This window comes from Psychrobacter proteolyticus (assembly GCF_003350005.1).
Taxonomy (GTDB): domain Bacteria; phylum Pseudomonadota; class Gammaproteobacteria; order Pseudomonadales; family Moraxellaceae; genus Psychrobacter; species Psychrobacter proteolyticus.
On record NZ_QLKS01000005.1, the window covers coordinates 1 to 115343 of the forward strand.

At 42.4% G+C, this 115343-nt stretch carries 120 protein-coding genes and 2 tRNA genes (1 of these 122 running past the window's edge); 28 read left to right on the top strand and 94 right to left on the bottom strand.

The annotated features are described in order from the left end of the window. Positions 1-591: 591 nt before the first annotated feature. The gene (gene pssA, locus DXK30_RS10410) at positions 592-1506 is read right to left on the bottom strand and encodes a CDP-diacylglycerol--serine O-phosphatidyltransferase (RefSeq protein WP_227670787.1); all 915 of its coding nucleotides are present in this window, start codon (positions 1504-1506) and stop codon (positions 592-594) included. A 26-nt stretch (positions 1507-1532) separates the two neighbouring features. Then, entirely contained in the window at positions 1533-2420 is an 888-nt protein-coding gene (locus tag DXK30_RS10415) for a 23S rRNA (adenine(2030)-N(6))-methyltransferase RlmJ (protein WP_057758888.1), read from the bottom strand. A 141-nt stretch (positions 2421-2561) separates the two neighbouring features. Between DXK30_RS10415 and DXK30_RS10420 the strand changes: the two genes are divergently transcribed. Further along, positions 2562-3317: a 2OG-Fe(II) oxygenase gene (locus DXK30_RS10420; RefSeq protein ID WP_114701658.1), complete on the top strand. Its 756-nt coding sequence runs from the start codon at positions 2562-2564 to the stop codon at positions 3315-3317. 62 nt (positions 3318-3379) lie between these two features. Further along, positions 3380-4597, top strand: coding sequence for a succinyl-diaminopimelate desuccinylase (dapE, locus tag DXK30_RS10425; protein ID WP_114701659.1), 1218 nt, complete (start codon positions 3380-3382; stop codon positions 4595-4597). 94 nt (positions 4598-4691) lie between these two features. Here dapE and DXK30_RS10430 read toward each other — a convergent pair whose 3' ends face one another. From DXK30_RS10430 to DXK30_RS10460, 7 genes are all read right to left on the bottom strand, one after another. Further along, positions 4692-5834, bottom strand: a complete 1143-nt coding sequence (locus DXK30_RS10430; RefSeq protein WP_162799530.1) for a hypothetical protein — start codon at positions 5832-5834, stop codon at positions 4692-4694. A 72-nt stretch (positions 5835-5906) separates the two neighbouring features. Next, positions 5907-6410, bottom strand: coding sequence for a GyrI-like domain-containing protein (locus tag DXK30_RS10435; RefSeq protein WP_114701661.1), 504 nt, complete (start codon positions 6408-6410; stop codon positions 5907-5909). Between the two features lie 64 nt (positions 6411-6474). Continuing rightward, entirely contained in the window at positions 6475-6684 is a 210-nt protein-coding gene (gene iscX / locus DXK30_RS10440) for a Fe-S cluster assembly protein IscX (protein ID WP_021812734.1), read from the bottom strand. 173 nt (positions 6685-6857) lie between these two features. Further along, the gene (locus DXK30_RS10445; RefSeq protein ID WP_114701662.1) at positions 6858-7394 is read right to left on the bottom strand and encodes an acyl-CoA thioesterase; all 537 of its coding nucleotides are present in this window, start codon (positions 7392-7394) and stop codon (positions 6858-6860) included. Positions 7395-7673: 279 nt separating this feature from the next. Next, positions 7674-9074 (bottom strand): NAD(P)(+) transhydrogenase (Re/Si-specific) subunit beta, encoded by a 1401-nt coding sequence (locus DXK30_RS10450; protein WP_114701663.1) that lies wholly within the window; start codon positions 9072-9074, stop codon positions 7674-7676. Further along, complete coding sequence (locus DXK30_RS10455) at positions 9071-9409, bottom strand: proton-translocating transhydrogenase family protein (protein ID WP_197707696.1); 339 nt, start codon at positions 9407-9409, stop codon at positions 9071-9073. Before DXK30_RS10455 ends, DXK30_RS10450 begins: the two co-directional genes overlap by 4 nt. A gap of 115 nt (positions 9410-9524) precedes the next feature. Next, positions 9525-10676 (bottom strand): Re/Si-specific NAD(P)(+) transhydrogenase subunit alpha, encoded by a 1152-nt coding sequence (locus tag DXK30_RS10460; RefSeq protein WP_114701664.1) that lies wholly within the window; start codon positions 10674-10676, stop codon positions 9525-9527. Positions 10677-11173: 497 nt separating this feature from the next. Here DXK30_RS10460 and yaaA point away from each other — a divergent pair, with 497 nt between their 5' ends. Further along, positions 11174-11986, top strand: coding sequence for a peroxide stress protein YaaA (gene yaaA, locus DXK30_RS10465; RefSeq protein ID WP_114701665.1), 813 nt, complete (start codon positions 11174-11176; stop codon positions 11984-11986). A 106-nt stretch (positions 11987-12092) separates the two neighbouring features. Here the strand turns inward: yaaA and DXK30_RS10470 are convergent, their stop codons facing one another. The 3 genes from DXK30_RS10470 to DXK30_RS10480 are packed head-to-tail and all read right to left on the bottom strand — an operon-like array spanning position 12093 to position 14901. Then, positions 12093-12761 (bottom strand): glutathione S-transferase family protein, encoded by a 669-nt coding sequence (locus DXK30_RS10470; protein WP_114701666.1) that lies wholly within the window; start codon positions 12759-12761, stop codon positions 12093-12095. A gap of 25 nt (positions 12762-12786) precedes the next feature. Further along, positions 12787-13965 (bottom strand): aromatic amino acid transaminase, encoded by a 1179-nt coding sequence (locus DXK30_RS10475; protein WP_201508089.1) that lies wholly within the window; start codon positions 13963-13965, stop codon positions 12787-12789. An 18-nt stretch (positions 13966-13983) separates the two neighbouring features. Further along, a complete protein-coding gene (locus DXK30_RS10480; protein ID WP_227670788.1) occupies positions 13984-14901 on the bottom strand; it encodes a DMT family transporter in 918 nt (305 codons plus the stop codon). Between the two features lie 147 nt (positions 14902-15048). On the opposite strand from DXK30_RS10480, the gene DXK30_RS10485 reads away from it, so the two are divergent. Further along, a complete protein-coding gene (locus DXK30_RS10485) occupies positions 15049-15504 on the top strand; it encodes an Lrp/AsnC family transcriptional regulator (RefSeq protein ID WP_057758867.1) in 456 nt (151 codons plus the stop codon). A gap of 281 nt (positions 15505-15785) precedes the next feature. On the opposite strand, the gene DXK30_RS10490 is transcribed toward DXK30_RS10485, so the two are convergent. The 3 genes from DXK30_RS10490 to groES form a co-directional block, all read right to left on the bottom strand. Continuing rightward, the gene (locus DXK30_RS10490; RefSeq protein ID WP_114701667.1) at positions 15786-16157 is read right to left on the bottom strand and encodes a hypothetical protein; all 372 of its coding nucleotides are present in this window, start codon (positions 16155-16157) and stop codon (positions 15786-15788) included. Positions 16158-16560: 403 nt separating this feature from the next. After that, positions 16561-18210, bottom strand: a complete 1650-nt coding sequence (groL, locus tag DXK30_RS10495; protein WP_101204842.1) for a chaperonin GroEL — start codon at positions 18208-18210, stop codon at positions 16561-16563. Positions 18211-18333: 123 nt separating this feature from the next. Beyond that, complete coding sequence (gene groES / locus DXK30_RS10500) at positions 18334-18624, bottom strand: co-chaperone GroES (protein ID WP_057758860.1); 291 nt, start codon at positions 18622-18624, stop codon at positions 18334-18336. 477 nt (positions 18625-19101) lie between these two features. Between groES and DXK30_RS10505 the strand changes: the two genes are divergently transcribed. Beyond that, positions 19102-19881, top strand: coding sequence for a DUF3108 domain-containing protein (locus DXK30_RS10505; protein ID WP_114701668.1), 780 nt, complete (start codon positions 19102-19104; stop codon positions 19879-19881). A 110-nt stretch (positions 19882-19991) separates the two neighbouring features. Here the strand turns inward: DXK30_RS10505 and DXK30_RS10510 are convergent, their stop codons facing one another. Both DXK30_RS10510 and wrbA read right to left on the bottom strand, forming a co-directional pair. Then, positions 19992-20441, bottom strand: a complete 450-nt coding sequence (locus tag DXK30_RS10510; RefSeq protein WP_114701669.1) for a hypothetical protein — start codon at positions 20439-20441, stop codon at positions 19992-19994. Positions 20442-20595: 154 nt separating this feature from the next. Continuing rightward, on the bottom strand, positions 20596-21213 hold the full coding sequence (wrbA, locus tag DXK30_RS10515) for an NAD(P)H:quinone oxidoreductase (protein ID WP_114701670.1): 618 nt from the start codon (positions 21211-21213) through the stop codon (positions 20596-20598). Positions 21214-21469: 256 nt separating this feature from the next. Between wrbA and DXK30_RS10520 the strand changes: the two genes are divergently transcribed. The 3 genes from DXK30_RS10520 (at position 21470) to DXK30_RS10530 (ending at position 26091) form a co-directional block, all read left to right on the top strand. Beyond that, the gene (locus tag DXK30_RS10520) at positions 21470-23053 is read left to right on the top strand and encodes a YihY/virulence factor BrkB family protein (RefSeq protein ID WP_114701671.1); all 1584 of its coding nucleotides are present in this window, start codon (positions 21470-21472) and stop codon (positions 23051-23053) included. After that, the gene (locus tag DXK30_RS10525) at positions 23046-24662 is read left to right on the top strand and encodes a DUF2254 domain-containing protein (protein ID WP_227670789.1); all 1617 of its coding nucleotides are present in this window, start codon (positions 23046-23048) and stop codon (positions 24660-24662) included. The genes DXK30_RS10520 and DXK30_RS10525 overlap by 8 nt, the downstream gene beginning before the upstream one ends. Before the next feature lie 154 nt (positions 24663-24816). Next, positions 24817-26091 carry a cation:proton antiporter gene (locus DXK30_RS10530; RefSeq protein WP_114701672.1) on the top strand — a complete coding sequence of 425 codons (1275 nt, stop codon included), beginning with the start codon at positions 24817-24819 and terminating at the stop codon, positions 26089-26091. Between the two features lie 79 nt (positions 26092-26170). On the opposite strand, the gene DXK30_RS10535 is transcribed toward DXK30_RS10530, so the two are convergent. The 3 genes from DXK30_RS10535 to DXK30_RS10545 are packed head-to-tail and all read right to left on the bottom strand — an operon-like array spanning position 26171 to position 29056. Then, positions 26171-26719: a DUF2127 domain-containing protein gene (locus DXK30_RS10535; RefSeq protein WP_114701673.1), complete on the bottom strand. Its 549-nt coding sequence runs from the start codon at positions 26717-26719 to the stop codon at positions 26171-26173. Continuing rightward, entirely contained in the window at positions 26712-27923 is a 1212-nt protein-coding gene (locus tag DXK30_RS10540) for a dihydroorotase (RefSeq protein WP_191114803.1), read from the bottom strand. The genes DXK30_RS10535 and DXK30_RS10540 overlap by 8 nt, the downstream gene beginning before the upstream one ends. Positions 27924-27982: 59 nt before the next feature. Continuing rightward, on the bottom strand, positions 27983-29056 hold the full coding sequence (locus tag DXK30_RS10545) for an aspartate carbamoyltransferase catalytic subunit (RefSeq protein ID WP_114701674.1): 1074 nt from the start codon (positions 29054-29056) through the stop codon (positions 27983-27985). Between the two features lie 388 nt (positions 29057-29444). Between DXK30_RS10545 and DXK30_RS10550 the strand changes: the two genes are divergently transcribed. Together DXK30_RS10550 and DXK30_RS10555 are read left to right on the top strand one after the other, a co-directional pair. Then, positions 29445-30428, top strand: a complete 984-nt coding sequence (locus DXK30_RS10550; RefSeq protein WP_114701675.1) for a class 1 fructose-bisphosphatase — start codon at positions 29445-29447, stop codon at positions 30426-30428. A gap of 102 nt (positions 30429-30530) precedes the next feature. Continuing rightward, positions 30531-31325: a TrmH family RNA methyltransferase gene (locus DXK30_RS10555; RefSeq protein WP_114701676.1), complete on the top strand. Its 795-nt coding sequence runs from the start codon at positions 30531-30533 to the stop codon at positions 31323-31325. 205 nt (positions 31326-31530) lie between these two features. Here the strand turns inward: DXK30_RS10555 and DXK30_RS10560 are convergent, their stop codons facing one another. The 8 genes from DXK30_RS10560 to DXK30_RS10600 form a co-directional block, all read right to left on the bottom strand. Then, entirely contained in the window at positions 31531-32463 is a 933-nt protein-coding gene (locus tag DXK30_RS10560) for an electron transfer flavoprotein subunit alpha/FixB family protein (RefSeq protein WP_114701677.1), read from the bottom strand. Between the two features lie 152 nt (positions 32464-32615). Continuing rightward, a complete protein-coding gene (locus DXK30_RS10565) occupies positions 32616-33365 on the bottom strand; it encodes an electron transfer flavoprotein subunit beta/FixA family protein (RefSeq protein ID WP_057758837.1) in 750 nt (249 codons plus the stop codon). A gap of 449 nt (positions 33366-33814) precedes the next feature. Continuing rightward, positions 33815-34384 (bottom strand): DUF421 domain-containing protein, encoded by a 570-nt coding sequence (locus DXK30_RS10575; protein ID WP_114701679.1) that lies wholly within the window; start codon positions 34382-34384, stop codon positions 33815-33817. Between the two features lie 267 nt (positions 34385-34651). Further along, positions 34652-34864 carry a cold-shock protein gene (locus tag DXK30_RS10580; protein WP_057758834.1) on the bottom strand — a complete coding sequence of 71 codons (213 nt, stop codon included), beginning with the start codon at positions 34862-34864 and terminating at the stop codon, positions 34652-34654. Between the two features lie 363 nt (positions 34865-35227). Next, positions 35228-35659, bottom strand: coding sequence for a hypothetical protein (locus tag DXK30_RS10585; RefSeq protein ID WP_101204855.1), 432 nt, complete (start codon positions 35657-35659; stop codon positions 35228-35230). A 297-nt stretch (positions 35660-35956) separates the two neighbouring features. Further along, positions 35957-36973, bottom strand: a complete 1017-nt coding sequence (ilvC, locus tag DXK30_RS10590; protein WP_101204856.1) for a ketol-acid reductoisomerase — start codon at positions 36971-36973, stop codon at positions 35957-35959. Between the two features lie 134 nt (positions 36974-37107). After that, positions 37108-37605, bottom strand: coding sequence for an acetolactate synthase small subunit (gene ilvN / locus DXK30_RS10595; RefSeq protein WP_057758828.1), 498 nt, complete (start codon positions 37603-37605; stop codon positions 37108-37110). Then, positions 37605-39317, bottom strand: coding sequence for an acetolactate synthase 3 large subunit (locus tag DXK30_RS10600; protein WP_197411831.1), 1713 nt, complete (start codon positions 39315-39317; stop codon positions 37605-37607). The genes ilvN and DXK30_RS10600 overlap by 1 nt, the downstream gene beginning before the upstream one ends. Before the next feature lie 987 nt (positions 39318-40304). Between DXK30_RS10600 and DXK30_RS10605 the strand changes: the two genes are divergently transcribed. After that, entirely contained in the window at positions 40305-40802 is a 498-nt protein-coding gene (locus DXK30_RS10605) for a DUF4124 domain-containing protein (protein ID WP_114701680.1), read from the top strand. 27 nt (positions 40803-40829) lie between these two features. Here DXK30_RS10605 and DXK30_RS10610 read toward each other — a convergent pair whose 3' ends face one another. After that, entirely contained in the window at positions 40830-42653 is a 1824-nt protein-coding gene (locus DXK30_RS10610) for an NAD(P)H-hydrate dehydratase (protein WP_114701681.1), read from the bottom strand. Positions 42654-42895: 242 nt separating this feature from the next. On the opposite strand from DXK30_RS10610, the gene queG reads away from it, so the two are divergent. Next, positions 42896-44053, top strand: a complete 1158-nt coding sequence (gene queG / locus DXK30_RS10615) for a tRNA epoxyqueuosine(34) reductase QueG (protein WP_114701682.1) — start codon at positions 42896-42898, stop codon at positions 44051-44053. A gap of 145 nt (positions 44054-44198) precedes the next feature. Here queG and lysM read toward each other — a convergent pair whose 3' ends face one another. The 6 genes from lysM to DXK30_RS10645 form a co-directional block, all read right to left on the bottom strand. After that, the gene (gene lysM / locus DXK30_RS10620) at positions 44199-44708 is read right to left on the bottom strand and encodes a peptidoglycan-binding protein LysM (protein ID WP_057758817.1); all 510 of its coding nucleotides are present in this window, start codon (positions 44706-44708) and stop codon (positions 44199-44201) included. 282 nt (positions 44709-44990) lie between these two features. Further along, the gene (acpP, locus tag DXK30_RS10625) at positions 44991-45227 is read right to left on the bottom strand and encodes an acyl carrier protein (RefSeq protein WP_057758815.1); all 237 of its coding nucleotides are present in this window, start codon (positions 45225-45227) and stop codon (positions 44991-44993) included. A gap of 270 nt (positions 45228-45497) precedes the next feature. After that, a complete protein-coding gene (fabG, locus tag DXK30_RS10630) occupies positions 45498-46226 on the bottom strand; it encodes a 3-oxoacyl-ACP reductase FabG (protein WP_057758813.1) in 729 nt (242 codons plus the stop codon). Next, positions 46223-47191 carry an ACP S-malonyltransferase gene (fabD, locus tag DXK30_RS10635; RefSeq protein WP_114701683.1) on the bottom strand — a complete coding sequence of 323 codons (969 nt, stop codon included), beginning with the start codon at positions 47189-47191 and terminating at the stop codon, positions 46223-46225. Before fabD ends, fabG begins: the two co-directional genes overlap by 4 nt. A 424-nt stretch (positions 47192-47615) precedes the next feature. Continuing rightward, positions 47616-47798: a 50S ribosomal protein L32 gene (rpmF, locus tag DXK30_RS10640; protein ID WP_057758809.1), complete on the bottom strand. Its 183-nt coding sequence runs from the start codon at positions 47796-47798 to the stop codon at positions 47616-47618. Between the two features lie 318 nt (positions 47799-48116). Further along, a complete protein-coding gene (locus tag DXK30_RS10645) occupies positions 48117-48710 on the bottom strand; it encodes a YceD family protein (RefSeq protein WP_114701684.1) in 594 nt (197 codons plus the stop codon). Between the two features lie 181 nt (positions 48711-48891). Between DXK30_RS10645 and DXK30_RS10650 the strand changes: the two genes are divergently transcribed. Both DXK30_RS10650 and DXK30_RS10655 read left to right on the top strand, forming a co-directional pair. Then, positions 48892-49635 carry an elongation factor P hydroxylase gene (locus tag DXK30_RS10650; protein ID WP_114701685.1) on the top strand — a complete coding sequence of 248 codons (744 nt, stop codon included), beginning with the start codon at positions 48892-48894 and terminating at the stop codon, positions 49633-49635. 232 nt (positions 49636-49867) lie between these two features. Beyond that, positions 49868-50488, top strand: a complete 621-nt coding sequence (locus DXK30_RS10655) for an L-threonylcarbamoyladenylate synthase (protein WP_114701686.1) — start codon at positions 49868-49870, stop codon at positions 50486-50488. A gap of 110 nt (positions 50489-50598) precedes the next feature. On the opposite strand, the gene rplQ is transcribed toward DXK30_RS10655, so the two are convergent. The 33 genes from rplQ to DXK30_RS10820 all read right to left on the bottom strand — a co-directional run bounded on the left by rplQ (position 50599) and on the right by DXK30_RS10820 (position 70345). Further along, complete coding sequence (gene rplQ / locus DXK30_RS10660) at positions 50599-50958, bottom strand: 50S ribosomal protein L17 (protein WP_021813387.1); 360 nt, start codon at positions 50956-50958, stop codon at positions 50599-50601. A gap of 19 nt (positions 50959-50977) precedes the next feature. Further along, positions 50978-51985 (bottom strand): DNA-directed RNA polymerase subunit alpha, encoded by a 1008-nt coding sequence (locus DXK30_RS10665; RefSeq protein WP_021813386.1) that lies wholly within the window; start codon positions 51983-51985, stop codon positions 50978-50980. Positions 51986-52065: 80 nt separating this feature from the next. Continuing rightward, complete coding sequence (rpsD, locus tag DXK30_RS10670; RefSeq protein ID WP_057758723.1) at positions 52066-52707, bottom strand: 30S ribosomal protein S4; 642 nt, start codon at positions 52705-52707, stop codon at positions 52066-52068. 48 nt (positions 52708-52755) lie between these two features. After that, positions 52756-53145, bottom strand: a complete 390-nt coding sequence (gene rpsK, locus DXK30_RS10675; RefSeq protein WP_010196728.1) for a 30S ribosomal protein S11 — start codon at positions 53143-53145, stop codon at positions 52756-52758. A gap of 20 nt (positions 53146-53165) precedes the next feature. Beyond that, positions 53166-53522, bottom strand: a complete 357-nt coding sequence (rpsM, locus tag DXK30_RS10680) for a 30S ribosomal protein S13 (RefSeq protein WP_114701687.1) — start codon at positions 53520-53522, stop codon at positions 53166-53168. Between the two features lie 247 nt (positions 53523-53769). Continuing rightward, entirely contained in the window at positions 53770-53886 is a 117-nt protein-coding gene (rpmJ, locus tag DXK30_RS10685; protein ID WP_010196721.1) for a 50S ribosomal protein L36, read from the bottom strand. A 31-nt stretch (positions 53887-53917) separates the two neighbouring features. Further along, positions 53918-55249, bottom strand: coding sequence for a preprotein translocase subunit SecY (secY, locus tag DXK30_RS10690; protein WP_166739245.1), 1332 nt, complete (start codon positions 55247-55249; stop codon positions 53918-53920). A 19-nt stretch (positions 55250-55268) separates the two neighbouring features. After that, complete coding sequence (rplO, locus tag DXK30_RS10695) at positions 55269-55709, bottom strand: 50S ribosomal protein L15 (protein ID WP_057758719.1); 441 nt, start codon at positions 55707-55709, stop codon at positions 55269-55271. Beyond that, positions 55709-55888, bottom strand: coding sequence for a 50S ribosomal protein L30 (gene rpmD, locus DXK30_RS10700; RefSeq protein ID WP_057758718.1), 180 nt, complete (start codon positions 55886-55888; stop codon positions 55709-55711). The genes rplO and rpmD overlap by 1 nt, the downstream gene beginning before the upstream one ends. Positions 55889-55908: 20 nt before the next feature. Further along, positions 55909-56424, bottom strand: coding sequence for a 30S ribosomal protein S5 (gene rpsE / locus DXK30_RS10705; RefSeq protein WP_057758716.1), 516 nt, complete (start codon positions 56422-56424; stop codon positions 55909-55911). A gap of 2 nt (positions 56425-56426) precedes the next feature. Next, positions 56427-56777: a 50S ribosomal protein L18 gene (gene rplR / locus DXK30_RS10710; protein WP_057758713.1), complete on the bottom strand. Its 351-nt coding sequence runs from the start codon at positions 56775-56777 to the stop codon at positions 56427-56429. An 11-nt stretch (positions 56778-56788) separates the two neighbouring features. Then, complete coding sequence (rplF, locus tag DXK30_RS10715) at positions 56789-57322, bottom strand: 50S ribosomal protein L6 (RefSeq protein ID WP_114701688.1); 534 nt, start codon at positions 57320-57322, stop codon at positions 56789-56791. A gap of 176 nt (positions 57323-57498) precedes the next feature. After that, positions 57499-57897, bottom strand: coding sequence for a 30S ribosomal protein S8 (gene rpsH / locus DXK30_RS10720; RefSeq protein WP_101204864.1), 399 nt, complete (start codon positions 57895-57897; stop codon positions 57499-57501). A gap of 11 nt (positions 57898-57908) precedes the next feature. Next, a complete protein-coding gene (rpsN, locus tag DXK30_RS10725) occupies positions 57909-58214 on the bottom strand; it encodes a 30S ribosomal protein S14 (RefSeq protein ID WP_010196705.1) in 306 nt (101 codons plus the stop codon). 12 nt (positions 58215-58226) lie between these two features. Beyond that, a complete protein-coding gene (gene rplE / locus DXK30_RS10730) occupies positions 58227-58763 on the bottom strand; it encodes a 50S ribosomal protein L5 (protein WP_101204865.1) in 537 nt (178 codons plus the stop codon). 21 nt (positions 58764-58784) lie between these two features. After that, positions 58785-59102: a 50S ribosomal protein L24 gene (rplX, locus tag DXK30_RS10735; RefSeq protein ID WP_101204866.1), complete on the bottom strand. Its 318-nt coding sequence runs from the start codon at positions 59100-59102 to the stop codon at positions 58785-58787. Positions 59103-59110: 8 nt separating this feature from the next. Then, positions 59111-59479 (bottom strand): 50S ribosomal protein L14, encoded by a 369-nt coding sequence (rplN, locus tag DXK30_RS10740; RefSeq protein ID WP_010196702.1) that lies wholly within the window; start codon positions 59477-59479, stop codon positions 59111-59113. A gap of 182 nt (positions 59480-59661) precedes the next feature. Beyond that, positions 59662-59937, bottom strand: coding sequence for a 30S ribosomal protein S17 (gene rpsQ / locus DXK30_RS10745; protein WP_102094163.1), 276 nt, complete (start codon positions 59935-59937; stop codon positions 59662-59664). Further along, positions 59934-60131: a 50S ribosomal protein L29 gene (gene rpmC, locus DXK30_RS10750; protein ID WP_102094164.1), complete on the bottom strand. Its 198-nt coding sequence runs from the start codon at positions 60129-60131 to the stop codon at positions 59934-59936. Before rpmC ends, rpsQ begins: the two co-directional genes overlap by 4 nt. Then, complete coding sequence (gene rplP, locus DXK30_RS10755) at positions 60131-60544, bottom strand: 50S ribosomal protein L16 (RefSeq protein ID WP_010196693.1); 414 nt, start codon at positions 60542-60544, stop codon at positions 60131-60133. Before rplP ends, rpmC begins: the two co-directional genes overlap by 1 nt. A 3-nt stretch (positions 60545-60547) precedes the next feature. Next, positions 60548-61270, bottom strand: a complete 723-nt coding sequence (gene rpsC / locus DXK30_RS10760; protein WP_057758704.1) for a 30S ribosomal protein S3 — start codon at positions 61268-61270, stop codon at positions 60548-60550. Positions 61271-61273: 3 nt separating this feature from the next. Next, a complete protein-coding gene (rplV, locus tag DXK30_RS10765) occupies positions 61274-61603 on the bottom strand; it encodes a 50S ribosomal protein L22 (RefSeq protein WP_021813373.1) in 330 nt (109 codons plus the stop codon). A gap of 10 nt (positions 61604-61613) precedes the next feature. Then, entirely contained in the window at positions 61614-61889 is a 276-nt protein-coding gene (gene rpsS / locus DXK30_RS10770) for a 30S ribosomal protein S19 (protein ID WP_010196682.1), read from the bottom strand. Between the two features lie 12 nt (positions 61890-61901). Continuing rightward, complete coding sequence (gene rplB / locus DXK30_RS10775) at positions 61902-62729, bottom strand: 50S ribosomal protein L2 (RefSeq protein ID WP_057758702.1); 828 nt, start codon at positions 62727-62729, stop codon at positions 61902-61904. Positions 62730-62740: 11 nt separating this feature from the next. Next, positions 62741-63091: a 50S ribosomal protein L23 gene (rplW, locus tag DXK30_RS10780; RefSeq protein WP_057758700.1), complete on the bottom strand. Its 351-nt coding sequence runs from the start codon at positions 63089-63091 to the stop codon at positions 62741-62743. Then, positions 63088-63690 carry a 50S ribosomal protein L4 gene (gene rplD / locus DXK30_RS10785; RefSeq protein WP_057758698.1) on the bottom strand — a complete coding sequence of 201 codons (603 nt, stop codon included), beginning with the start codon at positions 63688-63690 and terminating at the stop codon, positions 63088-63090. Before rplD ends, rplW begins: the two co-directional genes overlap by 4 nt. Before the next feature lie 14 nt (positions 63691-63704). Then, complete coding sequence (gene rplC, locus DXK30_RS10790; protein ID WP_057758696.1) at positions 63705-64343, bottom strand: 50S ribosomal protein L3; 639 nt, start codon at positions 64341-64343, stop codon at positions 63705-63707. Between the two features lie 49 nt (positions 64344-64392). Beyond that, a complete protein-coding gene (gene rpsJ, locus DXK30_RS10795; protein WP_010196670.1) occupies positions 64393-64704 on the bottom strand; it encodes a 30S ribosomal protein S10 in 312 nt (103 codons plus the stop codon). Between the two features lie 410 nt (positions 64705-65114). Continuing rightward, positions 65115-66716 carry an Rne/Rng family ribonuclease gene (locus DXK30_RS10800; protein WP_101204869.1) on the bottom strand — a complete coding sequence of 534 codons (1602 nt, stop codon included), beginning with the start codon at positions 66714-66716 and terminating at the stop codon, positions 65115-65117. Between the two features lie 93 nt (positions 66717-66809). Then, positions 66810-67520 (bottom strand): Maf family protein, encoded by a 711-nt coding sequence (locus DXK30_RS10805; RefSeq protein ID WP_201637769.1) that lies wholly within the window; start codon positions 67518-67520, stop codon positions 66810-66812. 105 nt (positions 67521-67625) lie between these two features. Beyond that, complete coding sequence (gene mreD / locus DXK30_RS10810) at positions 67626-68111, bottom strand: rod shape-determining protein MreD (RefSeq protein WP_057758689.1); 486 nt, start codon at positions 68109-68111, stop codon at positions 67626-67628. Between the two features lie 118 nt (positions 68112-68229). Beyond that, a complete protein-coding gene (gene mreC / locus DXK30_RS10815) occupies positions 68230-69090 on the bottom strand; it encodes a rod shape-determining protein MreC (RefSeq protein WP_114701690.1) in 861 nt (286 codons plus the stop codon). A gap of 217 nt (positions 69091-69307) precedes the next feature. Further along, on the bottom strand, positions 69308-70345 hold the full coding sequence (locus tag DXK30_RS10820) for a rod shape-determining protein (RefSeq protein WP_057758685.1): 1038 nt from the start codon (positions 70343-70345) through the stop codon (positions 69308-69310). 25 nt (positions 70346-70370) lie between these two features. Here DXK30_RS10820 and DXK30_RS12885 point away from each other — a divergent pair, with 25 nt between their 5' ends. The 7 genes from DXK30_RS12885 (at position 70371) to DXK30_RS10850 (ending at position 76688) form a co-directional block, all read left to right on the top strand. After that, complete coding sequence (locus DXK30_RS12885) at positions 70371-70499, top strand: hypothetical protein (RefSeq protein WP_265089073.1); 129 nt, start codon at positions 70371-70373, stop codon at positions 70497-70499. 529 nt (positions 70500-71028) lie between these two features. Beyond that, a complete protein-coding gene (gene gatC, locus DXK30_RS10825; RefSeq protein WP_057758683.1) occupies positions 71029-71343 on the top strand; it encodes an Asp-tRNA(Asn)/Glu-tRNA(Gln) amidotransferase subunit GatC in 315 nt (104 codons plus the stop codon). A gap of 81 nt (positions 71344-71424) precedes the next feature. Beyond that, positions 71425-72921 carry an Asp-tRNA(Asn)/Glu-tRNA(Gln) amidotransferase subunit GatA gene (gene gatA, locus DXK30_RS10830; protein WP_114701691.1) on the top strand — a complete coding sequence of 499 codons (1497 nt, stop codon included), beginning with the start codon at positions 71425-71427 and terminating at the stop codon, positions 72919-72921. Then, positions 72921-74447, top strand: coding sequence for an Asp-tRNA(Asn)/Glu-tRNA(Gln) amidotransferase subunit GatB (gene gatB / locus DXK30_RS10835; protein WP_114701692.1), 1527 nt, complete (start codon positions 72921-72923; stop codon positions 74445-74447). The genes gatA and gatB overlap by 1 nt, the downstream gene beginning before the upstream one ends. Positions 74448-74561: 114 nt before the next feature. Beyond that, a tRNA-Pro gene (locus DXK30_RS10840) sits at positions 74562-74638 on the top strand. Positions 74639-74858: 220 nt separating this feature from the next. Further along, entirely contained in the window at positions 74859-75446 is a 588-nt protein-coding gene (locus DXK30_RS10845) for a DUF4760 domain-containing protein (RefSeq protein ID WP_114701693.1), read from the top strand. A 264-nt stretch (positions 75447-75710) separates the two neighbouring features. Further along, positions 75711-76688: a DUF1853 family protein gene (locus tag DXK30_RS10850; protein ID WP_114701694.1), complete on the top strand. Its 978-nt coding sequence runs from the start codon at positions 75711-75713 to the stop codon at positions 76686-76688. 81 nt (positions 76689-76769) lie between these two features. Here the strand turns inward: DXK30_RS10850 and DXK30_RS10855 are convergent, their stop codons facing one another. The 8 genes from DXK30_RS10855 to DXK30_RS10895 form a co-directional block, all read right to left on the bottom strand. Next, positions 76770-77300, bottom strand: coding sequence for a DUF2726 domain-containing protein (locus tag DXK30_RS10855; protein WP_114701695.1), 531 nt, complete (start codon positions 77298-77300; stop codon positions 76770-76772). Positions 77301-77550: 250 nt separating this feature from the next. Beyond that, positions 77551-78726 (bottom strand): SPOR domain-containing protein, encoded by a 1176-nt coding sequence (locus DXK30_RS10865; RefSeq protein ID WP_114701697.1) that lies wholly within the window; start codon positions 78724-78726, stop codon positions 77551-77553. A 258-nt stretch (positions 78727-78984) separates the two neighbouring features. Then, positions 78985-80358 carry a bifunctional tetrahydrofolate synthase/dihydrofolate synthase gene (gene folC, locus DXK30_RS10870; protein WP_114701698.1) on the bottom strand — a complete coding sequence of 458 codons (1374 nt, stop codon included), beginning with the start codon at positions 80356-80358 and terminating at the stop codon, positions 78985-78987. Between the two features lie 199 nt (positions 80359-80557). Further along, positions 80558-81505, bottom strand: a complete 948-nt coding sequence (gene accD, locus DXK30_RS10875) for an acetyl-CoA carboxylase, carboxyltransferase subunit beta (RefSeq protein WP_201508137.1) — start codon at positions 81503-81505, stop codon at positions 80558-80560. A 430-nt stretch (positions 81506-81935) separates the two neighbouring features. Further along, positions 81936-82760: a tryptophan synthase subunit alpha gene (trpA, locus tag DXK30_RS10880; RefSeq protein WP_114701699.1), complete on the bottom strand. Its 825-nt coding sequence runs from the start codon at positions 82758-82760 to the stop codon at positions 81936-81938. A 38-nt stretch (positions 82761-82798) separates the two neighbouring features. Next, a complete protein-coding gene (locus DXK30_RS10885; RefSeq protein ID WP_162799531.1) occupies positions 82799-83542 on the bottom strand; it encodes a hypothetical protein in 744 nt (247 codons plus the stop codon). A 12-nt stretch (positions 83543-83554) separates the two neighbouring features. Next, positions 83555-84829, bottom strand: a complete 1275-nt coding sequence (trpB, locus tag DXK30_RS10890) for a tryptophan synthase subunit beta (RefSeq protein ID WP_057758619.1) — start codon at positions 84827-84829, stop codon at positions 83555-83557. Between the two features lie 160 nt (positions 84830-84989). Then, on the bottom strand, positions 84990-85691 hold the full coding sequence (locus DXK30_RS10895; RefSeq protein ID WP_265089074.1) for a phosphoribosylanthranilate isomerase: 702 nt from the start codon (positions 85689-85691) through the stop codon (positions 84990-84992). A gap of 171 nt (positions 85692-85862) precedes the next feature. Here DXK30_RS10895 and DXK30_RS10900 point away from each other — a divergent pair, with 171 nt between their 5' ends. Next, positions 85863-87479, top strand: coding sequence for a cryptochrome/photolyase family protein (locus DXK30_RS10900; RefSeq protein WP_114701702.1), 1617 nt, complete (start codon positions 85863-85865; stop codon positions 87477-87479). Between the two features lie 28 nt (positions 87480-87507). On the opposite strand, the gene DXK30_RS10905 is transcribed toward DXK30_RS10900, so the two are convergent. Continuing rightward, the gene (locus DXK30_RS10905) at positions 87508-88248 is read right to left on the bottom strand and encodes a DUF4230 domain-containing protein (RefSeq protein ID WP_114701703.1); all 741 of its coding nucleotides are present in this window, start codon (positions 88246-88248) and stop codon (positions 87508-87510) included. Between the two features lie 593 nt (positions 88249-88841). Between DXK30_RS10905 and DXK30_RS10910 the strand changes: the two genes are divergently transcribed. Next, positions 88842-90560: a proline--tRNA ligase gene (locus DXK30_RS10910; RefSeq protein WP_114701704.1), complete on the top strand. Its 1719-nt coding sequence runs from the start codon at positions 88842-88844 to the stop codon at positions 90558-90560. Positions 90561-90683: 123 nt separating this feature from the next. Here the strand turns inward: DXK30_RS10910 and queF are convergent, their stop codons facing one another. The 4 genes from queF to DXK30_RS10930 form a co-directional block, all read right to left on the bottom strand. Further along, complete coding sequence (gene queF / locus DXK30_RS10915) at positions 90684-91568, bottom strand: NADPH-dependent 7-cyano-7-deazaguanine reductase QueF (protein WP_114701705.1); 885 nt, start codon at positions 91566-91568, stop codon at positions 90684-90686. 65 nt (positions 91569-91633) lie between these two features. Further along, on the bottom strand, positions 91634-92407 hold the full coding sequence (locus DXK30_RS10920; protein ID WP_057762348.1) for an ABC transporter permease: 774 nt from the start codon (positions 92405-92407) through the stop codon (positions 91634-91636). A 29-nt stretch (positions 92408-92436) separates the two neighbouring features. Continuing rightward, positions 92437-93399 (bottom strand): ABC transporter ATP-binding protein, encoded by a 963-nt coding sequence (locus DXK30_RS10925; protein WP_114701706.1) that lies wholly within the window; start codon positions 93397-93399, stop codon positions 92437-92439. A gap of 317 nt (positions 93400-93716) precedes the next feature. Next, on the bottom strand, positions 93717-94373 hold the full coding sequence (locus DXK30_RS10930; protein ID WP_114701707.1) for a c-type cytochrome: 657 nt from the start codon (positions 94371-94373) through the stop codon (positions 93717-93719). A gap of 352 nt (positions 94374-94725) precedes the next feature. Between DXK30_RS10930 and DXK30_RS10935 the strand changes: the two genes are divergently transcribed. Further along, positions 94726-94802: transfer RNA gene (locus DXK30_RS10935), tRNA-Arg, on the top strand. A gap of 241 nt (positions 94803-95043) precedes the next feature. Here the strand turns inward: DXK30_RS10935 and DXK30_RS10940 are convergent. Continuing rightward, positions 95044-95394: a hypothetical protein gene (locus DXK30_RS10940; RefSeq protein ID WP_114701708.1), complete on the bottom strand. Its 351-nt coding sequence runs from the start codon at positions 95392-95394 to the stop codon at positions 95044-95046. A gap of 35 nt (positions 95395-95429) precedes the next feature. On the opposite strand from DXK30_RS10940, the gene DXK30_RS10945 reads away from it, so the two are divergent. Next, positions 95430-96230 (top strand): SIR2 family NAD-dependent protein deacylase, encoded by an 801-nt coding sequence (locus DXK30_RS10945; RefSeq protein WP_114701709.1) that lies wholly within the window; start codon positions 95430-95432, stop codon positions 96228-96230. A gap of 102 nt (positions 96231-96332) precedes the next feature. Here DXK30_RS10945 and DXK30_RS10950 read toward each other — a convergent pair whose 3' ends face one another. The 4 genes from DXK30_RS10950 to DXK30_RS10965 form a co-directional block, all read right to left on the bottom strand. Then, positions 96333-97331, bottom strand: a complete 999-nt coding sequence (locus tag DXK30_RS10950) for an adenosine deaminase (protein WP_114701710.1) — start codon at positions 97329-97331, stop codon at positions 96333-96335. Between the two features lie 204 nt (positions 97332-97535). Next, entirely contained in the window at positions 97536-98060 is a 525-nt protein-coding gene (locus DXK30_RS10955) for a TPM domain-containing protein (RefSeq protein WP_114701711.1), read from the bottom strand. A gap of 71 nt (positions 98061-98131) precedes the next feature. Continuing rightward, complete coding sequence (locus DXK30_RS10960; RefSeq protein WP_114701712.1) at positions 98132-99316, bottom strand: TPM domain-containing protein; 1185 nt, start codon at positions 99314-99316, stop codon at positions 98132-98134. 123 nt (positions 99317-99439) lie between these two features. Continuing rightward, positions 99440-100072, bottom strand: coding sequence for a LemA family protein (locus tag DXK30_RS10965; RefSeq protein WP_101204949.1), 633 nt, complete (start codon positions 100070-100072; stop codon positions 99440-99442). Positions 100073-101029: 957 nt separating this feature from the next. Between DXK30_RS10965 and DXK30_RS10970 the strand changes: the two genes are divergently transcribed. After that, entirely contained in the window at positions 101030-102577 is a 1548-nt protein-coding gene (locus DXK30_RS10970; protein WP_114701713.1) for an alanine/glycine:cation symporter family protein, read from the top strand. Positions 102578-102980: 403 nt separating this feature from the next. On the opposite strand, the gene DXK30_RS10975 is transcribed toward DXK30_RS10970, so the two are convergent. Together DXK30_RS10975 and DXK30_RS10980 are read right to left on the bottom strand one after the other, a co-directional pair. Beyond that, a complete protein-coding gene (locus DXK30_RS10975; protein WP_057758535.1) occupies positions 102981-103586 on the bottom strand; it encodes a fasciclin domain-containing protein in 606 nt (201 codons plus the stop codon). A 422-nt stretch (positions 103587-104008) separates the two neighbouring features. Next, complete coding sequence (locus DXK30_RS10980) at positions 104009-104563, bottom strand: fasciclin domain-containing protein (protein WP_057758533.1); 555 nt, start codon at positions 104561-104563, stop codon at positions 104009-104011. A 587-nt stretch (positions 104564-105150) separates the two neighbouring features. On the opposite strand from DXK30_RS10980, the gene metH reads away from it, so the two are divergent. After that, positions 105151-108954, top strand: a complete 3804-nt coding sequence (gene metH, locus DXK30_RS10985; RefSeq protein ID WP_114701714.1) for a methionine synthase — start codon at positions 105151-105153, stop codon at positions 108952-108954. A gap of 198 nt (positions 108955-109152) precedes the next feature. Next, positions 109153-110082: a bile acid:sodium symporter family protein gene (locus DXK30_RS10990; protein WP_114701715.1), complete on the top strand. Its 930-nt coding sequence runs from the start codon at positions 109153-109155 to the stop codon at positions 110080-110082. A gap of 204 nt (positions 110083-110286) precedes the next feature. Here the strand turns inward: DXK30_RS10990 and DXK30_RS10995 are convergent, their stop codons facing one another. The 6 genes from DXK30_RS10995 to DXK30_RS11020 all read right to left on the bottom strand — a co-directional run. After that, positions 110287-111795, bottom strand: a complete 1509-nt coding sequence (locus DXK30_RS10995; RefSeq protein ID WP_114701716.1) for a hypothetical protein — start codon at positions 111793-111795, stop codon at positions 110287-110289. Then, positions 111783-113429, bottom strand: a complete 1647-nt coding sequence (locus DXK30_RS11000) for a VPA1262 family N-terminal domain-containing protein (RefSeq protein WP_114701717.1) — start codon at positions 113427-113429, stop codon at positions 111783-111785. Before DXK30_RS11000 ends, DXK30_RS10995 begins: the two co-directional genes overlap by 13 nt. A gap of 61 nt (positions 113430-113490) precedes the next feature. Beyond that, a complete protein-coding gene (locus tag DXK30_RS11005; protein WP_114701718.1) occupies positions 113491-113640 on the bottom strand; it encodes a DUF2256 domain-containing protein in 150 nt (49 codons plus the stop codon). A 45-nt stretch (positions 113641-113685) separates the two neighbouring features. Continuing rightward, a complete protein-coding gene (locus DXK30_RS12890; RefSeq protein WP_082624551.1) occupies positions 113686-113847 on the bottom strand; it encodes a DUF2256 domain-containing protein in 162 nt (53 codons plus the stop codon). Between the two features lie 68 nt (positions 113848-113915). Then, complete coding sequence (locus DXK30_RS11015; protein WP_114701719.1) at positions 113916-114887, bottom strand: PD40 domain-containing protein; 972 nt, start codon at positions 114885-114887, stop codon at positions 113916-113918. Positions 114888-115261: 374 nt separating this feature from the next. Continuing rightward, positions 115262-115343 carry the 3' portion of an META domain-containing protein gene (locus DXK30_RS11020; protein WP_114701720.1) on the bottom strand. The gene runs 404 nt beyond the window's last position, so 82 of the gene's 486 nt are visible here — the last part of the coding sequence; the start codon falls outside the window, past its right edge; it ends in the stop codon at positions 115262-115264.

Genomic DNA, 115343 nt, shown 5'->3' on the forward strand with positions numbered 1-115343 from the left:
ATCAGCAAAAATCCACACAAGTTGTTCTTTAGTTATGCTTTTAAATAATGTCTGACACTGTCGTCCAGTGCTAGTATTTCAAACTAAATAAGTTAGCCAATGTGGCTTATCCTATTTAGCGAGCTGACCATCATATCATGTTTTAATAGTCTGTCAACTTCTTTTTTTAATTTGTTTCAACAAGTTAACTGGGTTATTAATGTGTAATCTACACACTAGCTACTTCCAGCTCGTCTTGATGAGGTGCGTATTATAGACGCTATATTTATTTAGTCAAGAAGTATTTTCTATTTAATTTAAACAATTTATATCATCTAAATCAGTAAACCACTTCCCTTTCGACTGGGTGGCATTATACGGAGTTTTAGATAGAAAACAAGGAAACTCTATAAATAATCTCAGTTATTTTCTATCAGTGATATCGTATTAACCTAACCCATTGTTATCGCTATCAAACTTTAAATACTGTCTTTTATATCTATAGATTGATCTTGTTTACAGTGGCTGACGTACTCTAGAAATATATAGAACATACAAAAAAAGGAACTTACCTGATGGTAAGTTCCTTTTTGTAGAATCTGAATACAGTGTCTAACCTTTTACTTTTGTTCTGATCGTAGTCACGATACCTGATAGTGCATAGATAATACCGATCGCTAAGATACCAACAGGAATATCATAGAGCACGATGCTCATGACTAACACCCCAATGATAAGCACTACAAAAGGCACTTTCTTTTTATCAAATTCTTTAAAGCTATAGTATTTGACATTACTGACCATCAGTAGACCACAAGTGACGACCCAAGCTGCAAACAGTAACATGACGGCTGTATCGTATTGACCAATCCACTCATTATGATCGACTGCAACCATCACAGCAGATGTCACCAATATGGCAGCAAGTGGACTTGCCAAACCAACAAAGTACTTTTTATCGACAATACCAACCTGAACATTAAAGCGTGCAAGGCGAAAAGCAGCACAAGCGGTAAAGACAAACGCACAGCCAATGCCGATACGACCCAATGGCTCTAAAGCAAAGCTATAAATCAAAATAGCAGGGGCAACGCCAAACGCTAGCATATCTGCTAAAGAGTCGTATTGCTCACCAAATGGACTTTGCGCATTGAGCATACGTGCGACACGTCCATCTGCGCCATCAAGAATAGCGGATAAAAAGATAGCCAAAGCTGCCTTATAGAACTCGCCTTGGGTACTCGCCAAAATCGAGTAAAAGCCTGACAGTAGCGATAAGGTAGTGATCAGATTGGGTGCCAAATAGACACCGCGACTAACCACTCGCTTACCTTCGGCTACTTCAGCTTCAATCACCTCAAATGTCAAACCATCATAACTGTCGTTATCCGCTAGGCGGATATTAAACTCATGCTCATCGATAAACGGCGGCTGAGTCGCTGCATTATCTTGCAACGAGCCGTCATTTAAGGACGCATTGTTCAAAGGTGCATTATTCGGCTGGCCGATAGGTGGTTGAGTCGTCATCTTAATATCCTTATTGGCCGTTGTTGCTATTCGCCGACGAGCCAGCGCACATTGGTCGCACTATCAGGCGTCAAGTTTGGCGCGTCTTCTACTTTTAGTACTGGCTGTAAGAAACGTAATATCTCACGCGCATGATTATCAAACTGCCATGGCGGATTGATAACCAGTAGACCTGTACCGTTCAGACCAACCGCAACATCATTAGGATAAATGTTTAGCTCACAAACCAGCTGACGTCTCATTTCAGTACGTTTGAGCTTTTTATAGAAGAGCTCTACGGCTTCGATATTTTTGATTGGGAACCAAAGCGCATAAGTACCCTGTGGCCATTTGTTATAAGCCGCGACCAATAGGTCGATAAGGCGCGTAAAATCTTTGTGCTCTTGCTCATAAGGGGGATCAAGGAAAATCAAACCGCGCTTTTCTTTTGGCGGAATAACAGCGGTAATACCTTCAAAAGCGTCACGATGCTGGATACCAATTGGCAACTTATGTAGCTGATAGTTCAACGCATCGTATTCAGTCGCTTTGGCTTCAAAAGCCTCAGCACGCACGCCAGCATCAGGCTTTTTAGCGGCGGTTTTTTCGACGTGATGGGCTACCCACCATGGCGAACCAGGGTAGACTTTATTGTCGTAAGTGAACTTGGCTTGCTTAATGCCTTCCATATAATCTTTGACAGCAGCTGGCGCCTTTTCGGTATCTGCTTTTAGAAAAGCTTGAATACCGCCTTTGGCCTCACCTGTTTTGCGCGCTTCTTCACTACTTAGTGAATACAGTCCACGACCGCCATAAGCGTCAAGCACATAAAAAGGTTTGTTTTTCTGCCCCAGTTGATTAAGCAGTTGTACCAATAAAATGTGTTTAACCACATCAGCAAAGTTACCAGCGTGGTAGGCGTGTTTATAGTTCATAATCTCAAAAGTTTAAATAAGAAAAATTGCATCTATGGTAGCATAGGCAGAGTAAAAGATAATGTGGTTTTAGTAAGTGCTTTCAATAAAAACGCATTGAATGACGGTATATTGACAGCTGATTGATAATAATGAGATGAAATGACGCAGATTATTAGCAACCTTAACAAGACAGCGTTGGTCGTTGATCATCCGATAGGTCAGGATAATCCACCATTACTGCTGCCAGATACTCATAATGAAAGCCAAGAAATTCCTACTCAGCACGTATTGCAGATGTCTGACTTTGCGGTGGACTGGGAAGATAAGCTGACGGATAAACAGCTCGACACCTTTGTCACTGACGGTTGGCTCATTATTGATGATGTATTCAATAGTACTGCCTTATTAGCACTACAAGCAGAAAGCGGTTTTATTGACTATCGTGATGCAGAGCTGACCGCTGGTGTTCGCATCAGTGATATTCGCGGTGATAGAATACGCTGGATTACTGAAGACTTTTTTGCAGGCTATTACTATCTACAAAGCATCAATGCTTTGGCTTCGCTATTCAATCGCAGTTTGTTCGCTGGTATTCGCCATAGTGAAGCGCATTATGCGTGCTATCCAACTGGCTTTGGCTATCAATGGCACAGTGACAACCCTGCTGGACGTGATGAACGGGTTATCTCGGCAGTGTTTTATCTGAATGATGATTGGGAAGCAATCGATGGCGGCGCACTAGAGGTCGTTGATAAACATAGTGTCCACCATGAGGTTATGCCAGTTGCTAATAGACTGATTATTTTCGATAGTGATTTACGTCATCAAGTACAAACTGCGCATCGCCAACGCTACTCTATCGCTACTTGGATGCGCCGTGACGGTCTTGTACCCTTTGTCGAAGTAGCCATTTAGCACTTATTCTCTACTATTCATTTATATTTACCATCTTAATTTATTATACAAAAGGCTTATCCATGTCTGACTCTCATAACCAATCAAGCGCGTCTCAACAAACGACTCATCAGCAAGGAACCTTAGATTTAAGTATTGCACTGTTAGAGCGTCCTTCAGTAACGCCCGATGACGATGGTTGCCAAGATATGTTGTCAGCACGGTTAGAACAAGCAGGCTTTGATTGCGAGTTTATGTATTTTGGTGATAGAAAACAAAGCGGCGAACATGCCGAAGTTAAAAACTTATGGGCACGCCGCGGTACTGCCGATCCAGTGATTTGCTTTGCTGGTCATACCGACGTAGTGCCAACGGGTGACGAAAAAAACTGGACCTATCCTCCGTTTACTCCAACTATCGCTGATGGGTATCTATGGGCACGCGGTGCCGCCGATATGAAAACGGGTATTGCAGCTTTTACTGTTGCAGCCGAACGCTTCGTCGCCAATCATCCTGAGCATAACGGCTCGATTGCTTTTTTAATTACTTCAGATGAAGAAGGGCCGTCAATTAATGGTACGGTTAAAGTGATCGAAACCCTAGAAGAGCGTCAAGAAAAAATCACTTACTGTCTCGTTGGCGAGCCGTCAAGTACTGATACGTTAGGTGATATCATCAAAAACGGTCGTCGTGGATCGCTAGGCGCAGAGCTTACTGTCACAGGTAAACAAGGCCATGTCGCCTATCCACACTTGGCATCTAACCCGATTCATGCGGCGATGTCTGCCCTTGCTGAACTAACATCTACTGCATGGGATAATGGCAATGACTACTTCCCAGCCACCTCATTACAGATATCAAATATCAATGGTGGCACTGGGGCAACCAATGTCATTCCTGAAACACTCAACGTTGTCTTTAACTTCCGTTTTTCGACAGAAACTACTGAAGACGAGCTAAAAGAAAAAACGCATGCTATCTTTGACAAATACTTTACCGACAGTAAGGCCAGTTACGACATTAACTGGAGACTATCTGGTCAGCCATTCTTGACCCCTGAAGGGAAACTGGTTTCGGCCTGTCAAAATGCGATTAAAAAAGTCACCAATGTCGATACCACACTATCAACCTCTGGCGGTACATCTGATGGCCGCTTTATTGCGCCAACAGGGGCACAAGTCGTCGAGCTTGGCGTCCGTAATGCGACGATTCATCAAGTAGATGAAAAAGTGGAAGTCGATGATTTGGGCAAACTGGCGCAGATTTATGAAGGTATTTTGGAAAATCTATTGTTAGATTAATTTTAATTTCTAATAGCAAAAAGCGCCATCTATGACAGATGGCGCTTTTTTTGTCATTATTTTTTATTCAAAAATTAAGATATATATATTTAAATTACTCATCTTCTACATATGATACTGATGATATAGTACCTGCTTTAGTCAATGTATAAGTCTGCTCCATAGGTTTATAAGGTGCTTCTTTCGCGACCTCTAAAGATAAATTGGAAATTAGACCAAATATCTTATGAGCATACTCCAGACAATCATACTTTCCTCTACTTTCTAAAGATAATTTAGATAGCTCTTCAAACTGGTTAATATATTTATCAAAACTGGTTTTTTTGCTACGTTCACTATATAACTCTGAAGGATTGGCTGGCAGAGGAAATCGAACAGACATAATCTCCTGACCTTCAGGCAATTCTATCAACTCTTGGATTGCATATAGCTGGGAGTTAGCTAAATTAATCGGAGCTGAATGCATAACTAGGTCTCTATACTGTCCTAATTCATATAACCAACCCTCTTTACCCATTATATTTTTAAGATTGGATTCAAATTCAGTTAGGCTTGCCATTTTTTTAAGACCTTTGAATAATCCGCTTGCAGTAGTGACCTCTAGTGTAAGATTGTTTAAAGATTGCCTGATTGCCTTTTTTAAGCCTCCACCACTTGCGAAATTAAAAATATATTCGCATAAATAGTCTCTCATTATGCCAGTATCAAATAGAAAAGAGTGAAATTCCTGATAAACTAAGTCAGTATAACCGTCCTGAAAGCGCTGATCTTTCTTGAAGTTTTTACCTAAGTTTCTTGCTTGTAATTGCTGATGATAAGCTAATGAAAGGTTTTTTACTCTGTCATTGATAGTACCCAGCTGAAATTTTATTCTATTTGATAAGTCATATGCCAAACCATCTTTATTATGAAAGGCTGATAGAGTCAACCCACCCCACAAGACTGTTGCATCCCAGTTGGGCCAAATTGATTTTTGTTTGATAAATCCTCTAAACTGCGTTGGTGCTTGACCAGTAAGCTCCATTTGATGAGTTATAAATTCAACACCAATAATATTTAAATTCAATTTTTCCAATGAACCATATAACGCACCAAAGGTATTAATTTTGGTTTGGCACACTTTTCCGGTAGTAGTTAGAGGCCATAATCTAACTATATCAGTTTGAATTTCATTTGTAGCTAATATGCCGCCAGCTATATGCACAACTCTGCTACAAGTGGGCCAATCCTCTTTCATAGATCTTTGATCCATCAAACGACCTCAAAACTAATTTATAAAAAACAGTTGAATATATATCGTCAATTCATCTTACTCAATACCAATATAAACATCCACTTGACCGTATTCTAAGTTACCACCGATATAATGCTCAAAATCCACATTAAACGTTCTGGTATGCTCGCAATCTGCCGTATTAAAATACTCCCAAGCATTCTCCCACGCATTCATCACAGTATTTGGCATATAACCTTCTTCAGAAAATACCAAGTACTTTCCTGCAGGAATGATGACTTCTACCACATTACTAGTGCTGGCGGTACTGTCACTGTCTGATTGAGCATTTTGTTCGGTAGCCGTTTTCCAGCTGGCGACAACATCAAACGCCCCTGCTAAATCATCACTTTCATAGTTATGATAGATACCATAGATATCTTCACCTTCAGGAAGTTGACCTGCGTGATTTTGATAAAATTTTTGCCATAATCTACCAAGCTTGGCAGTATCATGGCTAATCTCAGCGTTATTGGTGGTACGAACACTGATGCCGCGACAAGCGATCGCTTCTGGCAGCTCTTTAATTTGTGATGTCATGATGCAGCCTTTTCTATTTGTTTGTTTAATTTTTATGGATGGCAACGTTAAAAAACCGAAACGATTAATCTGCTTCATCAATCCAATTCATTTGAATGGCTTCTAAGATGCCCTCATTTGATTTTTGTGGATCATCATCAAAGCCTTCAAGCTCAGTCACCCAGCGATGCAAATCGGTAAAGCGTATGTACTGCGGATCAGTCTCTGGAAATTTTTCATAAAGCTCAATCGCGATATCTAAGCTGTCTGTCCATTTTAATTTTTGTGGCGTCATAACGGTACCTTTTTTTAGTCGTTTTAAAAATAGTATTGTCGCCTTAGCATTGACGATTTGATGGACTCTATCCTACCAAAATTCAGCAAATGATTATAGCCAAGTTATTTTACGATGTTGTTTTTCAATACTGGGTTTCAATACTGGGTTTCAATACTGTTTTGCGATGTGGCTTAGGCTGATTTAGTCGATTTTACCGCGACTTGGTGCTCATTCCATGTGTTAATGGTATCCGTCAACTGCTCGCCCATCATATCTAATACTTCTGGTGTGCGTATACCTTTACTATCTGTAAAAACAAACTTGGTCATACCAACGCCCATCAGCTGATTTTTGACAAAGAACCGATGCTCAAAATACACGTATTTATGATCCCATCCTGCGACTGCACTGCTAAGCGTCATTTTATCCAAAAATTTAATTTGCTTGAGATAAATCATCTCTTGCATGGCAATCACCCAATTCAGCGACTTAATGCCTTTTTCGTGACAGCACGCCTTTACCCAGCGTGTCACGTTTAGCTCAATAAATGATAAATAACGATAATTGGGCAAATGATCGCGAAATCCCATATCGTGGGGCAAAATTCGATAATGGCGAACGGTCGGTGCAGTCAACGTCTCTAGACTGATAGTCTCACTCGTCGATTGATGCTTGAGCCGTTGTTTAAGTAAACAAACCATAATAAAAAAACGCAGTAGCATATTCATAAATCTTTCTCTTATTTCATCGTATTTATAATTGGTGATTGTCTATCGTTGAAGCTGTTCAAATTGGCTAAAAGGTTAATCAGGCGCATACCGTATAGTGAGTACATAAAGCGCAGTTAATATTGTGATCATTAAAAAACTGATCGTAACTGGAAAAACCTCAGTCTATAGTCGGCTCATAAATGCCGCCCACTTTAACGCAAAAAAAGCCACCTCAGTGACTTTCTTTATCTAAAAACTTATCTGCAAATAATCATGGTTAAAAACATAGCTTAGAGATTAATGACCGCCGCCATTGATAGTACGTACCATCTCTTCTACCATTTTCTTGGCATCACCAAAGATCATCATGGTTTTGTCCATGTAGAACAAGCTGTTATCCAGACCTGCATAACCAGTACTCATTGAACGCTTGATGACCATGACCGTCTGGGCTTTGCTGACTTCTAGAATCGGCATACCAAAGATTGGCGAGGTAGGATCATCTTTCGCAGATGGATTCACGACGTCGTTTGCACCGATAACCAATACCACATCTGTACTTGCAAAGTCTGAGTTAATCTCGTCCATTTCTAAAATATCATCATAAGGGACATCAGCTTCAGCCAATAGTACGTTCATATGACCTGGCATACGACCAGCAACGGGATGAATGGCGAAACGCACATTCACGCCTTCTTCTTTTAACAACTCATATAGCTCTTTTACTGCATTCTGTGCGCGGCCCTGTGCCATACCATAACCTGGTACGATGACCACACTGCTAGCATTAGACATGAGGAACCCTGCGTCTTCTGCTGAGCCCGCTTTGTAATTCTTCGGTGCCCCATCATCGCCGCCTGCTGCCATAGCTGACGTGCCCATACCACCGAACAATACATTAAGCAGTGAGCGATTCATAGCTTTACACATGATGTAAGACAAGATCGCACCTGATGAACCAACTAGCGAACCTGCGATAATCAGCATCGAGTTACCAAGCGTAAAACCAATGCCTGCTGCTGCCCAACCTGAGAATGAATTCAGTAGTGATACAACCACCGGCATATCACCGCCGCCAATTGGCGCAATCCACATCCAACCGAAGATAACTGCAATCACTGCCATCGCATAAAATGCTGGTAGTGAGTCAGTGACGAAATACACCCCACCGAACCCAATCATCGCAATGAATAATAGCGCTTGAACCGGTTTTACCCAGCCGCCAACCAACGTTTTCGCCCAGCTTTTCGCGGCCAATTTACCAAAAGCAAAGACCGAGGCTGAGAATGTAATCGCACCGATGAAGCAACCGATAAATAGCTCGATGCGGGCAACAGCACCATGCTGCTGTTCAGTGTGTAATACCGTCGCAAGTGCAATCGCAACCGCTGCCAAACCGACGAATGAATGCATCAAAGCAACCGTTTCTGGCATTTGCGTCATTGCGACTGTTTTCGCTTTCCACATACCAACGAGGGCACCCAACACCATCGCACCGATGATCAACCAAAGCACAGGGCCTTCTGCTAAGAAGAACGTCGTGACGACAGCAATTGCCATCGCTGCCATACCAAAACGGTTACCGCGAATCGCTGTTTTTGGGCTAGACAAACCCCGTAACGTTAAAACAAAGAGGATAGCGCCGACTAGATAGAACCAATCTGCATTTGCTGCAATCATTGCTGAGAAATCATTCATGCGTCACCTCCGGCATCAGTGGTTGCTACTGGCGCTTTTTTCACTTTCGGTTTGAACATCGCAAGCATACGCTCAGTCACAGCAAAGCCACCAAAGATATTGATACTGGCTAAAAATACCGCAAAGGCACCAAGCAAACTGGTCGGTGTAAACATTGAACCATCAATCGTGACGGTCTGTAGCATCGCACCCACGATGACGATACTTGATAAAGCGTTGGTTACCGCCATCAATGGCGTATGTAATGCAGGCGTCACGCCCCAAACCACGTAGTATCCGACAAAAATAGCGAGCACAAATACAGTGAAAATCGCTACAAATGGTGTGCTACTCATGGCCGCACCGGCTGGCGCTGCAGCTAAAATAGTGGCAATCATCTAATCCTCCTAAAAATTTATTCATTACTGGCAAATGTGTAGTGACAAAGTATGTGGTAATAGACTGTTCAAACTAGCGTTTGGCCAGTCGTACCTGACTGTCATGTGTCACTGCCAGTGCGCCCTGAATCTCGTCTTCCATGTCTAAGTTAAGTGCCAAGCTAGCTGATGCGTCATCGCCAGTAGCTGCAATCAATGTCGTAATAAAGTTAACAAGGTTATTGGCATACAAATCTGAAGACTGTGCGGCTAGCTGTGAGGGGATATTGGCGGCACCAACGATACGTACGCCGTTGTCTGTGGTGATGGTTTCGTTAGGCACACTGCCTTCGACGTTACCACCGGTACCAGCAGCCATATCGATCAGTACAGAACCTGCCTTCATTTTGGCAAGCGTTGCACTGTGTACCAGACGCGGAGCATTACGACCAGGAATCTGCGCCGTGGTAATAACGATGTCAGCGTTGCTCAATGCTTTGTCCACGACAGCTGCTTGATCTTTGACATATTGCTCTGATGGTGTCCATGCATAACCACCGGTAGACTTGGCTGTTTCAGCCTCCTCTGCGCTCATCGGCACATCAAGCCATTTACCACCGAGTGACTCCACTTGCTCGCGAGCAGTCGGACGTAAGTCACTGGCTTCTACCACTGCACCCAAACGCTTGGCTGTCGCAATCGCTTGTAAACCTGCAACACCAACGCCTAGAATAACGACCTTGGCTGGCTTAACTGTACCTGCTGAGGTCATAAACATCGGGAAAGGACGCGAATACTCATTGGCCGCGAGCAATACGGCTTTATAACCAGCAAGGTTGGCTTGTGATGACAATACATCCATATTTTGTGCACGTGACAATGTGCGAGGCAATAACTCCATCGCAAAGACTGTTGCGCCTTTGGCTGCATAAGTGTCAAGCTGAGTGTTGCGATACGGGTCAAGCATGCCAATGACGATCTGACCAGACGATAAGCTTTCAGTGGCTTCCGCTGGTAGGTCATTGACGGTGGTAATAATCTTAGACTGGGTAATCACCTCGGTGCGACTACTGGCAATGTCGGCACCCGCAGCCTGATACAACTCATCAGCATAGTATGCTGCTTGGCCTGCACCTGACTGAATGACGACTTCAAACCCAAGTTTGCGCAATTTTCTGACTGCGTCTGGGGTTATGGCTACACGGCTCTCGCTCGCGCTATCTGCACTGATTACACCGATTTTCATACCGTCTCCTTACTTACGTCCAATGACTATATTTACGTCTCACGACTACCTTTAATACCCTCAACGCACATCTAAAAAGCACAGGGGACAAAACCCATTGATCATGATTAATCCATTACAGCGACTAAAGGTTATCAATTTAATAAATGATAGTTACTTTACCATCATGCCTTTTTATTATAGAGATATCGTTCGTCAAGTTTCATTGTCTAATGATGACCCACAAGTAAAATAAAAATTTAGGTATTTACACCATTGGCATACTTTTTGTTGGTATATTAAAGCCTTTTATTTTTCCAAAAAACGCTTAAGCCTTATAGATACAGGCCTAACTCCATTTATTTCCTAATTCTAAATCCGTTCTTTTATTAAAAAAATAATGTCAATAAACACAAAATAATCAAGGTTGAGTCAAGTTCTACCCACGCATGCCGTATAATAAGAATACTTGACACTCGAAAAAACCCGTCATTGATTCATTATAATAAGGAATAACCATGTATTTTTTGCTCTCCCCTGCCAAATCCCTGAACGAAACAGACTCTATACCACTAAATTTAGGCAACTATTATAGCCAGCCCGAGCTAATCGAACGCTCACAAGAATTGATGAAAGTACTGAAGTCAAAAGAGCCTGTTGACCTCCAAGAGCTAATGAGTATATCTGACGATTTGGCTCAGCTTAATGCCACGCGCAATCAACAATGGCATTGGAGCGAAGAGCAACCATTTACTGACAATGCTGCTGACAATGCCGCCAAGCCTGCAGGTTATTTGTTCGATGGTGATGTCTATACTGGACTTGATATGTATCATATGGACAAAGATACCGCTACTTACGTCAATGAGCACTTAGGTATTCTGTCTGGACTGTATGGAGTACTCAAGCCACTAGATCTGATCCAGCCTTATCGTTTAGAGATGGGTACCAAGCTGAAAAATGAGCGTGGTGACAATCTTTATGAGTTTTGGGGTGAGGAAGTCACTAACGTTATCAATGCGCGTATGGCTGACAGCGATGACAAGGTATTAGTGAATTTAGCTTCTAATGAATACTTTAAGGCGGTAAAGAAAAAAGTACTGAAGGCAGACATCATTACGCCACGATTTGAAGACGAGAAAAATGGTCAATATAAAGTGATTAGCTTTTATGCCAAAAAAGCACGTGGACTAATGGTCAAATATGCTGCTGATAATAAGCTGACCAATGCTGAGCAGCTAAAGCAGTTTAATTTGGCAGGGTATTACTACTGTGAAGAAGCGTCCGATAATAAGACGTGGACGTTCAGACGAGACGAATCAAGTCAGTAGCTTGATATAAAAATACATTTACTACAGTCACTAGAAGCATTGCATTCAGTGCTTCTAGCCCACTCATCAGATATCCTTTAGTTGAACATATGAACATATGAACAGATTACAACAATCCTTCTTGTGCCATCATTTCCTGTACCGAGGCGCGGTTTAGCATGGCTTGATAGTGTGCATTTATGTGTATCCAATCCTGTGCTCGACTCGCATATCGCTGACTCCAGTGAGCAATCATAAATAAATGAAAATCAGCCCCACTTAATTTATCGCCTAACAACCATGGACCATTACTCGCCAACTCCTTTTCAATAACATCCCAGCAATGGCTTAGTACATCATTCGCTTTATCTTTCACTTGCTGCAAATTGTGCTCGCCGCTGATGTACTGCTCGGGATGAGCCCAACGATTAGCAGCTTCTTGTAGTGAAGAAGACATCCAAAATAAATATTGGTAATAAACACCGCGCCTAGGGCATCCTGTATCAGGTGCTAGCTTAGACTCTGGGTGCTGATCTAACACATACATTAAAATTGCCGCAGACTCATAAATAACCTGTCCCTGATGCACTAACGTAGGTACTTTGCCATTTGGATTAATGGCTAGATATTTAGCTGATTTTTGCATGTTTTTAGACAGGTCTATTTCTATCATTTCATAAGACGCGCCTAACTCTTCAAAGACAGCATGGGTAGCCATATTGGCGCCACCCTTATCCCAATATAAAGTATAAATAGTTGTGTCCTTCTTGCTGTGGCGATTGATGGATAAAACCATTGTACTGAGCGATAAAAATTAACCTCTAACGTGAAATAATCGACATGATAGCGTCAGCCAGTTGACGGATTTCCGTCATTTTCAAACCGGCAATATTGATTCTACCATTTGGCATACCGTAGATAGCGAACTCATCTTGCAATACTAACATTTGATTTTTGGTTAGCGGTAATAGAGAAAACATGCCTTTTTGTTGCGAAATGTCCAAAAACTCTGCAGGTGCATTCCTATCCTTCAAAGCTGCGCCTAATGCTTGGCGAATAGTATCTACCCTACTACGGTAGCTTGCCAGCTCGACTAGCCAAGCGTCTGGTTTGTCTAGCAAATAAGAAGCAACTGCGGCACCGTGATTGGGCGGCATAGAGTAGTTGGCGCGTGTGATGGTTTCTAAAAGTGTCTGTATATCTGCGTGACGCTCATGGTTCGTCGTTACCACCGTGGCAATACCCGTCCGCTCGTTGTATAGACCCATATTTTTTGAACAGCTGGCGGCAATAAATGCAAAATCAGCGTCTTCAATGATTAGACGAAGCCCTGCAGCATCGGTATCAGGATCATCTCCAAAACCTTGATACGCCATATCAATAAACGGGACAATATTTTTCTGTTTACATTTATCAGAAAACAGTTGCCACTGCTCTAAAGAAAGATCTATACCGGTAGGATTATGGCAGCACGCATGTAATAACAGCACGTCTCCTTCTTTTGCTTTTTCTAGCGCGGCAAAACACGCATCAATGTCTAACTGACCATTTTTATTTTGCCATGGATACGTATTAACCGTTAACCCAGCCCCTTCCATCAGCGGACGATGATTGATATAGCCAGGGTTACTGATCCAAACGGTTGAATCTGGAGAGAGCGTAGCGATCAAATCCGCAATGAGTCGCAACGCACCTGATGCCCCAACCGTCTGAATCGTGCATTGGTTTTTTAGACTTGGACTGTCACCCAGTACAAATTTTGCCATTTGCTGGTTAAAATTAGCGTTACCCGATAACATACCATAAGCCTTTGAATGAGCTTCATGAGCAAGATGTACTTCTGCATCTTTCACTGTTTTCATCACAGGCGTATTACCATGCTCGTCTCGATAGACACCAACCAATAGATCTATTTTATGTTTGCGCTGGTCAGCTCGAAACCTACCTAACAATGCCCACAGTGGATCGCCATTGATGATAGGCATATTGTTTAACATCATGATACTTCCTTAATTAGTTTATTGCGCTCGATTGGACAAAATGACGCCAATGGTACTGAGTACGATGCCGCATATCATAATGACTGATAGAGACTCATTGAGTATCAGCGTAGCCAGTATAGCGGTTAATCCTGGTGACAAAGAGCCAAGTAATAAGGTGCGAATAGAGCCTAATTGTTTGACTGCATAAGAAAATGCAATGGTTGATACCACCCCTACACCAAGTCCTTGTACTAGGATAAACGGAAGCGCTGCATCAAAAGATACAGAACCTATATTCGTCTCCACAATACCAGACAGAACCATCACTAATGTCAGAAAAAACGAGGTATAAGAGAGCACGATAGCGATAGCGATTGGACTCAACTTGGTGCTTTTTAACCCTAAGGTATAACCCGCCCAAATCAAGCTTGCCATCAACAGTAACCCCACGCCATACAGAAGACTATTAGGTATTGACTGTGCACGCCCGCCAATCATAGTAGCGATACCAAAGAGAATAAGGATTAATGCGGCAAATTTTCTTAATGATATTCGCTGACGATAAAAAATAAAAGACAATATTGCGGCAAAGAAGACTGGCGTACCTGTCAAAATAGTACCAACGTAAGCTGCTGGTACCGTACTTGCACCAAAAGCGGCTAATAAAAGGAAAGGCACGCCGCCACATAAAATAAACATAATATCTGGCATTCTAATATTTTTGATTTCATGCCAACTAGAGAGTAACCAAGGGGTCAACAAAACTAGCGGTACACTAAAGCGAATGAGCATGACATCCGCAATGCTGAGCGACGACGCCCCAACCGCTCGCACAGTCAACGCAAATCCTGACCAAATCAATAATACGACGCTCATCGCCACATAGCCTTTGGTTAGTGGCGACATTACAAACAAAAGTTTTTTGCGCGATGAGGGGTGGAATATCGTATTCATAGTCGTGTCTTATGCTGGTATACAAAGACCAATTATCGATTAAAATACGCGCTTTTATCTCTATTTATTCATTGCAATTTTGCAAATATTTGGTGGATAATGCTAACTAAATCAAAATTATTGGCTTAAAAAGCCAAAAGGTAAATTATGGACAAAATCGATCGTCATATCTTGGAAGTGCTCCAAAAAGAAGCGCGCTTATCTACGGCGGAATTGTCCGAACGTATAGGGCTGTCACCGTCTCCTTGCGCGCGACGCCTAAAGCGTTTGGAAGATGAAGGCTATATAGAGAACTATCAAGCGAACGTAAACAAAGCCAAAGCGGGTATTGCGATGAGTTTCTTTGTGGAGGTCAGTCTCAACAGCCACCAAGAAGAATCTATCGCAGCCTTCGAACGCGCTCTGTCCAACATGGACGAAGTGATTAATGGACATGTGGTATCGGGTTCTTATGATTATTTGTTAGAAGTAGTAAGCCCCAATCTCGATGGTTATGAGCGGTTCACCCGTAAGCTACACAAGCTTGCTAGCGTAAAAGACATACATACTCATTTATCGGTGAGAAAGGTAATCAATAAGACGACTCTACCTATTTTTGTGTGAGATTCTTTCATACTGACTAGGAGCACAATATCTCGCTCGATCACTCGTGAGTAGCAAGACCCATAATAAGTTCATTTGGATTTGACAGAATATTGCTATGATAAAAAGTCTTGATAGTACGACGTGGACGTTTAGACGAGATACAGCGGATTAATAGAGTATTTGATGAGCTTTAACTATAACGCCCTAATATAGGAGATATTACTAGGGCTTTATTTTAGAGGGATAAGTAAGTCATTCATAGTAAGTAGCTTATTAACAATAGATTTGTATTCACCGTATTATAGGGAAATCTCAACCTCTATTTTGATTGGTCGTTTTAAATGGATAGTGACTTTTATATTAATAGAAGCTGCTTCTGGTGGCTCATTGTCCAAAGCGCCGTCAACGATGTGAGCGATTTTCATTGCTTCTACTTCTTTAAGCTCAAAGCCGTTTGCTTTGGCACCTCTCATCACTTTTTCATAAATTTCTTTTTCGCTTGTGTAGCGCTCTTTATTGTTAAACGATAACTGCATAACTTTAGAATGAGCAACGCTAGACATCTCCATCGGCTTTTGCATTTTAAACCTATCTAAACTAGGATCAGCTGAACTACTAGCAGAAGCTAGCACTAGGGCTGATGCTACCATTGCAATCGATAAAACCTTCATTTTGAATTCCTTTTGAGTTAATTCATTCCTTCTAAGTTAAAACACTATTAGCGAATATATTCGCTATATCAACTATATCCTAATAAATTATTAATTGAAAATTTAAATTGATGTTAGTAGTACTAATATTATTAAGTAATGGGTAATTTTGGTCAGTTATTCTTATGTTGGTTTTTCTACACAATGCCAATTATTACCTTAAAACAAACACAAAAAAGCCCTGCTATCTTTCGATAACAGAGCTTTTAATAGTTCAAACGTTTTCACAAAAATACTTACAACTCTAGTGAAAAATGCTTTATGAGTTGACTAAAGCAGTACGACTAGGCAACCGAGTGAAGATTGTACTGATAGTACATCGAGCGAGGTTAACAACGTCGTACAAATTTAGTCGAGGCATATATTACATCATGCCGCCCATTCCACCCATACCGCCCATTCCAGCACCGCCGCCCATAGCAGCCATACCGTCATCACCTTGCGGTAAGTCAGTGATCATAACTTCAGTCGTTAGCATTAAGCCTGCAACAGATGCAGCGTTTTCTAGTGCTGAACGAGCAACTTTAGCTGGATCAAGGATACCCATCTCTAGCATATCGCCATATTCGCCAGTCGCTGCGTTGTAACCGTAGTTACCACTGCCACTCTTCACTTCGTTGACCACAACTGAAGCTTCTTCGCCAGCGTTGGTTACGATTTGACGTAGTGGTGCTTCCATCGCGCGACGTAAGATATTCATACCAGCGTTCTGGTCGTCATTATCACCGCGTAGTTCAGACAATGCATTCATCGCACGAACTAAGGCAACACCGCCGCCAGGTACAACGCCTTCTTCGACCGCTGCACGAGTTGCATGTAGCGCATCGTCAACACGGTCTTTCTTCTCTTTCATTTCAGTTTCAGTTGCTGCGCCGACTTTGATCACTGCTACGCCGCCTGCTAGTTTAGCAACACGCTCTTGTAGCTTTTCTTTGTCATAGTCAGAAGTAGACTCTTCGATTTGACGGTTGATAGACTCAACACGGTTTTCGATGTCAGCTTTGTTGCCAGCGCCATCAACGATAACGGTGTTCTCTTTACCGACAGTCACTTTCTTAGCAGTACCAAGTTGCTCTAGAGTAGCAGTCTCTAGGCTTAGGCCAATTTCTTCAGAGATTACAGTACCGCCAGTTAGCGTTGCGATGTCTTCTAGCATTGCTTTACGACGATCGCCAAAACCTGGTGCTTTAACGGCACAAGTTTTCAAGCCGCCACGCATGTTGTTTACAACTAGTGTCGCTAGTGCTTCGTTTTCTACATCTTCAGCGATGATTAGCAATGGCTTGCTCTGCTGCATTACTTGCTCAAGTAATGGCACGATCTCACGGATGTTGCTGATCTTTTTGTCAACTAGCAAGATATATGGGTTTTCAAATTCAGCAGTTAGGCTATCTTGCTTGTTAGCAAAGTATGGGCTGATATAACCACGGTCAAACTGCATACCTTCTACAACTTCTAGAGTATCTTCGAAGCTTGAACCTTCTTCAACAGTGATAACACCTTGCTTACCTACTTTTTCCATCGCTTGCGAGATCAGCTCACCGATTTTGGTATCTGAGTTTGCAGAGATAGAACCAACTTGAGCGATTGCTTTGTGGTCGTCAGCTGGCGTTGATAGTTTATGAATTTCTTTAACCGCTTCACGTACCGCTTTGTCGATACCGCGCTTAAGATCCATTGGGTTCATGCCAGCAGCAACTGACTTCATACCTTCTTGTAGGATTGACTGAGCCAATACAGTCGCAGTTGTTGTACCATCACCAGCGACATCATTAGTGCGACTAGCTACTTCACGTACCAGCTGTGCACCCATGTTTTCAAATTTGTTTTCTAGCTCGATTTCTTTGGCAACTGAAACACCATCTTTAGTGATGGTAGGTGCGCCAAATGATTTGTCGATAACAACGTTACGACCTTTAGGGCCTAGTGTTACACGTACTGCATTTGCTAGAACGTTTACGCCGTCCATCATTTGTTTACGGGCATCAATGCCGAATTTTACGTCTTTTGCCATGTTAAATTACTCCACTATTATAAGTATGAGAATACAATTGATTGATTTGATAGTTGCTTATCAAAAGCGATTATTAGAAACTGCTATCAAAATGTGCTGAGTATAAAATAATACTCAAAAGGACTAGCCTTCTAGCACACCCAATACATCAGACTCTTTCATAATCAATAGTTCTTCACCGTCAACCTTTACGGTTTGACCAGCATATTGACCGAACAAAACTTTGTCGCCAGCTTTTACATCTAACGCACGAGTTTCACCGTTGTCACGAACTTGACCATTACCAACTGCAAGCACTTCACCTTGTGAAGGTTTCTCTTGTGCTGAACCAGGAAGCAAGATACCACCAGCTGTCTTTGTTTCTTCTTCTATGCGGCGGACGACAATACGGTCATGTAAAGGACGAATGTTCATCGATATGACTCCAAAAGTTGGTTAATAAAATTAAGGGTTTATTTGAATTAATGGTCTCAATACCAGTATCTATAGGAAACACTGCCAAAAACAACGCTTTATAGATAAGCCTTGAGCTTGTAACAAAAAGTGGGGGCAAGGTGAGTTCGGTTCAAGTGTAAAGCCCAAAAATTTACAAGATTATTTTGCAAAAATTGATCAACCAACATCTCATATCAATGCTTTACGCTTAGTAAAGCCGATATGCTAGTTAGACAAAGGACAAGAAGTAGGAATATTTAAAAATATTAGCGAGCTGAATTTATATTTTGACCAATGCTAAATTAACTATAGAAACATTTGCTACAAGCTCTACACGAAGCGGTATGACACCACGCTTGAAAATGTAACAGCGTATGACCATTATAGGTCTGGTAAACATAATAAGAACGAACGAAAAAATTGCTATATCGGCAATAAATTAATGAAGGGGTATCTATGAGTTTTTCATCAATGTACAAAAAGTCATCAAGCGACAATGTTGATAATGCTAATAACGCAAAACGCAGTCCATCTAAATTTTTATCTGCCTTAGTGACAGGCATCAGTATCTCTACCGTTGGAGCTTTGAGTATGACCGCACCTACCCTTGCCAGCGCAAAAATCGTCCAACCATCAACTGCCGATTATAGTTTTACCGTTGAGGACAAATACAAAGGCACAGCAACTCGTACGCTAAGTAAATCTGGTAATACGTGGAAATATAACGTTAAGGCCCGCGTCGCTGGTGTGGCTAGCGCCTCGCAAAACAGCACTTTTACGATTAATGGCAACAACGTCAGTCCCACGCAGGCAAGCACTACTTACAAACTACTTGGCATGGGTCGTACGCACAAACTAGACTTTAACCCGAGCAGCAAAAAAGTCACCAGTAACTATAAAGGCAAGTCGACGACTATGAATATGTCGCAACAAGCCTTTGATGACTTGAGCCTTGAGGTACAGATTCGTCAGGATTTATTGAACGGTAAATTCTCTGGTAACTACTACATGGCGAAAAAAAATAAAATTGAGAAGACGCCATTTAAAAAATCAGGCAGCACTAAGATTACCGTACCAGCGGGTACCTTTGATACGGTACGTGTTGACCGCGTCCACGATGACGATAGCCGCTCTACTAGCTTTTGGTTAGCCCCAAGCTTGGACTATATGCCAGTTAAAGTTAGCCAAATTAACGATGGTAAGAAAATGGATTTAGAATTGACTAAGATTAACTAATCTACTTATTTTTAACGTTATAAACAAAAAAGCGGCGCCCCAGATGGAGTGCCGCTTTTTTATGGCTTTAGATTAATGGATATAATTTATTAGGCTTCAGATAACTTCAATTATTGACGAGGTCTCTTCACAACATTGTTCATCGAAGGCAAACGTTTGAGCAAAATGAATAGCCAAACATTGATAGCAAGCAATAGTAAGAAGTCCGTTAAGTACACAGCGATTTCTGCCCAACTACTGCCATATATACGAGTAAACAGCACCACGCCACTCGCACCCAAATATACCAAGGTAAACATACTGCTAATTAATAATGCATAAGGGGAACGACCGCGCAATATCCATGGCGTCAGAATCAATGCTGGCACTAGCCATAATGCCTGCCAAGCAATACCGCCAACGATATCAGGGCTACTAGGATTAAAGATACTAATAAAGATAGGCAATCCGAGCAGTCTATAAACGAGCCAAATTAACCACGTAACCTTCAAGCGCTGTGCAATAGGTGCGATAGGCTTAACCGTTTTAAGAGGCTTTGTATTAGAGCGGGTTGTGGCCATTAGATATTTTGATTTCCTAAATGAATAATATACTGCTGAAGATGAATAAGTAGCTCTTTGTTATAACCACTTGGTTATAACCGAGTGGTCATAAGCATTGAATCGTAGATTTTTAAACTTAGACGATTCTAGACAGCAGGTTTATAAAAGTTGCTTATCGGCTCCAATTAGCCTGTGCTAATGCAGCCGCCGTAATCGCTAAACGGCGACCCTGCGCAATACCCAAATCTCGCTCGTCAGCAGATATTGGCTGATCATGCGATGCTCCGCTGACATGACTGGCACCATAAGGTGTGCCACCGCGATGAGTACGGTTCAATGCTGGCTCTGCATAGGGTACACCTACGATGACCATGCCGTGATGCATCAGGGGCAACATCATCGTCAACAATGTCGTTTCTTGGCCACCATGCATGGAACCTGTCGCCGTAAATACTGAGGCTGGTTTGTTTTGTAGGTTCCCTGCCAGCCATAAGGTCACGGTATTGTCCCAAAAATACTTCATAGGTGCGGCCATATTACCAAAGTGCGTTGGGCTACCAAGCGCTAGACCGCTACAGTCCTTGAGATCATCCATCGTACAGTACAAGTCACCCTCATCAGGTATCGCAGGCTTACTTGACGTGGTTTCAGGTGCCACTGTCGGTACCGTACGGATACGCGCGGTCATGCCAGCATCTTCAATACCTTGAGCGATAGCATATGCTAATGTCTTAGTCGTACCGTAATTAGAATAATAAAGCACCAAAACATAAGGGTCGGTCTGACTCATTAGCAAAGCTTCCTTATAAAATCGTTAACCATACTAGCCACCAAAAATGCGGCGAAATATACGGCTAACTGGCATTGTAGAATATGTGCACATTATGCCCGAGTCATTCACTGTCATGCAAATAACCATGATTGATAACCTGACTTATATTGTATCTAATGTGCTACATGGTGCATTTTGACACAATTAAACCGCAGATGATAACCGTTCATCTTTGTTACACTATTGTCACTCTTACTTTTGCTTAATGGTCGACATGGAAAAATTATCTCAAAAACTCCCGTTTTTACAACAGCGTTGGTTTCAGTTCTTACGGTTTTTGACTCGGCATTTTTTTGAAGATAATTGCCAGCAAAAGGCAGCTTCACTGACATACACTACTATGCTATCGATCGTACCGGTATTAACGGTATTACTGATGATTTTATCATCTGTACCAGCACTCGCATCAGTTAGAGCGCAGATTTATGACGTCATTTATAGCAATCTGTTGCCGCAATCGAGCATGCAAGTTAGTGAGTACATTAATAGCTTTGCCGAAAAGTCATCTAATCTAACCATTATCGGTGCCATGATTTTATTCTTTACAACTATCATGACCTTGACCACTATCGAGCGCGCGTTTAACCAAATCTGGCGAGTAGAAGATCGCTCTGGTGGCATTAAAAGCATGCTGCGTTATTGGACTATCGTTACGCTAGGCCCGTTGGTATTGGGTACCGCTTTTATCGCTTCAAGTACCGTACAGAGTTTGAGTTTTCTCAATCGTCAAATTGCTGGCTACGGTATCGACTGGAGCTTTTGGGTACAAATGGTGTCGATTGGTATCACCATGGCAGGCTTTATCGGTATGTATTGGTTTATTCCAAAGGCACGCGTACCAGCAAAGAACGCAGCCATCGCTGGTGTGTTCGTGGCCATTGTCTTTGAATTAATGAAGCATCTGTTTGGTACAGTAATGGCTAACTTTACCAGCTACGAAGCGATTTACGGCGCTTTTGCCGCATTGCCTATCTTTCTACTATGGATCTATCTGTCGTGGAATTTAATTTTACTGGGTGTTGAAATAAGTTATACCTTGACGATTTTTGAGACAGAAGAAGTTTACCCTCGTCACCCGTTACTCAGCTTGCTAGACATGTTGAACTTGGTCTATACCCACCACTTAAAAGGTGAAGCCGTTAGCGAGCAAGCACTGCGTAATGTCTTAGGTCGCAAAGAGCTGCCGAAATGGTATACCTATATTAACTACCTACAAGACAGCAATCTTATTACCATGACGGATGATGATGACTATGTGCTCAAAAAAGACCTGAGTAGGATGACGTTATGGGACTTTTATCGTACCTTGCCCTACCCACTTCCTATCAAGGACGAGTTGGATGAGATGAAATTGGAAGGTCAAAAGCCTTGGCTAAGTTTACTGGTAAAACGCTTTGAGAATACTGAAGCGTATGCCAAGCAGCAACTGCATCTACCGCTGAATGCTATCTTTGCCAATAGTGAACCGCGTAAACAATCTACTAGCAAGCATGGCGATGACCGTAAACTATTTAGAAAAACTTCTGCTGCAACTGAAAACGTACAACGACATGATAGTCTAGATGGACATGGTCAAAGTGCTTATAACGGTAACAGTGCAAAACTTGAAGCCTCACCGCACCTAGAACCGATGGCTTATGACAAAGACAGTGATATTGAGTATGACGATCACGACAACGAAGCCATCATACCTCTGGGAACTGGTGAGAGTCATGCTGAGACAGATATGACCAGACGTGCGCACAAAAACGCTATTATTACGGAAGCAGATAACCCTAAGGCTCATAACAGTGAATAAAGATAATGGAGACAGTACCTGGACACGTACTATCAATGCAGGTCAACACAGGCTTAAGCAGCTTACTAAGTTGTGGTCAATACAAACGCTGACTGATTTGCCTGATCGCATGAATAATTTGTGGCAATGGCTGATTGGCTCTTATTGGTTTATCCCAACAGCCTGTGTCATCGTCGGTATTTTACTTGCCCCTTTACTCGTAGCGATTGATCAGCATTTTGACCGTGAAACGGTAAAAGAGATCTCTTTTGCCTTTACTGGTGATGACGAAGCGGCACGCGCTATTATGACCGCTATCGCTGGTGCAGTACTGGGCGTGGCAGGTACAACGTTTTCGATTACAATCGCCGTCCTGTCGATGGCATCTTCACAGTTTGGTCCAAGACTACTACATAACTTTTTGACCGACACACCAAACCAGTTTGTCCTTGGCGCTTTTATCGGTACATTTAGCTATAGCTTACTGGTACTAAAGTCTATCCATAAGTCTGACGTAGCTTTTGGTGTGCCGCAATTGGCAGTAACTTTTGCTATTATCATGGCGATTATCTGTGCGCTGCTCTTGGTTTATTTTGTACAGCATATGGTGCATGCCATTCAAGCGTCACACGTCATTCAAAATGCTAGCAACGATGCGATTGTAAACATTTACTACTGGTATAACGATCGATGTGATATTCAACATCAACGGGATGCTGAGCACCATGATACCGAGCAGTTCCAAAACTGGCCTGCTATGCCGATTTATTCACCAAATTCAGGTTATCTACAGCAAATTTACCTTGAGTCATTGATTGCGCTGTCACAAGATTATGGCGGCGTGGTACAAATGCATGCCAATCTCGGTAATTACGTCACCGATAAAAACGTCATTGGCTACTTTTATCAGCGGCCTGCATCTCATTCAAATAATCGCCAAAGGACAGCAACCCCGCATCTGGCAGTGATACCAAGAGCGCCTGATGGACTGTTTTGGCAACGTCTGGCAGGTTGCCTACGACTTGAGCAACGATTGGCGCACTCTAACGACATTGCCTATAGCTTAGGTCAAATGACGGAAATTGCTGTACGCGCACTATCCCCTGGTATCAATGATCCAAAGACTGCGGTCAATTGCGTCCAGTCTCTAACCAGCTGTCTGAGTATCATGATGCGTCGCCAGCCACCAAGCCCTTATCACTTTCACATACCGCAATCAGAGACTAACGATAGCTCTGAAACTACTATCAAACAGAAGCGACTGGCCATATTGGCACTAGTCACTCATATCCCAAAGATTTCTGATTTTATCAATGTATCACTCGGTGAAATACGTCGTTATGCAGCTGCTGACCTAATGGTCTTAAAAGCATTATGTCAGGCAATGGTCAATTTGAACTATGCACGAGTAAACAGCGCACAGCAGCAAACGCTATTACATGAATTGCATCTGATTCAGCGAGCTGGTGAAGAGAATTTAAATTATCAAGAGCTGGTCGATGACTTGGTCGCTATGTGCGAACAAGCCAAGCAATTTATCCTTGATAACGATGCGCAACACAAGCATTTTAATTACGTGAGTGAGTTTGAAGCCGATATTCGTCAAGCGTTACAGACACAGTCTAGTTAATGATATAACCAATGAACTGTTTAGATAGATGGCAGTATCAGCCCTTATAAACACATTACTTATAATCACAACCCCTATAGCCAACAACACTTATAACATCCCTATAAGCCCTGCGCTTTAGATACTTTTTATATTCATATGAGACCTACTTTTTATGGCATCTGCAACCAGCCTCACCATCCTAGAAATCAGCGCCATATTTTTGTCGATTACCGCTTCATTAACTTATATCAATCACCGTTTTATTGGTTTGCCGACCACTATCGGTGTCATGGTCATCTCTATCTTACTGTCAATCGGTGCGATATTTTTAGGCTTCTTAGGGTTTGATCAGCTGATTGATTACGAAGTCAGTTTATTGGAGCAGCTTGATTTTACCGAAGTACTCTTAGACGGCATGCTATCGATGTTACTATTCGCAGGCGCATTACACGTCAATATTGGTGACTTGAGACGCTACAAGCTACCTATCGGCATCCTTGCCGGACTTGGTACGATCATATCGGCGATGCTCATTGCGACTGCGATTTATTTTATGTTGCCGTTGTTTGGTTTCGGCCTGCCGTTTCTCTGGTGCCTGTTATTTGGGGCGCTTATCTCCCCTACCGATCCTATTGCTGTAATGGGTATCCTATCGTCAGCAGGTGCTCCAAAGAGCATCGAGACTGTCATCGCTGGCGAGTCATTGTTCAATGATGGTATCGGCGTGGTTATCTTCGTCTTACTGCTGGGGATTTTATCTAGCGGTGATATCCCTACTGCCAACTACGTCGCTCATACATTGGCGGTTGAAGCTGGTGGCGGTGTTGTATTCGGACTGGTGCTTGGGGCGGTTTTGTATTACTTACTCAAGAGCATTGATAGCTATCAAGAAGAGGTCCTATTAACATTAGCAGGCGTCATCGGTGGCTATGCGCTGGCCAGTCATTGGCATTTATCAGGGCCACTCGCCATGGTCATGATGGGTCTGATGGTTGGTAACCGCGGGCGTGCGCTTGCGATGAGTGATCAGACGCGTCATTATATTGATTTGTTCTGGGAATTGATTGATGAGATTTTAAACGCCATTCTATTTGTGCTCATCGGTTTAGAAGTGGTGATGATTGCTTATTCAGGCAATTTATTTATTGCGAGTGGTTTGACGATTTTAATTGCGCTCGTTGCTCGATTTATCGTGGTAGGTATGACGACCAAGACCTTGCATCGTCAGCTTGATTTGCCTACAGGCGCATGGAAAGTTCTGACATGGGGCGGTTTACGCGGTGGTATTTCGGTCGCGTTAGTATTACAGCTACCGATAGGGGCTGAACGCGAGATTCTATTGGCACTCACTTATGCGGTGGTGATTTTCTCCATCTTGGTACAAGGTCTGAGCGTTGGAAAAGTCGCTAAAAGCATTCGTACGGATGAAAAAACAGTAAACGTATAAGCTAAAAATATAGCAGGCACAAAAAAATCCAGCATCAGATACTTGTCTTATGCTGGATTTTTTAACTTAAATTTAAACGCTATATCAAGCCCTTTCGTTTCATATTGCGATAAACCACAATAATAATTAGCAGATTAGAAACCAGTATCCCAAGCTTAAACCAGTCAAATGGGCTAACGATCAGATAGTAGATTTCTATAGGAATAAATACCCCGTAGCCTAGTACCCCGAACCAATACGCCCATGTTTTGTCATGCCATAAACCATAAGCTTCGAGGAAGCGCAGGCTGGCATATGCAAATATCAATAATAAAAACATCGGCCAGTTTTTGCTTGCCTGCTGAGCAATACGTACGGCACTATCGATTTGCGGGGCAAGCAGATGACCGAAGCTGCGCTGCCAAGTAACCGTTGCAGTCGTCAGCCAATGCTCAAGATTGGTATGCCACCACCATAATGCCCCTGCTCCTAGTAACGCACCAACCCCTTTCACTACCTCATAAATGGCCACCGCTTTAATAGACTCACTAGCCGTACTGCGCGATTTTTCTTGCTGACCATTCATGGTAACCCCTTTATCCTTCGAGGATGGCGGCAGACGGTCATCCTGTCGGGGCAAATTAGCCAAAGAATGTCTCCACAACACGTCCTTGCAACTGCTGATTGAAAAACGGCGTGTTTTTACCACTCGATAGCATCGATTGCGCGGTTACTTGCCACTCAAGGTTAGGATCAACCAATACTGCACCGCCGATAGCTTCATACTGCTCACTAATACCTGCGATTTTTGCAGGATTTAGGCAGATTTTATCTACTAATTGCGAGAGTGTTAACACCTCATCATTTACCAGCTGACAAGCTAGCGCCATAAAGGTATCAAAGTTTGAGATACCTGGCGTACTCTCAGCAAACGGTGCTTTTTTGGCGGTGCTATTTAGTGGCTCGTGATGACTACAAATAGCATCGATAGTGCCATCTTTTAAGCCACGGCGAATTGCCTGCTGGTCAGTATTACTACGTAGCGGTGGCAATACATATGCCTGAGCATTAAAGCCTTCAAGGTTATCATCAGTTAAGTAAAGCTGATGCATCGCAACATCACACGTAACAGGCAGACCTTTGTCTTTTGCCCAGCGCATGAGCTCGATAGAGGACTTACATGATAACTGGCTAAAATGAGCAGCGATTCCGGTCTCTTCAACCATCAATAGCTGCGTAGACAACGCAACAGTTTCCGCAATCCAAGGAATCCCTTGCAGACCATGATAAGAAGCAATATAGCCCTCATGTGCCACACCGTCTCCAGACAGACTTGGCTCATCAGGATAAAAGAATACTTTCATGCCAAAAGTCGCCGCGTATTCTAGTGTACGCAGCAATACTAAATCATTACGAAAAGGTCTACGCGCATTAGATACTGCGATACAGCCGCCCTTTTTAAGCCCTGCGATGTTAGACGGTCGTTCGCCCTCTAACCCTGTGGTCAATGCACCCAAAATATGCAAGTAAATCCCGCCATCACTCAAGGCACGCTCACGTAAACCTTTTAAGAGTGAGCCATTTTCTAAAATAGGATTGGTATCAGGAGGTGTGACTACATGCAAAAATCCATTACCACGAGCAGCGCTGCCTTCTGATTTTAGCGTACCGTGTTGCTGTTGGCCTGGCTCACGCAAGCGCGCGCATAGATCTACTAGTGGTGGTAATAACCACATCTCACGGCCAGAATCGAGTGTAGATAGTTTTTCTGTTGCAGTTTGTGGCAATGCATCTTTAAATGCTTTTGGTAAATGGTCAAGAATAGGTGCATCAGTATTAAGCATGGTAGACATAACGTTATTACCGTATCAATAAAATGAAATAAATGAGAATAAGTCGCGCGGCATGCTGTTTACTTGCCAGCCGCTTGATGAGCACGTTGACCTTCCATCGCAAGCGATAAGACCGCCATTCTAATAGCAATACCGTTATTTACCTGCTTTAAGATAACGGATTGTGCGCCATCAGCCACACTAGAGGCAATCTCAACACCGCGGTTCATCGGTCCCGGATGCATCACCAATGCATCAGGCTTGGCAAGCGCTACCCGCTCTGGCGTGATCCCATAATGCTTATAGTATTCACTCGATGATGCCAAGAGCGGCGAACCGATACGCTCATTTTGTATTCTTAATCCCATGATCACATCACAGTCAGTGACACACTCGTCCATGTTTTCATATACTTGTACACCGAAACGCTCGATACCTTTGGGCAGTAAAGTGCGCGGCGCACAAACACGGATGTCTGTCACACCTAGCGTTTGCAATGCACTGATATCAGAGCGTGCCACGCGTGAATGCTTAATATCACCAACGATCGCGATAGACAACTCTTCAAATGGGCGCGGTGCCTCACGGTGAATGGTCAACATATCGAGCATTCCTTGAGTAGGATGCGCATGCCAGCCATCACCGCCGTTAATGATTGCGATATCAGGCGTCACTTCTGTCGCCATAAAATGCGCGGCACCTGATGCTGAATGGCGTACCACAAAAATATCCGCGGTCATTGCCTGTAGATTCCACAGCGTATCACGCAGACTCTCGCCTTTTTTGGTACTAGAACGTTCGATATCGATATTGAGTACATTGGCACCCAAGCGTTTTTCTGCCACCTCGAATGTCGTCCGGGTACGCGTCGATGGTTCGAAGAACAAATTCATTACTGTATAACCGTCTAACTCAGGACGATTGATTAGCTGTCCATTTTCATCAAAAAAAGTCTCTGCTTTTGCGATAATAGCTTTGAGCTGTGCTTTATTAAGACCTTCAACACCTAAGAAATGCCTAATACTGCCATCGGTGTTGAGCTGCGGACGACTTAGTGAGGTATTGAGCCTTTGATGAATCGTATTGGGATCAAATTTTGCATAATCAGTCGGTGAGACTGGTTGTGTAGCGCTACTATCGATAGAATTTGACATAATGGCGAGTCTTTATTGTGGGTTTATATGAGTCTATAGTAATCACTTATTCATCTTTGTTCGATCATTTATCACTGATAGGCATAGATACAAAGGACATTTTGACGCTTATTTGCTACAATTTACCGTAATCAAATTCGACCAAAAATAGCCTCAGCAGACAATCAGAAAGCGTGAGTAGACATGCTGTATTCTCATAGAGAATAATTCTGACAAAACTATAAATGAATAACAATAGATATAGTGTAGCCGATTTTGTGGTCGGGACAAAGATTCCGTATTAGCTATTTAAGAATTTACCTATTTCAGGTGTGCTAAATGCCACCTACTTCTTTACTTTGACACCTATCCGTTCTTTTACTTTCCACACCATTTATTAGGAAGCCTTATGACGACCTTAGCAGACTATCTAAACCAACATGCTACTAGCCCTGCACTTAACGACGTGATTACCACTGTCACTGATGTCGGTAAGACGATTTCACAACTGCTCAGAAAAGGCGCTTTAGCAGACATTTTGGGCGAAGCTGGTAATCAAAACGTCCAAGGCGAAGATCAGAAAAAGCTCGACGTACTGGCCAATGACTTATTGCTAGATGCATTGGCAAAAAATACACATTGTGCTGGCGTCGCTTCAGAAGAGCTCGATGACGCGACCCCTGCTAATGATGACGGTAGCCTATTGGTGTTATTTGACCCATTAGATGGCTCATCAAATATTGATATCAATATGGCAGTAGGTACGATTTTTTCTGTTCTACCGTATGAGCGCCAAGGTCAAACCAGTGAAAACAGCGACTATTTGCAAACAGGTAACAAACAGCTAGCAGCCGGTTATCTATTATATGGTACCTCTACTGTCCTAGCGCTAACCATCGCTGATAAAGTCGTTATGTTTAGCCTAGATCCAGAGACTTCTGACTATGTGCTGATAGAAGACAATGTTCAAATCGATGCCGATACAAGCGAGTATGCTATCAATAGCTCAAATTATCGCTACTGGCGCGCGCCGATGCAGCAGTACATCGATGAGTTAATCGCTGGCGAGACTGGGGTACGTGGACGTGATTTCAATACACGCTGGGTAGCAGCCATGGTTGGTGACGTCCATCGTATTTTATGTCGCGGTGGTCTGTTCACTTATCCGTTTGATACTAAATACGCTCACAAAGCGGGTAAACTACGCTTGATGTATGAAGCCAACCCAATGAGCTTATTGATTGAACGCGCAGGTGGCGGTGCGACAGACGCCGTCAACCGTATCCTAGATATCGAACCGACTGATATCCATCAACGTGTCCCTGTGGTACTCGGTAGTAAAAACGAAGTCAATTATGTGAAAGACTTACACGTCAATTATTCTGAAAAATAATTGATTGACGCACTTGTTAAGAATAGCTAGCAGAATACTAAATCAATAGGCATTGTGCTGGTTATTTAAACGACTCCTTTACCCTTCTCTAAGCGATCCACTATGGTATTAAATCCCACCGAGCTGATTACCTCAGATAAGAACACAACAGTGAAGCTTGTGAAAGCACTGTTGACCCAAGCACGCCAGCGTAAAAAGAACGGTCAGACAGTCATAGAAGGCGTCCATTTGATAGATGCTGCGCTGCGTAGTGATTATCCTTTCGCCCAGATACTACTGTCTGAGTCAGCGCGTAGCCACCCTGAAGTTCAGCAGGTATTAACTCGCCTGCCCACTTATACGCCTATTCTTACTTTGTCAGATGCACTTTACGAGAGTATTCGTAGCTTGGGTACTGGCATCGATATCATGGCGATAATCAAAGTACCAACGCCTAGCCTATCGATGATCGATGAGGACAGCTTAATCTTAAACGACGTGCAGGATAGCGGGAATGTTGGTACGCTGCTACGCACAGCTGCAGCCGTTGGTATCCGCAATATTCTATGTACCAGTGCGACCGCTCAAGCGTGGTCTCCTAAGACGCTACGAGCAGGTATGGGTGCACAGTTTGCACTGACTATCTATGAGGGCTTGAGTGCGCAAGATATTTTGGATCACGTACAAGTGCCGCTTTTGGCGACTAGCTCACATACAGATACTATCATCTACGAGCACGATTTATCTGCACCTGTGGCATGGATTATGGGTCACGAAGGCCAAGGCGTTAGCGACGAGCTAATGCAATGTGCCACGCCGATAGCATTACCGCAGCCAAATGGGCAAGAGAGCTTAAATGTCGCTATTGCAGGGTCTTTATGTCTGTATGAGACCTTACGTCAAAGACAATACTCTTAACGTCCTTTATAACTGCTATCAAAACCCTATCTATCAAGCATAAAAAAACCCACTACCAATTGATAGTGGGTTTTTTATTATCTGTCTACTACTGATATAGTCAAAGAAGTCTAAAACGGATACAAAGCAGCCGACTGTAGATTATACAAGTAGTACATCTAAGGAGGGTAACGCCGTAGCCGTTTAGTAGTTCTATGACTATATATTAAACCTTGCTAGTTAGCTCAGGTAATGCTTCGAACAAATCAGCTTCTAAGAAGTAATCAGCAACGCTAGCAATAGGGGCTTCTGGGTCATTGTTGATAGCAACGATGACTTTAGAATCTTTCATACCAGCCAAATGCTGAATGGCGCCTGAAATACCAGCTGCGATATATAGCTGCGGTGCAACGATTTTACCCGTTTGACCAACCTGCATATCGTTTGGTACATATCCTGCGTCAACAGCAGCACGTGATGCACCAACAGCAGCGCCTAGCTTATCAGCCAATGGCTCAATGTACTTGGTGAAGTTTTCACCGTTTGCCAAGGCACGACCACCAGAAACAACGATACCAGCTGAGGTCAATTCTGGACGATCAGACTTAGCCATTTCTTCGTTAACGAAGCTAGCTTTGCCAGTTTCTTGTACATTATCGATAGTTTCAACAGTAGCTGAACCGCCTTCGCTTGCCACTGGGTCAAACGCAGTAGTACGTACTGTTAGTACCACTTTGTCTTCTGTGGTTTTTACTGTCGCTGTCGCATTACCTGCATAGATAGGACGCTCAAACGTTTGCGCATCTATCACACCTGAGATTTCAGACAGCATACTGACGTCGAGTAACGCTGCAACGCGTGGCATAAAGTTTTTACCAGTCGTGGTTGCAGCTGCTAGGATATGGCTGTAATCACCAGCGATATCAGCAACCAATAGCGCCACGTTGCCTGCCAATTGATGCTCATAAGCAGCATTGTCAGCCAATAGTACTTTAGTCACGCCTTCTGCTTTTGCCGCTTCATCAGCAACAGCTTGGCTACCACTACCAGCAACCAATACATGGATATCATCACCCATTTGCTTAGCAGCAGCGATGGTGTTTAAAGTTGCCTTTTTTAGACTGGCATTGTCATGTTCTGCATATACCAAAATTGCCATGGTTTTAGTCCTTTATATATTCGTATTATCTATTCATGCGGTTGTTTGTGTACAAAGCTATTTGAGCAACTATCATTTAGTATGAAATAAAGCAGTCAAATTCATAGCCTTGCACAAGATATGCCGTAGCGAAGTATCCAATCATTAAAACATTAAATGACTTTTGCTTCGTTTCTTAGCTTATCGACCAACTCATCAACTGACCCTACTGTAATACCAGCTTTACGGTCAGCAGGTGGCACGACTTTAATAATTTCTTGCTTAGATGTCATATCAACACCGAAATCAGCTGGTGTTTTCTCATCAAGTGGTTTTTTCTTCGCTTTCATGATGTTAGGCAATTTAGCATAACGTGGCTCATTCAAACGTAGATCAGTCGTGATAACCGCTGGCAAATCAAGTGCAACAGTTTGTAGGCCACCATCGATTTCACGTGTTACGTTTACTTTGTCGCCTTCAACTTTCACTTCTGATGCAAATGTACCCTGACCGATACCCATCAATGCCGCTAGCATCTGACCGGTTTGGTTGTTGTCATCATCAATCGCTTGCTTACCTAATAAGATAATATCAGTGCTTTCAGCTTCGGCGATACTTTTTAGAATCTTAGCCACTTGTAATGGATATGGTTTTTCGTCACTTACAACTAATACACCACGGTCAGCACCTAGCGCTAGGGCTGCACGAATCTGCTCTTGTGACTCTTTTGGACCGATTGAAGCAACAATGATCTCATCAATGACGCCAGCTTCTTTCAGACGAACCGCTTCTTCTACTGCGATTTCATCAAAAGGGTTGATTGACATTTTAGTGTTTGATAAGTCAACGCCAGAGTTGTCGGCTTTTACACGAACTTTTACGTTATAATCAATGACACGCTTGACCGCTACTAATGCTTTCATACGTTCCTCGTTTATTAATGTTATGAGTTAAAAATTGTCAGTTAAGAACCAAAGGTTCGTTGTGGTTCAAATTGTCGTTCAAAATACTGCTCAAGGTTATTACTACATCAACAGAATATTGTTAACTAAGAAAGATGAGCCAATATCTAAGAGCATATTAGCATTGTATCTCTTACTAATGAAATCTGCTAAAGCTAAGCCAACCGTTATTATCAGACCTATGTATCTTGCGTCAGCAGGCAGATAAGGTCAAGACAACGCCGTGAATAATGCGTCATAAATTTGTCAACACTCTATAATAAATAGTCTATAAGCACATCATTTCACGATTTTTATTGTTCAGTAGCTTAAAATACTTGTACCTTTATAGCATTCTAAGCCTTAGCTTTACTTAATATTTTGTTATTATTTATCTCTTCAAAGTTAACGGATGAGAATAGTTAGGCAAGCTAGACCTGCGAATTACCATTCTTACTAGCACCAAGCAATAATTCACTATCACGTATATCATCAAATAAAGACCAATCAGGTTCAACGTCATTATTCTTGATAACACTCATATCACCTGTCGTCTCCATAATCACTGCAAACACTTCTGTTTTCGCTTTGATACCATTTTTACGTAGCACTTCCTGCACATCGCTGGTACTAAGATTAGCCTCTTTTAAATTATCATCTAAATACTCACCATGAGCCATTAGGATAATAGCTTGGTTATCTATCAAAGCTTTTAGCGGCTTGATCTTACGTCTGATAACTGAAATAACGCCCTGAATCAAGAATAGCACCGCAACAGCAAACAATCCTTGAAATAGAGAGGGTTTATCTGACAACACTGTCGACGCCAATATACTACCAATACCAACGGTCATTGCAAAATCATGGCTTGATAACTTGGAAAAACTGCGTAAACCCATCAGTCGAGTAAACAACATCAGCCCTACGTAAAAGCCTACAGCAGATAAAGAAATCCCGAGCACCTGTTGCCAGTCAATTGAAAGCCAATTTTCCCACTTCATAATACAACCTTATCTATTACATCTTTATTAAATCATTGTTCGCTATTACCTGATGATGTTGACCGTCAAAATCAATAGCACCTTACATTAGCAACACTTTATCATGCCAAAAAAGCCCCATAAAAAAAGCAACCTGATAAGAGGTTGCTTCTTTTTAAAGTCGATACAGTATTTTTATTGTTTTAACAAACAAAGTAATCAATGCGTATTGATAATCTTATTGTCATTAAGCTTACTGGCAAGCAGTTAGCCTAACAATAAATGAGATTAGATAGCTTCGATTTGCTCAGCTTGTGGGCCTTTTTTGCCATCACCTAAGATGAAAGACACTTTTTGGCCTTCGGCTAGAGTTTTGAAACCGTTACCTTGGATAGCGCTGTAGTGAGCGAATACGTCTTGTCCGCCGTTGTCTTGAGCGATAAAACCAAAACCTTTAGCTTCATTAAACCACTTTACAGTGCCTTCAACTTTATCTGACATAAATTTTCCTGACTCTTTAACTGTTGGCGAGACTTGTGTCATCACCGATTAATTGATATATACCCTAATATTTTCTGCTAAATGCGGCGGCCAAAAATGCTAAATGTTCTTAAAGAAAATTTGGATTTTTTGCCTCAAATATTTTGAGTACAGTCTGATTATAACAGTTTTCCATGGTAGGAACAGTCTAAATTGCTGATTTTTGTAAATAAATACTAACCATTGTTGCAATTTAACATCGATAGTAATCTTACCCATATCTCATTGATATAAAATAGTTTTTATTTATAGACGTACTACAAATTCATCAGTAAACCACTAATTAAATAAGTCGACATAGATGATAGTAGGTTGGAATATCAGTTACTGCAATGGTGATGTTGGTAGCCATGCTGAACTCAATACAAGCAAACATAACGCAAAAAACACCAATGAAAATGACTGACTATAGGCAATATACTTGGCTGGAATGACCAAATCTTTAGGAGAGTCAGGGATGCCTTTGCGCTTCAGCAGCTTGGTACCATATATCCAACCAAAGGTCGTGTATATGCCATATGCTGCAGGCACTGCGATAGCTAACGGGGTCAAATCAATAACGTATAAAATCACCACTGATATGAAGAACCATAGAGTATCTAACAATGAACTGACTTTGAAGAACTTAGATTGAGGCAGTTTACCATCGGTCTGTTTGAGCATCTCCCCTTCTATCCAAATTAAAACTGCTACCACAGCGCTAAGAGTAATATATACGAATTGCGGCGTTAGCCAGTCTGAATAAGATATTTGCACAGCATACAACCTATTATCTATAGAAAGTGAGAATGAAGCATCCGTCCGCTTCGAATACTTAGAAACGGGTTGGAACAATGACGAATATTGATCGCAAAGGCACTTTGGCCAATGTTAAGATGCCTGCTTATATTGGGTAGCCATTACTGGTTTTCAACCGATAACCCAGATTCAAGTCAAAGCGAAAAGCGCCTACCAAATACTTTGCATAAAAAAACCCATGCTATCAAGTGATAACATGGGCTATTTAATCTAAATCAGATTATTATCTGAATAAGACTTTTATCTGTATAAAACTTAGTTTTTGTCTTTATCGATGATTTTGTTACCACCGATCCATGGCATCATGCCACGTAGCTTAGCACCAGTGATTTCGATTTGATGATCAGCGTTGTTACGACGACGCGCAGTCATTGATGGATAGTTGGTTGCGCCTTCAGAGATGAACATCTTCGCGTATTCACCAGACTGGATGCGTTTTAGTGCATTACGCATAGCTTCACGTGACTGCTCATTGATAACCTCAGGGCCAGTAACATATTCGCCATATTCAGCGTTGTTACTAATTGAGTAGTTCATGTCAGCGATGCCGCCTTCATACATCAAGTCAACGATTAGCTTTAGCTCATGTAGACATTCGAAATAAGCCATTTCTGGTGCATAGCCCGCTTCTGTTAGCGTCTCAAAGCCCATTTTAACCAGCTCTACTGCGCCACCACAAAGTACGGCTTGCTCACCGAATAGATCCGTTTCAGTCTCATCTTTGAACGTTGTTTCGATGATGCCTGAACGACCACCACCAACACCAGCAGCATACGACAATGCTAACTGTTTGGCTTGACCAGAAGCGTCTTGATAGATAGCGATAAGATCAGGGATACCGCCGCCTTTAGCGAACTCTGAACGTACAGTATGACCTGGTGCTTTTGGTGCAACCATAATGACATCAAGATCGCCACGTGGTACCACTTGGTTATAATGAATCGCGAAACCGTGAGCAAAAGCTAGTGTAGCGCCTTCTTTGATGTTTGGCTCGATTACATCATTATAAAGCTCTTTTTGGAATTCATCAGGCGTCAAAATCATGATAACGTCAGCAGCTTTTACCGCTTCTTCTACTTCAGCGACTTTTAGACCAGCATTTTCAGCTTTTTTCCATGAGCTTGAGTTTGCGCGTAGACCTACAGTTACATCGACGTCTGAATCTTGTAGGTTAAGCGCGTGTGCATGGCCTTGTGAACCGTAACCGATAATGGCAACTTTTTTACCTTGGATAATAGATAGGTCACAATCTTTGTCATAATAAACGTTCATAAATAGAGTCCTTGTTCTCAATCATGGCTTGCCATGGATAGTAAACGCTTATGCTGTAGTCAATATAATAACTAAGATAAGCGCTTTGTTGATTAGATAAATAAATATTGGTTTAAACTGGTTTTGATAAATAATTAAATGCTTAGGGTCTTTTCACCGCGGGCAATACCAATCACACCTGAGCGAACCACTTCCATAATGCGCTCACGGCCAATCACATCGATAAAACCATCAAGTTTGGCTTTGTCACCCACGATTTGAATCGTATATAAGTTAGAATTTACATCGACGATTTGTGCGCGGAAAATGTCTGCGCTACGTTTGATCTCTTCACGAACACCGCCTGTTGCACGGACTTTAATGAGCATCAATTCACGCTCAACGTGTACGTTCTCCGTCAGATTAAGCACTTTAACCACTTCAATCAGTTTATGCAATTGTTTGGTGATTTGCTCAATTCTTTCAGGTGACGTAATGGTCGTAACCGTTAGACGTGAAATACTTGGGTCATCAGTAGGCGCGACGTTCAAAGTTTCGATATTGTAGCCACGTTGTGAGAACAAGCCGACTAACCGCGACAACGAACCCGCTTCGTTTTCCATCAATACCGAAATCAGATGTTGTTGTTGCATTAGGTACGCTCCCCTTTTGTTAACCACATATCACGCATGGCCTGTCCAGCGATTTGCATTGGATATACATGCTCATTACGATCGACGTAAACATCGATAAATACCAGTTTGTCTTTCATAGCCATTGCTTCAGCTAATTGTGCTTCCATGGTTGCAGGGTCAGTAATTTTGATACCGACATGACCATAGCTTTCAGCCAATTTGACAAAATCTGGTAAGGAGTTCATATAAGACTGGGCATGACGACCTTCATACAGCATATCTTGCCACTGCTTCACCATACCTAGCTGCGCATTGTTAATGTTCAGAATTTTAACTGGTAAGTTATATTGCAAGCAGGTCGATAGCTCTTGGATATTCATCTGAATAGAGCCTTCACCCGTGATACAAACCACATCACGCTCAGGATTGGCAAGTTTGGCAGCCATTGCATACGGCAGACCAACCCCCATGGTACCAAGACCACCTGAATTCAGCCATTGACGTGGCTCATTGTAAGTATAGTAAAGTGCCGCAAACATCTGATGCTGACCAACGTCACTTGTGATAATAGCGTTACTGTTAGTCACTTTATCTAGAGCTTGTACGACACTTTGTGGCTTAATGCCATTATCTGTGCTGGTGTCATAACGTAAGCCATGACGCTTACGCCACTCATTAATTTGTGACCACCAATCGAGCAATGCGTGCTGCTCTAACTGCTTGTCTTGACCAACAATCTCTAGCATGTCTGTTAAGACCGACTTCACATCGCCTACGATAGGAATGTGCGCAAGAATCGTTTTTGAGATCGAAGCAGGATCGATGTCGATATGAATGATGGTTGCGTTAGGGCAGAATTTTTTAACGTTATTGGTCACACGATCATCGAAACGCGCGCCGACGGCCAAAATCACATCAGCATGGTGCATACTCATATTGGCTTCGTAAGTACCGTGCATGCCAAGCATACCTAAGAACTGACGATCAGAGCCAGGGAATGTACCAAGACCCATCAAAGTATTAGTCACTGGTAAATTCAGACGATGTGCAAGATCTGTTAACTCTTCGTGCGCATTGCTCCAAATCACACCGCCGCCTGCATATACAACAGGACGCTGCGCTGCTAATAGCGTTTCAATGGCTTTTTTGATTTGCCCGCTGTGACCTTTGAGTGAAGGCTGATACGAACGTATAAATACTTCTTCTGGATATTCGTAAGCGAATTTTTCGCTAGGCGCAGTCATGTCTTTTGGCACATCAATGACAACAGGGCCTGGGCGACCAGTCTGGGCAATATAAAATGCCTTTTTTACAATCATTGGAATTTCGCTAGCATGGCGTACTTGGAAGCTATGCTTAACGATAGGACGTGATACGCCTACCATATCTGTTTCTTGGAAAGCATCTTCACCGATTAGGCTGCTTGGCACCTGACCTGCGATTACAACCATTGGTACAGAGTCCATAAAGGCAGTAGCAATAGCTGTCACGGTATTGGTCGCACCAGGGCCTGATGTGGCCAACACGACGCCAGTATTACCAGTCACTCGCGAATAAGCATCGGCCATGTGGCCCGCTGCTTGCTCGTGACGTACTAAGATGTGCTCAATATTTTCTTGCTGAAACAGCGCATCATAAATGTGTAAGACCGCGCCACCTGGATAGCCAAAGATATACTCGACACCTTCGTCAGTCAGTGCTTGCACCAGCATTTCAGCGCCCGATAGCATCACAGGCTGTGCACTACCTTCTGCAAGACGTTGTTGCTTTTGTTCAAAATTTTTGGCGGCATTACCCGTTTGGGTATGTCCCGTCATGTTCGGACTTTGCGTGGTTTGCGTCACTGTCATCACCTTTTTTTGCGGCGAGAATTTGCGGGATTCTATGAGTAAAAATAATTACTTACCGTCGTTATTTTCACTTACTGAATGATCGCTAATTCTTGTCCATATCAAGAATATCTGCGTAATAGGTTTGATTAAAACTGTCTCATAGGACAATACTAATCAAACATAGCAGTGTATTTTAGGTCAGCTTTGTGATGGATGTTTATCGATATACAGTGACAAGATGCGAGTGCATCTATAAAAGAGAGGCTTATTATTGAGATTTGATACTAGCAAGTACCTATTGTGACTTTATTTGTGTGACTTTATTTGTACAGATGCATCGATATATACAAGCAAAAAAACTTCATAACCAATGCCAAATTATAAGATCTTTAGAACTTACAATAGGCTTTTGGGAAATTTCTTAACGGCGTACTATATCGCGTTTGATACAACTGCTAAAAACACATTTAGCACATTTCAAATAATAAGTTTATCTTAGTCATTGTAGACAGATAAGTCCGGAGACAATGTATCGCTATCAACAGTGGTCGTTGTGCCACCATACTTGCTATATCATTATCACAAAGGAAATAAAACTGCATAAGCTACCGATAAGTAACTTGTAGTTCTCTTTCTCAAGTGCCACGGCCACATCGTAAAAGCCGCTCACTGACCAATCAACTGCTATTATATTCGATGGTTTATGAGTTATTGTCAAGAAAAACTTCTGACGCCTACATATAACTATTGGTTATATAACATCCAATATATATAATTATTATTTTTCGATATTATAAGATGATGTATTATGATTACTAATAAAACGTTTGAGTGTTATATTTATACATATACATTTGTTTTTTATTAAATAAGAGGATTGCTACTATGGCATATGCGTCTAAGATAAATACCGCAGCCAAACTATTAACAAGTACCGCGTGTATGCTAATGTTGTCCATGAATGCCAGTCAGGCTATTCAAGTTTATAAATCTATTGGGGCACATGGTGAAGTAAAATATAGCCAACATGCGCCGCAAGTCGGTAAAAATATCGAACTGATTGAGTTTCGTAGTGACGGTAGACAGAACAATGCAGGACAAATGGCAGGAAAGACCGATCCTAATCAAAGCAGTAATACACAGACTGCAGAAGAGCAGCGAGTAGCAGCACTTGAAGCACGTATTAAAGAACAAGAAGCTCAGGCTAACGCTCAGCGCTGCCAATCATTGCGTAACAATTTAACCAATCTTAATGTAGGCGGCCGTATATATGAAATGGATGCCACTGGTAAACGTCAATACCTAGATGGTCGTGAGATTGAGCTTAAACGCGAGCGTGTACAGCAAGCGATCACTCAGTACTGTGCTAACCCATCGAATTAGGAATACTCGCATTCGCTTGAGATAAGTTTAAACTAGCATAAGCTGCATTACGTGACGAATGGCTGCTGGCATATCTTGAGCTTGTAGCCCTCGTTGCCCCACTAGCAATGTATTGGTGTCGTTATTCGATTGATTTACTAATACATCTCCTGCAAACCCATGTATAAGAACTGCTTGATGTAAGCTACGTGCCTTTGCTGATAAATCTTGCTGTGCTAATAGTCCCGCGGTCACCCCAGATAACACATCGCCCATGCCAGCGGTTGCCATGCCAGCATTCCCTACATCACAGACGTATACGTTTTCTCTTCCTTTTTCTTGCTCTAACACTAACGATCCTGCCCCTTTTAATACCCAATCACCGCCATATGTTGCGGCGCACTTTTTTATAGCTTGCAGTCTATTTGACTCAATCTCACTTATCTTTTGATCAAGTAATCTAGCTGCTTCACCACTATGCGGCGTCAAGCAAACCCGACGTTTAGTACTATATTCTCGTAGCTCTGTTGCCAGCTGATGATTGTTCCTGTGCAGTGATGCTAGGTGATAAAGTCCATCTGCATCAATCACGATTGATTTTTCATTCTCTATAGCAGCCTGTAAATACTCAATAAATAATGCTTCGGCTTTTTTATCACGGCCAAGTCCCATCCCAATGGCAATGACACTGGCCTGCTTAATCAGACCTTTTACTCCGCTTACGTCATGTAGATTAATAGTCATCGCATCTGGCAATGAGGTCAATAGTGACCCATGAAAAGCCTCATGGCAGGCAACAGTTATTTTACCAGCACCTGTCGCCATTGTACTGGCCGCAGACAATATGGCAGCACCGCCCATACCTTGTGAGCCATCAACACGATTTCCACCAATGACTAGCACATGACCATAGCTACCTTTGTAGCTGTTTTGGTGGCGCGGCTTCATACTATGTGCAGCCGTCAGCAGCGTGGCAACTGGCTCAGATGCTTGACTGGCATTTTTCTTAGCTATCGTGTTATTGCTGGCTGTTTTCTGAAGTACCATCTGATAAGGTATCAACGGTATGTCGACTACGTCTCCGCTATAGTCTGTACCATCTTTAGTATGCAGACCAAACTTGCGTGCAATCAAACATAGAGTCACGTCAGCTTGTATTGCTATGCGTTCGAACACCTCACCAGTAGAAGCCACTAACCCACTTGGAATATCGACTGCTATTGCTAAGGCGTTATTTTGCTGAGTAAGACTATTGAAGGTATTGATAGCTAATTCATAAATGCCTTCTGGTGCACGATCTAAGCCAATACCAAATAATGCATCGATATAGACATCAGCTGGTAAGTCTTTCCTATTTGAATCATCGTGACTAACAATCTCTTCAAATCGCTGATAGTGACAGCTGCTCGCTAAAGCTATCTGTAATGCCTTTGTCGCGTCAGTAATATTGCTACTATCGCTATCTTTATTGTTAGAAGTTTTAGAAGTTACTGATTGATCATCGATAACAAAATCATTTTCACTAAAACCAACCGTTACTACTTCTACTTGCCAGCCAACTTGCTGTAAATAATGAGCGATGAGCCAGCCATCACCACCATTGTTACCTTTCCCTACCCAGATACTTGCTCGACGTGGATGAGCACTACGGTGATAAACGTTAGTGTTGGTAGAATGGCTAGCACTGACGGTTTTTCGCTCATAAACCTGTTCTATTTGCTGTGTCATTTGCCAAGCAGCTTGTTTCATCAAACCAAAACTATCGTATCCCTCTGCAAACCAAGCGTGCTCCATCGCATAAACCTGCTCACTACTATATAGCGCAATAGGTTGTGTATTTTTTATAGGTGATAAATGGGTATTATTTCTCATAACTCATCCTTGGTGTTGCTACTAATTTTTATTTTATCTAAATTTGGTTGCTTATTTCTCATATCAGCTTAGCAAAAGCTTATCTCGACTTATGTATCAATATGAATGTGAGTTTATTTTCTTTTATACTTGCACTCATTGCTCACTGGCTTATCATAGCGGTATTTATATTATCTCTGATTGTCAGATATGAATAATCTGATTAAAACAAACGAGAAAACATCTAATAAGCACCTACTCTCATGCCTACTGATAAAAACAGAATTACCATTACTAATCCAACTGTGTTTGCAACTACAGCTGATGTTAAGCAGTGGATCAAAGCACAAGCACAGGCACTAGGATTTGCTGATTGTGGTTTTTTATCTGTGCATCATCCTTTGTTTACTCAGCAGATTGAACAACTACAGAAGTGGCTTGATAAAGGTTATGAGGGTCAACTGCAGTTTATGCACAATAATCATGATCTGCGCGCTAACCCTGATCAGCTCGTCGAGGGTGCAAAGACCATCATCAGCGTACGTATGGATTACCTAACCCAAGCACCCACACCCCGTGCTGTCACTGATAATGATCACCCCAATAAAGGCATCATTGCGCGTTATGCAAGAGGGCGCGACTACCATAAGACAATGCGGAGCCGTTTAAAGCAATTGGCTTTGAAGATAGAAACAATGCTGCCTAAATGGCAACATTTGGATATCGGTTCAGAAAAAGAATTTGTGTTTAGACCTTTTAGCGATTCGGCGCCTATCTTTGAGAGGCCGATTGCAGATGCAGCAGGTCTCGGTTGGACAGGCAAACATACATTACTTATAAATAAGCAAGCTGGCTCATTTTTTGTGCTCGGTGAGCTATTTTTAAGCCTTGAACTACCCGACGACAAACCGGTCAAGGAGCATTGCGGTAGTTGTAGCGCTTGTATTGACATATGCCCTACTCAAGCAATTGTAGCGCCCCATGAGCTCAACGCCTCTGCTTGTATCTCTTATTTAACTATCGAGCATGATGGCGTCATCGATACCAAATATAGACGCGCAATTGGCAATCGGGTCTTTGGCTGTGATGATTGCCAGTTAATCTGTCCATGGAATCGTTATGCCAATCTAACTACTGTTGATGACTTCGCACCAAGGCATGGATTAGATAATAGTAGCTTGCTTGAACTATGGCAGTGGCAAGAAGCCGACTTTATGAATAACACTCAAGGTAGCCCGCTTAGACGTACCGGCTATGTGAATTTTTTACGTAATATCGCTATCGGACTTGGCAACGCTAATGCCAACTTAGAAGTAGTCGAACAATTAAAATCTAAATTGACCTTACATAATGACATGCTAGATGAGCATATCGAATGGGCTCTAGCTGAGCAGCACAATAAGCTAGACTCAACCAATTAACCAATCACTTTATGACTATCAAATATTCCTGAAATAAAATGGTTATTTGACATATACAATATAAAAAAGCCTCTTAATAATAAGAGGCTTTCTTGGCTAGAATGTTATATTCAAAATACTATTTTTCTATACACTTCTTCTAGAATTATGGCTTCGGAATGCGTAATACTTGGCCTGGATAGATTTTATCTGGATCAGATAACATTGGTTTGTTTGCTTCGAATATCTTCATATAATCGCCAGATGAACCATACACTTCTTTAGCGATTTTAGATAAACTGTCACCAGACTTTACCGTATACATTGTAGATTCAGGTGCATCTTCTTCGATATCGATGTTATCAATAACTTTCGCAACGTTTTGCACGTTACCGATAGCGATAATGGCTTTTTCACGGTCAGCTTGAGTTTTAGCATTACCACTGATTTCTGCAGTATCTGTAGAACCATTATATTTAATTTTTAGGTTACTGATATTGAGGTTCTGCTGCTGAATACGGCGCAACAAAATATTGGCCACTGATTGTGCACTCGGCTCACTGCTTTGTACTGGTGTATTGGCATCTGCTTTCGTTTCTGTCTTAGCATCATGCTTTTCGTCATCACGGTTAAAAATCTTATCACCGATATCTTTTGCAAAGCTAAACATACCCATATATCTACTCCTTGAAATATTATTATTTGTCATTCTTTTAATAAAACACGCAATCAAACAATATTTTCAATGTCTAACTGGCATCTTTTTCTACGACTTACTATTATGAGTATAGATAAAAGGAGTCGATGTAGATAGTAATAGTATGTTGAATAATGTTGAATTGACGTAGTCAATGTTAAATTCGATTGCTGCGTTTAGAAATAATAATCACGCGCCCATAAAAAAACCGCCTATCTAATCAGATAAGCGGCATTATAAATCTACTAAATAAGTAGCAGATTATAGTTGGGCTTGTACGTAATCGATTGCTTTTTGCACAGTAGTCAATTCTGCAGAATCTTCATCAGGAATAGTGATACCAAAATCACTTTCAAATGACATAACCAATTCAACTAGGTCTAAAGAATCTGCACCTAGGTCTTCCATGAATGAAGCATCGTTGTTGATGTCTTCAACATTCATACCTAGTTGCTCAGCTACTGCTGCTTTTACTCTTAGCTCGATATCATTACTCATGTAGATCACTCCGTTATCATCTATTATTTTTAATAAACTGCTATATCGCCTTATTTAACGCTATAGCATGGTATATAAAATGCGTTTGCCAGACCAGCAATGCTGTCTGAGTACTCTATGACATGTTATACAGTCTGTCTGATGTCTAATAAAGCCCTGTTATCATACAGGGCTTTGACTCAAAAGTATCCGTCATTATAGCACCCTTTATTATAGTTTACACTCGTTCACACAGTTTTTTATTATAACTATGTAACGCTCGTATATTGACTACATATACATGCCGCCATTAACAGGAATAACGGCGCCTGTGATATAGCTGGCCTCGTCGCTAGCCAAGAAATGTACCGCTGCAGCAATGTCTTCTGGCTGACCAAGACGACTGATAGGTACAGCATCTAACATAGAGTTCAATAGGCGCTCATCAAGCTCATCTGTCATATCCGTTTCGATCAAACCTGGTGCCACACAGTTAATGGTCACTTGGCGTGAACCAATCTCACGTGCAAGCGTACGGCTAAACCCTTCTACACCAGCTTTGGTCGCAGCATAGTTAGATTGGCCTGCATTGCCCATTTGAGCAACGACAGAGGTGATGTTGATAATACGGCCGCGGCGTGCTTTCATCATACCGCGTACGGCGCGTTTGCTCATGCGATATACAGAGGTCAAATTGGTATCGATAACATTTTCCCAATCTTCATCTTTCATGCGCATCAGTAGGCCATCTTGGGTAATACCGGCATTGTTAACCAATACTTGCACCGCGCCATAGACGCTTTCGATCTCTTCAAACAACTTGTCAATTTGAGCAGTATCACGTACGTCTAAAACACGACCAATACCACCAGTGTCATGAAGGTAGTCATCGATAAGCTCAGCACCCTTCTCGGTGGTCGCAGTTCCAATGACAAAATGTCCTTCTTTAGCAAAACGTTTGGCCACTGCTTTGCCAATACCTCGGCTAGCACCAGTTACTAATGTAATCGTACGGCTCATGATAACACCTCCAATAATTTTTCTAGACGGGCAGGCTTGTCAGTAGGATAGCTGGCGATTGGCTGCGCCTGACGCTTCGCCAAATTGCTCAGTACATTACCACTGCCGCATTCAATTAAGATATTAATTTGCTTATCAGCTAGCTCTTGCATGGTTTTTGACCACAGTACTGGCTCGCTCAGCTGTTCGGTCAATGCTTGCTTGATACCGACCGCACTGGTTTCAACGCGCGCATAGCGATTTTGTATAACAGGAATGGTTGCCTGATCAAACTTGATACCTGATAGTATCTCAGCCAATGCATTACTGGCAGGCTCCATAAGGGCGCAATGAGATGGCACACTCACTTTTAGAGGGACAGATTTTTTGCCCGTGTTTTTAACTTTATCAATAACAGCATTAACACCAGCAGCGTTACCCGAGATAACCACTTGTCCTGGACTATTGAAATTGGCCGCACCGACTACCGCATCTTCGACGTGTTCGGTTGCTTGCTCACACAAGTTTTCGACTCGGTTATCTTCTAGTCCTAGTACTGCAGCCATAGCAGTATCGACACCTACAACGGCCTCTTGCATCAACTGACCGCGCTTATGCACTAAAGTGACTGCATCACCCAGCGATATCACATTGGCAGCACACAAGGCACTGTACTCGCCCAGAGAGTGACCAGCTAAATAACAAGGCGTCTCTTCTATTTTTTGTTGTAGAACACGCCAAATAGCAATACTTGCTGTCAAAAGCGCAGGTTGAGTATATTGGGTTTGATTGAGTTTTTCTTCGTCCTGACAGATTGCCCACAAATCCTCACCAAGCGCATCACTCGCTTCGGTAAATGTATCGCGTATCTCTGGATAGATTTCGGCAAGCTCACTCGTCATCGCGACTGCTTGAGATCCTTGTCCAGGAAAAATGACCGCGATACGAGCGGGTTGCTTTTTTACCATATCGGGTACAGAAGCCATAACCAATATTCCTTATCTGATTAGAAATATCCCTAAAAACAATGGGGTGTATTATATTATTAGATGTTATACAAAGCCGCTACTTCAAGTATTTATGCAAGAAAACGGATTGTCAGTAAACTATACACTGACAGACACTATTATCATAGCGGATGCAAACCAAACAGCAGGAGTAACGCTGCCCAAATTAAACGAGCAGATTATATCAGCACATTTTTAAAACTACTAAAAATAACAAGCGAATTAAGCAATAAGTCTAGTCATAAATAACAAAAAGCCAAGTTATCCAGCCACATAATATATGATAGCGAAATAACTTGGCTTTTTTAGCTCAAAGCTTATTGACTAATAATAACTAGGCAAAAACAATAATAGTCGCCAGTACTATTATCATCTTCGCCTAAGCTATCATAGAGCCAATGTCTTAGGCGTCTTGGCTGACTTTGAACAATTGACGACCACGGTAGAAACCATCTTTAGTCATGTGATGACGACGATGTTTTTCACCAGTAGTAGCATCTACGCTTAGTTCAGCAATTTCCATACGGTGATGTGAACGGCGCATGTCACGACGAGAACGGCTTTTACGACTTTTTTGAACAGCCATGATATAGCTCCTATACTTAAAAGGGATAAGCTTGAAATTCAGCTTAAGTCGATACTGACAGAGGCTATATAATCACAACAACCTAAGTCTTAAGCATCATTAGTTAAATAGATTGCCACTCACATAAAGCACTGACCAAGGCTGAATTTTATAAAAAATTTACCCAGTCAGTTTCTATCAGCAAGCAACAGGTTGCTCGAATGCAATAAACCGGACATTATACGCATGTTTATTAAATTAATAAAGCCCTGCCTCGCACTCTTCTGTACAAAGCTGATAAAAGGCTTTTTAAATGCATCGAGTAGATAATTTTGGCGCTTATAGCTTGCCCTTTAGCGAGGCTAAAGCAGCGAAAGGATTTTCACCTTCCTCTTCTTCTGGTATTTCACCAAACTGCTCAACAGACATCTCGCAATCATCATGCTTTGGCGCCATTGGCGTTTTGAGCAAGATCTCGTCTTCTACCAATTTCTTAAATGGTAACAAACGCTCTGGAGATTGCTCGGTGACAATTTCATCCAGTAATAAATAATCTTGTTCATCTTTAACTAGGCGAACTTGGCTATCGTTTTCGAGTAGCGCAATGTCATAATCATCAGATAAGTCTATAGCGATTGGTTGTAAACAGCGCTGACAAGTTAGCCAAACATCACCCGTTAAAGTAAATGCTAAATGCAAAACATTATTGCGACGATATAAGTTAGCGTTGAGCTGTATATCTGACTGCTCATGTTCAGTGCTCAGAGTAGTAGCCAGACGATCAAATGAGCTTGGTTTGACCTCTCCTGACCATTCATAACCAGTGTCTGCCCACTTATCTAAAGAGATGTGCTCAGGCATGCCAGTAGATACAGGCGCTTTTTTATTGTCAGCGTGAGGTGCTGACGGTTCAGTTTCTGGAGTGCTTGACATGCGCGGCCTCATTCATAAAAACGGTGTATAATATTGCCTGCCATACTAACGGAAAGTGCCATATTCTGCTAGCGCTAGTATGTTAAGATTTTTTGATAGTAAATTTGTTTAAGCTCTTTTACTACTTACCTTTTACCTAAAGTTTTTTGTCTTTAGTATTTATTAAGTCAATGTCTTCTCTATGAATCTATCCGATAATAAAATTAATTTTTCTGATTTACTTTCTCCTACTGAAGCAAGTTCGTTGCTACAACAACTTATTCAACTAGGGAGTCAAACTAAAAATGTTCCTAATAATAGACTATGCCTCGATAAAGATGAGGATTTAAAAGAATTAAGAAGTCAGTGGCAAGAGTTGTCTATTACTCAATTTGACAATACTCACACAGCAGAATTGATAATTGATAGCGAACGATTAGCTACCGACTGGCTCATACAGCTATTTAATACTTTGTTCGCTAATCAGCAAGTTATATTGGCTCGTAGTGATGGAGAACCCGAGTATTTTCCAGCTCAAAATGATAAGTCTGCCAGAATTGAATTCGCTCATGGATTTTTCGCCAGTGCTTTACATGAAATCAGTCATTGGTGCGTGGCTGGTAACGCTCGTAGACAACTATCTGACTTTGGCTACTGGTATGCCCCAGATGGACGATCAGCGGCGCAGCAGCAGGCATTTGAGCGTGTAGAAATCAAACCTCAAGCATTAGAGTGTTTATTCACCTTAGCGTGTGGGCGAAATTTCCAAGTCTCACAAGATAATTTGTTTGCCGACTTCGACACTAGTAGTAGCACCTTTGCTAGTGATGTCTATCAGCAAGTCCAAAGCTATATAACCAAACCCCATACTCTGCCGCGTGACGCTAAGACTTTGCTGACTGCTTTACTTAGCGCTTGCACCTCTTCATCTGAAATCAACGCTTAGTTTAAATTACTAAGCGTTCCTACTTATTAACGATTTTCTACGGTTGGTAACGCCTTGCCACTAAACTTATATCTACTTTGAGCTATACTGATAACTGAAGTAGTACTTTGAAGATATCGATCTGCTTTAGTTCTAAAATAGTTTTTCTAATATATCTAGTAATTGAACTAAATCTAATTAATGAAAAATTTGTCTCAATTAAAAACCAATAATTATAAAATAAGGAACCACTATGGAAGTCTTCTATATTCATCCCGATAATCCGCAGCCACGTCTCATTGAGCAAGCCGCTGACCTATTGCGCAGAGATCAGTTAATCATTTACCCAACTGATACCAGTTACGCTTTTGGTTGCCGTTTGGGTGCAAAGGATGCCCTAGCTAAGCTTAAGCAAATTCGTGAACTCAATGATAAGCATCAATTTACCTTGCTATGCCGCGACCTAAGCGAAATTGCCAACTATGCAACAGTTGATAATGTGCAATTTAAACAGTTAAAAGCCCACACTCCTGCCCCAATTACTTTTATTCTTAATGCCACCAAAGACGTACCGAAAAAATTGGCGCATGCAAAGAAAAAAACCATTGGTATTCGTGTGCCTAGCAACCCTATTGCTCAAGCATTATTAGAAGCAATGGATGAACCTATCTTAACCAGCTCGCTAATTTTGCCCAATCGAGACGATATTTTGGATGACCCATTTGAGATTGAAGATTTACTAGGCAATCAAATCGATGGACTAATCAATGCAGGTATAAAGACGACCAAGCTTACTACTATCGTAGATATGACTAGCAGCATTCCTGAAGTTATCAGGCAAGGTGCGGCTGATGTCGATTCGTTATTACTCTAAATAGCTAGTTATTGCTTTAAACAACTAATAGTATATTTATTCAAATTTAAGACAAAAAAAAGCTCCAATTGCATTGGAGCTTTTTTATGGAATATGTCTTAGGTGCAAAACTAGTCGCGATCAACCAATTCTACATAAGCCATTGGCGCATTGTCACCATCACGGTAACCGCATTTTACGATACGCAAATAACCACCTGGACGCGTCTGGTAACGAGGACCTAACGTGCCAAATAATTTGCCTACCATAGCTTTGCTACGCATACGGCTGAATGCTAAACGACGGTTAGCAACGCTGTCTTCTTTAGCCATAGTGATCAATGGCTCGGCAACGCGACGTAGTTCTTTAGCTTTTGGTAAAGTTGTTTTGATCAGTTCATGCTCAAATAATGAGTTAGTCATGTTCTGAAACATTGCCTTACGATGACTGCCGGTACGACCCAGCTTGACTCCACTCTTACGATGGCGCATAGTCAAAAATCCTTAAAGTTTAACGGCTACGATAAGAAAAGCGATCATCAACACGTAAATCAGCTGGTGGCCAGTTATCTAGGCGCATACCGAGCTCTAAATCTTTAGACGCTAATACGTCCTTGATTTCTGTCAATGATTTCTTACCAAGATTTGGGGTTTTTAGAAGTTCAGTCTCTGAACGCTGTACCAAATCACCGATATAGTAAATGTTTTCAGCTTTCAAGCAGTTGGCTGAGCGAACCGTTAGTTCAAGATCGTCCACAGGGCGTAATAGCACCGGATCAACCTCTTCTTTCTCTTTCACAGGCTCAGGCGCTTCTTCAGCTTCTAGGTCAACAAAGATAGAAATCTGTTGTTGTAAAATAGTGGCTGCTTTACGAATTGCTTCTTCTGGATCTATAGTGCCATTAGTTTCAAGCTCAATGATAAGACGATCAAGATCAGTACGCTGCTCTACACGAGCGTTCTCAACCTGATAAGCAACACGAAGCACAGGACTAAAACTTGCATCAAGCTTTAAACGTCCAATTGCTTTAGTATCACCATCTTCACGGCGCTGGTTTGCTGGCTCATATCCACGACCCATCACTACACGCAAACGCATCTTAAGATGACCACGATCGCTCAATGTACCCAAGACCAATTCTGGATTGATGATGTCAACATTGTGCGGCAACGCGATGTCTGCAGCAGTAATAGTGCCTGGACCTTGTTTATCCAAGGTCAAAAATACTTCATTTTGGTCATGAAGCGTAATTGCTAAGCCTTTTAAGTTCAAAAGCAAATCAAGTACGTCTTCTTGCAGGCCTTCAAGCGTTGAGTATTCATGGTCAACACCATCAATCTCAGCTTCAATGACTGCAGCACCAGGTAATGAAGATAACAAGATGCGACGCAGAGCATTACCTAGGGTATGCCCAAAGCCGCGTTCTAACGGTTCGAGCGTGACTTTCGCAATCGTTTCGTTAACCGTATCCACATTAATGGCATTCGGCGTTAGAAACTCAGTTGCATTTAGCATCATGATGTCACCTCGATTTATTAAACTGGTTTAATTAACGTTAATTGCTCAATGCCATTTTCATAACATTGAGCATTACGTCATTACTTAGAGTATAGCTCAACGATCAAGCTTTCGTTGATTTCAGCAGGTAGATCAATACGATCAGGCGCATGTTTAAACGTGCCTTGTAGTTTGCTGTGGTCAACATCAAGCCATTCTGGAATACCACGTTGTGTCGCTAATTCGATAGCGTTTTTAATACGTAGTTGTTCGCGAGATTTCTCTTGGATAGCGATGACATCACCATCTTGAAGCTGAATTGAAGGAATGTTCACACGAACAAACTCATCACGGCCAGCTTTTTTTACCATAACAGTACGATGACTGACTAGCTGACGTGCTTCTGCGCGAGTTGAGCCAAAGCCCATGCGATATACAACGTTATCTAGACGGCTCTCAAGCATTGCTAGTAGGTTTTCACCAGTAGCGCCACGCTTACGAGCAGCTTCTTTATAGTAGTTCGCGAATTGACGCTCTAGTACACCATAAATACGCTTAACTTTTTGCTTTTCACGCAACTGTAGAGCATATTCTGAGGTCTTGTTACGGCTTACGCCATGCTGACCTGGTGGACGACCAGCTTTCTTCGTTTTTACGTCATAAGGTTTAACGCCAGACTTAAGGCCTAAATCCGTACCTTCACGACGTGATAATTTCAGTTTTGGTCCAATATAGCGGGCCATTGTTATGTCTCCTATAAGCTTTTAGTATAAAAAGCTTCGTCTTTAATATTAGACGCGGCGCTTTTTCGGCGCACGGCAACCATTGTGTGGGATTGGGGTTACATCAGAGATGCTGTTAACTTTATAACCCAATGCACCTAGTGCTCTTACCGCAGACTCACGACCCGGTCCTGGTCCTTTGACCAAAACATCGATATTCTTAACACCATATTCTTGGGCCGCTTTACCAGCGACTTCAGCTGCAACCTGAGCTGCGAATGGTGTAGATTTACGTGAACCACGGAAGCCTTGTCCACCTGAAGTGGCCCAAGCCAATGCATTACCTTGACGATCGGTAATCGTAACAATGGTGTTATTAAAAGACGCATGGATATGGGCAATGCCCTCCGATACTGAACGACGAGCCACCTTTTTGCGACTGCGAGTGTCTTTTGCCATCTTTTAGCTTCCTAAGTTAATTATCTTTTGAGAGGGCGTGTCGGACCCTTACGAGTACGAGCGTTGTTCTTGGTGTTCTGACCTCTAACTGGTAGGTTACGACGATGACGGATGCCACGGTAACAACCAAGATCAACTAAACGCTTGATGTTCATTGAAACTTCACGACGAAGGTCACCTTCAGTCATGTAATTTGCAACTTGTGCACGGATAGCATCTAACTGTGTATCATCTAACTGACTGACTTTAGTAGTAAGGGCGATGCCAACTGCTTCTAAGATTTTCTGAGCAGTGGTACGACCTACACCAAAGATGTAAGTTAGTGAAATAACAGCATGCTTATTATCCGGAATGTTTACGCCGGCAATACGAGCCATTGATTTCTCTCCATTAAAGAAAAATAAGCGTTATCTAGCGATAAGGCTTTACTCTTCAGATTTGTTGCTGTTAATACTAGAGCTTTTATAGTCATTATCGATGTTTTGACTATAAGTCTGCTCATCGATTCTATTATAAAAGATTTTGTATAAACACGGCAAGTGGCGGATGATATCGCATCCGCCGTTATTTTTCAAGTATTAATTTAATTAGCAGTGAAAACTAAACGTTTTCTAATACTAAAGATTAACCTTGACGTTGCTTGTGGCGAGGTTCTGCTGTACAAATAATATGTACACGGCCTTTACGGCGCACAACTTTACAGCTACCACAAATCTTTTTAACTGATGCTTGAACTTTCATAGCATGCTCCTTGAAATATCGTACCGCTCATTTAAGGTTGAGTGGGCGATTGAATTAACGTCTGATCATGATATTGATGGGTCATCAAATGCGCTTGAATCTGCGAGATGAAGTCCATTACCACAACCACCATAATCAGTAAAGACGTACCACCGAGTTGAAACGGCACACCAAACGATGACTGGACGACCATTGGCATTAAACAAATAACCGTCATATACATCGCGCCAATAAAGGTCAGTCGGTTTAATACATGATCGAGGTAACGCTGAGTTTGTTGTCCTGGGCGAATACCTGGGATATACGCACCACTACGTTTAAGGTTCTCTGCTACTTCACGCGGACTAAATACCAATGCCGTATAAAAATAACAGAAGAAGATAATCATTGCGCCGAACAGTACTAAATATAGCGGCTGTCCTGGAGACAGTACCAATGCCATATTCTGAAGTATTTTCTGTACAAAGGTAGGATCAGTCGATTGACCAACCCACTGCCCTAAACTTGCAGGAAACAATAACAAAGAACTGGCAAAAATAGCTGGGATAACCCCTGCCATATTTAGCTTAAGCGGCAAATGTGATTGCTGCTGAGCATAAATTTTGCGACCTTGTTGCTGTTTTTGAGCATAGTTCACAGGAACACGGCGTTGAGCACGTTCAATATAAACGATACCCGCAGTAACCGCGATACCTAGCAGTACAAAAATAAATAGCACAATCAAGTTCATCTGACCTTGATTGACCTGTTCAATAGACTGCGAAATCATACCTGGCGTACCAGCCACAATACTCGCAAAAATGAGCATTGAAATACCATTACCTACGCCACGTTCTGTAATCTGCTCACCAAGCCACATTAAGAACATTGCGCCTGCTACTAAAGAAGTAACAGCTGGAATATAAAAGGTAAGACCAGTAGATAAAGTAAGGTTTTGGCTGATTAAGCCGGCACACATTCCTAATGACTGTACTAGTGCTAAAGCAAGCGTTCCCTGACGGGTGTACTTGTTTAGCTTGCGTCGTCCCGCTTCACCTTCTTTTTTGAGGGCTTCAAGCGATGGCAATACTGCAGACATCATCTGTACGATAATCGATGCTGAGATATATGGCATAATACCAAGTGCCATAATGGACATACGCTCTAGCGCACCACCTGAGAACATATTAAACATGCTCAAAATGGTGTTTTCGTTGCGCGAAAACAGATCAGCCAAGTTAACTGGGTTGATACCCGGAACTGGAATATGTGACCCTAAACGATAAACAATCAATGCGCCGATTAAAAATAATAAACGCGTCCATAGCTCATCATACTTACGTATAAATGCGAATGGATTAAGCGGTATACCAGCCGATGACATTGATTGTTTTGACACGTTACTACTCCTCGATGCTACCACCAGCAGCTTCGATAGCTTGCTTAGCACCTTTAGTCACTTTAATACCTTTGAAAGTATAAGCTTTAGTGACTTCGCCTGATAGCATTACACGAGCACGTTTCATATCGTGACGGATAAGGTTAGCAGCTTTAAGTGTTTCAAGGCTAACTACATCGCCTTCAATTTTATTCAGTTCAGAAAGACGTACTTCAGCAGTCTTCATAGCCAGTTTACTGGTAAAACCAAATTTTGGTAGACGACGATATAGAGGCATCTGACCACCTTCAAATCCTGAGCGAATGCTAGAACCTGAACGAGATTTCTGACCTTTTACACCACGACCACCAGTCTTACCAAGACCTGAACCGATACCACGACCACGACGTTGGGCAGTTTTCTTTGCGCCAACACCTGGTGATAATTCATTTAATCTAAGACCCATTACGCTTCCTCCACTTTTACCATGTAGTTAACGCGATTGACCATACCACGAGTCGAAGGAGTATCTTCTACTACTACAGTATGATTAATACGGCGTAAACCCAATCCTTTCAAGCTCGCTTTGTGGCTCTTTAGGCGATGGGCACCCGATTTAAATTGAGTGACTTTCATTTTTTTCATCGTAACTCACCTAGTCTAAGTTAACCCAAGATTTCGTCTACAGATTTACCACGTTTAGCTGCCATCTTCTCTGGAGTTGACATATCACGTAAACCGTTAAACGTTGCGCGAACAACGTTAGCAGTATTGGTAGAACCATAACATTTAGTCAAAACATCTTTGACACCAGCAACTTCTAATACAGCACGCATTGCGCCACCAGCGATTACGCCAGTACCTTCAGATGCAGGTTGCATATAGACTTTACTAGCACCATGACGTGCTTTGATTGGATGATGCAAAGTTGCATCATTTAGCTCAACAGTAATCATATTACGTTTGGCAGCTTCTAGTGCTTTTTGGATAGCAGCTGGCACTTCACGTGCTTTACCACGACCAAAACCTACACGACCATTGCCATCGCCCACTACAGTCAATGCAGTGAAAGAGAAAATACGACCACCTTTAACAACTTTCGCTACGCGATCAACGGTAACTAAGCGTTCTACTAGACCGTCAGTCTGTTCATTTTTATCATTTTTATCATTTCTAGCCATGATTAAAACTCCAATCCGTTTTCGCGAGCAGCTTCTGCTAAAGCTTTAACTCGACCATGATATTTGAAACCACTACGGTCAAAGGCAACTTTAGTAATGCCAGCTGCTTTTGCGCGTTCTGCGATCATTTGGCCTACAGACGTTGCTGAATCAGCATTACCAGTCGCGCCTGAACGCAAGCTGCTGTCTAAGGTAGATGCCTGAGCAATCACTTCACCACCATTTGGAGAGATAATCTGGGCATAAATATGTTTTGACGTGCGGTTAACCGTTAAGCGATGAACGCCTAAGAAACGGATATGCGCGCGTGTTTTCTTAGCTCGACGCAGACGAGCTGCTTTTTTATCAAACATTTCAACTCACCTTATTTTTTCTTAGCTTCTTTGCGAATCACATGCTCGTCACTATAACGAATACCTTTACCTTTGTAAGGTTCAGGTGGGCGGAAACCACGGATGTTGGCGGCTGCTTGACCAAGCTGCTGTTTATTGTTTGATTTCAAAACAATTTCAGTTTGCGTTGGCGTTTCAGCTGACACACCTTCAGGTAACGTGTACTCTACTGGATGAGAATAACCAACGTTCAAGGTTACCTTGTTACCAGTAACTTGCGCGCGATAACCAACACCAATTAACTGAAGACGTCTTTCAAAGCCTTCGTTTACGCCAGTAACATAGTTGTTAACAAGAGCGCGCATAGTGCCAGTGTGCATCATAGCTTCTTTTGAATCGACTGTAGGTGAGAAAATGATAGCATCATCTTCCTGTTTCAGCTCGACCAATTCATGCAGGCGTAAAGACAGAGAACCGTTCTTGCCTTTAACTTCGACCTGCCGATCGTTCAAAGTAACGCTTACGCCGTTTGGCAGCGTCACTGGGGCTTTAGCCACACGAGACATAGGAATATTCCTTAAAAAATTTAACTTCTTTATATTAGCGAAAAAACTAACAGGCTAAAAAGCGTGTTAGTTTAGCATAGTTGACTGTGTTAGACATCTATCAATTCGAAATAATTTAATATTACTCAATCAATAGAAGCCTAACAACTATCAAATAGACTTCATCGTCGTATAGCTTACGCTACAAATGCAACGATTTCACCACCGATACCAGCAGCGCGTGCAGCACGATCGCTCATGATACCTTGGCTAGTAGATACGATAGCAACACCCATACCTTGCTTAACAGTAGGGATAGCGTCTTTACCGCGGAACTGGCGTAAACCAGGACGGCTATAACGTTGGATAGTTTCGATGACAGCACGGCCTTCGAAATATTTCAATTCAATAGTAAGGGTTGCTTTGTTGTTTTCTTCTTCAGCAACAACAGCGCTAGCCACATAACCTTCGCTAACTAGTAAATCAGCAATTGATTTACGTAATTTAGAGCTCGGCATTGCTACCGATACTTTGTTAGCCATTTGTGCGTTACGGATACGGGTTAGCATATCCCCAACGGTATCTTGCATACTCATATAGTTACTCCTTACCAGCTTGCTTTACGAACACCAGGCACATCGCCTTGCATGACACGCTCACGCAGCATATTGCGTGACAAGCCAAACTTGCGGAAGTAACCGTGAGGACGACCGGTGATAGCACAACGATTACGCAGACGTACTGGTGATGAGTTGCGTGGAAGAGCTTGTAGCTCTAACATCGCTTCCATACGAGTTTCGTCACTTGCAGTCATATCACTGATAGTTTCTTTTAGCTTGATACGCTTTTCAGCATATTTAGCAACCATTTTTTCGCGCTTTAATTCGCGGTTAATCATGCTCTTCTTTGCCATAACGTCTTTACCTTATTTAAATGGGAAGCCGAATGCTTTAAGCAACGCACGACCTTCTTCATCAGATTGAGCTGACGTGGTGATTGTCACATCCATACCACGGATACGATCAATCTTGTCAAAATCTACTTCTGGGAATACGATTTGTTCTTTGATACCCAATGAGTAGTTACCACGTCCGTCAAAGGCTTTAGGTGAAAAACCGCGGAAATCACGAATACGAGGAATTGCAATGGCAACGAGACGATCTAAAAATTCGTACATTTGCTCACCGCGTAGCGTTACTTTACAGCCAATTGGCCATTCTTCACGAATCTTAAAGCCAGCAACTGATTTACGCGCTTTGGTGACAACAGGTTTTTGACCAGCAATCGCGGTCATATCAGCTACAGCACCTTCCAACAATTTCTTGTCTTGAGACGCGCCGCCTACACCCATGTTAAGTGTGATTTTAGTGATTTTAGGCACTTGCATCACATTTGCCAAACCAAGCTCTTCTTTGATTTGCTGCTTTAGTTCATCGTTATATAAAGATTTTAATCTTGCCATTACCATTACACCCTTAGTGTCTTACGCAGTCGCCACTACTTCACCGCTTGAACGATAGACGCGTTGTTTCTTGCCGTCTTCGCCAAACTGATAAGTAATACGGTCTGCTTTTTGGGTTTGCGCATTTAAGATTGCGACATTTGAGATATGCAGAAAAGCTTCTTGCTTAAGAATGCCACCTTCAACGCCAGTTGCCTGATTTGGCTTCTGATGTTTGGTAACAATGTTAATGCCTTCAACTTTAATACGATCGTTTTTTACAGCTTGTACAGTACCTTGCTTGCCTTTGTCTTTCCCAGCAATCACGATAACTGTATCGCCTTTACGTAATTTTGACATGGATTACCTCACAATACTTCTGGTGCTAGTGATACAATTTTCATAAACTGATCACCACGTAGTTCACGAGTTACCGGTCCAAAAATACGAGTTGCAATCGGCGCTTTGTTTTGGTTCAACAATACCGCAGCATTGTCATCAAAACGTAACACAGAACCATCAGGGCGACGAACGCCTTTTTTGGTACGTACAACTACTGCATTCATCACGTCGCCTTTTTTAACACGACCACGCGGAATGGCTTCTTTAACCGTTACTTTAATAATGTCGCCAACTGATGCATAACGACGATGAGAACCACCCAGTACTTTAATGCACTGAACTCTTCTTGCACCGCTATTGTCTGCAACTTCCAGCATTGACTCAACCTGAATCATAGCGTTACTCCACACGTATGAGCAATAAAAACCAGTTGCTGCCGCTAGCACAGTATGAGTAGACGGCATTTTAATATAAATAACCGCGACTTACTCTTAATGTGAGTGATATACGCTCGGCGCAATCAGCATCCTTAAAAAGGCGGCTATTTTAACAGCTTCTGGCTTTTAATGCAATTTACTTAGATTTTTTCTACTTTTTCAACCACATCAACCAAAGTCCAAGACTTGGTTTTTGAGATTGGACGCGTTTCTTTGATACGGACAAGATCGCCTTGTTGGCAAACATTATTCTCATCATGTGCTTTGATTTTTGTAGAACGACGAAGCTGCTTGCCATACAAAGGATGACGAACCAGACGCTCAATCAAAACTGTGATGGACTTATCCATCTTGTCGCTAACAACTCGACCTGTCAATACGCTAGCATTGGTAGTTGTTTGATTGTTATCGCTCATGAGTCGCCTCGTTGTTTCTCGTTAATCAAAGTCTGAAGCTGAGCAATCGTGCGACGATTGTCACGTACTTCATGGGTATTACCCAACTGACCAGTTGCTTTAGCCATACGAATACGGAAAGCATCAAGTTGCTTTTCATCAAGTAACTGGGTCAGTTCTTCTAATGATTTATCACGTAATTCACTGATCTTCATTACATTATCGTCCGCTTAACAATGGTAGTTTTAAAGGGCAGTTTTGCTGCAGCAAGCGTGAAAGCTTCACGTGCAAGCTCTTCTGGTACCCCTTCAATTTCATATAGCACTTTACCAGGTTTGATTTCGCATACCCAATATTCTACTGGACCTTTACCTTTACCCATACGTACTTCTAATGGTTTGTTGGTAATCGGTTTGTCAGGGAATACACGAATCCAAATCTTACCGCCACGCTTAATTTTACGAGTGATGGTACGACGTGCTGCTTCGATTTGACGAGCTGTCATACGACCACGCGTCAATGATTTTAGACCAATTTGTCCGAATGCAACGGTGCTTCCACGATGAGCTAGCCCAGTGTTACGACCTTTGTGCATTTTACGAAACTTGGTACGTTTTGGCTGTAACATAGTTTAACCTCTGTCTGAGTTTCGACGGTTTCCACGACCACGGCGTTTTGGCGCACGAGTCTGCTCTTCTTTGACGGGATTATATACGCTGTTCATACCGTCAAGGATTTCGCCACGGAAAATCCAAACTTTAACACCGATGGTGCCGTAAGTTGTCTCTGCACGAATTGACGAGTAGTCAATATCAGCACGGAGTGTATGCAATGGCACACGACCTTCACGGTACCATTCACTACGAGCAATCTCAGCACCGCCTAGACGGCCAGACAGCTCAACCTTGATACCTTTAGCACCAGAACGCATGCTGTTCTGTACCGCGCGTTTCATCGCACGACGGAACATAACACGACGCTCAAGCTGGCTACCGATGCCGTCTGCTACCAAACGTGCATCAAGGTCAGGTGACGTGATTTCTTCAATGTTGACCTGAGCAGGTACGCCCATAATTTTGGTCAATTCTTTTTGAAGTCTTTCGATATCTTCGCCTTTCTTACCGATAACAATACCAGGACGCGCAGTGGCGATGGTAATCTTAGCAGCGCCAGTAGGACGCTCGATCATGATGTTGCTGATCATAGCGTTGTCTAGCTTTTTGCGTAGATATTCACGAACTTGAATGTCGTTGATTAGGTATTCTGAGTATTGTTTAGGGTTAGCATACCAGTTTGCGTTATGCTTTTTTACAACACCAAGACGAATTCCGATTGGATGTACTTTTTGACCCATAACTTATTCTCCTACCTTTATAGTGATGTGACAAGTACGCTTGCTGATACGATCAGCACGGCCTTTGGCACGTGGTAGGATACGTTTTAGCGTAATGCCTTCATCAACATAGATAGTAGCGACTTTTAGGTCGTCAATATCTAAGCCGTGATTATGTTCGGCATTGGCGATGGCTGAGTTAAGGCATTTCTTAACAAACACAGCGCCTTTTTTATTGCTATACGTTAGGATATCCAAAGCACGCTCAATAGATTTGCCACGAACTTCATCAGCAACGAGTCTAACTTTTTGTGCCGATATGGCGGCACCGCGTAATTTTGCAGTTACTTCCATGGTAAGCACCTTATCTCTTAGCTTTTTTGTCAATGCCGTGACCACGATACGTACGAGTCGGGGCAAATTCACCTAGTTTATGACCAACCATCTGCTCGCTCACGATAACCGGTACATGAGTACGGCCGTTGTGAACAGATAAAGTTAGGCCAACCATTTGTGGCAGAATCATCGAGCGGCGCGACCAAGTCTTAATTGGCTTGCGTGAGTTGGTGTCTAATGCATTCTCAACTTTAGCAAACAAGTGCGCGTCTATGAATGGACCTTTTTTCAATGAACGAGGCATGAAATTCTTCCTTTATTTCTTCTTGGCGCGACGGCGGATGATCATGTTGTCAGTACGCTTATTGTGACGCGTTTTAAGTCCTTTAGACTTCTGACCCCAAGGGCTGGTTGGATGGCGACCTTTGTTACGACCTTCACCACCACCGTGTGGGTGATCAACCGGGTTCATAGCGACACCACGAACAGAAGGACGAACACCACGCCAACGTGAAGCACCGGCTTTACCAAGTGATTTCAAGTTGTTTTCAGTGTTAGAAACTTCACCAATAACAGCGCGGCAATTTACGTGTACACGGCGAGTTTCGCCAGAACGCATACGTAGAATAGCATAAACACCGTCACGACCTAGTAACTGAACGCTAGCACCCGCAGAACGAGCCATCTGTGCACCTTTACCGATTTTAAGTTCGATATTGTGAATCACAGTACCCAATGGGATGTTTTTTAGCGGTAAGCAGTTACCTGGACGAATTGGAGAAGTCTCGCCTGACATTACTGTATCACCAACTACTTGTTTCTTAGCAGCGATAATGTAACGACGTTCGCCATCAGCATACTTAAGTAGAGCAATATGAGCAGTACGGTTAGGATCGTATTCGATACGCTCTACCGTTGCTGGGATATTGTCTTTAGTACGTTTGAAATCGATAATGCGATAATGTTGCTTATGACCACCGCCAATGTGACGAGTAGTAATGCGGCCATTATTGTTACGACCACCTGACTTGCTTTTTGATTCTAGAAGTGCTGCAAACGGACGACCTTTGTACAGGTGTGGATGCACTACTTTTTCAACAAAACGACGGCCTGGTGATGTTGGCTTTGCTCTTACGATAGGCATGAGTGTAATCCTTATTCGTTATTCGCTGTTTCACTAGTAGAATCAGTAGTATTCGCTACTTCTTCACCAGCATCAGCCATTTGTACATCTTGACCAGCTTTTAAGGTAACATAGGCTTTTTTGTAGTCGTTACGACGGCCGATGCTTTTACCAAAACGCTTTGTCTTACCTTTAACATTCAAAGTGTTTACTTTAGTAACTTCAACACCTTCAAACATCAACTCAACTGCTTTCTTGACTTCAAGCTTAGTAGCATTAGAATCAATTTTAAATACCTGCACACCAAGTGAGTCGCCAAGCATTTGAGATTTTTCTGAGAATACAGGCCCTCTTAAGACCTGATAAAGTCTTGCGTTATTCATGCTAGTGCTTCCTCAAATTGTTTCGCAGCTTCAACTGACATGATCACTTTATCAAATGCGATCAAGCTCACTGGGTCCACTTCGTTTGTACCAAGTACATTGACATGTGGAATGTTGCGAGCAGCTAAGTATAAGTTTTCATCAACTTCTTTAGTAACGATTAGTGCACGAGGTGCATTCAAATCGTTTAGCTTAGCAATCAGTTCTTTGGTTTTCGGCCCAGAAACGCTCAACTCTTCTACCAAAATCAGACGCTCTTGACGAATCAATTCTGCTAGGATGCACTGCATCGCACCGCGATACATTTTACGGTTTACTTTCTGTGACCAATCTTGTGGTTTTGCAGCGAATGCACGACCACCTGAACGCCAGATTGGGCTACGAATAGAACCCGCACGAGCGCGACCAGTACCTTTTTGGCGCCATGGCTTAATACCACCGCCAGAAACTTCGGCACGTGTTTTTTGTGCGCGTGTACCTTGGCGAGCACCAGCTAAATAAGCGGTGACGACTTGATGCACTAGTGCTTCGTTGAATTCACGACCAAATGCCGTATCAGAAAGCTCAACCGCCGCACCTGTAACTGTTTTTAAATCCACGTTAATCCCCTTGCTTAGGCTTTGACTGACGGACGTACGATAACATCGCCACCGGTGGCACCTGGGATAGCACCCTTGATGACAAGTAACCCTTTTTCGGCATCAACCGAAATCACTTCTAGGCCCTGAACGGTAACACGTTTGTTACCCATCTGACCCGCCATCTTCTTGCCTTTGAATACTTTACCTGGTGACTGGTTTTGACCAGTTGAACCATGCGCACGATGAGACACTGAGTTACCATGAGTAGCATCTTGCATACTAAAGTTGTGACGCTTAACAGGGCCTTGGAAACCTTTACCTTTGCTCTGTCCTGTCACATCAACCATCTGACCTTGTTCGAACAAGTCAGCTAGAATCTCGCCACCAATCTCACGACCTTCAAGATCGCTTTCGTTGGCACGGAATTCCCAAACACCACGGCCAGCTTTAACACCAGCTTTAGCGAAGTGACCCTTTTGTGCAGCTGTTACACGGCTGTCACGACGAGTACCTGTGGTAATTTGGATGGCTTGATAACCATCTACATCAGTATTTTTTACTTGAGTAATGCGGTTTGCATCGACCTCAACAACTGTTACAGGGATAGATGCGCCTGTTTCAGTGAAGACACGGGTCATGCCGCACTTTTTACCGACTAAACCGATCGCCATTTTAGACCTCTTTATATCTTATATTAATGGGTTGGGTGTTTAATGTGCATTAACCCAAAGCAATTTGAACGTCAACACCCGCCGCTAAATCTAATTTCATTAGCGCATCCACAGTTTTGTCAGTTGGCTGAACGATATCAACCATACGCTTATGAGTACGGATTTCGTACTGATCACGAGCGTCTTTGTTAACGTGTGGTGAGGTTAGAACGTTGAAGCGCTCAATGCGAGTCGGCAACGGTACAGGACCACAAACTTGCGCACCGGTGCGCTTTGCAGTATCAACAATCTCTTGTGCAGATTGATCAATCAGACGATGATCAAAAGACTTAAGACGGATACGGATTCTCTGGTTAGCCATGCCAGCAAGCTCCTAATATGTGCCTTTGTCATTCTTGCGTCGCAAGACCATGATCAAAAGCAGTTTGGTTAAATATTCACTTAAAGCGGCCTTCTGTTCTTAACCAGAATGAGTTCTTTATCCGAACTTATAGCGTGCCAAAAGCAAAATAGTTTAAAGCCCCGCCAACCCTCCTATTAATTGGAAAGTAGCAAAGGCATAATGAAATAGTGCTAGAAACGATGCTCTAGCTGTCATAGCGCCAGCTTTTTTTATTCAGCTGCGCATATATAATTCAGTGGTGTATATTATACATAGTATTTTAGGTATTGCAAGAGCAATCTCTAGTATCATTAGAGATACTCCTTCTTATACTGACCACTAATCACACAAATATTTTCATCTAAAATTATTATTTGTTTTAAATAATATTAATCTAAAACAATATCATACTGCTCTTGAGTGTATAGATTCTCTACATCAAAAGTAATGACCCTACCCAGTAAATACTCTAAATCGGCTACTGTGTCTGACTCTGTTGTGAGTAGTAAATCAATGACTGCTGCATGAGCCACTACTGTGAATTTCTTAGGAGAATTATAAGTGCGAGCGCAGCGCATAATCTCGCGGAATATCTCAAAACAGACCGTCTCGGCAGTTTTGACAAACCCTCGTCCTTGGCAAGTTGAGCACGGCTCACAAAGCTGTTGACCCAATGATTCACGCGTGCGCTTACGTGTCATCTCTACTAGGCCAAGCTCACTAACCTGCGTAATTTTAGTTTTTGCATAATCTTGGGTAAGCTGCGCCTGTAAGCTCTCAAGCACGTCATCTTTATGCTGTTGCTCAAGCATATCGATAAAATCTAGAATAATAATACCGCCTAGATTACGTAGTCGTAGCTGACGAGCGATAGCATGTGTGGCTTCTAGATTAGTCTTATAAACCGTATCCTCTAATGAGCGACCGCCCACAAAAGATCCTGTATTGACATCAATCGTGGTCATTGCTTCGGTCTGATCGATAATCAGATAACCGCCAGACTTGAGATCGACACGGCGCTTTAGTGCATCACGTAAGTCGTCTTCGACACGGTGTACATCAAACAACGACTGCTCAGCTGTGTAGTGCACGATGCGATCATAGACGAATGGAACAAACTCCTTGGCAAAGTATCTGACTTGCTCATAGATTTGCGTATTGTCAATGATGACTTTTTCGGTATCCGCGTGAACCAAGTCACGGATAGAACGTAATGGTAGTGACAGTTCCTGATAGATCAGTTCTGAGCTCTGGTGATGATTAATCTCTTGGCGACGAGCACAGATAGTACGCCACAGCTGCAATAGATAATAGATGTCCTCTTCTAGCTTATCGACAGGCACACGCTCAGCAGCGGTACGGGCAATCAGTCCACCTTTTAGATTGACCGTCTGCATCAGGCTGCTAAGTTCGGTCTTTAATCGGCTACGCTCCTCTTCACCATCGATACGCTGCGATATGCCAATATGATCACTCGATGGCAAATATACTAGATAACGTGATGGTAGTGAGATGTTGGTTGTTAGACGAGCACCTTTGCTCCCCAACTGGTCTTTGGTTACCTGTACCAAAATACGCTGACTTTCATGCAGACGATGCTGAATCAATGTTTTAGATGCTGGTACGATCTCTGTGCTTTGCGCACTGACGATAGGCGGTGTCACAGCCAAGCTATCAGCAGCAGCATTGGTAGTCGCATCGTCCTCATTTATCTCGTGCTTAGTGGCCTTAGCCGCTTTGTTTTTTTCTACAACGGGTCGTGGTTCACGCTGCATATCGTTGACATGTAGAAATGCGGTCCGTGATTGACCAATATCCACAAATGCTGCCTGCATACCAGGAAGGACACGTACGACCGTCCCCAGATAGATATTGCCGACCAATCCCAGTTTATGATGTCGTTCAATATAAATCTCGCCCAAAATACCATTGTCTAAAACCGCAACACGGGATTCCATTGGACTAATATTAATCAGCAGCTCTTCGGACATAGTTTTTTCTCTTATCTCTCAGCTTTCTTATTAGACGGTCATCGTCTATTAGATTGACAGTGTAACAAATGCGACTTGCTCTTGCCCATTACCCTACCGTGTCATTATGTGCATATCCCATTCTAACGGGTTGACTGTGTCCATACTGTTTTCTGTCATTTCTTTGATTAGTGCCAGCGTTTGCGCCAGTGGCAGACCAACGACATTGGTATAGCTGCCGTTGATACGACTGACCCAAGCAGCACCCAGTCCTTGAATACCGTACCCACCCGCTTTATCAGCAGGTTCGCCACTATCCCAGTAGTCGCTCATCATCTGTGTCGTTAATGGTATAAAGGTCACTTCCGTACGCTCAGTGATTCGCTGCTGGTTGATAATTTGCAAGGACTGTGTAGGTTCTGCTGTACTTGTCTCTACTTTAGGCAATAGCTGTACTTGAGTCGCTTGAACGGCAGTCCATACTTCGTGGACGTGATCAGACATAGACTGCCACATACTATATGCGTGCTCGCGATCGACAGGTTTGACCAATACTGTCTTACCATCTGACAGCACACCGATGGTGTCAGAGGTCAAAATCATAAACGGTGAGGTGAGATTATCGTGATCCGCTTGAGAGGTATCGCTTAATTGTTGTATCGCAGCATCGGCCTTGGTTGCGACCATGCGTTCGATATAGTCTGTCGGCGACTCATTATCTAAAGGCGTCTCATCAATATCCACGCTCAAGATAGTAAAGTTTAGTCGCGCTCTTTCTAGTAGCTCACGACGACGCGGAGAGCCAGATGCCAAAACGATATCCATCGAAATTCTCTTCATTTGTAAATTTATGATGTGTGTGGTTATACGGTCTTGTGAACAGAGCAAGCTAAGCTGTTAATCAGAGTAACAGCTATAACTAGCGATTCATTAACGCGAAAATTTGCGTAAAGCAAACAGCACGAGTGGCCAGCTAATGATACTCATAAACAGTGACAAAGCAGACTGAGCGACAAAGACGTTTTGAATAAACATCTGTAGTATCCATAGATTTAACTGAAAGACAATCAGCCCTAGACTAGCAATTAACCAAGCGCTAACGGTATTCAACTGTCTGACATAAATACTGGTAATTTTGATAACCAGTGCAACCACAACAGCGGCGAACGCTTGCTGCCCTAAATGGGTATCCATCAATAAATCAGCAATAAGTCCAACCGTAAATGCGGTAAAAATGCCGACATAGCGCGGCTGAAACAGCAACCAATAGATCAGCACCATGATCATGACCATAGGGCGCAATGTGGCCATGCTTGGGCTTAATGGATAGACATTGAGTGATGATGCAGCGATGAAACTTAGAACAATCACAACTATCAATAGTACCGTGGCATTCTCAGAATCAGGATACGACATGGGTACTTACCTTAGCGAGTGTTTGATGGTTGCTGTTATATTGTTGATTGGATATTGGCAAGGTGAATACCATAAGTGAACAGCTTTAAAATGTTAATACTGTGGCTTACTTCATTATCTACAGAGCACTAGCGGCAGCATTATTCTCGTTTAGCAGCTTGTCTTGAAGTATTAAAACATAAGCATTATCGATAAAATTGGCTGCTGGAGTAACTTCGATCGTTCTAAAGTTATCGGTTTGCTCATCTTTGACATGCGCGATACGCCCTACTCGATAACCTGCCGGAATACGACCGCCCAGTCCTGACGACACTAGCTCATCACCTACTCGCACATCTGATGTTTTGAAGACGTAATTGAGACTTAATGAAGATGGAATGCCTTGGCCTGTAACAATGGCGCGCTGACCGGTACGCTTAACAGTGACCGCAACTGATTGCTGCTCATCTGTAATCAACAACAGACGGCTAGTATTCGGGTAGACATTGATAATCTGTCCTAATACACCGTCTTCATCGATGACCGTTTGCCCAACTTGTACGCCATCTTGCTCACCTTTATTAAGCACGACAATTTGTCTGAGCAAATTGGTATCTGTACCGATGACTTGCGCCAAATTAAGATCAAACTGCTCGGGCTTGGTGGTAGATAAGATACCTTGCAGGCGTGCGTTCTGCGCCAAGATATAATCTTGCTGTTGTAGCTTGGCATGTGCATGTATCAATTGCGATTTTAGCTGCATGTTTTCGCGACGCAGTGCTTCTTTTGACTGCAGGCTGCCACCAGCCCAATGCTTGGCATAGCTTGGTAATAGAGACAGCTCATAGATTGGCTGCATGGCGGCATGACTGGTGCTACGTACTGGCTTAAACCAATCAGAGTTTTTGCTATCAAACCACATCAAAATTAAGGCTGCTATCAATACGATAACAGTCTTACGAAGTGATAACGGCTGGCGAGCAAAAATACTTGGAGTCATAAGTCGTCTGATTTAAGGATTCTAAAATGAACAATAGCACTTATTTACAGCATGAGTGTTTATCGAGGATATGGGGTTCTAGCATAAATGAATGCAATTAAAGGTAGCACAATCGGCTACCTTTAATGTTATACCTTTTTTGACTCGCTATTTTATGACAATGATCATCAAGCATAATGGATAGGAGAATAGTAAAGCCATGCTACACTAAGATGCGCTAGACAAAAATCATATTCAAGCTTTTATTATTAATGAAATCAAGGGCAATACCACCACCGCGGCTAACACAAGTTAGTGGGTCTTCTGCTACCGTCACTGGCAAACCGGTCTCTTGTGAGATAAGTTTGTCTAAGTCACGTAATAGTGCGCCGCCACCTGTCAATACAATGCCACGCTCAGCGATATCTGATGACAACTCTGGCGGAGTCTGCTCAAGTGCTACTTTTACAGCGCTAACAATACCGCTCAATGGATCAGTCAACGCTTTTTGCACTTCTTCTGAATTGACAGTAAAGGTCTTTGGTACACCTTCTGCCATGCTACGACCACGAACTTCTACTTCTAGTTGGCTGTCTTCATTCAATGCAGAACCGACTTCTTTTTTGATGCGCTCAGCGGTTGTCTCACCGATGACACAACCATGCGTGCGGCGTACATGAGTAATGATCGCTTCATCAAACATATCGCCACCGATACGAATAGACTCAGCATATACGCAACCAGATAGGGCGATAACAGCAATCTCAGTTGTACCACCACCGATGTCAACCACCATAGAACCACTGGCTTCATGAACTGGCATACCAGCACCGATAGCAGCAGCCATCGGCTCTTCTAGCAATAGTACTTTGCTCGCACCTGCTGATGACACTGCTTCACGAATCGCCTTGCGCTCAACTAGAGTAGACTTGCATGGTACACAAACCACAACATTAGGCTGTGCCATAAAACGCTTGGCTTTTACTTTAGCGATAAAGTGCTTAAGCATTTTTTGCGTCACTTCAAAATCGGCAATGACACCGTCTTTTAACGGGCGAATCGCTGTGATGTTCGCAGGCGTACGACCTAGCATCTGCTTGGCATCGATACCAACAGCGGCGACGGTCGGGTTTTGAGTACGATTGCTTCGTAACGCAACCACCGTAGGCTCGTCAAGCACGACGCCTTTATTAGGAATAAAAATTAGGGTGTTCGCAGTACCGAGGTCGATAGCGATATTATTTGATAAAAATCCAAACAGGTTCATGACTAATATATCCAGCGTCTTACGAATGAGGCGAATGAGATTGACTGAGGTGTTACTCGTCAGTGTTAAGCAGGTCGTCGTTAAACATTACTTGTGGCAACAGTTAATCAACCCAACAAGTCAAAATCCAAACGATAATGATGAAATGAAAAAACTGAGCTAAATTATACCGATTTAGCTCAAAAAAAACATAGATATTTGCATCAGTAAGTAAGGATTTTTGTCTTAGACGCCAAAAGTTGTTACAAAGTTTGAAATAGTAGTGCATATCATTCAATTCAATGAAACATCATTTAATCTGATAACTAACAAGGCTCTACAGGCAGATGAATGTTTTGCTTGATAGCAGATGCATACTGTAACGTATTTTAGAAGCTAATTGGAGAGCAATTGAGGAACAATGATGAATTAGGGGGTTAGTTTTGCAATTCTCTGTAAATCATTGTGTCTTAATTGGCATTATTGCTTAACTAATACTATATCGTACTTAATACCACCTCGTTGTCAATTCAGCCTCTTGGTTGAGATTGTGCATCAATCAAGCGTCATGCTCTGTAAACTTGAGTCAGATGCTTTATAATAAGCCCACTTACTATTTATTTCTATTTTAGTTGTTTCTATCTTTAGCGCTTACGTATTTTCGTTTTCGTAATCAACTACTCTAACAAAAACTGTCCTTAACTGGAGAAACTATGTCTCAGCAGCCAGCAACGTCTGACAGCAACGTCAGCCGTGAAGAAATCCTAGAAGTTGCCAACCTTGCCCGCTTAGGTGTCGATGAAAGTACAGCCGATAGCTACGCTGATGATATCAGTAAAGTATTAAAACTGATGAATACGCTATCTAACGTTGATACCACAGACATCAAGCCACTAGCCAATATCCATGAAGCTTGCCAAGAGTTACGTGCTGATGTGGCAAAACACGACATCAATCGTGAGCGTAATCAGTCAGTCGCGCCTGCCGTAGAAGAAGGCTTATATCTAGTGCCTCAGGTGATTGAATAATAGTGGATGAATAACACAACCACGCATTTGCCATTATCTCATTTTATTTTATGCTATTAACATTTTGACGGACGACACCTTATGTCTGAACTTCATTTATTAAGTACCGAGCAGCTCATTACTGGCTTGCAAAACAAACAATTTAGCAGCGCCGAATTAACCGAACACTACATCAAGCGTATCGATGCGCTAGACAGCAAGATCAATAGCTTTATCACTTATACCTCTGAGACAGCACGCGCACAAGCTAAAGCGGCAGACGAGATGCGTGCACAAGGCGATCAGCGTCCGCTACTTGGCGTACCAATGGCGCATAAAGACATCTTTTGTACCCAAGGCGTACTGACTACTTGTGGCTCAAAGATGCTGCATAACTTTGTCTCACCATATGACGCGACCATCGTCTCTAACATCGATAAAGCAGGCATGATTAGCTTAGGTAAGCTCAATATGGATGAGTTTGCGATGGGCTCAGACAACAGTAGCTCTTACTATGGTACGGTACAGAACCCTTGGAACCTAGAGCGCGTCCCTGGTGGCTCGTCAGGTGGTAGTGCTGCCGCCGTTGCCGCTGGTTTTGTCCCTGTTGCTACCGGTAGTGATACAGGTGGCTCTATTCGTCAGCCTGCCTCATTCTGCGGCCTAACAGGTATCAAGCCTACTTATGGCCGTGTGTCACGCTTTGGTATGATTGCCTACGCCTCAAGTCTAGATCAAGCTGGTAGCATGGGACGCAGCGCTAAAGATTGCGCCTATCTGCTCCAACCAATGATTGGTCATGATCCACGCGATGCCACTTCTATCAAGTACGAGATGCCTGACTACGTACAAGACATCAATGATGCAGAAGCCGCTGCTGGTGATAAGCCATTTACTGGCTTGCGTATTGGTGTGGCCAAAGAATACTTCGGCACAGGGCTTGATAGCGAAGTCGAGCAAGCAGCACGTGCCGCGCTCAAGAAATACGAAGAGCTAGGCGCAACGATTGTAGAAGTAAACATCACTGATCCTGAAATCACGCTTGCCACTTACTATATGCTAGCGCCTGCCGAAGCATCATCGAACCTTTCACGCTTCGATGGCGTACGTTTTGGTTATCGCTGTGAGAACCCAACGGATCTGATTGATCTATATACACGTTCACGCTCTGAAGGCTTTGGCCCTGAAGTACAGCGCCGTATCTTGACAGGGACTTATGCGCTATCGGCTGGCTACTTTGATGCTTACTATACTAAGGCACAGAAGATTCGCCGCTTAATCGTTAAAGACTTCGATGAAGCCTTTGCTAGCTGTGATGTGATTGCTAGCCCAACTGCACCGACTGCGGCTTATAAGCTCAGTGAAGACCTAGATCCTGCAACGATGTATTTAGGTGACGTTTATACCATCGCAGTCAACCTAGCGGGTCTACCTGCCCTCAGCCAGCCAGTTGGTTTGACGACAGAAGGCCTACCTATTGGCTTGCAATTAATCGGTAAGCACTGGCAAGAGAGTCAGCTGCTCACGACTGCGCATTTATTCCAGCAGCATACTGATCATCACCTACAACACTCTACCATCGCAAAGGAGACGGTATAATGAGTACAGTTACTACTGATAACAATGCCGTCCGTGAACACGCCGTGCGTAAAGAGCTATTTGTCGATGGCTATGAAGTGGTCATCGGTATCGAGATTCACTGCCAGCTAAATACGGAAAGTAAGATTTTCTCAAGTGCGCCGACTGACTTTGGTCATGAGCCAAACAGCCAAGCAAGTATCGTCGATCTAGGTTTGCCTGGCGTATTACCAGTGCTAAATGCTGGTGTGGTCGATCGCGCATTAAAATTCGGTATCGGTGTCAATGCTGAGCTGGGTCTGTTTAATACGTTTGACCGTAAAAACTACTTTTACCCTGACCTACCTAAAGGCTATCAAATCACTCAGATGGCCAATCCTATCGTGGGTGAAGGCTACATCGATGTCGTCGTCAACGAAGGCGAAAAGAACGAATATCCGAAACGTATGGGTATCACCCGCGCGCATCTAGAAGAAGATGCTGGTAAATCTGTACATGACGCAGTCGATGGTATGACGGGTGTCGATCTCAACCGTGCTGGTACGCCACTGATCGAAATCGTCTCTGAGCCAGACATGCGCTCTGCTCACGAAGCACTTGCCTACATCAAAGCTATCCATCAGCTAGTTACTTGGCTAGGTATCTCAGACGCAGTGATGGCCGAAGGCTCATTCCGCTGTGACTGTAACGTCTCTGTGCGCAAGCCAGGTGCTGATCTCGGTACGCGTACTGAGCTAAAGAACCTAAACTCGTTCCGCTTTATCGAACGTGCTATCAATCGTGAAATCGAACGTCAAATCGATATCTTAGAAAATGGCGGCAAAGTCGTACAAGCAACGATGCTATATGATCCAGAGCGTGATGAAACGCGTACCATGCGTACCAAAGAAGACGCCAACGACTATCGCTACTTCCCTGATCCTGACCTGCTACCTGTCCTTATCGAGCAGCATACGGTTGATGCGATCAAAGCGGCGATGCCTGAGCTACCTGTAGCACGTCGCGCACGCTTTGAAGAAGCGCTAGGTCTGTCAGAATACGATGCTCGTATCTTGACTGGTAGTCGTCAAATTGCTGACTATTTCGAAGATGTAGTGGCTGAAATCGGTCAGCAAGATGCCAAAATGGCTGGCAACTGGGTCATGGGCGACTTGCTTGGCGCCCTGAACAAAGATGACACCGATATCATCGACTCCCCTATCAGCGCCAAACAATTGGCTGGCATGCTCAAGCGTATTAAAGATGACACGCTATCTGGCAAACTGGCTAAAAAAGTCTTTAGTGCTCTATATGAGTGCGAAGGCGGTGATGGCGATGATGCAGCAGATAAAATCATCAAAGACAAAGGCCTCAAGCAAGAAACCGATACTGGTGCTATCAAAGCGATGGTCGAAGAAGTCATCGCAAAAAATGAAGCGATGGTCGAAGAGTATCGCGGTGGTAAAGAAAAAGCCTTTAACGGTCTGGTCGGTCAGGTCATGAAAGCCAGTCGCGGTAGTGCTAACCCACAGCAAGTGAACCAAATTCTAAAAGAATTATTGGGTTAACATTGGCTGCTAAGCGATTATACTGACTATGCTAGGCAGAATAATATTGTAGAGTTTGGCTGCTATAAATAGCCCTTGCAATATACATAATTTTGCGTAAAATAGTCAGTCACTCGGGGCGTAGCGCAGTCTGGTAGCGCACTACACTGGGGGTGTAGTGGTCGCAGGTTCAAATCCTGCCGTTCCGACCAAACATAGCAGTAATAAGAAAAGCCAATCATTGTTTTCAATGGTTGGCTTTTTTTTGTGCTGTTCTAAATCCTGAACTATAGATTTCTTAAAAAATAGATCATCAACAATTCCTGTTAAGTGTTCTTACTTTATTATATTGTACAAAGATAATAGTTCAGCAATAATCATAGACCTAATTAAGTTAATCTAACTTATGTGCATAAAATAGTAGGCATATTAATGTTTAGTCAACAAACTATGTTCAACAGCTTCAAACAAAATCTTCCTATGATAGTATCAGTACTGATGCTCCTATTTCTATCTCATATACTCATGAACTATATAGTAGACAATATCAATTGTTTAAACTGTTTTTTAGGTACTAATCTAGCTTTTTGGGTTCAAACAACTCTAATTGGACTTTCTGCTTTCTTCGCTTACCTAGCATTTAGATCTCATGAAAAAACATCTAGTCAAAGAGCTACTATTGACCTGATGCTAGCACAGAATTCCGATTCGAATTATCAAAATATGCGAGACAACTTTGCAAAACTTAGAGTAGAAAAAGCAGATTTGACGACACAGTTGAATGATAACCCTGTTTCTAGACGTGAAGATAATAGACATATAATGACTGTATTAAACCAATATGAATTTATATCTACAGGTATACGAGAGAAGGCTTTAGATGAAAAAATATACAGAAGTGTATATAGAGGGATATTGATAAAAGATTATGAGTTTATGTCTCCATGGCTTGCTCAATTAAGAAGTTTAGAAAATAATCCTAAAATTGGTGAGGAATTTGAAAGACTAGCACTAAAATAGAAAAAAGAAAGTGAAAACCTATAGCTGTTATCGTTTTTCTGATGCTGACCACTATTAAATCATTACTGCACAGCCCCCTTATCCAAATTACTCAGTTAATCGTTAAAGATAGATATTTTAGATTTAATGCCCTCAAAACCAAATGAAATTAATTTTTTATTATCCTGATCTAATCACTTCAACCCTAGCCGATACTCGTGTCCTATAGACTTTTATAGAGCGAGCCGTTAGGGTAAATGCTACACCTTTACACTGGTTTATCCTATGCCCGAGCCTGTCAATCAGCCCACATCTAACCACCTCATAGATAACGCTCCTTGGGAGTCATACCGCCGACCCTATGTACGTGATTTAGCTTATGTACTGGCGTGCCCCAATGTTTTGACGCAGTGGCTAGACTTTGCATCGCATCAGAACACACATACCGTTGCCGTGCATAGCGCACAATTTTGGCAGACGCAGTTTGAGGCGTATGAGCAACGATTAGCAGAGCTAGACACCACTACCGCCTATCAAGAGTTGACTCGTTACTTACTTAAGCGCCCAAGTCCCAATCGGCTGGGCTTTCATTTTGAAGGGTTACTGTCATTTTGGTTAGAGGATGGATTTGCGCGCAAGCTGCATCCATATGAGACACTGGCTAGCAATGTGCAGCTCTATAATGGTAAGCAGACGACTGGCGAGCTTGATTTGATTTTGTATAACCATGCAGAACAGCTGGTTGAACATTGGGAGCTAGCCATTAAGTTTTTTATGGGATCAGCACCTTTTGAACCTGTGAACTGGGTTGGGATTAATTCCAATGATAATCTACAGCGCAAAATGACACACATGCAAACCAAGCAGTTTCGAGCGGTGTGGGTAGATACGGAAAATCATGGACAGGTAAAAATCGATAAGCGTTATGGCGTGATCAAAGGGCGATTCTTTTTACCGATTAACACAACTGGTTGCGGTGATTATGACTGGCCATATTGGCTAACGCCGAGCTTTCCGATGCATGAGTGGTGTGATAAAAGAGACATGGCAAGTCTTGCAACGATTGACACTACAGCTTTGCGAGCCGCACATTATATTGAGTGGTTCACCAAGCGCGACTTTTATGATGAGCGAAATGCTTATAATGGTCATCAGCAGCCGATAGTTTGGTCAGATAGCGAGCTACCTAAGACAGGTTTATATTTTGAAGGTAATCGACCAATCGTTATTTATCCGAGGCAGTCAGACCAAATCGATGAATAAATTTAGCTAACCTAAACTTTTAAGATGAAACTGCTTGGATAATGTTTTAGCCTTAATAATCGGACAGCTGTCACAGAATGCTTAATAGCTCTCAATCACTTGCATTAGCTCATATCTAAGCATATCAGCACTCGGCATACGCTCAGCGTGGAAGCGCACCATCGCAATACCTGCACTGGCAAGTGCCTTATCTTTTTTATCATCCGCTTTTTGACGGGCTTTGCTACTATGCGTCCAGTCATCAAGCTCGATAGCCACCAATGTAGTCTGAGCATCGACATCCACAATCACATAGTCAACGCTCTGGCGACAGATACGATTGAACCAAAAGCTACGTTCTGATGTCTCACTACTATTGGCTTCAATAATTCGTGACAGCTGCACTTGGACAAATATGTGATACTCCGGCAGCGCATTTTTTAACTTATTAAAAAATATCACTTCCGTATCAGTCATGATTGGCATCGGCGCAAATGGCCAGATTGCTAGCTCATCACCGCGCACAGGTTTTGGATCAAGCTCAACGACAGGGCGCTTTGCTAATAACTTCGGTAACGTAATCAGCCCTAAAAAGCCAACGGCCAATATTAGAAATATAACACCAAACGTCATGGTTCTACCTTATACAATATGAGAGTGATGGGCTAATTTCATTATTGATAGCAATGAATAATGAGCCAATCACGGCAAGGCAACCTATATAGGCTGACAGGTTATACAACAACGGATTATAAAAATGGCGCTCATCTTAACCAAGGCGGCGCCAATCAGCAATCTATAAAACAAAAAACACGACAGTATTTGTCGTGTTTTTATATAAAGTCGATAAAAGCCGAATCGAGACCGTTAGAAACGCTCTAGCTTAACGCCAGTAAAGCACCCAAGCGCTGGTCGTATTTACCTTAGGATCACTATTGATTTTATCTTTTAGTGCCAATGCTGCGACTTTGCCGCGTTCAGGCCCAACCACGACACGTACTCCACGACTAGTGGCACTGGTCTTGACTTGATAACCTGCTGCTCGGAATTTTTTCGCTAACTCATCCGCTTTAGCTTGGTCGTTTGCTAGAGCCACTTGCACCCCAAAGCTACCCTGAGCGTCTGTTTCTTTGACTTCTCTACGTGCTTCACTCAATTTTTGCTGCGCTTCACGTTTAGCGTCGGCAGATTTCTTCGCGAGTGCTTCTTCTTGTTGACGCTTCTTCTCTCTCGCTTGTTCAGCGGCAGCCGCTTCACGCTCTAAACGCTGTACCTGTGTAATCGATGGGATGGTGATACTCTGACCGAGTTGTAGTGCTGCAGATGGTGATAGGTTGTTGGCTTGAGCCAATACTTCAACAGGCATATTATACTGCTTGGCCAGTTTGATCAGTCCATCACCTCTTTTGATTTGGTACTCAGAAGACGATTTTGGTGGTTCAGTTTTAGCCGTTTCTGCTGTCTCTTTTTTCCTCTCAGCTGCTGCCTGCCTCTTTGCTTCTGCTTCTTTTTTATTTTCTGCTAGTTTTTCAGCATCGGCTTTTTCTTGTTTTGCTTCCATTTGTTGCTTTTCAGCATCTGCCTGATTTTTTGCTTTAGCCTCTTTCAACGCATCATCGGCTGCTTTAACCAATTTCTGAGCATCTTGCACTTCCTTGCTTTTGACACTTTTTTCCACACCTTTTGCGTCTTCTGAACTATTACTCTGTTCATTCGGCGCAGCAATATTTTTTACATACTGCTGGCTTTCGGCACGTGCCTTAGCCAATGCTTCTGCTTCAGCCATTTCTTGCTCTGTCAAAAACTCTTTTGCACGTTTTTCTTGCTCTGCAACGCGGGCTGCACGCTCTTTTTGCTTTTGCGCAAGGATACGTTTTTCAGTTTCGATATCAGTTGTGAGCGGCTGTGAAGCTTCTTGCTCAGCACTTGGCTTCTCTATCATCGCCGACGTTGGTTGTTGCTGGTTACTGTCACCAATCTGTTGCACCATGGCGTATAGCATCACGCTACCGCCGATAATCATCCCAATGCCCAATAAGGCTTGTCTCGAAAAGTTCATCCGTTTACGTCTCTTAGTTGGTAATAAGGTTGATTGAGCGGCGCAGCGACTATCTCAAAGCAGTATATCAAATCGCTTTAATCATAATCTCTTACCGCCAGTTACTGTCAGTTAATGCCATCAGAGTTCAAAATTTGTGCCGACCGTCTTCTACCAGTCTGGCAAATCATTTTGATTATAAAGCATATTTTTCATACTGTCTGCTATCAGGCTACGACTAAGATTAACATTAAACAGGCACTACTTTAACTTAAATTATCATACGCTAAGGGCACTTAACGCTTCCCCAATCGTATGAAACGAGCCACATACGACGATAAGGTCTTGCGGTTGGCTCGCCTCTATCACTGCATGGGTCGCTGTATGCAAACCATCGAACGCATATATATTGGTGATATCGACGTATTTAACCAAAACATCTTGCAGCTGCTCAGTAGTCGCGGCACGAGGGTAATCAATCTCAGCGATAAACCAGTCACTAATCGGTAAGCCTGCTTGAGTTAAGCGCTGCACAACCTTATCAATATCTTTATCACCTAACATAGAAAATAGCATTTTTATCTTTGGTGTAGGGATATCCGCTGAGCTATCTTGATTACTTTGCTTGGCTACATGTTGTTGCCAAAATGGTAATAGCTGCGCTAATAAGAACTCAACGCCTTGCTCATTATGCGCCACATCAAATAACCAATGGCGGCTATGGCTCTCACGATAATCGAAACGACCTGCCAGTTTGACAGTTTGTAACGCTTGCTCAATGGCATTGATATCGATATCTAATGGACTTGCTAATACTGCGGATAAGGCATTGGCCGTGTTAGTTAACGATAACGCAGGACGTGGTAATTGTAAGGTAACCGCCGCATTACTGTATTGCCAAGTCGTTGCATCAATATCGCGGTAGCTAAAATCTTGTCCAATCTGATAACAAGTTGCCTGCTGGGTATCGATGGCTTGTTGCACGCTAGCTGGCATCTTAGTAGCACCGTAAATCAGAGGAATGCCTTTGCGCAAAATACCTGCTTTCTCGCGGCCAATATCCTCGACATTGTCACCCAACCAGTCAACGTGATCGATACCGATATTGGTGATGACCGCCATGTCAGGATCAATAATATTGACCACATCTAGGCGTCCACCCAACCCTACTTCTAATACCCACACGTCACAATCTGCCTCAGCGAATATCAATAGCGCTGCTAGTGTGGTCATCTCAAAGAACGACAACGTCAACTCGCACTGTAAACGTGCCGCCTCTACTTTGCTAAAAGCCTCAATCAGCGTCTGATCGCTGACCATCTCGCCATTGATACGTACACGCTCGTTGAAAACGCTCAGATGTGGCGACTGATATAGTGCCGTCTTATAACCTGCGGCTTTACACATTTCGGCGATGACAGCGGTTGTAGAGCCTTTGCCATTGGTGCCTGCCACAGTAAATACATAAGCGTCATCTTTAGCTGACTGCACCACGCCTAACGCTTCTGCGACAGGCAACACACGTGACAATCCCATATCGATTGCAGATACATGAATCTGCTGCATATAATCGAGCCACTCAGTTAGGCTAGCACTTTCATTAGGACTATGGGCGTTGGGGCTGCGAAGGTCAGATGCTAAAAGGTCAGACATGAATAAAACCTATATAAAATTTAATAAGAGATAAAAATATATGTGCTAGCTAAAACCAAAAATAGCACTTACCGTGCAATGACGATAAATGCTATTAGGGGTCTTGCATATGCAGTAGATGTTAGCACGCAGCTAAGTCATTATGCACTCAATAAATGATTCATTATGCTGAGTCATTTACCTTATCGAGCATCTCATTTTACTGAGCATCTACATTTGGCACGCGGCATAGTTTTGCAAGTAGACGATAAATCGTATCAATTAGCTGATGACGATGTACCACTTCATCCACCACACCATGCTCTAATAAGAACTCAGCGCGCTGGAATGGCTCTTCTAACGTCTCACGTACAGTCTGCTCGATCACACGCTTACCAGCAAAGCCAATCATCGCTTTTGGTTCTGCTAGATGGATATCACCCAACATCGCCAGTGATGCAGTTACACCGCCGTACACAGGATTGGTTAATACCACGATATAAGGAATCCCAGCGATTCTTAAACGCTCAATCGCTGCTGCCGTACGTGCCATTTGCATCAACGATAGCAGGCCTTCTTGCATACGTGCACCGCCAGAAGCAGCAAAGCAAACCAAAGGCACTTTTTGCTCTAGCGCTTTTTCAGCTGCTTGGACAAAACGATCGCCAACGACTGAACCCATTGACCCACCCATAAAGCGGAAGTCAAAAGCACAGGCGACGATATCAAGGTTACGCAGTTTGCCATACATAGCAACCAACGCCTCAGTCTCACCTGTTTTTTCTTGTGCTTCACTCATACGTGCAGGGTATGGCTTACTATCCACAAAGCTCAATGGATCTTTTGCCGTAAATTCTTGTCCTGTCTCACCGTCTACCTGATCAAGTAACCAATTCAAGCGCTCACGAGCACTCATCGGTAAATGATGATCACAATGCGGGCAAACATAACAGTTAAAAATCAGCGCTGTGTTGGTAATCATCGAATGACAATTACTACACTTAGTTGACGGCTCAGTCTCTACCGCAGACAGTGGCGCAGTCAGGTGCTGCTTGATACCTGGGATAGGACGATTAAACCATGACTGCCTATCCGTATTGCTGTTTGGCACGGCTTTAGCAGTATTGTTATCGGGTTTTGTTATTGTATCAGTCATATTATTTGCCATCATAAAAGGCTTATTGACAAGTTTGCTCATTCGCTTGTCATTGAGAGTTTAATGGTTGTCTAAACAAAGCGTCTAATACCGTCATAACATGAGTAATCATACGACATACTGATAAATAAATCTCGCATGTCGGTAATTTGATTATGCGCTTGTTGATAGATAATGTATTTGCCAATCAAAATGACAAATAAATCACTGCTATCAGACACCATATAATAGTGATGTTAGTTTACACTCGTAAACTAATTTTAGCAAAGTCATTTAGTATTGTCTTCACGTAAAGCATTTGAGTAAAGTCTTTAGGTAAACAATAGCTTCGATTTGACTTTGCCATTTCAAATAACTATCTCTTCAAGTAACTATCTCTTCAAGTAACTATCTCTTCAAGTAACTATCTCTTCAAGTAACAACAATATGAAAGCAATAGCTATTAAGCGCTTAAGCTGTCTAACGCTTCACGTAGCTCATCCATTTTTGCCATGATGTTCTGCTGTGCATTTGCAACTGCAGCGGTATCGTTGGCATCAATATCGGCAAAATTCTGTACCAAGGCACTACCGACGATAACGCCATCTGCATGAGTACCGATCGCTTTTGCAGAAGCACCATCACGGATACCAAAGCCGACGCATACTGGCAAGTCTGTTTCTGCTTTGATTGCTTGTACTTGAGTTGCTACATCGTCAGTATCTAGCGTGGCTGAACCAGTCACACCTTTTAGTGATACATAATAAATATAGCCGCCACAATGAGTCAATACTTGCTCACGGCGCTCAGGTAAAGTGGTTGGTGATAGCAAGAAAATCTCATTCATCGAATGATCGGTCAAATGCTGAGTGAAGCTGCCCGCTTCTGCTGGTGGCAAATCTACCATCAATAAACCATCAACGCCTGACTGCTCGCATAGCGCGACAAAGTTGTCATAGCCGATGATTTCAACAGGATTAAGATAGCCCATTAGGATAATTGGCGTTTGCGTATCTGTTTGACGGAACTCTGCAACCATCTTCAATGCATCACGAGTACTCGTACCTGCTGCTAATGCACGCTCACCAGCCAACGCTACAGTTGGGCCATCGGCCATTGGATCAGAGAATGGTAAACCGACTTCGATCATATCGGCGCCGTGTTTCACTAAGTCATGCAACAGACCTACCGTAGTGGTCGGATTAGGATCGCCTGCCATCACATAAGGAATCAGGGCTTTTTTATTTTGTGATTTTAAGTTCTCAAAAGTACTTTCAATTCTGGTCATAGTATTCTCTTTAGTTGTCTATCTATTCAGACAAATTATTATTCAAATTTGATGTTAATGACAGTATTACCGTCTTGACCTTTGATCAACAGTGCTCCATTCATAACCATTTCTAACTCATTAAAACTCGTAAGTACCTGTTCTTGTTTAACAGTATTACCTTTATAAACTGTTTTAATAACTTTATTAGCTATAAGTAAATAAGTCTTACAGATTAATCTACTATGCTCTTCAAGAGTCAATTTCAGATCAATCTTACTGCTTTCATCATTCTTATGATTAAAATATGTTAGCTCATAATCATTGAACTGTACTCTAACAGGTACAAACATTTCAGTTTCAGAATCACCTTGTACAGTATAGTTAATACTATGAGCACCTAGTTTGTGACGAGCTTGAGTTATTGATAAGTTATTAAACTCTTGTTTTATAGATTTTGGGTTTGGGCAATTAAATAACTTGAATATATGTAACATAGCTTGTTGCTGTTGGTAAACAGCATTCAAAACTCCATATAATCTCAGATATTTCTCACCCAAATCGTTGTATTTGGTAGGACCTGATAAACCAAACTTCAGAAAACTTTTCAAGGCCTCATTAGAGTCTTCTAAGATATCCTCAGAAGCAATAATTTCGTTCCAGTCATTTTTTGCGTTCAGCTTAAATTTTTGTTGGGCAAAGCCTAGAAAGCCATTGGTTTCTTTAGAAAAAACCTGCTCCCTTGTAAACTTAATAAATCTATCGTTTATTAAGTTTACCAAGTCAACCATATCTGTACTCAAAAAAACGTCCTTTTACAACTCAATCCCTTCTGCTTTCATCACTGAATGCAGATCCTTGTCACCGCGACCTGACATATTAACGATAATCGTCTGATCAGGAGTCATGGTTTTAGCCAGTTTCAATGCATAAGCGACAGCATGAGCAGTTTCAAGCGCAGGGATGATGCCTTCTTTGCGCGTTGCCTCATGGAAGCCTTCTAACGCTTCTTTGTCAGTACAGCCGACATACTCAACACGCTTCATGTCTTTTAAGAAGCTATGCTCTGGACCGACACCAGGATAATCAAGACCCGCTGAGATAGAATGCGTCTCTTGAATCTGGCCATCATCATCTGCCATGAGGTAAGTACGGTTACCATGTAGCACGCCGATACGACCAGCCGCTAATGGTGCTGAATGACGACCTGACTCGATACCATCACCTGTTGCTTCAACACCATACATCTTGACTTCAGTATCGTTCAAGAAGTCAAAGAACAAACCAATAGCGTTTGAGCCACCGCCAACACAGGCAACCAATGCATCAGGCATTTTACCTGTTTTCTCTAGATGCTGAATGCGTGCTTCTTTGCCAATGATCGCTTGGAAATCACGAACCAATAGCGGATAAGGATGCGGGCCTGCTACAGTACCGATAATGTAATAGGTGCTATCCACATTGGTCACCCAGTCACGCATCGCTTCATTCATTGCGTCTTTGAGAGTGCGTGAGCCAGAAGTGACTGGCACAACTGTTGCACCAAGTAAGCGCATACGATAGACGTTCATCTTTTGACGCTCGACATCGTCAGCACCCATATAGACAATACACTCTAGCCCTAAGCGTGCAGCAATCGTTGCCGTCGCTACGCCATGCTGTCCTGCACCAGTCTCAGCGATGATACGTTTTTTACCACACATTTTGGCAAGCAGTGCTTGTCCGATGGTGTTATTTACTTTATGCGCGCCTGTATGGTTTAGATCTTCACGCTTGAAGTAAATTTGCGCACCGCCAATCTCATCGCTCAAACGCTTAGCATGATAAAGCGGCGTTGGACGACCGACATAATTGACCAAATCGTTATGATACTCTTCCCAGAATGCTGGATCTGCTTTGACTTTGGTATAAAGCGTCTCTAGCTCTTCTAGAGCAGCCATTAGCGTCTCAGAGACAAAACGTCCCCCATGTACACCGAAATGACCGCGCGCATCAGGATACTGGTTAAAGTCCTGTACATTTTCAGGATTGGTAAAAGTATTAACAGACTGTGCGGTAGCAGATAAATCTTTGTTCTCGACATGACTCATGATAATTCCTACTGTAATAAGTGGTATTTTTTGGATAACTTTAGATAAATAGAGAGAAAATAATAAAAGGGATAATAATCTAATCAGATTCAAGCAGAAAAGTCGGAATAACGATCAACTAAGCAGATTACGTATAGCGAATAGCTTGATACAAACCTACTTAGATGGCGCCAGTGACCGTAGCGTTTTGCCATCGATCGCGCTTAACCGCTTTCATAAAGGCACGCATTTTGGCAGCGTCTTTTTTACCTTTATCAACCTCAATACCACCGCTCACATCGACGCCATAAATAGGCAAATCTAATGTGGTGGCAACATTGTCGGCATCGAGTCCACCGGCCAAAACGATTGGCAGTGCGCTGTCATGTGGAATGAGACTCCAGTCAAAACGCTGCCCTGTACCGCCATATGAATCTTGATGATAAGCATCCAGTAAAATACTACTGGCACCTGCGGTCGCAAATTGATTAATTTGGGCGCGAACACTATCGAGACTGTCTTGCTCTGTATTGATACGCAATGCTTTGATCCAACGTTTATTGACCATGTCTGCCAGCTGTTGACACTGTTCAGGCGTTTCATCACCATGGAACTGGATAATATCAAAAGAGACGTTGTTTGCTAATTTAATCAGCTCATCTTTGGTCATATTGACTACCAGTGCCACCACGCTGACAAAAGCAGGCACAGCAGCGCTCAGGGTTTGCGCCTGCTCTATCGTGACCGCACGTGGACTTGGTGGATAGAACACCAAACCCACTGCATCTGCACCTAACTGTGCCGCAGTCTGTATATCACTAAGCTGAGTAAACCCGCAAAACTTAACGTGCATTTTGTGACCTTGCGTTTCATGGTACTGAATATGACACCGATTATAGCGGCATCAGATAGGTTCAAGCTAAAGATAAATCGTTAGATGTGATGATGTTTTGTTAACCAAACGGCAAAGCCATTGCATCCAAAAACTTATCCTAGCATACTTTTATCCTTAGTTTTGTTTATGATTGCGATTGATTAATATAGGGATACTTTGATGTCTAAGACTGCACAGACAGCCGTTAATAATACTGATACTGACGACAATCCTACTAGCAAAAATCCACCGCATTACTTGATGTGGTTTCGTCGTGACCTGCGCATTCATGACAATACCGCTTTAGCAGCGCTTTGTGAACGTGCAAAAGAAGACAACGCCTCGGTATCTGCCGTATTCTTTTTGACGCCTGAGCAATGGCAAGCGCACGATACATCCCTTGTACAAGTCGATCACATTACCCGCACGCTACCTGTTATAGCAAAAGAATTACAATCAAAACTGAACATCACCTTAACAGTACAGCTCTGTCCAAGCTTTACTGACTGTATAGAGGCCCTCACGACTTTGTGCAATGACAATGAAATTAGCTGCGTCATGGCTAATCATGAGTACGAAGGCAATGAGATTGACCGTGATGAGCAATTAACTAAAAAACTTAATAAAGACAACATCGAGTTCGTCCGCTGGCATGACCAATGCATTTTGCCACCGCAAAGCATTACGACCAATGATAGCGATAGTATCTATAAGGTGTTCACCCCATTTTATAAAAAATGGCGACATACGTTGGACGTCAGCACCATCCAAATGCATGAAGCATCCGCAGTGGATAGCGATTATAAAATCAAACTACAATCATCGCAAACGTTTGCCAATACAATCGACGATATCAAAGCACTAAGTGAGAAGATGCTCAGTAACTATCAGCAGACATTAGAAAAGAACGACTCGTTGCAGCATATCGATATGACAGCTCAGCTTAACCAAGCAAGAGACGCTTATCCTGCAGGTGAGTCTGCCGCTTGCCAGCGTCTAGAAGCATTCGTCGATGATGATATCAATGATTACGATGTAAGCCGTGATGTCCCCCATCTGCATGCAACCAGTCAGCTATCGGCTTACCTCACCATAGGCTCTATCAGTCCTAGACTCTGCTATCTACAGGCGAGCAAAGCACAAGAGAAGCTACACGGCAATGACGGTGATAATGAAGACATCAATCGCTGGATAAGCGAGCTTGCATGGCGAGACTTTTATCGTCATGTGCTAGTAGAAAAACCAAACCTGATCCGTCATAAGGCTTATAAAGAAGAGACTGACACTAAGGTTAATTGGTCATATGATAACGATGATTTTGAGACATGGTGCACTGGCAAAACAGGCGTTCCGCTCGTAGATGCAGCAATGCGTTGCCTAAATGCGACAGGGTTTATGCATAATCGCTTACGAATGGTCACGGCGATGTTTTTAACGAAGGATTTATTGATTGATTGGCGCTTGGGTGAGCGTTACTTTATGCAGCAGCTGATAGATGGCGATTTTGCCTCCAATAACGGCGGTTGGCAATGGAGCGCGTCGACAGGTACGGACTCAGCGCCCTACTTCCGTATTATGAATCCCTTTAGCCAAGCCAATACGCATGATCCTAAAGCTCTGTTTATTAAAACTTGGCTACTAGAGTTAAAGTACATTCCTAACAGTATCTTGCACAACGAAGACAAGATGCGTAAGGAATTGGCAAAAGATGGTAAGTTTGCCGATGTCGACTATCCTGCGCCAATGGTCGAGCATAAATCAGTACGCAAGCTAGCTATCGCCGAATTTAAAAAATAAGCTTAAATTTAAAAAAGCAACTAGCAGACTAGCTATTGGTAGTGACTGGCAATTGACATGCACCTGCACCCTGAGTGGTAATCGTCACTACCGCTCCCGTGAGCGCAAACAGCTGCTGCAATTGGGTTTGCGCATTTTGCTGTGCCATATTCATAACATCACCTCGGCAGGCACGCTCTAGCACTTCTTTTTTTGCCATGGTCTGTGCTTGTGCCAATATCTTAGGATCAACTTGCATCATGCCAAAAGCCCCTGTCTGCCAGTCATAAATCTCGATATCATCTAAATATACTGAAAATATCTCTGTGGGCGGCAAAGTGATATTAATTTTCGGCATAGTGGCAGCTGGAAAGTTGGGGTCAGCTACTTGCTCTTCATCCTCATTAGCTTGAGCAGGTTGCACTACTTGTACCATCTCAGGTGTCAGTGCACTCAGATCAACGCCTGCTTCTACGCGACCATGAGCGATAAACAATGCCTTTTGCTCATCCTGCCACAGTTTCATCCAGCTCCCAGGTCGCTCGCTCGTAATCACTGTATCAACGCTGAATGCGACGGTATGTAAGCGATTTAACTGCTGAATTTGCGTAACCACCCCTTCGCGAGTAATAGTTTCTATCGGCGATTCTTCTGGTTTGTTTTGCGCACTATAAATAGCAAAAACAATCGCTACTAAGCCAATGAGTAATATCACCCACGACATTGTCGTAATAGGACGTTTCTCAGGCTTTTGAGTGTCATTAGCGTTATTCATATCAGGATTATTCATAGAAGCTACCTTTATAATGTTGCATTGTTTTTACAAGGCTAACTGTATTATCAAAACTCTGTAATACCTGAGCTATAAATGCGACTATTGTGCAGTAACTTCAAGTAATGGCTACCATTCCTCTACATAACTTTATGCATAAACCTCTACGCAACCACCTCAATAAACTGTCTCTCAAGTAATCAGTGCTTTCGCTATAAAATCATACGAATAGCTCAATTATTTATCCCTTATTGAAGCCTTTGCATCACGTTCGGTTTGAAAAGACAAAAAGTCATTGCGTCTTAGGCGAACTTTACCTAACATAGTCAGATTGTATGAATAAAATGTCAGTCTTAAAGCATTTATCAGGGTTTTGACCTGAATATATTGCATTTTTGGCATATTGATACATCAAATCAAATTTGCCTCTCTTTTATGAGAGTGGTTTTTACTGATGTGCTTTATATATAAGCAGGTTGGTAACTAGGAAATACCCTAGATTATTGCTAAGTGATAAAGGTAAGCTTGCGGCGGCAATGAAACGATTAGCCATACGCTCAACATCCTACTATTTCTTATTTTTTTATCGTTGATAAGGTTACGCTTTATTTATGAAAGCCAGTCAATTTTTATTTGCCACACTAAAAGAAACCCCAAGTGACGCCGACATCGCCTCAAGCCAATTGATGGTGCGTGCTGGTCTTATCCGCAAGATTGCTTCTGGATTGTATATTTGGTTGCCTATGGGTCTGCGCGTCTTGCAAAAGGTCGAACGTATTGTTCGTGAAGAGATGCAAAACGTCGGCGCACAAGAAGTGCTAATGCCGATGACTCAGCCTGCTGAACTTTGGCAGACGACCGGACGTTTTGATGATTATGGTCCTGAGCTATTGCGCTTCAAAGACCGTCATGATCGCGACTTTGTGCTTGGTCCCACGCACGAAGAAGTCATCACCAATCTAGCACAAGGTGAGCTACGTAGTTATAAACAACTACCGATTACTTTCTTTCAGATTCAAGGTAAATTCCGTGACGAGATTCGTCCACGCTTCGGTGTGATGCGCGCACGTGAATTCACCATGAAAGATGCTTACTCTTTCCATGTGGATCAAGCCTCATTGGCCAAGACTTACCATGATATGTATGACGCTTATACACGCATCTTTACCCGCTTGGGCCTAGATTTCCGTGCGGTACAAGCAGATACAGGCTCTATCGGTGGTTTTGCCTCCCATGAGTTCCATGTATTGGCAGATAGCGGCGAAGACGATATTGCGTTTTCGGACTCATCTGACTATGCAGCCAACGTTGAGCTAGCAGAATCTGTCAGCACCGCTGAGCGTCAACCGCCAAAAATGGAGCGTGAAGACGTTCTGACCGAAGGCATGACCAGCTGTAAAATGGTTGCTGAACACTTGGATATCCCGTTAGAAACGACGGTTAAAACCTTGATCGTTCATGGTCATACTGAGAATGATGAGCCACAACTGATTGCTATCGTGTTGCGCGGCGATCATCAGCTCAACACTATTAAAGCTGAGAAAATCGAAGAAGCCAACGTACCATTGACATTAGCATCTGACGAAGAGCTAAAAGCAGCAGGTCTGCATAAAGGCTATATCGGCGTTAATCTAGATATGCCTGTGTTTGTTGATCGTTCGGCAGCTGCGTTGTCAGATTTTGTCTGCGGTGCGAACGAAGTGAACAAACATACTATCGGTATGAACTGGGCGCGTGATACTCGCATTACTCGCATCGTTGATGTGCGCAATGTACAAGAAGGCGACCCGTCTCCTGATGGCAAAGGCAGCCTGAAAATCAAACGCGGTATCGAAGTCGGTCATATCTTCCAGTTGGGTGATAAATACTCACAAGCGATGAACTGTACGGTTTCTGGTGAAGATGGCAAACCTGTTACTTTGATGATGGGCTGTTATGGTATTGGCGTTAGCCGTATCATCGCCGCTGCTATCGAGCAGAACAATGATGAAAACGGCATCATGTGGCCAAAAACGCCAACGATTGATGATTCAATCGCTCCTTTTGAAGTCGCCATCATCCCGATGAAATCTAAAGAAGAGACGGTCATGCAGACGGCAACCGCTCTGTATGAAGAGTTAAAAGCTCAAGGCATCAACGTTCTACTGGACGACCGTAACGAGCGCCCAGGCGTTAAGTTTGCTGATCTTGAGTTGATTGGTATTCCGCATCGTATCGTCGTGTCTGATCGTAACTTAGCTGAAGACAAGTATGAGTACGTCAATCGTCGTGAAGCCGAAAAACAAATGCTGAGCCGTGAAGAAGTCATGGCAAAAGTAAGCGGTAAATAGTTTTACGAGTAAAGGCTATATAACAAAAAGCGCCTATCTCACATAATGAGATAGGCGCTTTTTTATGGGCTTAAAAACTATTTAATATTGTATTTTTATTAACATTGTATTTTTAGCGAGAACTTACTGGCGGATTAAACGGCTTGGCGTTGGCAATAGACTGATATCACTAACACGGCAAGGATTGATATCAATACCACCGCGGCGCGTATACCACGCCCGTACCATTAGCTCGCTTGGCTGATAGTATTGGCTCAAATCAGCAAATATCTGCTCGACACACTGCTCATGGAAGCCATTGTGCTGACGGAAGCTCAATATATAACGCAGCATATTTGCATTATTAAAAGGCTTATCAGTCGTTATCGATACGGCCAGAGTGCCCCAATCTGGTTGATTGGTCACTGGGCAATTACTACGCAGTAAATTGGAATAAAAGGTATACGGCTGCGTACCCTCATTTGCCACGCTTTCATCGCTAGCCCCTACTTCTTTTTCACTCAGCAACGACGCATCAGGATGTTCAGTTAATGCAACTTTATCCGTGTTGCCTGCCAATGCTTCATCAATACAAACACCCTCAGGCTGAGCAATCAATAACGCTGTCTCGTTACCATTTAAATCATCGTTTAGACCAAATAACGCTACCTGTACGTCTGTTTGCAAACAAGCTGATAAGTCTTTCGCAATCAACGCTTGCACGTCGTTCCAACTGGCAAACTCGGTAAAATTAATGCTATTTAAATACAATTTAAGCGATTTTGACTCCACGATAAATGGTGAGCTAGCAGGAATACTAAAGCGCGCAATCGCCACTTGCGAGATACCTTGCGGATTTAACCAAGATATCTCAAAAGCCTGCCACCAATCAACACCGACGGTTAGTTTATCGTCTTGCCAACCAATCGCATCACGTCCCATGCTGCGCGCAATCGGATATAGCGTCTCTGGGCTATACTCAGTTGGATAGTCTGTGGTTTGCTCGCCCAAGATACCGTGAATACTCATCTGTCTTCCTAATATTAAACCGTTTAAAATTTGCTTTAAATAATATTCTTAGCGAATAATACACACTACAAACGGACGCGCGAACCATTACTTAGCAAGCGATAAGCGATGGTATAAAATATCGCACAGAACACAAAAATAGCCGCCATTGAATACCAAACATTGACATCAGAGTAGCCAAGAATACCGTAACGGAATGAGTTGACCATATAAACGATAGGGTTCAGTAGCGAGATATTTTGCCAAAATGGCGATAAATTCTCCATCGAGTAAAACACACCACCAAGATAGGTCAATGGCGTCAATACAAAGCTTGGAATGATAGAGATATCATCAAATGAGCGTGCAAATACCGCATTGATAAAGCCGCCTAATGAAAACAAGATAGACGTGCCAAGTACCGTAAATACAGTCACAAATAAATGCTCAATACCAAGATCGGTAAAGAATAGCGCCACTATCGAGACAATCACACCGATAGCCAATCCACGGAAGATACCACCACTGATATAACCCATCAAAATAGCATGCTTGGATACTGGCGATACTAGAAGCTCTTCGATACTAGACGTGAACTTGGCACTAAAAAAGCTTGAGACCACGTTAGAGTAACTGTTGGTAATGATCGACATCATGATCAAACCAGGCACGATAAACTGCATGTATGGCACACCGCCCATCTCACCCACACGCGAGCCAATCATTTTACCGAAGATGACAAAATACAAGCTCATTGTGATAACTGGTGGTAGTAATGTCTGCGGCCAAATACGTAAAATACGGCGCACTTCTTTGAACCAAATAGTACGAAATGCAATCCACTTTTTGCTCAATGACATTGTTTTATTATGATCGACTAGTTCCTGACTCATAATCCCGCCTCCTTCATGCTATCTGCACTCTGAATGTTTTTGTCTACCAAGCGCATAAATAACTCTTCTAGTCGGTTGGCTTTATTGCGCATACTTGCCACACTGATACCTCTATCAGACAACTGATCAAAGACACCGTTTAGTGACTCACCTTCTGTCAAGGTAACTTCTAGCGTTTGCTCATCTGGTTGCGAGACCCCTGTGACTCCTGTCAGAGCCAACTGCTCAGTGAGCGGCGTATCCAAATCAAATACAAACGTTTCTACGGATAACTGCGCCAGTAGCTCTTTCATTTCCGTATTGATACGAATTTCACCGTGATCCAAGATCGCAATGCGTTTACACAATTGCTCAGCTTCTTCGAGATAATGAGTCGTCAGAATAATAGTGGTGTTCTCTTCGATATTAATCTGCTGCATGAATTCCCACATCGAGCGACGAAGCTCGATATCAACACCCGCCGTTGGCTCATCTAGAATCAATAGCTTTGGTTTATGAATCAATGCGCGGGCAATCATCAAACGGCGTTTCATACCACCAGATAGTTCACGTGATTTGCTGTCGCGTTTATCCCATAATCCTAGCGCGGTTAACAGTCTCTTTGCGCGTGGTTTGGCTTCTTTTGCCGGAATACCAAAATAACCCGCTTGTGTAATCAGGATATCTTCGACTTTTTCGAACATATTAAAGTTAAATTCTTGCGGTACAACACCAAGATATTGCTTGGCAATCGAAGGGTTCTCTAATAGATCTGTGCCGAAAATATGAACGCTACCGGTGGTTGGCTTAAACAATGAGCTAATAATGCCAATCATGGTAGATTTGCCTGCGCCGTTTGGCCCAAGTAACGCAAAGAAACCACCTTGTGGTACCGTTAAATCAACCCCTTTCAATGCCGAAAACCCATTGTCGTAGGTTTTGGATAAGTTTTTTATGGAGAGTGCTGGTGCATCAGACATGAAGACCTCTTTATTTGTTATCAATTTATATAAAATGCGATTTTAGAATAATAGGCCGTGTTGAACATTCGACTATCATTATCATATAGGCAGAAGCCATATAAGAATGTTCAACACACTCTACTATCTAAAGGTGACAATGTACGGTAATAAACGAACTAATCTCATAAAATGAGGCTACTAATGGCAAATTTCAACTGCCTTATATTCGAAGTACCATATTAATAATACTAATCATGAAAAAGCGCCTATCTCATCACTGAAATAGGCGCTTTATAGATAACTATCGTAAAAGCTTGGAGGGTAATCAATAAAGATTAGCTTGCTTCTGCAACCATATAATCTACGGCATTTTGAACTTCTTCATCAGGAATATCCGCGCCACCTTTGGCAGGCATCGCATTAAAACCATTGATAGCATGGGTATATAGCGTATCTTTACCTTTTGCGATACGTGGCCCCCAAGCGCCAGCATCACCAAAGATAGGAGAACCTAGCAAGCCAGCAGCATGACAGGTATGACATACAGCGTTATACACCGCTTTACCATCACGAGGGCCATCGCCAGCAGCTGGGCCAGATGAGCGTGCCGTTACATCACAAACTTCATCATCTTCAAAACAGATATTGGCAACAGGCTGGATACGCGCAATCAGATTAGGATACAAAGCAATTAGCTTTTGCACTTGCGGCGTATCTTGTGGAATTGGCTCTTCATCAGCGGCAGGCGCTGCTGCTGCAGTTTCTTCGCCTTCTGCTGGAGCGGCTTCGTCAGTAGGCGCAGCACCATCTGTCGTATCTGCAGCAGCTTGGGTATCGTCACCTAGCGTTTCAGGAGCAGCGTCTACGACCTCTTGGCCTTCTGCTACGTCTGACGCAGTTACAGGAGTGTCTACAACATCTTCAGCTTGGCTCACCGCGATACTAGCGATTCCTAGAATGGCAGCTGCCGATAACATAACTACTTTTCTCATTCGTCACGTTCTCTTATTACGTATACAAGGACTAGCACGGCTCGGACATTCTGTCTGTCCTCCTTTGACGACCTCTAAGTCTTCAATAGCAGACAGCCATCCCGCGTGCCAGCGCACTTGCAATCGGTGATTATAAATATGAATTCTCCCCAACATTATAAGGGAAAAGGCAGGTAAATTGCCATGCTTGTTTAATGACTTGGCTGTTTTTTCTTAAAAAACCTCAATCGCGACTGTCATTTATTGGCTTTATGCTTTTTATTTGTTAGACTAAGCGGTCTTTATTTCTAGACACCTTATGCTAATTATCATGCGCATCTAAGCGTGGCAGTCAGACATATCGTTATCATATGCGCTCGTAGCTCAGTTGGATAGAGTATCGGTCTCCGAAGCCGAGGGTCGTGGGTTCGATTCCCGCCGAGCGCACCAATTATGATGTTTACAACCTCACCCTATCACTCTCTTAATACTATCCTCAACTACCTATACTCATCAAACCTACACTTCAACATGTTTGCGGTTTTTCTGTGCTTGTATACTTCTAGTGCTCTCACCTATAGTCGACTCAGTATAATTTGGATACAAAGAAGCCGAGGAAAGTACTACAAGTAGTAGACTGAGCGAGACTGACACCGTAGCCAATTGATAGAGGATTGACTATATAGCAAAATTACTCTGCGTCTTGCAAGTTAGCTGTTAGCTGAGCACGGCTAGGAATACGGTGATAATTGATCACTGGCACATCACCCAAACGGCGCTGACCCTCAGCAATCTTTTTATCAATCGTAATCATCGCTATTTTTTTATCTTGTTTGCTAACGAGCAAATGATTTGCCTTACGTGTGACTCGATAATCAGCAAAATGCTGTTTTAATATCGCTGATGTTTTTTGCAGCGCATCATTCGGTGTTGCATTCTTTGATTTTATGCCGCCTGCTTTTGCGCCGCGCGATTTTGCCACGAACCATAAAACTGCGATGACAGCGAACAATATGACAAGCCACCAAATTCCGTCTATCATAAGTAAAAATATCCATTATTAGCAAGGGTTGGCTCATGTTAGCAGAATTATCACTAGCGTTAATAGCAGAAGTAAAACTTGCAGCCCAACTACTGGCATCCAAACAGCGTATTTGCATTTTGACTGGGGCTGGCATTTCAGCAGAAAGCGGCATCCCAACGTTTCGGGATAAGCAAACAGGGCTGTGGGAGAACTACGGTGTCGAAGACTTGGCAACCCCTGAAGCATTCACTCGTGATCCAAGGCTAGTATGGTCATGGTATCAATGGCGTCGGCAAATGGTCGCAGACAAAGCACCAAATCCTGCCCATCATGCGTTGGCTCAGTGGCAGTATCATGCGCAAACCTCCGATCAGCAAGTGACACTCATTACCCAAAATGTCGATGATTTGCACGAGCAAGCTGGTAGCGCAGTGACTCACCTGCATGGTCATCTGTGGCGTAACCGCTGTAGTCAGTGTGAGATACCCTATCAAGATCAATCGAGAGCGTCATACGATAATCAAGGTACTATGAGTTTTGATGAAACACTGCTTACCTGTTCGCATTGCGACGGTTACATCAGACCAGATATTGTTTGGTTTGGCGAAGCTCTACCTGTACAGGCATGGCAGACTGCCGAAGAAGCTGCGGCTAATTGCGAGGTATTTATCAGTATTGGTACATCAAGCTTGGTCTATCCTGCTGCTGGATTATCACAGCTAGCTAAACAGAATGGCGCGCAAGTTATTGAGATAAACCCTGACCCCACACCAAATAATATCGTCGATATCACATTAGCAGAAAAGGCTGGAATAATACTGCCGCTGCTTATATCAGAGATTACGGCTTTATAATTGCTACTAATTATAGATATTACTGAATGACAGACAATAAAAAAGGCTTAACGATTTATATAAACCGTTAAGCCTTTGCTACTAAAAACAAGCTCGTTAAAATTATTTCAATGCAAGCTCAACTCTCGCTAAGTAAGCTTGTTTTAACTCATCACTGATAAATGCCGATTTAAACGAGTTTTTTACCAAAGTAATAACATCGTCTTCCGTAATCGGCAGATTCTCATATAGGTTAATGAAGTTTTGGTTCACATATCCTTTGAAATACGCAGGGTCGTCCGAGTTAACACTAATATTTAGACCATAGTCTAAAAGCTCTTTGATATTGTGCTCTTTATAAGTCTCGAAAACTTTTAGCTCGATATTTGAGTTCGGGCAAACCGTCAATGGCATTTGCTCATCTTTGAGTCTTTGCATCAACTCTGGGCTTTTTATAGACTGCACACCATGATCGATTCTATTGATATTCAATAAGTCTAATGCTTCGTAGATGTACGAGAAGTCTGCTTCCTCGCCTGCATGAGCAACCAACTTAAAGCCTTCTTCTTTGGCTTTTTGAAAGACTTCCTTGAATTTCGATGGTGGGTTACCCAGTTCTGATGAATCCAGACCAACACCGATGATGTCGTCTTTATACTCTAGTGCTTGCTCTAATGTCTCAAACGCTTCTTCTTGCGATAAATGACGCAAGAAACACATGATGATACATGACGTGATACCGTATTTTGCTTTGGCATCTGCAAGCGCTTCTTTGATACCTGTGATGACCGATTCAAAAGGCACGCCGCGTTCAGTATGCGTCTGCGGATCAAAGAATATCTCTGTGTGAATGACATTATCTTCAACACATCTAAGAATATATTCCCACGTCAAATCATAGAAATCATCTTTTGTGAGTAGGACGTTGGCACCCGCATAGTAGATATCTAAAAAGGTCTGTAGGTTGGTGAAGTTATAGGCACTGCGTACATCTTCGATATCTTTATAAGGTATCTCTACATTGTTCTTTTTGGCCAATCTAAACATCAGCTCAGGCTCTAGCGAACCTTCAATATGTAGATGAAGTTCAGCTTTCGGTAGTTTCTTTATTAATTCAATCATAGTATTCCAATAATGGTGTTATCGAGACGAGCCCTAGTAGATATTGCACAGTAGGATAATCAAACCATACATATATGAGGCGTTATCTGTCTCAGAAAAATTATTTTAACACTAAAAGCATATCGCCTAAAACAAAACCCTTTGACCGTATAGATAAGCTACTTATAAAAGCAACCTTCTTAATAAAACCGTGTAAGGTGCAAACTACTTTAAAAATACCACTGTATCAGACAGCTCATTGCCTTCTGGATCGTGCTCTAAATGATAATACTGACGTAATACCTGCCCCACTTCATCCAGCAGTTCAGCCAAGCTCTCTTCTGTCTTTTGGGTAGCAATACCAGATACCGCCTTGTCGCACATTGCATTCCATACTGTTGGACTAACGTGAGCGCTGATACCTCGGTCTGCGACAATCTCTAGTTTGCGCTCACATACATTGACATAGATCAAGACGCCCGTATTTTCTTCCGTATCCCAGACGCGATATTCGCTAAACAAATCAATCGCACGCTCACGGCAGTTCATGCGATAAGCTTCTTGGATAGGCAGATGGTTTTCTACGATTAAGAATACTTCACCACGATGCCCACGCTCGGCTCGTGTCACAGCATCTGTTAGGCGTGCTTTGGATTCTGTTGTTAGCCACTTACTATGTAATAAAGGGACGAACAAAACTTGACGCCACCAGCGGGCAAAACTGGGGTTTGAAGCGTTGTCTTCTACCATTATATTATTTCCTCAAGTACGTCGTTTTCGATGGTTATGTAGAGTTTATTTTGTTTGCGTATGTGGAATACTTACCACGAGCCACCTGCACCGCCGCCGCCGAAACCACCGCCGCCACCGCCAAAGCCGCCGCCTCCGAAACCACCACCGCCAAAGCCGCCTCCACTACCGCCGCCCATACCGGGTAAGAAAATCATGCCGCCTCTGCGCCCACCTTTACCGCCGCCGCCTTTTCCACCGCCACCGCCGCGTGAGATCAAAAACATCCAGATAAATATCGCCATAATCAGCGTCATGAAGAAGCCGCCACCTAATGCCATTGAACCTGCAAAAAACCCGCCAGCGGTAATAATAGAACCAAATACTCGGCCCAATATATTAGTAATAAAGCTACCAAAAATCATCGCCATGATAAATAAGAAAATAGGTGACGGCAACTCGTCTGAGCTTTGCTGGGCAGTACGTTCTGCGGCTTGCGAATCAGCACGAGCTAAGACTTCAGGGTCAGCAGTTAAGCGCGTTTTGAGCGCTTCAACGCCAGCGATTATCCCTGCACCATAGTTATTTTGCTTAAATAACGGCGTGATATCTTCACGAATGACACGGTTGACTGCCGCATCTGGTAATACGCCTTCTAGTCCATAACCCGTTAGGATATACATATCACGGTCATTGACAGCGACGACAATCAGCAGACCATCATCGATAGCTTCATCACCCAATTCCCACTTCTCAGCAACTTGCAAGGCATAATCAAATATTGGTACGCCATTAGTAGTTGGTACGATAACCACCGCTGCTTGTGCTAATCCCTGCTGATAGATACTTCTAAGCTGAGCCTCTAGACGTAGCCTCTCTTGGGGATTTAGGATATTGGCCTGATCAACGACTGGTTCATTGAGTATCAACTTGTCAGCGTCAACACCCTCGGCACTGGAGCGTACAGGTGGCTGAGCGGTTGTTTGGGCATTGGCTGTACCATTTGCTGTGCTTTGGTTATCTGCGTTTTGAGTGATAGCGTCGTTGCCGAGCACTGCCCCATTGATAGCATCGTTATTTAATACAGCATCATTAATTGCTTCGTTAGACTCGCCTGCTTTAGCAACAGCCACCAACTCTTCGACACTACGGTTTTGCAGATTCGAGGTGCTATCTGTCGCCACCGCTGTATCATTGGGTGCAGCGTGCAATGCAGGCACGCTGACGACACCTAACGTAAACAGTAATGCTGATAAGATTGCTTTTGAATTATTCATCTAATCTATACCACCTCAGATAACATCTTTACCAATTGATAGACTCTAACTAATCATCATTGAACCATTAGCTAAATAAACAGAGCTGCCTATGCTGCTCTGTCGTCACGTTCATTCTAAATTTTATTCAGCAGACTTTTCTGCAGAGTCGCCAAAATCAACACTTGGTGCGGTTGAAATCGCCTCTTCATTGGCCACACTAAAATTGGGCTTAGTATCCATACCAAATACTTTTGCAGTGATGTTGGTTGGGAACTGACGCACCGTTGTATTGTATCCCTGCACTTCTTGGATATAACGGTTACGAGCAACAGCAATACGGTTCTCAGTACCTTCTAACTGTGCTTGCAAATCTTGAAACAGTGCATCTGACTTTAGATCTGGATAACGCTCAGATACTGCCATCAAACGTGACAATGCACCTGTCATCTGCTCTTGCGCTGCTGCATAACGCTCCATCGCTTCTGGATCATTAAGCACTTCTGGCGTTACCGTGATACCGCCCGCACGTGAGCGAGCTTCTGCCACTTGGGTGAAGACTTCTTGCTCTTGCTCGGCATATTGCTGTACGACTTTGACTAAGTTTGGCACCAAATCAGAACGGCGCTGATACTGGTTGACCACTTCTGACCATGAAGCAGTGACCTGCTCATCTTGTGCCTGCAGGTTGTTGTAGCCACAGCCACTTAGACCAACTGTAGAAGTTGTCAATAAAGCGGCTAGCAACATCGGCTTCATAATAGATTTACGCGTCATTGTTGATTCTCCTAATAATGATAAATAACAAATATCCAGTACCACGTTTTTAATATTTTTAAGTTTTCTTAGTATTCATACGACGGTCATGCGCTCTATATATTGTATATCTGCGCAACACTCTATCAGCATGATATCAAAAGAAGTTGTCTTAATGATGGCGTTATATACGGCTTTTTACAATTGACCGTTACCAAAACACAACCGCATAGCGTTAACGATAACGCGTTTTTATCATGATAGATATAGAGCAAAAATTTAGCAGTCTGGCGCAATCAGACTAAATGTTATGAAATTACAAACAATTATTTATATATTATGCAAATCTTGCTAATGTATCTGCTAAATAAAATATGGAATATATCTACCGTCTATAAAGAAATTTCTAGTAATTAGTACAAAAATATGGCAAATTGCAGTTACGTAGCCGTACGGTTTGAATACATTTGGTAGTGGACTTATAGTTTGATTAGTATTAGCGAGTTGTTAATTTCTTAATAAAAACATCAATTAACTGTCAAATTATCGCTTAATACTATCAATTCGCCATACCAGTCATGTATTTATTCAGGACAGCTCATAGTAAGTTGAATGCCATCATGGTGATGGATATTTAATTATATAACCGCCTGTTTTATCCGCCGGTCAACTTATGACTCATCTGATGTATAACATGATGATAGAAGACCGCAGTAGTTGAGGTTGTAGAATAATAGTAAACGCAGCTGATATTTATATTGTCAGTGATAAGCGCTATGCAAATAGTCCGTATTACTGATGAGATACGCGGGTAAATACAGACAACTACAGTCCATTCTTGGTGGCCAAGCAAATGAGACTTAGACAACAAATAAGTCGATGCAGAGACTTTAACTGCTTAACTTAAATAAGTAAGTTAACCAGTTAGTTTACTCCTAGCAAACAGTGCCACCTTGAGACAGTACTAGGAACATAAATATGGAAGGTTTAGTTAACTTAGTAAATGGAATTATCTGGAGCCCAGCGCTGATTTATCTCTGCTTGGGTGCCGGTCTGTTCTATTCCATTATGACGCGCTTTGTACAAGTACGTCTATTCGGTGAGATGATCAAACTCCTATTCACTGGTAAATCTAGTGCACAGGGTATCTCATCATTTCAGGCACTTGCCGTCTCACTCGCTGGTCGTGTGGGTATGGGTAACATCGCTGGGGTAGCTGCTGCTATCGGCTTCGGTGGCCCAGGTGCCGTATTCTGGATGTGGGTCGTAGCCTTTCTAGGCGCATCTACAGCCTATGTCGAATCTACTCTTGCTCAGATTTACAAAGAAAAAGATGTGGTAACTGGCGAATATCGCGGTGGCCCAGCTTATTACTTTGAACGTGCCCTTGGTCAAAAGTGGTACGGCATCCTCTTCGCAATCGCTTCTATTTTATCATGTGGTATGTTCTTACCTGGTGTACAGGCGAACGGTGTTATCAGTGCATTTGCACAGGTAATGGGCGAAGGTACGATCATGAACGTTGCAGGCCTAGAAGTTGGCTCTATGCGTTTGGTCGGCTTGGCTATCATCTTAGTGGTGCTAGGTATCATCATCTTTGGTGGTATTAAGCGTATTGCAACCTTTACTGAGTTTGCAGTACCTTTCATGGCATTAGGTTATATTGCCTTAGCGCTAATCATCATGTTCAGCAACTTCAGCTTGATTCCAGATGTATTTGGTATGATTGTTGGTGATGCATTCACTGCACAAGCAGGTTTTGGTGCTGCTATCGGTTGGGGTGTGAAACGTGGTATCTACTCTAACGAAGCTGGTCAGGGTACAGGTCCTCACGCTGCTGCTGCTGCTGAAGTTGAGCATCCATCACAGCAGGGTCTAGTTCAGGCATTCTCAGTATATGTTGATACATTACTAGTATGTTCTGCTACTGCATTCATGATCTTGTCTACTGGTATGTACAACATTCAAGGTACGCTACCAGATGGTCAGTTCATCGTACAGAACGTTGCTGCTACTACTGAAATCAATGCTCCTGCGTTCACGCAAATGGCAATGGAATCTGTATACGGTACGTTTGGTAATGTCTTTATCGCAATCGCTGTATTCTTCTTTGCCTTTACCACAATTCTGGCTTACTACTACATCGCTGAAGTAAACGTGGCTTACTTGACTCGCTTCCTCGGTCGTAGTGCGAACAGAACTGGTCTATTCCTAGTGAAAGTGCTTATCATGGCGATGGTTGCTTATGGTGGTCTAAACTCAGCTGGTTATATCTGGGCAATCGGTGATATCGGTGTTGGTCTTATGGCTTGGCTTAACATTGTTGGTATTCTTGTCATCTTCATCGTGGCTCGTCCAACCCTTACTATGCTTAAAGACTATGAGGCTCAGCGTAAAGCTGGCGTCACTCGCTATAGTTTTGATCCTGCTAAATTCGGTATCAAAAATGCACCGTATTGGGAAGAGCGTCATCTAGCACAACAAAAAAGCATGAACGCTGACCCATTACGTAAAGATAAAGTGTAAGTCTATTTAATAAGGTTGCTATTTGATCTTATTGAACAAACAAAAAGCCCGAGACCATGTTCTCGGGCTTTTTTGTTTGGATAGTTTTCTACACTGCTACAGAATAGCTTACCGAAATATTAAAAATCATATTCATACGAGCTGATTTAATACCTTAAAATTACCCTTTTATCTCTTAAAGTTAAGCTGTATTCGAAACAACGTATGACAGTTACGTTATCTTTTGCCTGTCTTCTTTACAGAGCTCGCTTTAGCTTTAGGCTACTTTATATTAATTAAGTCGTCGTACCAGTATAGGTAAGCCACAGTTCCGTTATTTTTAATTCATAGACATAAAAAAGCCTAGCGCGATGGCTAGGCTTTCTTTAATTTATAGGTTATGAATCTACATATAATAGATAGCTTATTCAGGCATTAATACTGCATCGATAGTGTGGACCACACCATTGGTTGCCATGATATCTGTACCAGTGATATTTGCTGTGTTACCAGTAGCATCAGTAATTACGTTGTCTTCACTGATAGTAATGGTTTTACCGTTCGCTGTTTCGATCTCAGTACCGTATGGGATATCAGCCGCTTTAACTTCCATTGCTAGTACATGGTAAGGAAGGACAGTTTTTAGCAAGTCCGTATTGGCCAACAACTCTTCTTTAGTCACGCCTAATTTTTCTAGTACTGGCGCAAACGCATCATCAGTTGGGGCAAATACAGTATGCTTAGTTTCTTCCATTAGCATAGTATCAAGACCAGCAGCCTGTAGCGCAGCGGTTAGGATAGTTAGGTTTTCGTTCTCTGCTGCAATTTCAGCGATAGTTTGAGTCGCTTCCATGTCCATTTCGGCCATTGGCTCAGCTTCAACAGCTTCTGTCTCAGCAACTGGCTCAACTGCCATTTCTTCAGTCGCTTCTGGTTCAGTTGGCTCTGCAACAGTCTCTGTATCGTTACACGCTGCTAGTGACATGGCTGCGGTTACAACTGCGATAGATAACAAGTTCTTCTTTAACATAGGTAATTCCTTTTTGGATAAATAATTGATTAAGGGATTTATTTAAATTAATAACTTTCGATAAATATAATGATGACCAATGATTGATAAATGTATCAATTACTTAGTCATACTATTTAGTCCGTTATATTGATAGTTCTCAGTCTAACTGTTTAATTTTCAAATGGTATTTACTTAGGTAGCAACACTGTATCAATCACGTATATAGCATTGTTTGCTTGTATATCAGTTATTGCGATATTTAAGACAAAGTGATGTGGATTAACTATTTTCGGATTTCTACTTTAAAAATCTAACCTAAATAGAAACTTATATAGATAAAGCTCTAAAGTCTAAAACAGCCATTGTCTGATAATGAAATCATCACAAACAATGGCTGCTTAGTCTTATAATAAATACAGTTGGTATGCCTCAGTTAATACTTATTTAGGCAACAATACTCTATCGATTACATGGACAACACCATTGTTGGCAGCGATATCAGTCTTCACGATGTTCGTTGTGCGACCGTTTTCATCCATCAATTTGCCTTCTTTGGTTACCATCAACGTGTCTTTGCTAGCGGTCATTACGTTACCAGGCTTCACATCTTTGGCATACATAGCCATATCGCCAGCGACTACGTGATAACCCAATACTTTGGTCAATAGTGGCTTATTAGCAAATAACTGCGCTTTGGTCATACCTGTTTCTTGCAATGCTTGCATAAAGGCAGCATTGGTCGGTGCAAATACCGTATAGTGAGCATTAGGATCAGACAACATATCGACTAGACCTGCTGCTTGTACCGCTTCTACCAATACTGAAAAATCAGGATTGCTTTGGGCAATTTGTACGACATTCATCTTAGCCATACTCTGACTGTGCATTGGTGCTTTCATATCGCCCGTCTTTGCTGGCATCATATTATTACAAGCACTTAGACCCGCAATTGAGATAGCCAATGTACCGATGGTGGCAATTTTAGTAAGTTTCATAACATTTTCCTTAATGATTTGAATTTCTTTGACGTTGGTATTGTTTCAACTATGATATTACTGTCTTACAGATCATCCTACCTGCTAATGCCATTTGCTCACTGTACTATACTGCTAACATTGATACTCTTAGTACCAGTTATTGCTAATACAGTTATTGCTAATAAATGAGCCTATATTTATAAGTAGAGCTTACTAAGACCTTGTATTTCTGAAATTAAATTAACATGTAAGCAATCTTTATCAACCTGACTTTGCGCAATTTTTTGTGGTACGGGTGTAAACTCTGTCTGACTTCTGAGCATTCCCGTTGGCTTTCATTTGCAAAAGAAAAGCTTTATGTAAGCCCTTAGCGAAATGATATTCATTTGTGCGTATCTGCTTTATGAAATAGACTCTAATACCTTGCTTTGTTACTTAGCTCTCCTCTTATTTATCTATTGCCAAAGAGGAATATGCAGTATCCCTATGTAGCAAACTTTTCATGCTAAAATAATGCAAATTTGCGGTCCTCTTCGTGAGACTCTGCACGCTACTGGTTTGTTATTCCTTCTTTTTTTAATAATTACGATATAAGCAGCACACCTATGATTCCAACGACGACCTCACCAACCGATTCTCATACCGATACCGCCTCTAGTTCCTCATCCGCTAATGACTTTATATTGACACCACCTGCTGTATTTCCGTTTAAAGAGCAGCAACTAACCGCTCGTGCCCGTATCAATGAGCAGATGGCGTCACGCATTTTGATGTTAGACGGTGCGATGGGTACGCAGATTCAGACCTATAAATTAGAAGAAGCGGATTATCGTGGTGAGCGTTTTGCTGATATCGACCAAGATGTACGCGGCAATAACGATCTACTGGTACTGACTCAGCCGCACATGATTAAAGACATTCATCACGATCATCTGCTGGCTGGCGCTGATATCATCGAGACCAATACCTTTAACGGTACGCGTCTGTCGATGGCTGACTATGACATGCAGTATTTGGTACCAGAACTGAATAGGACGGCGGCCAAGATTGCTCGAGCAGCGGCGGATGAATTTACCGCAAAAACCCCTGAGAAACCGCGCTTCGTTGCGGGCGTCGTGGGTCCGACGTCACGTACGTGCTCGCTATCGCCTGATGTTAATGATCCTGCGTTTCGTAACATTACCTTTGATGAATTGGTCTTAAACTACCGTGAAGCGACCTTGTGCCTAATAGAGGGCGGCGTCGATATTATTTTGATTGAGACGATCTTCGATACGCTAAATGCCAAAGCGGCGATATTTGCGATCACTGGTGTGTTTGACGATATTGGCTTTGAATTGCCAATTATGATTTCGGGTACGATTACCGACGCGTCAGGTCGCACGCTATCGGGTCAAACAGCCGAGGCGTTTTATAACTCTATCCGCCATGCCAAGCCATTGTCTGTTGGCTTTAACTGTGCGCTAGGTGCTGATGCGCTGCGTCCCCATATTCAGACATTGTCAAACATCGCTGATACTTACGTCTCTGCGCATCCAAACGCTGGTCTGCCTAATGAGTTTGGTGAGTATGACGAAACCGCTGAAGAAACCGCTGCCCTACTCGAAGGTTTTGCCAAAGCGGGTATCTTAAATATCGTCGGCGGCTGCTGTGGTACGACACCTGAGCATATCCGTCAAATCGCTAAAGTCGTAGCGAACTATCCACCGCGTGTCATCCCTGAGATAGCGCCTGCCTGCCGACTATCAGGACTCGAGCCATTTACCATCAATTCTGATAGCTTGTTTGTCAATGTCGGTGAGCGTACCAACGTCACAGGCTCTAAAAAGTTCCTACGTTTGATCAAAACCGAAGCCTATACCGAAGCACTCGATGTCGCTCGCGATCAGGTCGAAGGCGGTGCGCAAATCGTCGATATCAATATGGACGAAGGCATGCTCGACTCTAAGCAGGCTATGATTCACTTTGTCAACTTAGTTTCAGGCGAGCCAGATATCAGCCGTGTGCCACTGATGATTGACTCGTCTAAATGGGACATTATCGAAGAAGGTCTTAAGCGTACGCAGGGCAAATCGGTCGTCAACTCTATCTCGTTAAAAGAAGGTCATGCTGAGTTCGTTGAGCGTGCCAAATTATGTATGCGTTATGGTGCCGCGATTATCGTTATGGCATTCGATGAAGACGGACAGGCTGACACTTACGAGCGCAAGATTGAAATATCTAAGCGCAGCTATGACGTACTGGTCAATGAAGTGGGCTTTCCATCAGAAGACATTATCTTTGACCCAAATATCTTTGCCGTTGCAACGGGTATCACCGAGCATAACAACTACGGTGCTGACTTTATCAATGCCACACGCTGGATTACGGAAAACCTGCCGAACGCCATGGTCTCGGGCGGCGTATCCAACGTCTCGTTTAGTTTCCGTGGTAACCCAATCCGTGAAGCGATCAACTCCGTATTCTTATACCACGCGATCAAAAACGGTCTAACCATGGGTATCGTCAACCCAGCCATGCTTGAGCTGTACGATGATATTCCAAAGGAAGCGCGTGACGCTATCGAAGACGTCATGCTCAACCGCAATCAAGGTGAGACTGGTCAAGATGCGACTGAGCGTCTTATGACCGTCGCTGAAAACTACCAAGATGGCGGCAAGAAAAAAGACAGCACCGTCGATATGAGCTGGCGCGAAGGTACGGTAGAAGAACGTATCGCCCACGCACTGGTCAAAGGCGTGACGACCTTTATCGAAGCGGATACCAAAGAAGCCTGGGAGAAGTATCCTAAACCGCTAGAAGTCATCGAAGGGCCACTCATGGACGGTATGAATATCGTCGGTGATCTATTCGGTGCTGGTAAAATGTTCCTCCCGCAAGTCGTAAAATCTGCTCGTGTAATGAAGCAATCTGTCGCGTGGCTAAACCCGTATATCGAAGCGGAGAAAGTCGAAGGCGAAGTCAAAGGTAAAATCCTGATGGCAACTGTCAAAGGCGACGTACATGATATCGGCAAAAACATCGTCGGTGTGGTACTCGGCTGTAACGGCTATGATATCGTCGATTTGGGCGTGATGGTGCCATGTGAAAAAATCCTTGATACTGCCATCGCAGAAAAAGTCGATATCATCGGTCTGTCTGGTCTGATTACTCCAAGTCTCGATGAAATGGTCTATGTCGCCAAGCAAATGCAAGAGCGCGGCATGACACTACCATTGATGATTGGCGGTGCAACGACGTCGAAAGCGCATACTGCTGTCAAGGTCGAGCCGCAATATCAAAACGATGGCGTCATCTATGTATCGGACGCTTCGCGCTCAGTCGGCGTGGTGACCAAACTGCTGTCGAAAGAGCACCGTCAAGCGCTCATCGATGAGACACGTGAAGAATATGTCAAGGTGCGTGAGCGTCTGGCTAAGCGTCAACCAAAAGCCGCCAAAGTCACCTATGCTGAATCGGTCAAGATTGGCTTTCAGTATGATTGGGAAACCTATGTGCCACCAGTGCCAAATAAGCTAGGACAAGTGATATTGAATGACTATCCAATCGCCAACCTACTACCCTATATCGATTGGACACCGTTCTTTATCTCTTGGGGTCTGACCGGTAAATACCCGAAAATATTGCAAGATGATGTGGTTGGCGAAGCGGCACGCGATCTGTTTGAAAATGCAGAAGAGCTACTGCAAAAGATGATTGATGAAAAATCAATCGTAGCTAAAGGGGTGTTTAAACTGATGCCCGCGCGCCGCACTGGGGCCGACACCGTGACTGTGTATGATAACGACCCACAAAATGGTGGCAGCCCAACGTATCAGTTTGAGCATTTACGTCAGCAAAGCGACAAAGCCAGTGGCAAGCCTAACTTTAGCTTGGCAGACTTTATCTCGCCATCAGAGACGCATACCGATCACTTGGGCGGCTTTACTGTCTCCATCGTCGGTACAGAAGCACTGGCTGAGCAATACAAAGCAGCAGGCGATGACTATAATGCCATCATGGTACAGGCGCTGTCTGACCGTTTAGCCGAAGCCTTTGCCGAGCATCTACATGAGCTAATTCGTAAAGAGTATTGGGGCTACCAACCAACCGAATCACTTACCAATGATGAGATGATTAAAGAAAAATACGTCGGTATCCGCCCTGCACCTGGCTACCCTGCTTGCCCTGAGCACACCGAAAAAGGTAAATTGTTTGACTGGCTCGGTACGGTAGATGCGATTGGTACGACGTTGACCGAAAGCTATGCGATGTGGCCTGCGTCATCGGTCAGCGGATTCTATTACTCGCATCCTGATAGCGAGTACTTCAACGTCGGAAAAATCAGTCGTGATCAGTTAGAGAGCTATGCGGAGCGTAAAGGCTGGGATATGAAAACGGCTGAGAAGTGGTTAAATCCGAACTTGTAGTCGATTGGCTAATCAAGTTATAGAAACCTGATAGTTCTTTTTTGGCTTACTCATTTAATATGGGTAAGCCATTTTTTATGGCGCATCCTTTATTTGTTATCAGCAAACTTATCGCTACGTTCATAGCAAAATACTTTTATCATTTACTGACAAGAACCATGCTAGATTATTGTCTACTTTATTATTTTGAGACAGGCTATGAATCAGATTGCATTACTTTCTAGTTGGATTGGCAAAACTTTTGCAATTTGGGCATTGGTCAGTGCTGTTTTGGGATTTATTTTTCCTGAATTTTTTGCCTCGTTAGCTTTTTTAATCGTTCCCATACTTGGCATCATTATGTTTGGAATGGGCATGACGCTCAAGACGGAAGATTTCCTAGAAATTGTCAAACGACCAAAGCCTGTACTGGTAGGGCTATTAGCGCAGTTTACGCTCATGCCACTCATTGCTTACCTATTGACGGTCATTTTCAACCTTGATCCTTTAATAGCAATCGGCGTTATCTTAGTTGGCTGTTGCCCTGGCGGTACATCTAGTAACGTCATTACGTTCTTAGCCAAAGGTGATGTAGCTTTGAGTGTGGCGATTACCTCTATCTCTACCCTACTGGCACCTTTTCTGACCCCTATTCTGCTCAGTGTTTTTGCGGGGCAGCTGATTGATATTGATTTGGCCAGTATGATGATAACCATTACGAAAATCGTCATCTTGCCCATATTACTAGGTGTTATTTTTCATAAGTTTTTGGGTAAAAAGATCGAGTTCGTCACCGAGGTATTACCGATGGTATCGGTATTGGGTATCTCTATTATCATCGCGGCAGTGGTTGCAGTGTCTAAAGCGACTATATTGGATAGCGGTGCTATCGTCTTTATCGTGGTTGCCTTACATAATATGACTGGTTATACCTTGGGATATGTCATCGCGCGCTTGTCTGGATTTACGGAGAAACAGCGCCGCGCGATTATGGTGGAAGTGGGTATGCAAAACTCTGGTCTAGGCGCTGCCCTTGCCGCGACTTATTTCAATCCTGTCGCTGCCTTACCTAGTGCGATCTTTAGCGTGTGGCATAACTTTAGTGGTGCGTTGGTTGCGAATATTTTTGCTAAGAGAGATGCGAAGTAGGTAGGGGTTTTATTGCTTGTACATATTTTAGAATTAGTGGAAGAGAATTAGTGGAAGAGAATTAAGGTTGCGATATGAAAACGGCTGAGAGTTTATTTAATCTAAATTTGTAATATAGAACATTGGAGAATAAAAAGACTCTTTATAGCAAGGATCTCTTCATTATTTACATATAGAACTAATGAAGAGAATTAATGAATAGAGCTAACCGTCTAACGTAAAACCAAACATAAGGCTTGTTCTTTTATCATTGACGAGCTGAGGTGGAACGTAATAAGAACCTATTTTCTGCAATTTTTCAACCTTCTCTTCTAGTACTAAATTTGTATGATAGATAGGCTGTAACAAAGAAATTAGCTTATAAAACTTGCTACGAAGATCTATTTCAGAATTTGTCCAATTTGAGTGAATATCAATTAGCTCCTGATTTATTTGTGCAAGTTTGCTTTCAAGATCACTAATATCAATACACTCTGCAAAATAGCTCACCACTGCATAGTCAAATACTGAATAACAAAGGTTATTCATATAATCACTCCCATCATAACTCGATAGACCATGTTCAATATATTTAGAATATACCATATTCCATAATGTCTTTCTTTTTTCTAAACTTGCTAAGGAGTCGAATCTTTCAAATACCTCTGTAAGTAGCCTTCTATCTTCACTATAGTTATAACTGAGGTTTTGTCCAAATTTACTATCACCTAGTGAACTCAAGTAAATATCTATATCTTCTTCATTCGCATGTTTAGCTATAAATATGCCAAAAGCTCCAGAGAAGAAGTAGAATCTAATTAGATACCTATTAAAAATTTTGAACCAAGTTTTCGCTAGAACTTTATCTCTACACATATCTGCAAAAATTTCAGCCAAAACCATCTCTTGTTTGCTAGATAGATCAATATTATTTTTTAATTCTAAATCAAACAAAAGGGCAAATCTAAGCAAATCGTTATTTGTTCTTGAGGCAAGCAGAAATCTACTATCGACTAGGTATAACTCATTACTAACTAGTGACATCATTGAAAAAAAGTCTTCATAAAATACTAAAGATTGTATTAGTTTATCTAAACAAATTTCTGTTAGCAATAAGAAACATTGGGATTGAAAAATATTCGGAAATGCAAATGCTCTGTGATTTTTAAAGAACCCCCAGCTGTTAGTTATCCCTATCCAGTCTCTGTTATCTATAAAATACTCCATTTTCTCAACGGCTTCTTTTTCATATATCAAGCTATTGTTATTGTACTTTATATTAGTCTTGAATTTGATAATACGTACCGATAATGCATCTTCAAGTTCAGTATTATTTATTTCGTCTTGAAGATAACTCCATATATTTATATTAAGTAAATTTATAATTAGAAAACATAATGAAACTTTTTTGAAGCTAGGATCAGAATCTATTTTCCAAATATTTAACTGACTAAAAATCCAATTGCATAGTCCTTTTAATTCAAACACTTCATCATATGTTAAGCTATTTTTCAATCCTTGCTCAATTTTATAGTAAAAAGACTCTAACCAGCTAAAATCTCTTTTTAGTTCTGAATATATTGAATCTACCTCATCATCAGTAAGATTAAATGGAATGTCTATATCAAGCGCAATTATCTCTTTACAAGCAAGTTTAGGCTCGATAATTGGAAAATATTTAATATCCTTAAATACCTGAACCCAAAAAATGTGATTATTATCTAAGACTTCCAAACTAAACACTCCTCAACATTCAACTCCTGCCATAACTCATCAAACGAATTAGCAATAAGTTGTGCATGAGATACCTTCTGGAAAATATGATGGCTTTGTCCTAAACTATTAACTGATGTTCCAAGAGACCAAGCCATTGCACCTCTATCTGTAAATGGGAAAATAATAAAACGATCATGAAATGACCAACCATGATTACCATATTTTGCTCTAAACTCTAAATTCAAACCATGTTTATTACCAGAGTTTTCTTCTAAATCGGCTTCAAATTTATTGAGCAACCTTTTTTTACCATTTATTTCTTTTTTTGAAATTTTATTGAGCAACCTTTTTGGCAAAAACGGGCATGAGTTCTGTTCATTCTCATGTTCATGATGATTCAAGATTGTTATAGCTTTTAACTCTGAATTTGAGTGTTCACAAAAGAACAATGTATTCAAAACATCATTAGCTGAGAGGTAAGGGTCCCACAACCAAACCCCTTTTTGTCCATATTCATTAATTAAGTAACGCAAATCGAGTAATGCTCTGTATTCATCACCTTTATGGTATTGAATAAACTCCTTTCTTCTAAGTAAGTCACCCCGCTCTTTTTCGAACACCCTAGATATTTGAAAGTTTTCAATAGATTTATTACTAGCATTTTTTGATTCTATATCATTATTTGAAGATATTTGCACGTTAACTCTTTGCTGTTTTGCAACTCCCGTTAACGTTTTAAAAACTCTAGGTTCACTTCTCAACATTCCGATATCCATATTTATACTCGAAATGAATCCTGTGAGGTCTGACGCTGAAAGTAGTATTTCATTTTTTCTATCCCATATGAAGTATCTATGGTTGAAACCTTCATGCTGCATTTTTATAGGATACTTTCCCTCGCTAACATCAATTGAGTAAAATTCAGGATAAATACTATCATTTTCAGCTATCAAATATAGCTGTAATTCTCGCTTATGTATATCCGCTTTGATGTGCCAATAAATCTCACAATCTAAATTCGAACCTAATTTTTGATGGCTGATTTTAGAATGGATAATTGAAATAGGTAATTGTAATATTAAATTTCCAAGTTTATCAGATAAACTAGCAATTCCTAATGGTAGATAATGGCTTACTTTAGATGACAATTCTTGTAGTAATGCAGGTTTTTCAAATAAAAATTTAAGATGAGATTTTTCTACATTAAACCATTCGTATACATAGCTACCACTAAAGTAGTTATTTTTGAGAATATTATTAAGCGGTATTCCTATGGTAGAGTCTGAAGGAGCAAATTTCCTTCCAATTTCTTCGATACTACCTACAAATAAATCTGTTCCGCTAACGCTCCATACTTCTGTTTCTTTCAACGCAGTTATATTTTCATAAAATTTATCAAACTCTATATACTGGCGTTGTATACCAAAAGAAATGGAGCTACTTCCCTTTATCTCTAATCTCTTTTCATTTAAAATTTCTGGTTTTTTGTTTATATCTATATCGTACTCCACAGCAACTACTACTGTTAAAACGTTGAAAACAATTTTTTCTTCTTTATTAAAGCCAAATATGGTTATAACTTCTAAACCTTTATAAAAACCAATTACTCCTTCCTTACAAAGCTTTTTTATATCTTCATGTATAGCATACATAGCTGACCCTCAAATCTCTTGTAATATGGCTTACTAACTACATCCTAAGATTATTATAGGGCTAGTTAGAATCACGACCCTTCCCTCGCCGACACCGCTCAGAACAATAAATCACCTGCTCCCAGTCTTTCTCCCACTTCTTACGCCATGTAAATGGGCGCTGGCAGACAGGGCAGGTTTTTTGCGGTAAGTTTACTTTTTTATGTGCCATTATTTGCTCCCATCCACTTCTAACTATTTGCGTTGTGGTGAAATCTTACTTTTGATGATCTAGCCCTTCATACTTTTTCACTCGTCGGCATTGGTCTGAGCAATAGACCATGCTCTCCCAGTTTTTATCCAGCTTCTTAGTCCAGCTAAACTCGCGCTCGCAGACAGGGCAAAGTTTTTTGCGAACATTCTTCTTTTTATGCGCCATACGTTGTTATCCTCAGATTTATCTTATTTTTGAATTAAATATTAGAATTTCGATATGCGTTTAATACACTAACGACCCCATATCGGTGAGCGCACGACTCCACCATTTTGACCGCTGATGGCGTAGCTAGTATTGCCCGACAGCGAATGGATGACTAGACTACCACTACTTTGGCCTGCTGCTTGCCCGCCCACATTCAAGCGGCGAGTTGGATAGACGGCATAATTGCTAGAGGGAGATAGACGTGCAGGTTCATCAAGCCCTGTTTCTGCCAAGTTGATCACTTGCCCAGTCGCCAAGGTCATGACAGCCGCCTTGCGACCATTTAAGTAGGCCATACGCTGACCATCTAAGCTAAGCTGAGGACTGGCCACATACCCATTTGTTGATACAGCTGTCGCATTACCCGTAGCGAAGTCATAACGATAAATTCGTGGTCGTCCAGCACGGACTTTATCACTGGTATAGACAAAGCTCTTGCCATCAGCAGCGTAACTTGGCTGTACCTCTGTACTCGGCAGAGTCGTTAACTGCTGAGTATTACCATCACTCAGACGCATCTTATAGATATCAGCATTACCACCAACAGTAGAGCTATAAAGCAAATCTTGACCATCGGGTGAAAATGACGCTGACATATTGCTGCCTTCAGCATTTACCACTAGGTTGCGCGTATTGCTACTACGATCATAAATATAAATTTTGGGATGCTCACGTGGGGCTTGTTTGCTATAGGCAAGCAGTTGTCCGTCTGCCGACCATGCTGGCGCATAGATATAGCCATTAAGCTGATCGATTAGCTGGCGATCGCTACCGTCAGGACGGATACTATACAGTGTCGATACTTTCGCCGTACCTGCGCCCTGCTCTTCTATATAAGCAATATATCCTCGGCGATCAATCGCTGGCATACGTGCAGTCAGCGGATTGGTCTCGACTGTACTGGTTGGCTTTTTTACTGAAGTATTAGGTAATGTCTGACAGCCAGTGAGGACGGTAACTATCGCTATCGTAGTAATGACTTTTATGGTTTCAAACATAGAGTGGTATCCAATAGATCCTAATGATAAAAGTATTGTGAATAATTAAAAAACTATCATCACTGTTGCAGACTCAAAGCCATAGCTAATATCTTACGATATCAAAGGTATTATAGGGTTATGGCTCTAGTGTAGCCTAAACTGAGTCAAACTTTGGATAAAAAAATGCCTCACTTGATAGCGAGGCATTTTGCGTTTCGAGAAAAGCAACTTCAAATAAGCAACTTCAAATAAGCAATTTTAAATGATTAGTTTTAAATGATTAGTTTTAAATGATTAGTTTTAAATGATTAGTTTTAAATGAGTAACTTCAGACAAGTAACTCTAATTGCTTAAGTTCACGAACCAGTCAAACTGTTTACTCAATCATTAAGCTACTTCGCAACGGCCTTAAAATAAGCGACTTGATCATCGTTTTTGATAGTCAAAATAGGTACATTGTTGGCATTCTTACTA

Coding starts and splice junctions, on each gene's coding strand:
- ilvN (WP_057758828.1), bottom strand. CDS start 37,605: ATGCAACAACAACATCTGATTTCGGTATTGATGGAAAACGAAGCGGGT.
- iscX (WP_021812734.1), bottom strand. CDS start 6,684: ATGACGCCACAAAAATTAAAATGGACAGACAGCTTAGATATCGCGATT.
- metH (WP_114701714.1), top strand. CDS start 105,151: ATGATTCCAACGACGACCTCACCAACCGATTCTCATACCGATACCGCC.
- accD (WP_201508137.1), bottom strand. CDS start 81,505: ATGGCAAATAATATGACTGATACAATAACAAAACCCGATAACAATACT.
- DXK30_RS10520 (WP_114701671.1), top strand. CDS start 21,470: ATGGAAAAATTATCTCAAAAACTCCCGTTTTTACAACAGCGTTGGTTT.
- DXK30_RS10510 (WP_114701669.1), bottom strand. CDS start 20,441: ATGGCCACAACCCGCTCTAATACAAAGCCTCTTAAAACGGTTAAGCCT.
- rplN (WP_010196702.1), bottom strand. CDS start 59,479: ATGATTCAGGTTGAGTCAATGCTGGAAGTTGCAGACAATAGCGGTGCA.
- rpmD (WP_057758718.1), bottom strand. CDS start 55,888: ATGAAAAAAATGAAAGTCACTCAATTTAAATCGGGTGCCCATCGCCTA.
- rpsN (WP_010196705.1), bottom strand. CDS start 58,214: ATGGCAAAGAAGAGCATGATTAACCGCGAATTAAAGCGCGAAAAAATG.
- DXK30_RS10945 (WP_114701709.1), top strand. CDS start 95,430: ATGTTAGCAGAATTATCACTAGCGTTAATAGCAGAAGTAAAACTTGCA.
- lysM (WP_057758817.1), bottom strand. CDS start 44,708: ATGGGTATGTTTAGCTTTGCAAAAGATATCGGTGATAAGATTTTTAAC.
- DXK30_RS10950 (WP_114701710.1), bottom strand. CDS start 97,331: ATGATTGAATTAATAAAGAAACTACCGAAAGCTGAACTTCATCTACAT.
- groES (WP_057758860.1), bottom strand. CDS start 18,624: ATGAACATTCGTCCTTTACATGACCGTATTGTCGTCCGCCGCATAGAA.
- DXK30_RS10445 (WP_114701662.1), bottom strand. CDS start 7,394: ATGAATATGCTACTGCGTTTTTTTATTATGGTTTGTTTACTTAAACAA.
- DXK30_RS10970 (WP_114701713.1), top strand. CDS start 101,030: ATGGAAGGTTTAGTTAACTTAGTAAATGGAATTATCTGGAGCCCAGCG.
- DXK30_RS10545 (WP_114701674.1), bottom strand. CDS start 29,056: ATGTCAAATTCTATCGATAGTAGCGCTACACAACCAGTCTCACCGACT.
- DXK30_RS10505 (WP_114701668.1), top strand. CDS start 19,102: ATGAGTTTTTCATCAATGTACAAAAAGTCATCAAGCGACAATGTTGAT.
- rpsJ (WP_010196670.1), bottom strand. CDS start 64,704: ATGGCTAACCAGAGAATCCGTATCCGTCTTAAGTCTTTTGATCATCGT.
- mreC (WP_114701690.1), bottom strand. CDS start 69,090: ATGACTCCAAGTATTTTTGCTCGCCAGCCGTTATCACTTCGTAAGACT.
- DXK30_RS10855 (WP_114701695.1), bottom strand. CDS start 77,300: ATGACGTTTGGTGTTATATTTCTAATATTGGCCGTTGGCTTTTTAGGG.
- rplV (WP_021813373.1), bottom strand. CDS start 61,603: ATGGAAGTAACTGCAAAATTACGCGGTGCCGCCATATCGGCACAAAAA.
- DXK30_RS10485 (WP_057758867.1), top strand. CDS start 15,049: ATGGACAAAATCGATCGTCATATCTTGGAAGTGCTCCAAAAAGAAGCG.
- DXK30_RS10800 (WP_101204869.1), bottom strand. CDS start 66,716: ATGTCCGAAGAGCTGCTGATTAATATTAGTCCAATGGAATCCCGTGTT.
- rpsH (WP_101204864.1), bottom strand. CDS start 57,897: ATGAGTATGCAAGATACCGTTGGGGATATGCTAACCCGTATCCGTAAC.
- rplE (WP_101204865.1), bottom strand. CDS start 58,763: ATGGCAAGATTAAAATCTTTATATAACGATGAACTAAAGCAGCAAATC.
- DXK30_RS10955 (WP_114701711.1), bottom strand. CDS start 98,060: ATGGTAGAAGACAACGCTTCAAACCCCAGTTTTGCCCGCTGGTGGCGT.
- queG (WP_114701682.1), top strand. CDS start 42,896: ATGCCTACTGATAAAAACAGAATTACCATTACTAATCCAACTGTGTTT.
- DXK30_RS10910 (WP_114701704.1), top strand. CDS start 88,842: ATGAAAGCCAGTCAATTTTTATTTGCCACACTAAAAGAAACCCCAAGT.
- rplP (WP_010196693.1), bottom strand. CDS start 60,544: ATGTTACAGCCAAAACGTACCAAGTTTCGTAAAATGCACAAAGGTCGT.
- DXK30_RS10645 (WP_114701684.1), bottom strand. CDS start 48,710: ATGTCAAGCACTCCAGAAACTGAACCGTCAGCACCTCACGCTGACAAT.
- rpsE (WP_057758716.1), bottom strand. CDS start 56,424: ATGGCTAGAAATGATAAAAATGATAAAAATGAACAGACTGACGGTCTA.
- DXK30_RS10490 (WP_114701667.1), bottom strand. CDS start 16,157: ATGAAGGTTTTATCGATTGCAATGGTAGCATCAGCCCTAGTGCTAGCT.
- fabG (WP_057758813.1), bottom strand. CDS start 46,226: ATGAGCCGTACGATTACATTAGTAACTGGTGCTAGCCGAGGTATTGGC.
- rplO (WP_057758719.1), bottom strand. CDS start 55,709: ATGGGTCTTAGATTAAATGAATTATCACCAGGTGTTGGCGCAAAGAAA.
- DXK30_RS10980 (WP_057758533.1), bottom strand. CDS start 104,563: ATGAAACTTACTAAAATTGCCACCATCGGTACATTGGCTATCTCAATT.
- secY (WP_166739245.1), bottom strand. CDS start 55,249: ATGTCATCGGCTGGTATACCGCTTAATCCATTCGCATTTATACGTAAG.
- DXK30_RS10430 (WP_162799530.1), bottom strand. CDS start 5,834: ATGAAAGAGGATTGGCCCACTTGTAGCAGAGTTGTGCATATAGCTGGC.
- trpA (WP_114701699.1), bottom strand. CDS start 82,760: ATGACCAGAATTGAAAGTACTTTTGAGAACTTAAAATCACAAAATAAA.
- wrbA (WP_114701670.1), bottom strand. CDS start 21,213: ATGAGTCAGACCGACCCTTATGTTTTGGTGCTTTATTATTCTAATTAC.
- queF (WP_114701705.1), bottom strand. CDS start 91,568: ATGAGTATTCACGGTATCTTGGGCGAGCAAACCACAGACTATCCAACT.
- DXK30_RS11015 (WP_114701719.1), bottom strand. CDS start 114,887: ATGTTTGAAACCATAAAAGTCATTACTACGATAGCGATAGTTACCGTC.
- DXK30_RS10455 (WP_197707696.1), bottom strand. CDS start 9,409: ATGAGTAGCACACCATTTGTAGCGATTTTCACTGTATTTGTGCTCGCT.
- rpsC (WP_057758704.1), bottom strand. CDS start 61,270: ATGGGTCAAAAAGTACATCCAATCGGAATTCGTCTTGGTGTTGTAAAA.
- rplQ (WP_021813387.1), bottom strand. CDS start 50,958: ATGCGCCATCGTAAGAGTGGAGTCAAGCTGGGTCGTACCGGCAGTCAT.
- DXK30_RS10550 (WP_114701675.1), top strand. CDS start 29,445: ATGACGACCTTAGCAGACTATCTAAACCAACATGCTACTAGCCCTGCA.
- DXK30_RS10920 (WP_057762348.1), bottom strand. CDS start 92,407: ATGTCATTGAGCAAAAAGTGGATTGCATTTCGTACTATTTGGTTCAAA.
- DXK30_RS10965 (WP_101204949.1), bottom strand. CDS start 100,072: ATGACGCGTAAATCTATTATGAAGCCGATGTTGCTAGCCGCTTTATTG.
- ilvC (WP_101204856.1), bottom strand. CDS start 36,973: ATGAACGTTTATTATGACAAAGATTGTGACCTATCTATTATCCAAGGT.
- DXK30_RS10975 (WP_057758535.1), bottom strand. CDS start 103,586: ATGTTAAAGAAGAACTTGTTATCTATCGCAGTTGTAACCGCAGCCATG.
- DXK30_RS10540 (WP_191114803.1), bottom strand. CDS start 27,923: ATGTCTACCATGCTTAATACTGATGCACCTATTCTTGACCATTTACCA.
- DXK30_RS10435 (WP_114701661.1), bottom strand. CDS start 6,410: ATGACATCACAAATTAAAGAGCTGCCAGAAGCGATCGCTTGTCGCGGC.
- DXK30_RS10850 (WP_114701694.1), top strand. CDS start 75,711: ATGCCCGAGCCTGTCAATCAGCCCACATCTAACCACCTCATAGATAAC.
- DXK30_RS11005 (WP_114701718.1), bottom strand. CDS start 113,640: ATGGCACATAAAAAAGTAAACTTACCGCAAAAAACCTGCCCTGTCTGC.
- rplW (WP_057758700.1), bottom strand. CDS start 63,091: ATGAATAACGCAAGACTTTATCAGGTCTTAAGAGGGCCTGTATTCTCA.
- DXK30_RS10650 (WP_114701685.1), top strand. CDS start 48,892: ATGAATCTATCCGATAATAAAATTAATTTTTCTGATTTACTTTCTCCT.
- DXK30_RS10560 (WP_114701677.1), bottom strand. CDS start 32,463: ATGGCAATTTTGGTATATGCAGAACATGACAATGCCAGTCTAAAAAAG.
- DXK30_RS12885 (WP_265089073.1), top strand. CDS start 70,371: ATGAGATTGACTGAGGTGTTACTCGTCAGTGTTAAGCAGGTCGTCGTT.
- yaaA (WP_114701665.1), top strand. CDS start 11,174: ATGTATTTTTTGCTCTCCCCTGCCAAATCCCTGAACGAAACAGACTCT.
- DXK30_RS10900 (WP_114701702.1), top strand. CDS start 85,863: ATGTCTAAGACTGCACAGACAGCCGTTAATAATACTGATACTGACGAC.
- rpmJ (WP_010196721.1), bottom strand. CDS start 53,886: ATGAAAGTTCAAGCATCAGTTAAAAAGATTTGTGGTAGCTGTAAAGTT.
- rplR (WP_057758713.1), bottom strand. CDS start 56,777: ATGTTTGATAAAAAAGCAGCTCGTCTGCGTCGAGCTAAGAAAACACGC.
- gatB (WP_114701692.1), top strand. CDS start 72,921: ATGAGTACAGTTACTACTGATAACAATGCCGTCCGTGAACACGCCGTG.
- mreD (WP_057758689.1), bottom strand. CDS start 68,111: ATGTCGTATCCTGATTCTGAGAATGCCACGGTACTATTGATAGTTGTG.
- rpmC (WP_102094164.1), bottom strand. CDS start 60,131: ATGAAGATCAGTGAATTACGTGATAAATCATTAGAAGAACTGACCCAG.
- rplF (WP_114701688.1), bottom strand. CDS start 57,322: ATGTCTCGTGTGGCTAAAGCCCCAGTGACGCTGCCAAACGGCGTAAGC.
- DXK30_RS10960 (WP_114701712.1), bottom strand. CDS start 99,316: ATGAATAATTCAAAAGCAATCTTATCAGCATTACTGTTTACGTTAGGT.
- DXK30_RS10605 (WP_114701680.1), top strand. CDS start 40,305: ATGGCATATGCGTCTAAGATAAATACCGCAGCCAAACTATTAACAAGT.
- DXK30_RS10600 (WP_197411831.1), bottom strand. CDS start 39,317: ATGCTATCGGGCGCTGAAATGCTGGTGCAAGCACTGACTGACGAAGGT.
- DXK30_RS10470 (WP_114701666.1), bottom strand. CDS start 12,761: ATGGTTTTATCCATCAATCGCCACAGCAAGAAGGACACAACTATTTAT.
- DXK30_RS10665 (WP_021813386.1), bottom strand. CDS start 51,985: ATGATGCTAAATGCAACTGAGTTTCTAACGCCGAATGCCATTAATGTG.
- rplC (WP_057758696.1), bottom strand. CDS start 64,343: ATGGCGATCGGTTTAGTCGGTAAAAAGTGCGGCATGACCCGTGTCTTC.
- DXK30_RS10415 (WP_057758888.1), bottom strand. CDS start 2,420: ATGAACTATAAACACGCCTACCACGCTGGTAACTTTGCTGATGTGGTT.
- rpsQ (WP_102094163.1), bottom strand. CDS start 59,937: ATGAGCGATAACAATCAAACAACTACCAATGCTAGCGTATTGACAGGT.
- rplX (WP_101204866.1), bottom strand. CDS start 59,102: ATGTCAAAATTACGTAAAGGCGATACAGTTATCGTGATTGCTGGGAAA.
- folC (WP_114701698.1), bottom strand. CDS start 80,358: ATGTCTGACCTTTTAGCATCTGACCTTCGCAGCCCCAACGCCCATAGT.
- acpP (WP_057758815.1), bottom strand. CDS start 45,227: ATGAGTAATGATATCGAGCTAAGAGTAAAAGCAGCAGTAGCTGAGCAA.
- rpsM (WP_114701687.1), bottom strand. CDS start 53,522: ATGGCTCGTATTGCCGGCGTAAACATTCCGGATAATAAGCATGCTGTT.
- DXK30_RS10930 (WP_114701707.1), bottom strand. CDS start 94,373: ATGAGAAAAGTAGTTATGTTATCGGCAGCTGCCATTCTAGGAATCGCT.
- DXK30_RS10480 (WP_227670788.1), bottom strand. CDS start 14,901: ATGAATACGATATTCCACCCCTCATCGCGCAAAAAACTTTTGTTTGTA.
- DXK30_RS10610 (WP_114701681.1), bottom strand. CDS start 42,653: ATGAGAAATAATACCCATTTATCACCTATAAAAAATACACAACCTATT.
- DXK30_RS10475 (WP_201508089.1), bottom strand. CDS start 13,965: ATGATGTTAAACAATATGCCTATCATCAATGGCGATCCACTGTGGGCA.
- dapE (WP_114701659.1), top strand. CDS start 3,380: ATGTCTGACTCTCATAACCAATCAAGCGCGTCTCAACAAACGACTCAT.
- DXK30_RS10460 (WP_114701664.1), bottom strand. CDS start 10,676: ATGAAAATCGGTGTAATCAGTGCAGATAGCGCGAGCGAGAGCCGTGTA.
- rpsD (WP_057758723.1), bottom strand. CDS start 52,707: ATGGCCCGCTATATTGGACCAAAACTGAAATTATCACGTCGTGAAGGT.
- trpB (WP_057758619.1), bottom strand. CDS start 84,829: ATGAGTCATGTCGAGAACAAAGATTTATCTGCTACCGCACAGTCTGTT.
- DXK30_RS10565 (WP_057758837.1), bottom strand. CDS start 33,365: ATGAAAGCATTAGTAGCGGTCAAGCGTGTCATTGATTATAACGTAAAA.
- rpmF (WP_057758809.1), bottom strand. CDS start 47,798: ATGGCTGTTCAAAAAAGTCGTAAAAGCCGTTCTCGTCGTGACATGCGC.
- DXK30_RS10655 (WP_114701686.1), top strand. CDS start 49,868: ATGGAAGTCTTCTATATTCATCCCGATAATCCGCAGCCACGTCTCATT.
- fabD (WP_114701683.1), bottom strand. CDS start 47,191: ATGGCTTCTGTACCCGATATGGTAAAAAAGCAACCCGCTCGTATCGCG.
- groL (WP_101204842.1), bottom strand. CDS start 18,210: ATGGCAAAAGACGTAAAATTCGGCATTGATGCCCGTAAACAAATGATG.
- DXK30_RS10925 (WP_114701706.1), bottom strand. CDS start 93,399: ATGTCTGATGCACCAGCACTCTCCATAAAAAACTTATCCAAAACCTAC.
- DXK30_RS10555 (WP_114701676.1), top strand. CDS start 30,531: ATGGTATTAAATCCCACCGAGCTGATTACCTCAGATAAGAACACAACA.
- DXK30_RS12890 (WP_082624551.1), bottom strand. CDS start 113,847: ATGGCGCATAAAAAGAAGAATGTTCGCAAAAAACTTTGCCCTGTCTGC.
- rpsS (WP_010196682.1), bottom strand. CDS start 61,889: ATGCCTCGTTCATTGAAAAAAGGTCCATTCATAGACGCGCACTTGTTT.
- DXK30_RS10845 (WP_114701693.1), top strand. CDS start 74,859: ATGTTTAGTCAACAAACTATGTTCAACAGCTTCAAACAAAATCTTCCT.
- DXK30_RS10940 (WP_114701708.1), bottom strand. CDS start 95,394: ATGATAGACGGAATTTGGTGGCTTGTCATATTGTTCGCTGTCATCGCA.
- pssA (WP_227670787.1), bottom strand. CDS start 1,506: ATGACGACTCAACCACCTATCGGCCAGCCGAATAATGCACCTTTGAAC.
- DXK30_RS11000 (WP_114701717.1), bottom strand. CDS start 113,429: ATGTATGCTATACATGAAGATATAAAAAAGCTTTGTAAGGAAGGAGTA.
- DXK30_RS10580 (WP_057758834.1), bottom strand. CDS start 34,864: ATGTCAGATAAAGTTGAAGGCACTGTAAAGTGGTTTAATGAAGCTAAA.
- DXK30_RS10575 (WP_114701679.1), bottom strand. CDS start 34,384: ATGAAGTGGGAAAATTGGCTTTCAATTGACTGGCAACAGGTGCTCGGG.
- gatC (WP_057758683.1), top strand. CDS start 71,029: ATGTCTCAGCAGCCAGCAACGTCTGACAGCAACGTCAGCCGTGAAGAA.
- DXK30_RS10420 (WP_114701658.1), top strand. CDS start 2,562: ATGACGCAGATTATTAGCAACCTTAACAAGACAGCGTTGGTCGTTGAT.
- DXK30_RS10905 (WP_114701703.1), bottom strand. CDS start 88,248: ATGAATAATCCTGATATGAATAACGCTAATGACACTCAAAAGCCTGAG.
- DXK30_RS10805 (WP_201637769.1), bottom strand. CDS start 67,520: ATGGATATCGTTTTGGCATCTGGCTCTCCGCGTCGTCGTGAGCTACTA.
- gatA (WP_114701691.1), top strand. CDS start 71,425: ATGTCTGAACTTCATTTATTAAGTACCGAGCAGCTCATTACTGGCTTG.
- rpsK (WP_010196728.1), bottom strand. CDS start 53,145: ATGGCAAAAGACACTCGCAGTCGCAAAAAGGTGGCTCGTCGTTCAGTA.
- rplB (WP_057758702.1), bottom strand. CDS start 62,729: ATGCCTATCGTAAGAGCAAAGCCAACATCACCAGGCCGTCGTTTTGTT.
- DXK30_RS10990 (WP_114701715.1), top strand. CDS start 109,153: ATGAATCAGATTGCATTACTTTCTAGTTGGATTGGCAAAACTTTTGCA.
- DXK30_RS10530 (WP_114701672.1), top strand. CDS start 24,817: ATGGCATCTGCAACCAGCCTCACCATCCTAGAAATCAGCGCCATATTT.
- DXK30_RS10450 (WP_114701663.1), bottom strand. CDS start 9,074: ATGAATGATTTCTCAGCAATGATTGCAGCAAATGCAGATTGGTTCTAT.
- DXK30_RS10865 (WP_114701697.1), bottom strand. CDS start 78,726: ATGAACTTTTCGAGACAAGCCTTATTGGGCATTGGGATGATTATCGGC.